We start from the raw sequence: 115,343 nt of genomic DNA on the forward strand, positions 1-115,343 counted from the left end.
AGCGCGGGCGTGTCACCGTCTTACTGCCGCTCGCGGACGGCAGGTCCTTCAGATTACGTTCGTTTGGGCCTGGTACCATCGTCGGTGAAATGGCGGTGTACACGCGACAAGTGCGCAGCGCGGACGTGCTTGCTGAGGGTCCCGCGCGTGTCCGGCGTTTGACGCTCGAGTCGTTACGTGCGCTTGAACAGGACGATCCCGAGACCGCGCAGCAAATTCATCGATTTGTCGTCAAGGTCATGGCGTTACGGCTAGCTCTCGCTGACGAGGCGTTGCGCGCGGCGCATTGAGATTGCCATCGGAAGTAAAGCAACCATCGGCACAGCAGCCCTAGCTAGCGTCCGTATATTCAAGCCGCGCGCGCAACCAGGCTATGAACTCGTTGAGGTCCTTCGGCGAGGTTCGACCTGCGGCAGGCAAGGCCATCAATCCAAACGGAAGCTGAACGAATCCCCAAGGCGCCACCAGAAGCCCTTCGTCCAGCTCCCGTCTTACAAGCCGTTTCTCGATGAGCGCCACGCCCAGACCGGACAATGCCGCCTCGATGCAAAGGTGTGTATGGGGAAACGTGATTCGGCCACCGGTTCCAATTCTGGTGCCCGTCTGTGCCTCCCAATGCGTCCATGCACTCGATGTGAAGTCGTGTGCGATACGCGTCCCCTTTGCTGCCGAGCGCCTGTTACCCGGTGTACATACAGGCCCGAAAGCGACAGGTGCCAGCGGAATTGCACGGGCACGGTCCGCCTCGGGATACGAAGTGAGATCCCACGCAATGACAAGATCAGCGCCTTCCGTCCTGATCTCTCGAGCCGAAGTCATGGACAGGCGGATCCGGATGTCCGGACGCGCGCGATAGAAATCGGCAAGGTTCGGCACCAGCCAACGCATCGCAAACGTCGCGCTGCATGCCACATGCAAGCCTGAGCCCTGCACCTGAGCCTGCAGCCTGGCATAGCCGTGCTCGAGTTGCTCGAACACTGAGCTGACGAGCACATAGAGGTCCTGCCCGTGCTGATTCAGCTTCAACCCCGTGCCTTCCTTGTCGAAAAGCGCTGAGCCGACGTGCTCCTGAAGCAGCTTCAACTGACGGCTGACCGCACCGTGGGTTCGAAACAGCTCTTCGGCCGCCTTGGTCACGGAACCGTTTCTGGCCGTTGCTTCGAACGCGCGCAACAAAGATAGCGGGGGAAGTGTATGCACCGGAAAGATCCCTTCGTTAAAAAAACTGACCAACTTCGCAATAAAACTCGGTTTTCGAATGCTACACGAGTGCGTATCTTCACGTTCATTGGAAGTTGGTCGGACAGTTTTTCTATCGTAGAGGAGGTCAAAAAATGAGCCGGATCGCGCAGGTCGTGGGTTACGAAGTCCTGGACAGCCGAGGCAATCCCACGGTTGAAGTCGAGATCACGTTGGACGATGGTTCGAAAGGCCGGGCAACGGTGCCGTCTGGCGCTTCAACTGGAGAACGCGAGGCCGTCGAGTTGCGCGACAACGACCCAGGCCGGTATCTGGGTAAAGGCGTCAGCGTGGCAGTCAATGCGGTCAACACCGATCTGCAGGACACGCTGATTGGCATGGACGCCACGGCCCAACGTGACATCGATCAAGCCATGATCGAACTCGACGGCACCGAAAACAAGCAACATCTCGGCGCGAACGCGATTCTCGGTTGCTCGATGGCCGCAGCGAACGCCGCGGCCGCGTTCAGCCGGACCTCGCTGTTTCGTTATCTTGGCGGGGTGCAGGCGTCTGTGCTGCCGGTTCCGATGATCAACATCATCAATGGCGGCGCACATGCCGACAATCCGCTCGATTTCCAGGAATTCATGATCTTGCCGACAGGCGCAACATCGTTTGCCGACAGTGTGCGCATGGGGGCCGAGGTCTTTCATACGCTTCGTGGCGCGCTCAAGCGTGGGGGGTTCAATACGAATGTTGGAGATGAAGGCGGCTTCGCCCCTCCGTTGCGCACCGCTGAGGAAGCGCTCGATCTGATCGTCGCCGCAGTCGAGGAGGCGGGGTATAGACTCGGCGTCGATATCGCGCTGGCGATAGACCCGGCGTCCAGCGAGTTCTTCAGGGACGGACGCTATGTCTATCGTGGCGAAGGCACTGAGCGCAGCATCGAAGAACAAGTCGACTATCTGGCCCGACTGGTGGCCGCGTACCCCATCGTTTCTATCGAGGATGGTGTCGCCGAAAACGATTGCGCCGGCTGGAAATTGCTGACGTCCCGGCTCGGCAGCCAATGCCAGCTCGTTGGCGACGATATCTTCTGCACCAACGAACGGCTGCTTCAGGATGGTATCGACGCATCCATAGGGAACTCGATACTCGTCAAGATGAACCAGATCGGTACACTCAGCGAAACGCTGGCCACTATTAGAGCGGCCCATCGCGCCACTTACAGCGCGGTGATTTCACATCGTTCGGGAGAAACCGAAGACGTTAGCATTGCGGATATCGCCGTCGCGACCAACTGCGGCCAGATCAAGACGGGGTCACTTTCTCGCACGGACCGAACCGCAAAATACAACCAGTTGATCCGTATCGAGCGCGAATTGGGTTCGCAAGCAACGTTTGCTGGCGCGACACCGTTCACGGCTCGCTCGCTGCGCGGCACGTAAGTCGCATGACGTGCCGCGCAACATGACCGTCAAAACTGATCCACGCCCTACAACGTAGCAGTCACGCCGCCATCCACGTAAAGGATATGGCCGTTCACGAAGTTCGACGCGTCGCTCGCCAGAAACACGGCAGCGCCGACGAGATCTTCCACATCGCCCCAGCGTCTCGATGGCGTGCGTCCAATCAGCCAGTTGCTGAACGTTTCGTCCTTGACGAGCGCTTCGGTTAGCTCCGTCTTGAAGTAGCCCGGCCCAAGTCCATTGACCTGGATGCCATGTTGCCCCCAGTCGATTGCCATGCCCTTCGTCAGCATCTTCACCGCGCCTTTGCTCGCGGTGTAGGCCGCGATGTTGGGACGGCCCAGTTCGCTTTGTACCGAACAGATGTTGACGATCTTGCCGCGCTTGCGAGCGATCATGTGCCGCGCGACCGCCTGACCGACCAGGAACACGCTGTCGACATTGGTCTTCATCAGCTCTTCCCATTGAGCATGGGAAAACTGTTCGAGCGGCGCACGGCGTTGCATGCCGGCGTTGTTGACGAGAATGTCGATCGCACCGATGTCGCGTTCGATATCGGCGATTGCCGCGTCGACCTCCGTGGCCGACGTCACATCGAAACTCGCGGCATGAACAGTCGCGCCCTCATCGCGCAAACGGCTGACAGCCTCTGCGAGCCTGGCCGCATTGCGGCCATTCAGAATCACTTCAGCGCCGGCACCTGCCAATCCTTTGGCCAGCGCATAACCGATACCCGTACTCGACCCGGTAACCAGAGCACGACGCCCCGACAGATCGAACATCTTCAGATTGTTGTTCAACTCAACTCCTCTTCAACGCTAATTCGTCCGACTTCCATCCAGCACCGTCCGGCGCGCCCAGCCATTGCATGACCTCCCTCAGACCGCACGCACTGTGCAGCGAAGCGGAAAGGTGGAGCACACCCTCTTCACCGACAGGCGACTCGAGCGTTGCGAATTGATTCGCCACCAATGTCGCTGGAAACTCATGATCCAGGCGCCTGGAAACCCGTGCAACCGCTGCGGCCAAGGTGATGTCGAGAAACACGAATCTCAGCCCGGCGACACGCGCGCGCATGCGCTCCCGATAGCAACGTCTCAACGCGGAACAGGACAGTACGGCCGTTCCATGCGTATCATCCACCAGCTCGGCGAGGCGGTCCAGCCACGGCTCGCGGTCACTGTCGCACAACGCGATTCCGCGACACATCTTGTCGCGGCTTTCCGCCGAGTGATGCTCGTCTCCTTCGATGAAAACGCCCTCCAGCGCCACTGCTAACTCGCGTGCAAGTGTCGACTTACCCGAGCCCGACACGCCCATCACCACTATTTTATGTGTCACGTTGCAAAATCCAGCTACGTCGTCGCGGCACGCCATCCAAAGAATCGCGCCGGCCATTCAACCGGCAGCGGCGCGCGGATGAAAGCGCACCCCTGCATCACACACTTTCCGCCTCAGGACACCGGCGTGAACTTGAGCTGGTCGATCGGCGTGACCTTGTCGGTCCGGGTCAGGCCATAAGGCGTCTTCGGTCCGAGCCACTTGTCGAAGATACCGCTCATCTCGCCGCTCTGCTCCATCGAAGCCAGGGCCTTGTTGACCGCGCTCAGCATGGCCGGCTCGTTCTGGCGCAAGCCCACTGCGATCGGCTCGATCAGCATCGGTTCCGATGCGATCGCCACCGCGCCGTCCGTGCCATCCACCTGCTTCGCGATCTTCGTGGCGGTCATCTGATTGGTCACGAAGCCTTTGACCTTGTTCTGCTCGAGTGCGAGAAACGCCGAGCTGGTATCGTGAAAGGTCACCGCCTGGCCATCCTTGATCGAAATTGGAATCGACTGAGCGGATGTCGAGCCGTCGGCAGCGCTGATTTTCTGGCCTGCGAAATCGGTCAGCTTCTTGCTAGCATCGGCCTTCTTCACGACAAGAACTTCCTTGGTGGAGTAGTACGAGTCGCTAAAGGCAATCTGCGTGGCGCGAGTTTTGGTGTAGGCCAGGTTGGCGACCACAATGTCGACGCGCCCCAGCTTCAATTGCGGAATGCGCGCCTCGACAGCCAACGGTTCGAGCTTCGCCTTCACGCCCAACTGTTTCGCCACCGCGTTGCACAGGTCCACATCCATGCCTTCGAGCTGGCGCGTCTGCGCGTTCGGATACGAGAACGGCTCAACGTTCGAATACACACCGCAGCTCAACTCGCCGCGGCCCTTGATATCGGCCAATTGATCAGCATGTGCCGGGGCAATCGATGCAACCGCGCCGCCAACGACCAACATCCCCGCGAAAATCTTCTTTACCTGCATCGTGATGCTCCTGAAGTTTATGTGTAAAGCAATCGACTGCTGATCAACGGTGGTCAAACCGAATCTGAATCTGAATCTGAATCTGAATCTGAATCTGTATTTGTGCCGCGAAGGCCATACCGCCTTGCTTGCTTCAATGCTTGCCTCAATGCGAGCGAAGATCGGACAGGAATCGCTGCGCCCGTTCATGTTTCGGGCGCAAGAAGAACTCCTCCGGCTCCGCCGTTTCGAGAATCTTCCCTGCATCCATAAACCAGACTCGATCGGCAACCTCGCGTGCAAACCCCATCTCATGCGTGACGCACATCATCGTCATGCCTTCCTGTGCGAGGCTCTTCATCACGTTCAACACTTCGCCGACCATCTCCGGATCGAGCGCACTGGTGGGCTCGTCGAACAACATTGCCGGCGGATCCATCGCCAGTGCTCTCGCAATCGCGACTCGCTGCTGCTGGCCACCGGACAATTGCGGCGGAAATGCACTGGCCTTGTTCGACAGACCGACGCGCGCGAGCAAATCCGCTGCTTTACGTTCCGCATCCGCGCGCTTGAGGCCGTGCACTCGCATCGGCGAAAGCGTGATGTTGTCCAGCACCGACAGATGCGGAAACAGGTTGAATTGCTGAAACACGAAGCCGACACGGCTGCGGTAAGCATTCAGACCCAGCTTCTTGTCGTGAATGTTCTGACCGTCGAAGAAGATCTGCCCGCGGTTGATCTCCTCGAGCCGGTTGACGGTGCGAATCAGTGTCGACTTACCCGATCCTGATGGCCCGCAGACCACCACGACTTCGCCTTTGCGAACTTCGGCGTTCACGTCCACGAGAGCGTGATATTCGCCGTACCATTTGTTGACGCTGGAAAACTTGATCATGCGAAATACCTCGAAGTGATTGAGCGCCTAGTTCTCGGTGGGCAGCGGATCGGTCAGCGCAACGTTGGCCGCCTTCTGGGTCCGCGATGCGACACCGGCCCGCTTGCGCGTCACGCGCCGCTCCAGATACTGCGCAAGCTGTGTGAGCGCGTAACACAGCGCGAAATAACTCGAGGCGAGAATCAGGTACACGGGAAAGGGCTTCGTCAGCAGCCGGTTGTTGATCTGATCCGCCGCGAAGGAGATTTCCTGGACGTTGATGATGTAGCCCAGCGAGGTCTCCTTGATCGTCGATACGAACTGCGTGACCATGCTCGGCACCACGTTGTAAAGCGCCTGCGGCAGGATGACTGCACGCATGGTCTTCATGTAGCTCATGCCGAGCGCTCTCGAGGCCTCGGTCTGCCCTTTCGGCAGCCCCTCGATGCCCGCACGGATGATTTCCCCGAGATAGGCCGAGTCATAGATGACGAGCGCACACAGCATCGTGACAAACCCGGTGACCGGATAGCCGGTCAGAACAGGCACGAGAAAGTAGACCCAGAAAATCACCATCAGGAGCGGGATGCCCCGCACCATGTAGACGAGACCTGTAGCCGGCGCCCGCAGAAACCGGAAAGGACTGATGCGGGCCAGGGCGACCAGGATACCCAGGGGAAATGCGATGACGAGCGCTGAAAGCGACAGCAAGATCGTCAGTACGATGCCGCCTAGCGGGCCATGCGGATACTGCCCGATGAGCAGCAGTGTCCAGTTATCGCGCAGGATATCGAACATGTCACTTCACTCCCGGAATGCGGTAGTGCATCGCGATTTTGGCGCCGCACAGCATGATGACGAGGGAGAGGCCGAGATACACCGCCGTGGCGATGAAATACGACTCGAAGGACAGAAAGGTTTCGTTCTCGATCTGTCGGGTGACATAGGTCAGTTCTGCCGCGCCGATCGCCATCGCAAGACTCGTGTTCTTGAACAGCAGGACTGCGTGATTGACCATCGGTGGAATTGCATTGCGCAGCGCTTGCGGAAGCACGACGAAACGCATGACGTTCAGGAAGTTCAGACCCAGTGCTCGCGACGCTTCGTACTGACCGTAGGGAATCGCACGCAATCCGCTGCGGATATCTTCGGAGAGATAGGCCGCGCTGCACAGGCCGATCGCCACGACCGCAAAAATGAACTGACCGTTGTAGTGGTTCAGCACGGTCTGCACCGATTCCGGCAGGATGTTCGAAATGCCGAAGTACCAGAACAGGATTTGGACCAGCATCGGCACATTGCGATGGTAGGCCACGAATGACGCGACAAACGCCGTCGCGAGGCGATTGTTGGTCAGGCGGATCAGCGTGAGAAGAATGCCCACCACCAGTGAGAGTATCCACGCCAGCGCGGCCATCGCGAGGGTGAGTTCGATCCCATGGAGAAACAGCGCCCCATAGTCGCCTCGCAGCACCGTCGCCAGGTCAAAATGAAGTTTCATGTTGCACGTCCCAATGATTCGGATCGAAGCGATGATCCCGGTCTGACTCGACCCGCGGCACCATCGTCATTCCCCCGGAAGCCGTCATTGACTTCCGTGTTGAATTGATACTAGCTCGCGAAAAAAGGCTGTTGCAGAGGCCTTTCTTCTGGTGCAATAAGTTTCGGGAATGATGAATCGGAACGGCGTGCGGCAATGCGACAGGCGTGGTTGTGCATGGTGTTTGTCTCCAGTATGTAGCGCCTCTGCGGGCGCCTCATCGTCAGTGGCGCGCCCCTTTGTCGGAGCGCTCACGCTTGAGAAACAACGGCGGCATTACGCCGGCGCAGCATGCTGCGCCGGTCATCGTTCAGGCTGCGGCGGTCGGGCGCGTCAGTACCTGCGGGTTCACCGGTGTCGGCGGCTTGCCGGCCGCTGCGCCGTGCCCTAGAGCGGCGATCAAATTGTCTGCGCAAAGCGCGGCCATCGCGCGCCGCGTGCTGACAGACGCACTGCCGATATGCGGCGTGAGCACCACATTCTTTTGCGCAAGAAGCGCCGGGCAGATAACCGGTTCACCTTCGAATACATCCAGACCGGCCGCCGCAATGCTGCCTTCGTTCAGCGCCACCGCCAAAGCGGCATCGTCCACTACGCCGCCGCGTGCGATGTTGGTCAGCGTGGCCGACGATTTCATCTGCTTGAGCTCCGCGGCGCCAATCGCGTGATGCGAGCTGGCCGAGTAAGGCACCACGATGATCAGGTGATCCGACTCGCGCAACAGCGTTTCCTTGTCGACATAGCGTGCCTTGCAGCTCTCTTCGACATCGGGCGCCAGTTGCGAGCGATTGTGATAGATCACGCGCATGCCGAAGCCGAATGCACCACGTCGCGCAATGGCCTGCCCGATACGTCCCATGCCGAGAATACCGAGCGTCGAACCATGCACGTCGTTGCCGACGAACATGTCGTAGCGCCCGGTTTTGGTCCATTCGCCGGCACGCAGGAAATGTTCCGACTCGGTGATGCGGCGCGCCGTTGCCATCATCAACGCGAAGCCGAAGTCGGCGGTGGTATCCGTCAGGACGTCCGGCGTATTCGTCACCAGCACGCCGCGTGCAGTGCAGGCTTCCACGTCGACGTTGTTGTAGCCCACGCCGATATTGCATACCGCCTTCAACTGCGGGCAAGCGTCGAGCAAGGTCGCGTCGATGCGGTCGCTACCGGCCGTCATGGCCCCAACCTTGCCTTGCAGCCTGGCAATCAGCTCTGGTTGCGTCCAGATCGTGTCGTCAGGGTTGTCGGTCACGTCGAAGTTCGCACGCAGGCGGTCGACGATGTCCGGAAATGACGCACGGGTAACCAGTACCGATGCACGCATGGAAAACCTCCTTGTTGAACTCTGGATTGCACTTACTCGTTGTGATCGGCGGGATCGCGTTTGATCGTCGTCAGCCCGCCCGGCACCTGCAGCGTGGGCAGAATTTCCATATTGCTGATGTTGACCGCGAGCGGCGCGGCGATCGCAAAGGCGATGGCGTCGGCAATATCGGACGGCAGCGGCAACTCGAAGCCGTCGATGAACTGCTTGCGCGCCGCCTCAATGTCGCCATGCACGTGGCCAAAAATATCGGTCGCGACACGGCCCGGACAAATCTCCGTCACGCGTACACGCCTGCCGGTCGCATCCACTCGCAACTGGCGCGACAACGCATGGATGCCTGCCTTCGTCGCGGAGTAAATGGAGTTGCCGTTGAAGTTGTAGATCCCTGCGATCGAGCTGATGTTGACGATGTGACCGCGATCGCGGGCAACCATACCCGGCATGGTGAGCCGCACGATATGCAGAACGGCTTGCAGGTTAACTTCCACCTGAAGGTCGATGTCTGCGGCAGCGGCATCCAGAATCGAGCCTTTGGTCGATATGCCGGCGTTATTCACGACGATATCGAACTGCACTTCCTGCGTCAGTTTCGTGACGGCCGGCAGATCGCACACGTCGATCGCGTGCGGGATGCAACCGGTTCGCTCCGCCAGCTCATTCAGACGTTCCGCGTTGCGAGCGAGCGCATGCACTTCGAGTCCTTCACGGCAGAAGCGCTCGACGATCGCAGCGCCCATTCCGGTCGAAGCGCCCGTCACCAGCGCGGTCTTGTAGTCTGAAAACGGCATGAATGACCTCTATCTATAGTTCTGAACTGTCGCCCTTTGAGGCGTGCGATAAGCCTGTTACCAATGTATACGCCGTGAAAACGCGGGGCAAAGACGGATTGGCTTTGTGGCGATAAGACTGGCTTATGGTTGGTCAATTCGAGCTGACCGATGCAGGTTGGCCTGCTCGCGCCTAGCGTACGAGCTTCGACACCGGCACGACGCGCCCACCCGCCGATTCGATCACGCCGCGCACCGTGCGCGCGAGTTCGACCGCACCCGGCGTATCGCCGTGCAGCAGGATCGATTGGACCGCGATCTTGAGCTTGTTGCCCGTGATCGTCGTGATCGTGCCGTCTTCGAGCAGTTCCTTGACGCGTGCCAGGACGGCCGCGCGGTCCTTGATGACCGCGCCTTCCAGCTTGCGCGAGACGAGCGCGCCCTGATCGTCGTAGGCACGGTCGGCGAGAAACGTATTGGCCGTGCGCATCCCGATGTGATCGGCAGCCCGTTCGATTTCCGTGTTCGTCGAAACGCTGATGATCAGATCGCGATCGAATTCGGCGAGCGCCCGCACCAACGGTTCAGCCAGTTCATACGATGCCGCAGCCATGTTGCCCAATGCGCCGTGAAAGCTCATGTGCGTGACGCGATGTCCGGCCCGCTTCGCGATGCCCGCCAGCGCGCCCATCTGATACACCACGTAATTCGCCAGTTCAAGCGGGTCCGCCTGAATCTGCCGCCGGCCGAAGCCCATCATGTCGGGAAAGCCGACATGCGCGCCGACGTCGATCTGGCGCGCGAGAGCCATCCGCACCGTTTTGTCCATGATGACGGGGTCACCCGCGTGATAACCGCACGCAATGTTGGCGGACGAGACGATATCGAGCATCGCTTCGTCTTCGCCCATTTGATAGGGTCCAAAGCCTTCGCCCAGGTCCGCGTTCAGGTCGATTTCCACTATCCACTCTCCATTCTTTAAGCGGTCTGTGCCGGGCTATCCGCAGCGGACCACACCGGCTCAGTGTCTATCTATCGATATGCGTCTACGCCGACGGCGAGAGTTCGAGCAAGGGTGTTCCGTAACCGACCGTTGCGCCATGCGCGACGCACAAGCGCATGACCATGCCATCCGCCGACGCGACCACAGGCACGCACAATTGCGCGATCTGCAGCAAGCCGACAACGTCGCCCGGTTTGACGTGATCGCCCGCGCTAACCAATGGCGTGGAGCGCGCAGGATGCGCCGACAGAAAGATGCCGGCCGACTTCGCTGTGATACTGACAGCCTGCGTCTGCGCAGTGTCCGCTGCGCGCGCGAGTCCGCCAGGAACCACAGCCGAAACCGCCTGCGCCGACGCCGGCGCATCCGCACCGATCGAGCCAGGCGCCTGCTCCATCGTCAATCGAACCGTCGCCCCGGGCTTGCTGATTTCGATGAACTCGATATCGACTTCTGCAAGCCACGACGTGATCTGCCGAAGCTCGCCGATATCCACTTCGATTTTTTGTGTCATGTGTCAGTGTCGGGAAGGGCAAAACAGTGCAACGAGATTGCGCACCCTGACGAGATAACTGTCCAGTTCTTCCAGCGCCGTGACGGCTTCCGCGTACGTCGTCTGAGCAAAGCGAATCTTCGTACCAATACGCGCCTGCGCGAGCCGCCACAAATCGGCTTCGATCACGGTGCCGATCTTCGGATAGCCACCCGAGGGCTGCGCATCCCGCAACTGAATGATCGGCTGGCCGCTATGCGGCACCTGGATCACGCCCGGCACGATGCCGTGCGAGCGCTTTTCGATCGAATGCGTCGCGACCAGGGTCGGACCGGCGAGGCGATATCCATAGCGATCGCTCTGCGGCGTCACCTTCCACCCATCGCGCCAGAACGCTTCGAGCGATTCCGGCTCGTAGCAGTCGTATTCCGCGGCGGGCAACACGCGCACCACAGTTTCGCCAGCGTCGGCTGCAGACAGGGACAGCGGTGCGGGCAACGAGTACTCCGGTGGCACCGTGCCGAATCCCGCGGCGAGCACAGCATCTTGCGGCACGACGCGCTCGGCGAGACCCACTGCCTTCACCACATCACCCTTCTGCAACTGACGACCGTTGAAGCCGCCGAACTGGCCGCGCAATTGCGTACTGCGTGAGCCAAGCACCACCGGTACGTCCACGCCACCCGCGAGCGACAGATAACAGCGCGTGCCACTGGTCGGCACGCCGATCGTCAGCACGTCGCCTTGTTTCGCATGCACGGTCCACCACGGCAGCACGGGCCGGTCGCCCAAGCGCGCCGAACAATCGGCACCGGTGATGGCGAACGAAAGATCTTCAAGGAAGCGGATACGGAAGGGAAACATCGGAATTTCGATGCCGGCCGCGTCGTCCGGATTGCCGAGCAACAGATTGCCGACCGCGAGCGCCAGGCGGTCCATCGCGCCGGCCGTACCGACGCCGTAGCGCAGATAGCCTTCACGCCCCTGGTCCTGCACCGTCGCGAGCGCGGACGAAGACAGTATCTCGATCATGAAACAATCCTCTCGACGCGAAAACGGATCATGTCGCCAGGTGCGAGCGTGGCCGGGTTATCGCGCGTGGGGTCGAAGAACGACATCGATGTATGACCGATCGTGTTCCAGCCGCTCGGTCCCGTCGATGCCGAGACTCCGGTCTGCACCCCGCCGATCGACACCGCGCCGCCAGGCAAGCCCAGCACCGGCACCTTGCGCCGCGGCGTGGCGATACGCGGGTCCATACCGCCCAGATAGCAGTAGCCCGGATGGCTGCCGAGCGCATAGACCGTGTAGAGCGGCGCGCAGTGCAATTGCACGACCTCATCGATAGAGAGGCCGGTGTGATTCACCACGTCCTGCAAATGCGGCCCGAACTCGCCGCCGTATTCCACCGGCAAGTCCACCACCCGCCCTTCGATCTGCAACTCGCCCGCCGCGGCCCACGCGTCGCGCAACGCGGCGCCGAGCGAGTCCGGGTCTGCGGGCGGCGTGGAAAACGTCAGCATCAGATTGGTCACGCCTGGCACTGCTTCGCGCACGCCCGGCCATGATTCGACCTCGCGGGCGAGCGTCCAGATGCGGCGTTGCGCATGCAGATCGAGCGCGCCCGGCGCTTCGAACAGCATGGCCGTCGTCCCCAGCATGCTGATGCAAAGCGCCTGCTCCGATTCATCCTGTTTCATTGCAAGGACAGTCCTCTGTGAATCCGGACGCAGCCGTTCGACTACATCCCCGTGCGCAATCGACGCATGCTCAACAGTCAGCGTCATGTCTGTTTCCTCTTTGCGAGCCAACGCTCCAGATGATGAATATCGACGCCGCCCTCACCGAACCCTGCGTCCTCGAGCATGGCCTGATGCAATGGTACGTTGGTACGAATGCCTTCGATGCGCATCTCCGAGAGCGCAATGCGCATGCGCGCCAGCGCCTCTTCGCGGGTTGCGCCGTGGGTGATCACCTTGGCGATCAGCGAGTCGTAATACGGCGGCACGACCGCGCCGCCACTCATGTGCGAGTCCACCCGCACGCCGTTGCCACCCGGCAGTTCCCAAACGGAAATCTTCCCCGGACACGGGGCGAAGGTGAACGGGTCCTCGGCGTTGATCCGGCATTCCAGCGAATGCCCGAGCGTGCGAATGTCCGACTGACGAATCGTCAACGCGTGTCCCTGCGCGATCCGGATCTGTTCGCGCACGATGTCGATACCCGACGTCATTTCCGTCACGGGATGCTCGACCTGCAGCCGCGTGTTCATTTCGATGAAGTAGAACTGGCCGTTCTCGAACAGAAATTCGAAGGTACCCGCGCCGCGATAATTCGTCTGCCGGCAGGCCTCGACGCAGCGCTCGCCCACTTGCCGGATCAATTCCGGGTCGATGCCGGGTGCGGGCGCCTCTTCGAGGACCTTCTGATGCCGCCGTTGCAGCGAACAGTCGCGCGAACCGAGCCACAGGGCATTGCCGTGCGTATCGCACAAGACCTGAATTTCGACGTGGCGCGGATGCTCGAGAAACTTCTCGACATAGAGTTCGGGCTTGCCGAAGGCGCGGCGTGCTTCCTCGCGCGTCACCGACACGGCTTCGAGCAACTGCTCCGGGCCCGGCACGACGCGCATGCCTCGCCCGCCGCCGCCGCCCGCCGCCTTGACGATCACCGGATAGCCGATCTCCTGCGCGACCCGCAGAATCTCCGTGGGGTCGTCCGGCAGACCGCCGTCCGGGCCAGGAACACAGGGCACGCCGGCCGCGCGCATGGCCCGTTTGGCGGCGACCTTGTCGCCCATCGTTCGAATGGAGTCGGGTTCGGGGCCGATGAAAGCCATCCCGGCAGCCTCGACCTGCGCCGCAAAATCCGCGTTCTCCGACAGAAAACCATAGCCGGGATGAATCGCCTGCGCGCCGCTCACGTGCGCCGCGAACAGGATCGCGGCACGGTTCAGATAACTCTGCCCCGGCGCGGCGGGACCGATGCACAGCGCCGCGTCGGCGAGCCGCACATACCGCGCATCGGTGTCGGCCTCGGAATGGACTGCAACGGTTTTCAGACCGAGTTCTCGGCAGGCGCGCTGGATTCGAAGCGCGATCTCGCCGCGGTTGGCAATCAGTACTTTGTTGAACATGGTCGATCAGCCGATCCGGAACAGCGGCTGCCCGGACTCCACTTCGCTCCCCGGAGCGACAAGAACCTCCAGAACGGCGCCGCTGAGTTCGGACTCGATCGCGTTGAACATCTTCATTGCCTCGATCGTGCAGAGCACCTGCCCTTCCTTGATCGTGTCGCCGGTATTCACGAAGGGCGCTTCGCCCGGCGCCGGCGTCAGATGAACGACACCGAACATGGGCGCACGAACGAGTTGCGGCTCGCTGGCGGTTGCAGGGGCTGCATTGGGGGCGTCGACGGATTGCGCAGGCTCGGCGAGCGGTGATTGAGCCCCTTGGCTCCTTTGCGTCCCCGGGGTAGACGCCACGGCTACACGTTCATCGCCCGAGGGCGCCTCAGCCCGCTTGCCGCGCCGTTTCGCCTTCACAAGCTTGACCCGTTCCTCGCCCTCGATGACTTCGAGCTTGGCCAGCGGAGAGTCCGCCAACAGGTCGATAAGCGCCTTAATCTTCTGGAGATCCATCTTTGAGTCCGTAGCCGGTTGGACGCGCGCCGGTCGATTGGCGTGCGCGAAGCACCGCTGGGGCTGTACGGCAACCCGATTCAATCTCCGGTTGCCCCGCCCGCGTGACGGCTAGCCTCGTCGCGCCGGCTCACTGCGAACCGGGGCGATCGACGATGGACTCAATGTATCCGGCGCATAAAAAATGCGCCAAGAGGGTTTGGCTTTGTAGCGATAAGGCGCGCTTATGTATCGGCGCCGGACTCGAAACGCACGTCGAGCGCAAGGTCGCCGGCCAGTTCCAGCAAGATATCCTTGACGGCTGCGGCGGGCTCGGAAAGCGGCAAATGGTCGGACAGACAGACCGAAAGCGGAATCTTGATGACGGGTGAAACGATCCGGCACTGCACGACGTCGCCCGCCGCGGCCACGACCCGTGCTGTGGAATCGGGCAGGATGGTCGCACCGATCCCGGCGCTCACGGCGGCCGACAACGTCGACGCGGATTCGATTTCGGCCACGACCTTGGGGATCATCTGCACGCGCGCGAAACCCTCGTCGACGTACTTGCGCAGATAGTTGTATGGACGCGGCAGCAGCAAAGGCACGTCGCGCAACGCCGTCACGGCGATCTGTTCCTGCGTGATCCCCATGCTGCGCGGCGCCACGAGGAACAATTCCTCGTTCATCAGAAGCTGGAACGACAGGCCATGGACGGGCTTATCGCCATACAGCACAGCCATGTCCATACGCCCGTTCATGATCAGCTCGCTGAGCGTCGTGCCGAAATTCTCGTTGATGTAGAGCAGGATGTCCGGATGGCGGGCGCGCACGGTCCGCAACAGCGGCAGCGATAGCGCCGACGCGCCGGTGCCGGGCGCAAGCCCTACCGAAACCTGGCCTGACAGCGTCTGGCCGGCGCTCTTCACGTCGGCCTGAGCCTGTTCGTACTGGCGCAGGATCAACTGCGCGTGGCGATACAGCGTGGCGCCCGCCTCAGTGGCCGTGACGCCCCGCTTGGTGCGCACGAGCAGCTGCTGCTGGAACTCGTCTTCGAGCGTAATCAACTGCTGGCTCAGCGCCGGCTGGGCGATATGAAGCACTTCGGCGGCCTGCGTCAGGCTGCCGATATCGACGATCTTCACGAAGTACTTCAAACGCCGCAGGTTCACGGTAGTCGCGTCTCAACGTTAAGTGATGGCAACAATGATAGGGCAAGCGCCGCCCCGCGCACAGTGCTTAAAAAACCCCGCTCCCGCTCCTGCAACGCTAAAAGCGTGGCCTGTCAGCGTATTCCCGCATGGACCCCGATGGGTAAATGCCAGACGCGCACACGTACCGTCACGTCATAAGTGGATGTTATTGCGCCAGCGGAAAGACGTCTTGGCTTGAACTTTTTCGCGCGCTTAAGGTGAAGCCTCATCAAATGCCGTTGAGGAGTCAAGTGTGAGTGCATCGCGAATTGCCGCCCGCGTCCAGCGAATCAAACCTTCGCCGAGCAGCGCCGCGGCGGACCGGGCCGCGGAACTGCGGCGGCAGGGGAAAACCATCGTCAACCTCGTGGTTGGCGAACCCGATTTCGACACACCCGCGCACATTCGCCAGGCCGCTTTCGACGCGATGGAGCGCGGCGAAACGCGCTATACGCAAACCGCGGGCACGCCGGCGCTGCGCGCCGCCATCGCGGCGAAACTGCAACGCGAGAACGGTCTTTCGTACGATCCCAAACACATCATCGTGACGTGCGGCGCCAAACACGCGATCTTCAACGCGCTCGCCATCACCGTTGAAGCCGGCAATGAAGTCCTGATTCCCGCTCCCTACTGGGTGTCCTACCCGGACATGGTGCTCGCCTGTGACGGCGTGCCGGTCGTCGTGCCCTGCACCGAGGAAGACAGTTTCAAGCTCACGCCCGCCACCCTCGAAGCGGCGATTACGCCCAACACGCGCTGGCTGATCATCAATTCGCCGACCAATCCCACGGGCGCAACGTATAGCGCCGCAGAACTGCGCGCGTTGGCGGATGTGCTGTTGCGCCACCCCCAGGTGCTGGTGATGATGGACGACATCTACGAACACATCCGGTTCGAAGGCGAGGCATCAGAGCACCTCTTGTCGATTGAACCCGAACTCAGCTCGCGCACCCTGGTTGTCAACGGCGTGTCCAAGACCTACGCGATGACCGGCTGGCGCATCGGCTACGCCGCCGGCCCCGCTGACCTGATCGCGGCCATGGACACGCTCCAGTCCCAATCCACCAGCAACGCCAGTTCGATCAGCCAGGCCGCAGCGCTCGCGGCGCTGAACGGCGACCAGACATTCGTGCGGCAATCGGTGCGGACTTACAAAGAACGCCGCGACCACGCACTCGAAGCGCTGAACGCGATTCCCGGCATCAGTTGCAAAACGCCAGGCGGCGCTTTCTATCTGTATGTCAATTGCGGCGGCATGATCGGCCGCACCACGCCGCAAGGCAAGCGCATCGAGGGCGACGTGGATGTCGTTCTGTATCTGCTTGAGCACGCCGGCGTCGCACTGGTTGCCGGATCAGCGTATGGCGTTTCCCCTTTCTTCCGGATGTCGATCGCGACAAGCATCGACATTATCGATGAGGGCTGCCGGAAGATTGCCGCCGCGGTCGCCGCACTGAACTGAGAGTACGGCGACGACGTGAATACGTCGCGTCGTCGCTTTGTAAAAAAGACATGCCGCGCCGAGAGGACGTGGCAGTCGGTTTGGAGTTTTCCATTTTTCGTCAATCTGCAAGGGGATCTACTCGTGAAAAAGCATACATTAGGCATACTAACTGGATTAGGACTGGCAGTTTCTGGGATCGCGCACGCGCAGTCGAGCGTCACCCTGTACGGCATCATCGACGAAGCGGTGCGCTATGACACCCACCAGAACAAATCCGGCGGGAAGCTTTTCACGATGGGTAGCGGCGGCGAGATTCAGGGTAGCCGCTGGGGTCTGCAGGGCACCGAGGATCTCGGTGGCGGCTTGTCCGCGATCTTCCAGCTCGAAGGCGGCTTTACACCGAATACCGGCGTGACGCAGCAATCCACGCCGTCCGGCACCGCCCGCCTGTTCGGCCGCACCGCGCTGGTGGGCCTGAGCAGCACGTCCTACGGTACGTTGACGATGGGCCGGCAATACACGCTGGTGCATGAAATGGGCTGGACGCACGATATCTATGCGTTCGCCAATTACACCGGCACGGTCGGCTTTCAGGGCGCCGGTCTGACGGGCGGCGGCCGTCTGGACAATTCCGTGCGATATACCTCGCCGACGCTTGCCGGTTTTACCCTCAAGGGCTCGTATACGTTTGGCGGTGTAGCGGGAAATACTCACCAGAACTCGTCGCCGGCCGTCAGCCTTTCTTACGACCACGGCCCCTTGAGCGTTGGCGCGGCCTATCAGATCGTCAACGATATTGGCGGCCTGACGCCTGCGACCAGCACCTATGGCAGCACGTACTTCGGCGTGACGATTCCGGACAGCTCGCAAAAGATCTTCACCGCGGGCGCAACGTATAAGTTCGGCGCGGCGAAGGTGTTCGGCTCGTATATCTACAGTCACGTCTATCCGGCTGACTATCGCAACGACTCCTTCTCCACCGCGGTCCAGTACTTCATCACGCCGTCGCTCGTGCTCGATCTGCCGTTCTACATCGACTTCGTCCATCACGCAGGCCAGAGCGGCACGCGTATCACGACCGGTCCGACGTTCGACTATTTCCTCAGCAAGCGCACCGACGTCTATGTCGGCGTGGACTACAACCACCTGACCGGCGCATGGACGACCCTCGCCGCCGCCTCCGGTTCGAATCAGCCGTTCTACGGCTTCAACTCGCTGTTCGAAGCCACGATCGGTCTGCGTCACAAGTTCTAAGGTTTGCAGTGTGGCACGTCTGTTCGGTGTCGCTCGACGCCGGCAGACCTCTCCGAAGGCCGAACGACATCGGGACGCGAAGTCTTGTCCCGATCGTCAACAATGTGATCGAGAACATGCCCAAGGCGCTCGAATAAGCATCCATAAGCGTCGACTATCGGCCCAGACAACTTTGATCTTTGTCGACTGGGCCTCGAGGCGGTACCGTATAGCGTGCTGATCCCGCATTCACCGTTATAGGCCCTCACCATGCATGCACTTGTCATTCACGCCCCGCTCGATCTGCGCATCGAGGACGTTCCCACGCCTGAACCGGAAGCCAACCAGTTGCTCGTGCGGGTTCGGGCCGGCGGTATCTGCGGTTCGGATCTTCACTACTTCAACCATGGTGGTTTCGGCACGATTCGCATCAAGGAGCCCATGGTGCTCGGTCATGAAGTCTCGGGTGCCGTCGCGCGCGTGGGATCTGGTGTGACAGATATGCCGGTCGGCACCCGGATCTCCATCAGCCCGAGCCGGCCGTGTGGCCTGTGCCAATACTGCCAGCAAGGGCTGCAGAACCACTGCCTGGATATGCGCTACTACGGCAGCGCGATGCGCACGCCGCACGTGCAGGGCGCATTCCGCCAGGAGATCGTGATCGACCGCTCACAGGCGCACGTTGTGGCGGACTCGTTGAGCGATGCGGAAGCCGCGATGGCCGAACCGCTTTCGGTCGCCCTTCACGCCGTTCGGCGCGCGGGTCCGCTGCTCGGCAAGCGGGTGCTCGTCACAGGATGCGGGCCGATCGGCGCGTTGATCGTGGCGGCCGCGCGCAGAGCCGGTGCGGCGATGATCGTGGCAACTGACGTGAATACGCTGCCGCTCGACAGCGCGAAAAAGGTTGGCGCCGACCTCGCGTTCAACATCGCGGAGACGCCGGACGCGCTCCAGCCGTTCGCCGTCGACAAGGGTAGCTTCGACGTTCTGTTCGAAGCAAGCGGCAACGCAGCGGCATTGCGCGGTGCGTTCGACGTGCTCAAACCGCGTGGCGTGATCGTGCAGGTCGGCCTCGGTGGCGACATCTCGTTGCCGATCAATGTGATCGTCGCCAAGGAATTCGATCTGCGCGGCGCGTTCCGCTTTCACGAAGAGTTCGCCGTTGCCGTCGAACTGCTGAACAAGGGGTTGATCGACGTGAAGCCCCTGATCTCGGGCATTTTCCCGTATCAGGATTCGGTCAAGGCGTTCCAGACAGCGGGCGATCGCTCAAAATCGATGAAGGTGCTGGTGAGCTTCGATTGATTGATCCCGCATGTATGGCGACGAAGACGCGGCAAGCTGCGTTCTCGTCGCCATACATAAAGCGCCCATAAAAAAGCCGACGTCGTGATGCAGACGTCGGCTTTTTCCTTCCCGTTGCGCGAGGCTCAGTTATTGCATCGTGCTTCGAGCGCATCGATAAACGCGCGGTTCCAACGGCCTTCCTTCATCGCTCGCATCGTCTCAGCCTCTGCTTCCAGAACGGCCAGCGCTTTTTCGATGACAAACTCGGCATCGCCTTGCGGAATGGCCAGCAAGCCATCCTGATCGCCGACAACGATATCGCCCGGATTGACCACCATTCCGCCGACCGATACCGGCACATTGATTTCACCCGGACCGTCTTTATACGGCCCCCGGTGCGTGACCCCACGGGCGTAAACCGGAAAATCGCGATCGCGGATCTCCGCGACATCGCGGATCGCGCCGTCGATGACCAAGCCGACAACGCCTATGTTTGCTGCGTAGAACGACAAAATGCCGCCGACCACGGCGTTGTTGAGATCGCCACCCGCGTCCACGACCAGGACATCACCTGGACGGCAAAACTCCAGGGCGCGCAGGTAAGTCAGGTTATCCCCGCCACGCGAGCGCACGGTGACCGCGGTGCCGGCCATCGTCTTCTTGCCAGGCCGCTGATACGGGTGCAGACCCACGCTACCGATGTTGCGATGCATGTTGTCGCTGAGCGCTGAGACGGGAATATCGCGCAATGCGCTAAGGATGGTATCGGCAGCCTGAGCCGCCGACGGGTTCTTCCTGATGGCTTTGTACATGGTCGATCTTCGCTTCCGGATGTAAGGGGGAGCGGCTCATGCAGATCAGGAACGAGTAGGCACGACACCGCTGCAACACGGATATAACGGTATATCGCCCCCACAAATCGCGCCAAGACGGGTTCGTTCTTGCGCGATAGGAAACGCTTATGAACCGCAATTGCCGGGCGGCCGGCGCTGAGATACGTGGAGGTCGGCTCTCGACGATCAGCTATAGGCAGCGAAAGCAGACATTGGTTAACATCGCTCATCGCCCCCTGGATTTCACACCGATGCCCTCTTCCATCCGTAACTCGCTCGTCTGGATCTTCGACGCATTCGAGCGCGACGCCACCTATATTCGCAAACGGATGTTCGGCAGCGATGCCGCCTATATCGACGGCCTGCTGTGCCTGATTGCTGCCGATCGCGACAAGCCATGGAATGGCTTGCTGGTGTGTACTTCGCAGGAGCGCCACGCCGCGCTCATTGAAGAAGTCCCCGCTTTGCGACCGCATCCGGTGCTGGGGAAATGGCTTTATGTCCCGCAAGAGGATCCGGCATTTGAAACCACCGTCGAAACGATGACGGCGCTCGTGCTCGCACGCGACCCGCGCATAGGTGTCGAACCGAAGCCACGCAAACGGAGCGGCAAATCCACGTTGCCGAAGACATAAGGTATCGCTGCCGGCACCCTCACACATGACGTCCGCACGCTAACGGGCGGCCCAACGCTGCAGTACGTTGCCCGCATTCAGAGGCTTATCGGCTCATCGAACCCGACACGCTCAACACTCAACGCGCCGCACGAAGCTCAGATGGCTCGAGATAGAAATTCCTGTTCCCCGCGAGACGCTCGACCATAAAGTCGATGAACGCCCTCACGCGCAGCGGCTGTTCAGTTCGATGGCGATAGTAGACGTAGATGGCTTCACGCTGCGTGACATGTCTGACGAGCAGCGGAACAAGTTCGCCACGTTTGATAGGCAAGGTTGCCGAAAAGCCGCCGAGTTGCCCGATGGCAAGTCCAGCCAGCACGGCTTGAGCCTCCGCCTCCGTGTCATTGACGCATAAGCTGGCTGCGACGTCGCGATAGACGATCTCGTCGTCGATCAGAAATTCCCACGGAGACTGCTTGCCGGTATTCGCCCGCCGATAGCCGGTGCAGCGGTGCCCGTCGAGTTCGTCGATGGTCCGCGGCGCGCCATAACGCTCGATATAGGCAGGCGACGCACAGACAATCAGTTGGATCGGCAGCAACCGTCGCGCGATCGTGCCGCCCGACGGCGGCGAACCGCCGCGAAAACCCACGTCGGCGCGATCGCTGACGAGGTCGGTGAAATGATCGTCGAACTGCACATCCAGTTGCACATTCGGGTGCAATTCGGCGAATTCGAGGAAATACGGCCATAGCACGGTGCGCGAGAAGGCGCTTGGCGCGCTCACCCGCAGCGGCCCGGCGATCGCGTCTTTCGATCGCCGCGCGTCGTCGAGCGCCGAGGACAGTATGGCCAACGCAGGCCTCACGCTGTCGAGGAGCCCCTGCCCCTCCTCGGTCAGGCTCAACTTGCGTGTGGTTCGGTGGAAAAGCCGGACCCCCAGCTCCTTTTCCAACTGCATGACCGCGTGGCTCGCGGCCTGCGGCGAGATGCCCTGATCCACGGCGGCCTTGCGCAGGCTTCCCAGCGCCGCGGCCCGGACGAATATCGTGATCGCGCGTACTTCGTTCATGGCCGCCCGGATTAGCAAATAAAAGTTGATTATCAGTCTACCAACCACCGTCTAGTTTGTGCCAATCGACACGCCTACTATTCGTTCACTCTCACCCGAATCGTAGGAGAAACATCATGGCTAACAACACGAACAATGGCTTCAAGCGCGTCTGGTTCATCACCGGCGCGACGCGCGGCCTGGGCGCCCTGATCGCCGAGGCCGCTCTCGCTGACGGCAATGCGGTCGTTGCCACTGGCCGCAATATCGCAGCGATCACCGAGCGCTTCGGTCACTCGGCGGCCCTCCTTCCCGTCGCGCTGGACGTGACCGACGAAGCCCAGGCGAAGGCCGCGGTTCAAGCCGCAGTTGAACGGTTCGGCCGGATCGACGTTCTGGTCAACAATGCGGGCTTCGGCTTGCTTGGTGCCATCGAGGAGTCGAGCGATGCCGATGTGCGCCGCATGTACGACACGAACGTATTCGGCTTGCTGAATATCACACGCGCCGTTCTGCCGGTGATGCGCGCGCAGCGGGCCGGTCACGTCATCAATATGTCGTCGATCGGCGGTTATCGGGCAGCCGCCGGGTTCGGCGCCTATTCTTCGACCAAGTTCGCCGTTGAAGGCTTGACTGAAGCATTGCGGGCCGAACTGAAGCCGCTCGGTATTCACGCAACGGTCGTGGAGCCTGGTTACTTCCGTACGGACTTCCTCGACGCGACATCGCTTGTGGTTGCCGGGAACGTGATTGCCGACTATGACGAGACGTCAGGAGAGGTTCGCCGGCGTGCTACCCACATGAATCACAACCAGCCGGGCAACCCGGAGAAGCTCGCAGCCGCCATGGTCGAATTGGTCGACGCACAAACACCGCCGCTGCGCCTGCCGCTTGGCACCGACACGCTGAAGGCCATCGCTGAGAAGAATGCGTATGTTACGCAGGAAACCGAAACATGGAAGGCATTGTCGGCATCGACTGACTTTTCTGAATAAATGCTGACACCATCCGCTTCCCGTTTGCATTGTGTAATGGGAAGCGGATAGGCCGATACGCAATGGGGGTTTGCACCGAAGTCGCCGCCACTAATCCTTCATCATGCGTTGATACGGTAACCGGGTTGTACGTGCTAGTCCGTCTGACAAGAACTTCTACTTCCCCACCCGGAACCAACAGATGAAAACGACTCCCGTCTGCAACGCGACACGCCGCCTGTCATTCCCCCGACCGGCTTCCACGGTAGCACTCGTGCTATGCGCCGCCGCCCTCAACGCCCATGCCGAACAGTCCGATTTCCGCGGCGAAAGTCGCTTCGAGCCAGGCTTACTGGTTGTAAGTCGAAGCGTGTACGACAACCTGTCGAGCAACGTTCAGGTTGGCGCGATCCTACCGCCGAATTGCGGAGCCACTCAGGGCGGTTGTAGCGCGGCAACTGGCGCGCCGAACGACGGTACCTATCCGTTTGTTTGGAACAACGATAGTTACGACGCCAGCTTCGGCATCACGTCGCGGATCTTTCTCGATCAGCTCACGCCGTCAGGCGAGTGGGTCAGCTCGCTCGAAGTGCCCAACAGTTTGCAGAAAACGCCGCGACGCGACCAACTCGTCACCAGCTTCAGTTCCAAATCGGAACTCGGCCTGCACCTTTCGCTCGACGGCCAGTACCTGACCTTTATGGGGTATGTCGCGCCGGTGAATACGGTGGATGTGTCCAATTCGAACACGCCAGGTGTAGTCGATCCCACTAATCCGGTGGGGCAGAATTACTATCGGGCAGTCGCTCGCGTCGACCGTGATGGGCACTTCCGCATCACCGAGACGAATGCATATAGCGGCAACAACGGCCGTTCGGCGATTCTGAATAACCGCGATGGCGAAGATTTCTTCTACACAGCCGGCAACGCGGGTAACGGCGCCAACCCTCAACCGGCCGGAGTGGTCATCGGCGCCGGCGCACAATTCATCGACGCCACGAAAAAGCATGAGGCGCAGCAGGACCCGGGCGCACCGACTCCGCTCGCCAGCTTTTCGGTCACTGAACTTGGCGGCCCGGCAGACAAGATCGGCAAGGACGATAACTTCCGTGGCATGACCGTATTCAACAACGTCCTCTACTTTACGAAGGGTAGCGGCAGCAACGGCGTGAACACAGTGTATTTTGTGGACACCACGGGGAAAGCCTGCCCGTCTGGCACAGGTGTGCCGGCTGCGAATGCGGCATTGCCCAGCAAGGCGCTTGCTTACGATTCCGCAACGGTCCAAACCAACGGACTGCCAAACAATATGTGCGTGCTGGCCGGCTTCCCTTCGACGCCCAACAAGACCGCGACTACGCTCTCCTTTCCATTTGGCCTCTGGTTCGCCAACGCGACGACGCTCTATGTCGCGGACGAGGGCGATGGCTACACGGGCGGCCCCGATCTGTACACGCACGCGGCCGCGCAGACTGGCGCGGGTTTGCAGAAGTGGGTGTATAACGCTGGCGCGAAAAAGTGGACGCTCGCCTACACCCTGCAAGCGGGTCTGAACCTGGGGCAGCAATACACGGTTTCCGGATATCCGACCGGCTCCAATGCGGCAACTGGATTGCCGTGGGCACCGGCGACGGATGGGCTGCGCAACCTGACCGGTCGCGTCGAAAATGACGGCACAGTCACGCTCTGGGCAATGACGTCGACCATCAGCGGCAATGGCGATGTGGGCGCCGATCCGAACAAGCTGGTCGCCATTCGCGATCTGCTCGCGAATACGACTGCGACCGGTGCTGCTCGCGAGAAATTCGTCGCGTTGCGAAGTGCGGGCTTTGGCGAGGTATTGCGCGGCGTCTCGTTCACGCCGGGTACTGATCCGGACCACCGTTTCTGACGCGCTGACAATCGGGTGAAGCCACGCCGCGGCGCATTCAAGCGTGCGTGGCTCACCCGGTTTGCACGACCCGTCAACGCATCACGCCGTGTGGCCCTTACTTCCCTGCTCGCTGTCGAGATGCGCCATCTGCGCCGCTGCGTAACGTTCACCTGCGGCGGCCCCATGCGGCACTGCCTGCGCGATCGCGGCCAGATCCTCAGCGCTGAGCGTCACGTCAACTGCACCGAGTGCTTCGGCGAGACGATCACGCCGACGCGCGCCAACCAGCGGCACGATATCGCTGCCCTGCGCCGCAACCCACGCAATCGCGATCTGCGCAACCGAGACGCCTTTAGCATCGGCCACCTTGCGCAACGCATCCACCAGCGCGAGATTGTGATCGACGTTGTCCCCCTGAAATCGCGGACTCATAGCGCGGAAATCGCCTTTCCCCGCGGCGTCCTTGCTCCAGTGGCCGCTGATCAAACCGCGGGATAGCACGCCGTACGCCGTCACGCCGATCCCGAGTTCGCGGCAGGTCGGCAGGATTTCGTCTTCAATGCCACGGGAAATCAGCGAGTACTCGATCTGCAGGTCGCTCACCGGGTGCACCGCTGCCGCACGGCGAATGGTCGTGGCGCCTACTTCGGACAAGCCGACGTGCCGCACATAGCCGGCCTTGATCATGTCGGCAATTGCCCCGACCGTGTCTTCGATCGGCACGTTGGGATCGAGCCGCGCGGGACGGTAGATGTCGATATGATCGACGCCCAGGCGCTGCAGCGAATAGGCGAGAAAGTTTTTGACCGCCGCGGGACGCGCGTCGTAGAGCGACCAGCCACCTGCGGGGTCGCGCATGGCGCCGAACTTCACGCTGATGATCGCCGAGTCGCGGCGTGACGGCGGCGCACTTTTCAGGGCCTCGCCGATCAGGATTTCGTTGTGGCCGGAGCCGTAGAAATCGCCGGTATCGAGCAACGTGATGCCGGCTTCGAGCGCGGCGTGGATCGTAGCGATGCTTTCAGCGCGGTCAGACGGACCGTACATGCCCGACATGCCCATGCAGCCAAGACCGATGGCGGAGCTTTGCGGGCCCGTCTTACCCAATTGAAGTTGCTTCATGATGTCCTCAGTAGGTGCGCCGCAAGAAAGGCGCTTGCGCTGAAGTATCGGTCGATTTCCAGCGTGCGATAATCCACCCCAATCCGGATGACCCGTGCGGAAAAGCGAACAATGCAGGAACCCGACCTGTCCGATTTGAAGGCATTCGTCGCCGTCACACGGGCACGCGGATTCCGCCATGCCGCACTGACGGGCGGCGTGTCAGCCTCATCGCTTAGCGAAGCGGTTCGAAGGCTTGAACAACAGCTTGGCGTCAGACTGCTCAACCGCACGACGCGCAGCGTTACACCAACGGAAGCCGGGCAGCGTCTTTTTGAACGGCTCGCGCCGGCCTTCGGGGAAATCACCATCGCGCTGGACGCGGTGAACCTCTTTCGCGAGAGTCCGACTGGAACCTTGAGATTAAACGTTCCGTCGATCGCGGCAAGAGAAATTCTGCCTGCTCTCCTCTCGCGTTTCCTCGCCGCTCATCCGGGTATCACGGTGGACGTCGGCACCAACGACACCTTCATCGATATCCTCGCGGCGGGCTTCGATGCCGGCATCCGCTATGACGAACGCCTCGAGCGCGACATGATCGCCGTGCCGATCGGCCCACGCGTTCAACATTTCGTCGCGGCGGCCTCGCCGTCCTACCTCGCGGCCCGCGGCACACCGCAACACCCGGGCGAACTGCTGAACCACGCGTGTATTGGACACCGCTTCGACAGTGGCGTGCTCGCGACATGGGAATTCAAGCGAGGAGACGAGGTCGTGCGGATCGAGCCAAACGGACCGATGATCGCCTCAATAATCGAACTGGAGCGAGGCGCGGCCATCGCAGGATTGGGAATCGTCTACTCGTTCGATGAATTTCTACGGCCGGCGATAGAGCAAGGTGCGCTCGTACCGGTGCTCGACGAGTGGTGTCAAACCTTCACTGGACCGTTTCTGTACTACCCGAGCCGGACGCATATGCCGGCTCCGCTCCGGGCGTTCGTTGACTTTATTCTTGCCGGTGAAGAGTCAGGTAGTCATCCGTAGGCAGGGCGTCACGATGAACCGATATGGGTTACGGCGCGGACCGGTGTCACGCGATCCACGCCGTGCCATGCAACAGCAGCGCACTCAGCCCGCTGCAATGACGTCGATGCGCAACGCTTCCCCACCGGCCACAATCGCGAGCAGATGGTCGACGTTCGGGTGTGCACCCGGACGGTTGCGCGCGTCGGCCGTATGCTCGGCGAACACCGCGAGACCATGTTCGGCCGCCTTGGCGTCCAGCGTGCCAAAGGCCTGCTGCAAATAGTTGTACACCGCGAGCGACCCTTGCTTGCCCGGCTTGTTCTCGATGCTGGCCACCACGGCGCCCTTGCCGTCGAGCAGATCGATACGTTCGATACCGTCGATGGCCGGCAGTTGGGCGAGGTTGTCCTTGAACACGTTGCTCGGTTGAATCACTGAAAACACTCCTTCTATTCGGAAAAATGCGGTGAGCCGTATCTTATCCGATAGGGTGTTTTGCATCGTGCTGAACGAGGAGATGTCATGCAGTTCATTGCGGAAGCTTCGGTTTTTCCGAATCTTATCTCCCGAATTAGCAGATTTATCCGTTCCCCAATCTGACGCAGACTGAGGTTCACCACCACTGCGGACATTGTCCGCGCCAGGAGCCCAAACATGCGTACCTATCCGCGCAACAGTCCTCAAGCCGCCGCACGTATCGTCGCGTTGGCACTCACTTCCGACGGACACGTCAGCAGTTCGGAAGAGCTCGCTCTCGAAAGCCTGGATATAGCGGGCCAACTCGGTCTCGCACCAGAGCAATTCGCGCAGATTGTGCAGACGCTGTGCGAGGACCAATCGGTCGCGAACACGCCGTTCGCGCCGCCAGTCGGCCAGATCGGCGCGGCCTTGCTCACCACCTTGTTAGATGAGATCGACGACCCCGCGCTGCGTCGCAAGGTAATGCGCCTGTGTATCGCCGTCGCGATCGCGGACAACTATCTGGCGGATGGTGAAATTGCCTTGCTGGCTGCTGTGTTCAACGCGTGGGGGCCGAAGCCAAACCAGATGGCAAGCCGGCACATCCCGTTGCCGGACGCGCCGTACACTCACGCACGCCCGGCAGCGACCACCTGAGAAGCGAGCGCATGATGTTGTCCGCGTCGCGAGCGGATTGCGTGGATTTCTTCAACCACGCCTTCCGCTCGACCGAGCCAGCGCAGTCCGCGCAGCAGCGCCACATCCCCCGCGCCCAGTTCTGCGAGCGGAAACACGCCGAGGCCACGCGCGGCGAACACCGCCATCAGCGCGCTGTCTTCGAACTCCCCAACAATCCGCGGCCGGATTCCTTCGGTTTCGAACCATCGGTCTATCCGCGCACGCAACGCGCCGTGCCCGGTGGGCAGAAGCACGGGCAGCTCGGCCAGGCACTGCGGAAAACCGGTACGGGCGGCCTTGCGGATGATCTCCGCGGGGCCATACCAGTCGACCGGCGAACCGACGAGGCGCTGGCTCACGACGCGCAGATCCGCATTGTGCGGCGCAGGCTGGCACGCCAGCACGAGATCGAGCCGATGGAGCGCGAGCTCCGACAGCAACTGCGCATGTTCGCCCTCGTGGCAGAGCAGCCTGAGCGACGGCGTTTCAAGCACTGGCGCGAGCAGCGCGTGCGCGGCCAGCTTTGAGATGCCGTCGGAAAGACCCACTGCAAGCCGGGCAACACGCTCGCCGCCCGCCTCGCGCATCTCGTCGAGCAGCGCTTCGCCGATTTGAAAAATCTGTTCCGCGCGATTGAAAGCCGTCTCGCCGGCTTCAGTCATCGTAACGCCGCGCCCTGCCGGTTTGAGCAACTGGCGCCCGATCGATTTCTCCAGTTCGCGCACCTGTGCGCTGATCGTCTGAACCGCCATGTCGAGACGCTCGGCCGCACGCGCGAAGCCGCCCTCTTTCACGACGATCCAGAAATAGTAGAGATGGCGATAGTTAAGCATGTTGGCGACACTTCGAAAAAATCGATATATCGCTCAGATTATCACTGATTTATCCGAACCATGAAGACGGCGATGATAACGGCATACCGACGTTGCCTGTCACCCTTTGCTTACGGACCCCATGGACTCTTTACTCACACTCGCCGCCGACCCCGCCGCATGGGCTGCGCTTCTCACGCTGGTCGTGATGGAAATCGTGCTCGGCATCGACAACCTGATCTTCATCTCGATCCTCAGCAACAAGCTGCCGGAAGCGCAGCGCGCTCGCGTTCAGCGCATGGGCATCATGCTTGCGCTCGTGCTACGGCTCGCCCTGCTCGGCACCGTCGCGTGGATTGCGCAACTGACCGCGCCTGCCGTGACGCTGTTCGGCCACGCGTTTTCATGGCGCGATCTGATCCTGCTCGGCGGCGGCCTGTTCCTCGTCTGGAAGGCAACGAGCGAAATTCGCCACCACGTCGTTCATGCGGAAGAAGTACGCGACAAGGCCAGCACGACCGTGCAGTTGACCGCGATGGCTGCAATTGGACAGATCCTTGTGCTCGATATCGTGTTCTCGGTCGACAGCATCATCACTGCCGTCGGGATGACCGAGCACATGCCGATCATGTTCGTTGCCGTGATTGCTGCAGTCACCGTGATGCTGTTCGCCGCCAACCCGCTGTCGCGCTTCATTGACCGTAATCCGACCATCGTCATGCTCGCGCTCGGTTTCCTGCTCGTGATCGGCATGACGCTCATCGCGGAAGGTTTTGGTTCACACGTGCCGAAAGCTTACATCTACGCGGCTATGGCGTTCTCCGCGTTTGTCGAGGCACTCAACATGCTCGTGCGCCGGGCGAATTCGAAGCGCATGGTTAGCGCGGAGTAACGAGCGCTAGATGAATTTTTTTACTCTTGAGGAGCAACGAAATGAAATGTCCCGTTTGCAAGACCACTGACCTGCTGATGACCGAGCGACGCTCAATCGAAATCGACTACTGCCCGGTATGCAGGGGCGTCTGGCTCGATCGCGGCGAACTCGACAAGCTGATTGCGCAGGACGCCGGCGGCGATGACGCGCAGGCTAACGCTACCGCACGCACGAGCCGCGACAGCTATCCGGATCGGGATCGAGATCGGGAACGGCATCGCGACCACGCGTACGACAACAACCGCACGTATGACAATCACCGGACGGATTATCGGGGACACAAGAAGAAGCGCTCGCTTTTCGACATGTTCGATTTCGATTGAAGGTGTCCGCGGGAGAAGAATCAGGCAGCAGTTATCAGATGAAAGGCGCGAGCTGTTATCAGACAGCCGCGCCTTTTCCTTTTCGTCTCTGACGTTGCCTCAGCCGGCGTCGAACCCTTCATACAAATAACAACGTGTCGCGTGTCATCGACAGAGCGAAGTGGTGCGTTAAGCCGTTAACGGTGTAGGTGTGGCGCGCGTTAGCCACGACCCACGCCGCGCGCGCTGAATCCCCTGCGCCCGCCGCCATGATGTTCCCCCAAATTGTTTTCCTGCCCGTCCATCGTTCAGATGCCACTTTCTATCGTTTCGATTACAAAGACCTGCGCGCTTGCCGCGCTAACGTATTGCACGCTAACCATGGCGATGCCGGCGCAGGCAGCCGACAACGTGATCGTGCTCGACTCCGGCGAAGCCCAACTGACGCTGATCGATCCCGCTACGCATAAGGTCATCGGCACCGAGCCGACCGGCAAGGAACCGCACCATCTGATGATTACGCCCGACGGCCACTCGCTGATCGTCGCGGATTCGATCTCGAACGATCTGATGTTTCTCGATCCGCACACCGGGAAGGTGCAGCGCAAGGTCGACGATATTGAAGATCCCTATCAGCTCGGTTTCTCGCCCGATCACAAATGGTTCGTGACGGCAGGTCTGCGACTGGATCGCGTCGACGTGTACCACTACGACGGCCAGAACATGACGCTCGCCAAACGCGTCCCGCTCTCGAAGACGCCGAGCCACATGACGTTCTCGTCCGACAGCAAGACCGTCTTCGTCACACTGCAAGACACCGGCGAGGTGGCCGCGATCGATCTGGCGACGCAGACGGTGCTGTGGAAACTGCATGTGGGCAACACACCCGCCGGCCTCTGGATGACGCCAGGCGACCGCTATCTGTTGATCGGCATGACGGGCGAAGACGATGTGGCCGTGGTCGACTGGCACAAACAACAAGTCGTGAAAAGAATTCAGACCGGGCGCGGCGCGCACAACTTCCGCAACCTCGACGACGGCCAGCACATAGCGCTCACGAACCGCGTGGAAAGCACAATCAGCATTCTCGATTACAACACGCTGACGAAGACTGCCGACATCACCGGACTCATGCCCGGCCCTGACGACATGGAACTGTCTTCGGATCGCCGCTACCTGTGGGTCACATTCCGTTTTTCGCGGCATGTCGGCATCATTGATCTGACGACATATAAACTTATCGACACGATCGCGGTCGGACGTTCACCGCATGGTTTGTATTTCGCCAATCGTGCGCCCGTCTATGCGCCCAATCCAGACTGAACAGGCTTTCGTTTTGATGACAGCACCCGCAATTTCACGAGGTTTTTGATGATCCACGAAATCCTCGCGCTACTCGACAACGGCATCTCGACGTTGCAGACACTCCTGTACGTCGACGTGGTGCAGCCGTTTTTCTATCGCTTCGGCCTGATGGGATACGACGAGGACACCTACGATGCACTCTACTGGGTGATCGTCGGCGTGCTGGAAATCCTGGTCACGTATATCGCCTTGCGGCCGCTGGAAGCGCTGCGGCCCGTCGAGGCGTGGTCCGATCGAAAAGCGCTGCGCGCCGATGTGATCTACACGTGGATCGCCAAGCTCGGCATCGTCAATATCGCGTTCTTCTTCATGCTGCAGCCGCTGTTCAATCACTGGCAGAGTTTGATGGCGATCTACAACGTGCCGAACATCGACATCGACGGACTGTGGCCGGGCGTCACCGATCAACCGGTCGTGTCGTTCCTTATCTACCTGATCGTGCTCGATTTCTTCGGCTACTGGTATCACCGCTGGCAGCATCGCTTCGGCGTGTGGTGGGAACTGCACGCGGTGCACCACAGCCAGCAGCAGATGTCGTTGTGGGCCGACGACCGCAATCACTTTCTCGACGACATCATTCAGGCCGCGTTCTTCGCCGCGATTTCGCTGTTCATCGGCGTGCAGCCGACGCAGTTCGTCGTGCTGGTTGCGGTCGGCAACTTCATGCAGAGCGTGCAGCACGTGAACGCGCGCTTGCCGTATGGATGGCTGCTCGAACGCACGATCGTAAGCCCGATTTTTCATCGGCGTCATCATGCAATTGGCTACGGCCATGAAGGCACGCGCTACGGCTGTAACTTCGGCGTGCTGTTTCCGTGGTGGGACATGATGTTCAGGACCGCGTCGTGGGACCGTACTGTCGAGCCGACCGGCATCCGTGACCAGTTGCCCGTGCCGCACGGCGCAGCGCGTTCCTATGGCGACGGGTTGATCGCACAGCAATGGCGCGCCTTTGGCCGCATCGCGATGCGGCTGCGGGGACAACGCAATTACGGTGGCGTGACGGACTGATTGTCATTGGGATGGAGCGGGTGAATCATCCCAAGCCCGCTGCTCGCACGATCAGCAACACGCCTGCGCCGACGATACCAACTCCAATCAAGCGCGCCGCCCGCTCGCCACGCGGCGCAAGACGTTCAACGGTGATGGCCGCCGTCACAGCGGCCATCACACGCAGATCCATGACCCCGGCAACGAGCAGGACCGTCGTCAGGCCGGCGCAGCAGTAGCTGCACTGCAAGCCCAAGTGCAGGCCGTGGCGCCATGCCGTGGCGGCGTCCGCGGGCAACGCGGGCAACATGAGGCAGCGTCCCCGTGTTGCGCGACAGCAGGCAAGACGCCGGGCCTTCCACGCCGTGAACTGCAGCGCCCCGGCGATCAGCACAATCACACCCATTGCGAACGGAACGGCTCGCGCCAGCGCCGGCTGTTGCATTTCGAGCGCCGCCAGCGCAGCACCGAGCGGAAATGCGGCCATGCCGAACGCGGTCCACATGAAGAAATACCCCGCGCCCACCACCACCGTCAGCCAGCCCAAACCTGTTACGCCCGCCCCGCCGACGGCCTCGCGATAGCGCAACAGCATGGGGACGAGCGATGGCAGCATCATCGCGACCATCATCACCACCCACATGCCAAGGAACGACGCCGCGAGGCCAGACCACGTTTGTCCGCACATCGGCATCCACGCCGCCGACATCGTCCAGCCGCCGGGCATCGGCATCTCACCCATCGCTGACATGGACGCAGCGCCGACGATCGTCACCGCCGTGCTGACGGTGAAGAGTAACGCCGAGACACCGAAGAAAGCCCGCTGCGAAGCGCGCGCTTCGATCGAGTGCCCCGGCATCTCCCGTCCTCCGATTGCGCTAACGTGTTCCATCATCTGGCTCAGCGCGTCGTCTCGTACTCGTCGTGACGCTTCCACCAGACGCCTGTCTCGTTACGGCCCTTCGGCGCGCGGTCCAGCCACTGATACATACCCCAGATGCCGTCCACGCCGCGCGCATAGGTGGAATACGTGTGATAGACGACACCGTCCTCGAGTACGAACGCACTCAGACCCGGCCTGTCGCGCGTGTACGTCGCCGCGTCGGTTCCGCATGTAGCCGCGAACTGGGCGACGGGCTCCGGAACGACCTGGGTTTCGTCCATCGCGTGGCCGCCACGCTCGTAGTTGTATTCGATGCTTCCTTCGCGCTGCTGCGCCTCCGTGAACGCGATGTTGAAGTCGAAGTTAAAGTCGCTGCCAGCCGAGGAAGCCCACGGGAACGTCCAGCCCATCCGGCGCTGATACGCCTGCAGCTTCTCCAACGGCGCCCGCGATACCGCCGACAGCGTGACGTCGTGATTCGCCAGATGAACGACGAAGCCGTCGAACCCATCGGCGATCGATGAGCACGACGGGCATCCCGCTTTGTAGTCGGGTCCGAACATGAAGTGGTACACGAGAAGTTGCGAGCGTCCTTTGAAGAGGTCCGCCAACGAGGCGCGTCCCGCGGCAGTTTCGAATGTGTACGCCTTGTCGATTCGCACCCACGGCAGTGCCTGCCGTTGCTGCACCAGCGCGTCGCTCTGCCGCGTGAGCGCCTTCTCCGCCTTGAGCAGTTCGATCCGCGCCGCCAGCCACTCGTCACGCGTCCCGGTTTGATGTGTCGTGGTCATGCTTCCCTCCTTGGGAGTCCTTCGTCGATCGTTCAGTTGTCGATACGACGAACTGGTTGGTGGTCGTGCTAGATTAGCCACGGGCACCCGAACGGTGGGAGTGACAAGTGTGGCGGGATTCGAATAGACCATGGACTCGCTAGTGACGGCTGCGGCGCGGGCGCTCGCGGCGGGCGACCCGCTCGGCGCACTGAATCGCGTCGCCTTGCGTGACGATGCAGCCGCGCTCGCGCTGCGAGGCATCGCGATGGCGCAGCTCGGCGATCTCGTTCGGGCAAAAGCGCTGGTGCGAAGCGCGGCGCGCGCCTTCGGCCCGAAAGCGCCGGTGGCCCGCGCGCGGTGCGTGGTCGCCGAGGCCGAAATCGCGCTCGCCTCGCGCGATCTGGGCTGGCCCGCAAAAGCGCTCGACGCCGCGCGGGCAACGCTCGAAGCCCATGGCGACCGGCTGAACGCCGCGCATGCGCGGTATCTCGAAGTCCGGCGCCTCCTTCTGATCGGACGCCTCGACGAGGCCGAGCGCCTGCTCGTCCACCTCGATCCCACGCCCTTCCCGCCCGCGCTGCGCGCCGCCCACGAGCTGGTCGTCGCGGGGATCGCGATGCGCCGCCTGCAGACGAAAACAGCGCGTGCCGCGCTCGCGAAAGCCGAGCAGGCCGCACGTCACGCAGGTATCCCGTCGCTGACGGCAGAGGTCGAGAGCGCACGCCTTCTGCTGGACACGCCCGCGGCTCGTCTGATTGCACATGGCGAAGAGCGTCTGCTCGTGCTCGAGGAAGTTGAGGCGTTACTCGCGTCGAAGGCGCTCGTGGTGGACGCGTGCCGTTACGTCATACGTGAAGCAAACATCGTGGTTCCGCTTGCGAGGCGTCCCGTGTTGTTCGCGCTAGCCCGCGCACTGGCTGAAGCATGGCCCGAAGACGTAGCAAGGGACACCCTCATCGCGCGCGCATTCCGGACCAAGCATGCCGATGAATCGCACCGCGCACGGTTGCGCGTCGAAGTCGGACGGCTTCGCGCATTGCTTGGGCCGCTGGCCGGCGTGAGCGCGACGAAGCGCGGTTTTGCATTAGTGCCGCACGGCGCGCGCGAGGTCGTCGTGCTTGCACGGCCGGTCGAAGAGCCGCATGCGATGGTGCTCGCCTTCCTCGCCGACGGTGAGTCGTGGTCGAGCTCGGCGCTCGCGATTGCGCTGGACGCCAGTCAACGCACCATGCAGCGGGCACTCGATTCGCTGGCGGCAGCCGGCAAGGTTCAGTCGTTCGGCCGCGGGCGCGCACGACGCTGGGTGACGCCGCCCATGCCCGGATTCACGACCACTTTGTTACTCCCCGCTCCCCCTACCGAGTGATTAGGATCGAAACATGAACAAATCAACCGCCAAAATCATCCGTGAATATGGGCCCTTTCCGGGCGTCAACCAGGTGGGGGGCGTCACGTACGACGGTCAGCGTGTCTGGATTGCCGCCGGAGACAAGCTGAACGCCTTCGATCCCGTGAGCGGAGAAACGCTGCGCTCGTTCGATGTCGCCGCGCAGGCAGGCACGGCCTTCGACGGCCAGCACCTGTTCCAGATTGCCGACGATCTCATCCAGAAGATCGATCCGGATACCGGCCACGTGCTCGCCACCATTCCGGCGCCCGGCGGCGGTGGCAACTCAGGGCTCGCGTGGGCCGAAGGCACGCTCTGGGTGGGCCGGTATCAGGACCGGAAGATCCACCAGCTCGATCCCCAAACCGGCGCGATTCTGCGCACGATCGAGTCCAACCGCTTCGTCACCGGCGTCACCTGGAGCAACGGAGAGCTCTGGCACGGCACCTGGGAAGACGACGCGAGCGAGTTGAGGCGCGTCGATCCAGATACGGGAGAAGTGCTGGAGAGCCTGGAGATGCCGCCCGGCCTAACCGTGTCGGGTCTGGAAGCCGACGGCGGCGATCTGTTCTTCTGCGGCGGCGGCAACAGCGGCAAGGTGCGAGCCGTACGCCGCCCCGCGCGAAACGCCGAGGTCCCCGTCGAGTCCGCGAGCGAGTAATTTACCGCTTGCTTACCCAGTCGCGCACCGCTTGCGCGAACAATCTCAGTGCGATCGGCGGATGGCGGTTCGCGGGGTAATAGAGGCACAAACCGGGGAAAGTCGGACTCCATTCAGGCAGCAAATGGATGAGGCGCCCCGACGCCAGATGCTCCGACACATGATATTCCGGAACCCAGGCAATGCCGATACCGGCGAGGGCGGCCTCGATCACCAGATTGAGATTGCCGAGCGTCATCGGCCCAGCAACATCGATATTCGCTCTTTTGCCCCGATGTTCGAGATCCCACCGGGGAAGTACGCCGCTATCAAAGCGAAAGCGGATGCACCGGTGCTGCATCAGGTCGTGCGGCGCTTTCGGCGGTACGTGATGCGCAAGATAGTCCGGCGAAGCTACCGCTGCGAAACGCATGTCGCCCCCGAAGCGGATGGCGATCATATCGCGCGGCACGTCGTCATAGACGCGTATGCCGGCGTCGAAGCCATCGGCCACGATATCCACAAGCCGTGTGTCCACGACGAACTCGACGTGAATGTCGGGATATGCCGCGAGGAAGTCAGGAAGAACATGCCGGATCAGCGGTCTCACTGACGCCTCCGACGCACTGATCCGGATCGATCCCGACGGCCGGTCGTGTTCCGACGCGACCTGATTCACCGCCTCTTCCAGATCCGCGATGGCGGGCCGCACCCGCCGCAGGAGCTGCTCACCCGCCTCGGTGAGCGCAACGGATCTTGTTGTGCGGTTAAGCAGCCGCACCGCCAACCGAGCCTCCAGACCCCGCATTGAATGACTCAGCGCCGAGGGCGAGACCCCCAGCGTACGCGCCGCCGCGCGAAAGCTTCGCTGGTCGGCAATGGCGACGAATGCAGTTAGTTCGGACAGACCGGCGCGCGCCATAGATGAATTTTCCTCAATGCCCTGTGCAATTCTAGCCAGATTGTTGAGCCAATCACAACAGCATGAGATCGTTGGCGTCAACCGACATCGCACGAAAGGAGCAAGAACATGCAACATCGCAAGCTTGGAAACAGCGGTCTCGACGTATCGGCGCTTGGCCTCGGCTGCATGGGTTTGAGCTATGGCTATGGCCCCGCGACCGAAAAGTCCGAAGGCATCAAACTGATCCGGTCCGCTTTCGAACAGGGTGTGACGTTCTTCGATACCGCTGAAGCCTACGGACCGTTTTTTAACGAGGAACTCGTCGGCGAGGCGCTAGCGCCGTTTCGCGATCAGGTGGTGATCGCCACCAAGTTCGGTTTCAAGGACGGCGACGTGAGCCAAGGCCTGGACAGTCGGCCCGAGCGCATTCGTGCGGTCGTCGAGGCTTCGTTGAAGCGCCTGAACACCGATCGCATCGACCTGTTCTACCAGCATCGTGTCGACCCGAACGTGCCGATCGAAGACGTCGCCGGCGCCGTCAAGGAGTTGATCCAGCAGGGCAAGGTGAAGCACTTCGGTCTCTCCGAAGCCGGCGCGAATTCGATTCGTCGTGCCCATGCCGTGCAACCCGTGGCGGCACTACAAAGCGAGTACTCGATGTGGTGGCGCGAGCCGGAAGAAACGGTGCTCCCCACGCTGGAGGAACTGGGCATCGGGTTCGTGCCGTTCAGCCCGCTCGGCAAGGGTTTCCTCACCGGCGCCATCGACGCGAACACCGCGTTCGACAAAACCGATTTCCGCAGTATCGTGCCGCGCTTCTCGGAGGAGAACCGCAAGGCCAATGCGGGCCTCGTCGAAGTGCTGGGCCGGATCGCGGACGGCAAAGGTGCTACCCGCGCCCAGATCGCTCTCGCCTGGTTGCTGGCGCAGAAGCCGTGGATTGTGCCGATTCCGGGTACGACCAAGCTGCATCGACTGACAGAGAACATCGGCGCGGCCGCAGTCGAACTGTCAGCTGACGATCTGTCGGCCATCGAAGCGGCCCTGCATGAGGTCAAGGTTGTCGGCGATCGGTACCCGGCGCATCTGCAGCAGCGCGTGAATCGCTAATGCGCCTGGCGCGCCTGATCTCTACCTGACAGCGGGTTGGGCACAACGCGTGGTAGGGGTATGCACGGTACCCCGTGCCGTGCACACGATGCTACGCTTGGAGTTCTTTGCGCACGACACTAACTAAACGCAGATTTCAGCCAAACATCGCACAACTCGTCTAGCCGCCACGGAATACATGACGAGTGTCTTTGGCACTCCACAAAGTCGATAGCGAACTGAAAAAGCGGCGCAAGCAACCGAATATCCGTTCAGGAGACTTCGATGAAGACAGCGGCTTCCACCCCTCTACCGCCGGATCAGGCGAAGAAGCAGGCCTTCTGGCCCCAAGGATGGTGGAGGCTGATGGAAATCCGCATCGGCATCATTCCGCTGCCGATCTACATCATTGCCGGCGCGCTCATCGCAGTGCTTGTCTATATCGACAAGCTGCCGAATGAGATCTCGCTCGTGATTGTCATGTTTGCGTTCTTCGGTTTCACGCTGGCCGAAATCGGTAAGCGCATTCCGGGTATTCGCGCGATCGGCGCCGCTGCCATCTTTGCGACCTTTATCCCGTCCGCGCTGGTGTACTACAAGTTGCTGCCTGTGCAGATCGTGAAGGTCACGATCGAGTTCACCAAGTCCACCAATTTTCTTTACCTGTTTATTGCGTCCATTATTGTGGGCAGCATTCTGAGCATGGACCGGCAGGTGCTGATCAAGGGCTTCCTCAAGATCTTCGTGCCGCTCGGTATCGGAACGATCGTGGCCGGCGCCGTTGGTACAGCCGTCGGCACCGCGCTGGGACTTGGCGCCTATCACACGTTCTTTTTTATCGTCGTACCGATCATGGCTGGCGGAGTCGGCGAAGGGGCCATTCCGCTGACCGTTGGATACGCCGGAATCCTGCATCAGGATCCAGGTGTGCTGTTTGCGACCGTTCTGCCTCCTGTCATGCTCGGCAGCCTGGCGGCGATCATTTTCGCCGGCACGTTGAACTTCGTCGGCAAGCGATACCCTCGTTTCACCGGCGAAGGGCGTTTGCAGCCTGGCGAGCACGACGAGATGGACCCTGCCCAGCAAGAAATCTCGGGGCATATGGATGTGACCCACATCGCCGCGGCGGGCATCACCGCACTGACGCTCTACGTTGTAGGCATCTTGTGCCAGCGGCTGTTCGGCCTGCCGGCGCCGGTCGCGATGCTTTTTATCGCGGTGGTCGTGAAGCTCACGCAAGCGGTGTCTCCCCAGTTGCAGCAGGGCGCTTACATCGTGTACAAGTTTTTTTCCACCGCGGTCACCTACCCGCTGCTGTTCGCCATTGGCGTGTCGCTGACGCCATGGGACAAGCTGATGGCTTCCTTCACCCTGCCGACCCTCATCACCATCGTGTCAACCGTCGCCACCCTGATGGCAGTCGGCGCTCTGGTGGGGTACTGGATGAAGATGTATCCGATCGACGCGGCCATCGTGAACGCCTGCCACAGCGGCCAGGGCGGCACGGGCGACGTCGCCATCCTGACTGCCGCCAATCGCATGACGCTGATGCCGTTCGCGCAGATCGCGACGCGGATCGGCGGTGCGATTACCGTGACGACCGTGCTAATTGTGCTGTCGCGGGTTACCTAGGCAGTATCTCTCCACTGCGAGTGGCACCATGCAAGTCACAGGTGCCGCGGTCGCAACATGGACACACGCGCGCCGCGTCTAGACACCCGCGAGCGCCGGCAGCTCCATCTCGTACGACACGCGCTCGCGCCAACTGCTCATCTGCGGCTGATGTACCACGCGGGTCGGATGCTGCGCGCTTTCGACGTGAATCGATACGCGCGCCGGATAGCGCGCCTTTTTCCGCTCGAGAATGGCCCGGCTCAGAAACCCGACGCTATACGCTTTCAGCAAGTGCGGATGATGAGCTTCGATGTACGCGGCAATCTGCGCCTCCTCATCGTCGATCGTGGCTAGCAACGCCAGCGTGCGCGCATCCCAACGGAAGCGCAGGCCGAGTTCATCGAAAGCACTGTTATAGGCGCACAGTTGCGCCTCTATTTCAGCATCGTGCGCGTTGTCACGGGCGTCGAACTGGGACGGGTTCATGGTCGTCTCCTTCAGGCAGGTTGGCATGACGAAGAATAGGAGCGCGCATAGATAAACAACAGTTAAAGTTTTTTCGAAAAACTATAAAGTTTTGTTTATATATCCGTTCCCCTGATGACGACCTCCACGAAGTCAGGATGCCTCGACAGTCACCCTCAATGCGCTTTCCGGTCAGCTGCGCGACAGCTTCGCGTAGAAGAAGCTGACCCCGGCAATCCGCCGAACCCTCGTCGATCGAAAATTCCCCGAACGCAAGCACGGCCGGAAGCAGACGCTTCTTGCAGTGCACCACATGCCGGCTCGATCCATGCAAGGTCGCGTCGCTCATGACCCGCAATCAGAACCGGCATACCCATCCATTCGGTATGCCTAATGCTAACCATAAAATGTTTTAACTTTTACTTATCGCTGTTCGCGCGCAGCATCCTTCAGACGCGCTCCACGCGAAACGCCTTTTACCCAGTTGTTGTGAGATCGACGGGCAAGGGTTTTCGTCAGTGCAATTCCCTCTGGCCGACCAATGGCGCTTGATTGCCAACAGACAAACCGGCGATGAAGCGATTCGATCACGTAGGTCCAACGCGCCGCTCGAGCGCGACGGAATATACAGGAGACGAAGGACATGGGACATACCAACGTATCCGGGACAGGCAGTACGCCGTTCCGGCAAAACCGCTGGGTGCAGCTAGCAATCGGCATCGTATGCATGGGGCTGGTCGCGAATCTTCAATACGCCTGGACGCTGTTCGTCGTCCCGATGGACAACGCCCATCACTGGGGCCAGGCAGCCATTCAGACCGCCTTCACGGTCTTCATCGTCACTGAAACCTGGCTCGTGCCTATCGAAGGCTGGCTCGTCGACAAGTTCGGGCCGCGCCCGGTTGTGATCGGCGGTTCGGTGTGCGCGGCGCTCGGCTGGATCATCGACGCGCATGCGAGCAGTCTCGTCGAGCTCTACATCGCGGCTGTGATCGCCGGTATCGGCGCGGGGTGCGTGTATGGCACCTGCGTCGGCACAGCGCTCAAATGGTTTCCGGACAAGCGCGGTCTCGCAGCCGGCCTGACCGCGGCAGGTTTCGGCGCCGGCGCGGCCGTCACCGTGATTCCCATCGCCAACATGATCCAGCGCTCGGGTTACGAGCACACGTTCATGTTCTTCGGCATTTTCCAGGGCGTCTGCATTCTGCTGCTCGCCACCATGCTGGTACGGCCGAAACCTCCTGCATTCGCGGTCGCGGCCAAACGTGTGGTTGCAAGCAAGATCGACTACACGCCTGGCGAGATGATCCGTTCGCCGCTCTTCTGGGTGCTGTATCTGATGTTCGTGTTCGTCGCAGCCGGCGGCATTATTGCCACCGCCCAGCTTGGGCCGATCGCGAAGGAGTTCGGCTTTGCCAAGCTGCCGGTGAACCTGATGGGCATCACGCTGCCGCTGCTCACGATGACGCTCTCGATCGACAATCTCTGCAACGGGTTCACGCGTCCGTTGTGCGGGTTTCTGTCGGATCGCATCGGCCGCGAAAACACGATGTTCATGATCTTTCTCGGTGAAGGCGTCGCGCTGCTCGGGCTCATGCAGTTCGGCCACAACCCGTACGCCTTCATGTTCTTCGCCGCCGCCGTATTCCTGTGCTGGGGCGAAATCTTCTCGATCTTCCCAGCGACCTGCGCGGACACGTTCGGCAGCAAGTACGCCGCGGCCAATGCCGGCACGCTTTATACGGCGAAGGGCACCGCGTCGATGCTGGTGCCGCTCGCCTCTGTACTGTCGGCCAGCGGCGGGTGGAGCACCGTGTTCATCTCGGCGGCGGTGGTGTCGATCGCGGCAGCCGTATCCGCGAAATTCATCCTCGCCCCCATGAGAAAACGCTGGATCGAAAACTCAGGCGCGCCGGCTGGCGTAGTGATCGCTGAAGCGCGCCTGCGGCCGTCGCCAGGCGGCTCACCTGAATGAACAACAACGTGAGCTCGCCACTCACGACAAATCCATAACGTCCCGCGACCAAGGAGCAGCATCATGGCAGAAGCCGACCGGCAAACAGTAGAAGAGACTTCGACACAACAAGCGGCCGAGACGACCGACGGGTTTCATCTCGTCATCGACGCGCTGAAACTGAACGACATCAGCACCATCTTTGGACTGGTCGGCATCCCGATTACCGACCTCGCGCGGCTTGCACAAGCGGAAGGGATGCGTTTCATCGGTTTTCGTCACGAGCAGCACGCGGGCAATGCAGCGGCGATTAGCGGTTTCATGACGCAAAAGCCGGGTATCTGCCTGACCGTGTCGGCGCCCGGCTTTCTGAACGGCCTGACCGCGCTCGCCAACGCGACCACCAACTGCTTCCCGATGATCCTGATCAGCGGTTCGAGCGAGCGTGAAATCGTCGATCTGCAGCAGGGCGATTACGAAGAAATGGATCAGTTGAATGCGGCCAAGCCGTATGCGAAGGCCGCGTATCGCGTGCTGCATGCCGAAGACATCGGCATCGGCGTGGCGCGAGCGATTCGCGCCGCGGTGTCAGGGCGTCCGGGCGGCGTGTATCTGGACTTGCCGGCCAAGCTGCTCGCGCAAACGCTGGACGCCGTGAAGGCGCAGCAATCGCTGGTCAAAGTGGTCGATGCCGCGCCGCGTCAGTTGCCGGCGCCGGAATCGGTCAAGCGTGCCATCGATGTGCTGAAGAGCGCCAAGCGTCCGCTGATCCTGCTCGGCAAGGGGGCGGCTTACGCGCAGGCTGACGCGGAGATCCGCGCGTTCGTCGAGCAAAGCGGCATTCCCTATCTGCCGATGTCGATGGCCAAGGGCCTGTTGCCCGATACGCACGAGCAATCGGCGTCGGCGGCACGCTCGTTCGTGCTGCAGGAGGCCGACGTGGTCGTGCTGATCGGCGCGCGTCTGAACTGGCTGCTCTCGCACGGCAAGGGCAAGACGTGGGGCGCGGAGCCGAAGAAGTTCGTCCAGGTCGATATTTCGCCGACCGAGATCGACAGCAACGTCGCGATCGCCGCGCCGGTGATCGGCGATATCGGCTCGTGCGTGGCGGCATTGCGTGCCGGTCTGGATGCGGGATTCGCAAAGCCGAGCGCTGAGTGGACCGGCGCGATCGCCGAGCGCAAGAGCAAGAACCTCGCAAAGATGGCCGCCACGCTCGACAAGAACCCGTCGCCGATGAATTTCCACAGCGCATTGCGTGCAATCCGCGATGTGCTGAAGACACGTCCGGACATCAACGTCGTCAACGAAGGTGCGAACACGCTCGACTACGCGCGCAGCATCATCGACATGTACGAGCCGCGCAAGCGCTTCGATTCCGGCACGTGGGGAATCATGGGCATCGGCATGGGCTTCGCGATCGGTGCGGCGGTGACGAGCGGCAAACCGGTTGTCGCGATCGAAGGTGACAGCGCGTTCGGCTTCAGCGGCATGGAACTCGAAACCATCTGCCGCTACGACCTGCCGGTTTGCACGATCGTCTTCAACAACAACGGCGTGTATCGCGGCACCGACGTGAACCCGACCGGCGGCAAGGACGTCGCGCCGACCGTGTTCGTGAAGGGCGCGCGCTACGACAAGATGATCGAGGCATTCGGCGGTGTCGGCTACAACGCGACGACACCGGAAGAACTGACGAAGGCGCTGCTCGAAGCGATCGCGTCCGGCAAGCCGACCTTGATCAACGCCGTCATCGACGAAGCGGCGGGCACCGAAAGCGGCCGCCTGACCAATCTGAATCCGCAAAGCGCGGCAATGAAAAAGTGATCCAGCGTAACCACGGAGATATCAAATGACCAAACCACTCGAAGGCATCAAGATCATCGACTTCACCCACGTTCAGGCCGGTCCTGCGTGCACCCAGTTGCTCGCCTGGTTCGGCGCCGACGTGATCAAGGTTGAGAGACCGGGTTCGGGCGACGTGACGCGCAACCAGTTGCGCGACATCCCCGACGCCGACGCGCTTTACTTCACGATGCTCAACAGCAACAAGAAGTCGCTCACGTTGGACACGAAAAAGCCCGAGGGCAAGGAAGTACTGGAAAAGCTGATTCGCGAATCCGACGTGCTGGTCGAAAATTTTGGGCCGGGCGCGCTGGACCGGATGGGCTTTTCATGGGAACGCCTGAATGAACTCAATCCGAAGATGATCGTCGCTTCGGTGAAGGGCTTCAGCGACGGCCATCACTACGACGACCTGAAGGTCTACGAAAACGTCGCGCAATGCGCGGGCGGCGCGGCCTCCACCACCGGCTTCTGGGACGGCCCGCCGACCATCAGCGCCGCGGCGCTCGGCGACAGCAACACCGGCATGCATCTGGCGATCGGCATTCTGACCGCACTGATTGGACGCGACAAAACCGGCAAGGGCCAGAAAGTCGCGGTGTCGATGCAGGACAGCGTGCTGAACCTGTGCCGCGTGAAGCTGCGCGACCAGCAGCGGCTGGAACGCGTCGGCTATCTCGAGGAATATCCGCAGTATCCGCACGGCGAATTCAGCGACGTGGTGCCGCGCGGCGGCAATGCGGGCGGTGGCGGTCAGCCGGGCTGGGTGCTGAAGTGCAAGGGCTGGGAAACGGATCCGAACGCGTACATCTATTTCACGATCCAGGGCCATGCATGGGAGCCGATCTGCAAGGCGCTCGGCAAGCCCGAGTGGATCGATGATCCCGCCTACAAGACCGCTGAAGCACGTCAACCGCATATCTTCGAGATCTTCGGCACCATCGAAGCCTGGCTTGCCGACAAGACCAAGTTCGAAGCGGTCGACATTCTGCGCAAGTTCGATATTCCGTGCGCGCCGGTGCTGACAATGAAAGAACTGGCCAACGATCCGTCATTGCGCGCGAGCGGCACGATCGTCGAAGTGCCGCACAAGAAACGCGGCACATATCTGACGGTCGGCAGTCCGATCAAGTTCTCGGACATGAAGCCGGAAGTGACTGCGTCGCCGCTGCTCGGTGAACACACGGATGAAGTGCTGGCGAGCCTCGGCTACAGCCGGCAGGACATCTTCAACCTGCACGAAATCAAAGCGGTTTAATAGTGTTACTTACGCTACGGGCCTGGGCGTAGGCTCGGGCCTGTGAATACGGCGCCCCTCAGCGGGCGCCGTATTCAATTCAAGGATCTGCGGTTTTACTTCCGGGGAGCGCCATGCAAAGCGCTATCGACTTCGAGCAACTCGTCAACGCAATCGGCGACGCGATCATCATTTCCGATGCCGCCGGCAGCATCACGTTATGGAACCCTGGCGCTGAGCGCATGTTCGGCTTTACGCAGGACGAGGCACTGGGAAAGTCGCTGGACCTGATCATTCCGGAACGTTTGCGCGGCCGCCATTGGGACGGTTATCACAAGACCATGGCAACGGGCGAAACCCGTTATGGCAACGACGTGCTGCGTGTTCCTGCCGTCCATAAGGACGGGCGGTCACTGTCGATTGCCTTTACGGTCGCGTTGCTGCATTCGCCGCAGAACGAGCTCACCGGCATCGTCGCCGTGATCCGCGACGAAACCAGCCGCTTCCAGGAGGATCGCCTGCTGCGCAAGCGTCTTGCAGAACTGGAAGCGTCCGCCGGCGCGTGAACGTGAGCGTCATGAATAGCGCGCAAGAAACATATCGGCCGCAGATTCCGCGACGTGCCTTTGCTCATCCGCGCTGAGGGGTGGCTGCCCCATCGTCACCTGCGGCCAGAACGCGAACGCTTTCACGAGAGCCTGCAACTGCTGTGAGGCAAACATCGGGTCCGATGTCTTGAGGCGGCCATCAGCAGCAGCTGCGCGAATCCACACTGTCAGGTCTTCTTCGCGCTCGCCCATGCGAGCGACCATGTCGCGCGCGCGTTCCTGCGAATGAATGCCCGCCGCGATCGCAACGCGTGCCAGCGACAGAAACGCCTCGTTATTCAGAAGGGCCAGCTTTTTAAACAGAAGCTGGAGCAACTGCGCACGCAACGGATGCACGGCCGAATAAGCCGTCACCTCGCCCGTGTCGCTCGACTCCCACAACTGCCCCAGGATCGCCGCAAACAGCGCTTCCTTGCTCGGAAAATGGTTGTAGACCGTCCGCTTCGAGACGCCCGCGCGTGCGGCGATTCGGTCCATGCTGGTCGCGTCAAAGCCGGCCGCGAGAAATTCTTCGATTGCCGCCCCAATGACGGCGGCGCGCTTGCGGTCGGTCAGGCGGAGGGTGGGTTCACTGGTGCTCATCATTAAATTTTACACCGGGCAGTTTACTTTTCTCGAAAATAAACTACACTCAGCAGTCTACTTTCCGCTTCGAGGCTGCCCGCATGACATCGTTTACCGGTTCTATTCGCCGCGCCTTGGGGCTGACGGCTGCGCAACGGGGGCGTGAATCGTTCGATATGTCGGCTCAGCACGACGGCGAGCGCTTTCGTAACGTCAAACCGCGTCCTGTCGAAGGACTCGGCAAGACTTTGAGCATCGTCTGGAATATTTTGCTCAACAAGCCGGCCGGCACGACGCCGGCGGGCGCCCTGCCCGTCGATGCGCTGACGCGCGAACAACTCCAGGCCGCACCGGACCGGAGCCTGTATCGCCTCGGGCATTCCACCATGCTGATCAAGCTGCGGGGTCAGTTCTGGTTGACCGACCCGGTCTTCGCTGAACGTGCATCGCCGTTCCGGCGCTTCGGTCCGAAGCGCTTTCACGCGCCGCCCATTGCCCTCGAAGACTTGCCGCCGTTGCGCGGCGTGATTCTGTCGCACGACCACTACGACCACCTGGACCGCGAGACCGTGTTGGCACTCGCTGCGAAGACAGGCGTATTCCTGACGCCGCTGGGCGTCGGCGACCGTCTGATCGAGTGGGGTATCGAGGCGTCGAAGGTCCGCCAGTTCGACTGGTGGCAGGGTGTCGAAATCGACGGCCTGGCGTTCACGGCAACCCCGGCGCAGCATTTCTCTGGCCGCAGCCTGTTCGACGGCAACAGCACCTTGTGGGCTTCGTGGGTCATCGTCGATGACGCGCTACGCGTGTTCTTCAGCGGCGACACGGGGTACTTCGACGGATTCAAGGCCATTGGCGAACGGCTGGGTCCCTTCGACGTGACGCTGCTCGAAACCGGCGCCTACGACGCGCAATGGCCGTACGTCCACATGCAGCCCGACGAGACCGTCCAGGCCCACGTCGATTTGCGTGGCCGCTGGCTGGTGCCGGTTCACAACGGCACGTTCGATCTGGCCATGCATCGCTGGCAGGAACCGTACGAGCGCGTGATCGGACTCACCGCCGCGCGCGGCATTCCGCTGTCGACGCCCCGCATGGGTGAGCGGCTGGACCTGGCCTCGCCGCACCGCGGCGAGAAGTGGTGGCGCGAAGTCGCCGAGACCGAGAGTGCGCGAGAGTCGAGGACACCGCTGCGCCGGTTCTTCTGCCGCCAGACCCGGCAAGCGAATTCGTGAGGTCGACGACCTCGCGCAGCGTCGTCTCAGTCGGTTTGATTAGATGCCCGCGCGCAACGTTTTAGCTGCCGCAACCATGTTCTTCAATGCAGGAATGACTTCTTCCCACGCACGCGTCTTCAGGCCGCAATCGGGGTTCACCCACAAGCGCTCAGCCGGAATCCGCTCGGCCGCCTTGCGCATCAGATTCACGATGTGCTCCTGGCTGGGGATATTCGGCGAGTGGATGTCGTAGACGCCCGGCCCGATTTCGTTCGGATAATTGAAATGGTCGAAGGCGTCCAGCAATTCCATGTCCGAGCGCGACGTCTCGATCGTGATGACGTCAGCGTCCATATCGGCGATCGAAGCGATGATGTCGTTGAACTCCGAGTAACACATGTGCGTGTGGATCTGCGTCTCGTCCTGCACGCCATTTGCCGTGATGCGGAAGGATTCCACCGCCCACTGCAAGTAGTTGTTCCACTGCGACTTGCGCAACGGCAGACCTTCACGCAGCGCCGCTTCGTCAATCTGAATCACGCGTACACCTGCCTTCTCCAGGTCCAGCACTTCCTCGCGGATCGCCAGCGCCAGTTGATAGCAGGAAACCGAACGCGGCTGATCGTCACGCACGAACGACCAGTTCAGGATCGTGACCGGGCCGGTCAACATGCCCTTCATCGGCTTGGCGGTCTGCGATTGCGCATACGTGATCCACTCGACCGTCATCGCCTTGGGACGGCTGATGTCGCCGAACAGAATGGGCGGCTTCACGCACCGCGAGCCATACGACTGCACCCAGCCGAACTGGCTGAACGCGTAACCATCGAGTTGTTCACCGAAATATTCGACCATGTCGTTACGCTCTGCTTCGCCATGCACGAGCACGTCGAGACCCAGCGCCTCCTGTTCCTGCACGCTGCGCGCAATTTCGTGCTGCATCACCGTCGTGTAGCTGGCTTCGTCCAGTTCACCGCTCTTGAGCTGGCTGCGCGCCTGGCGAATTTCAGCGGTTTGCGGGAATGAGCCGATGGTGGTGGTCGGGTAAGCCGGCAGGTTCAACAGCGCGGACTGCCGGGCGGCGCGTTGCGGATAGGCGCTGGCGCGACGTCCCAACGCGGCATCGATCTTCGCGATCGCGGCCTTGACCGTCGGGTTGTGCACGCGCGGCGACGTGCGACGGGTCTGGATCGCGGCCTGATTGTCGGCAAGCGCGGCTTGCACAGACTCGCGTCCATCGTTCAGCGCCTTCGCGATGATCTTCAGTTCATCGAGTTTTTGCAGGGCAAACGCGAGCCACGAACGGATTTCGTGATCGAGCTTCTGTTCGCTGTTCAGGTCGACCGGAACATGCAGCAATGAACACGACGGCGCGATCCACAAGCGAGCTTGCAAGGTCCGATGAATCGGCGTCAGCCATTCCAGCACCGCGCTCAGGTCGGTCTTCCAGATGTTGCGGCCATTGATGACGCCAAGCGACAGAATCTTGTCGGCGGGCAAGCGTGCGACGACCTGCTCGACCTCGCCACGGCCGTTGACCGCATCGACATGCAGACCTTGAACCGGCAATCCACAAGCAAGCGCGAGGTTATCGCGCAGCTCACCGAAATAGGTTGCCAGCAGCAGCTTCACGCGGGCGGTCTTCAACGCGTCGTACGCCGCGACAAACGCGTGTTGCCATGCCGGCTCGAGTTCGGTGACCAGCGCCGGCTCATCGATCTGCACCCACTCCACGCCTTGCGCCGCCAGTTGATCGAGCAGTGCCGCGTACACAGGCAACAGACGCGGCAGCAGCGCGAGCTTGTCCGAATCGTCCTTCGCCTTGCCAAGCCATAGATACGTCACCGGTCCGATGATGACCGGCTTGGCTTTGACGCCAAGCGCGCGAGCCTGGGCGAGTTGATCGAGGAGGCGCGACGCGTCGAGCGCAAACTCGGTCGACGCGCTGAATTCCGGCACGATGTAGTGGTAGTTCGTATCGAACCACTTGGTCATCTCGCCTGCCTGCACGCCGCAACTGCAGGCGGAATCATGCACGGAGCGGCCACGTGCAACGCGAAAGTAATTGTCGAGCGCGTCACCCTCGAAACCCCGGACCCGTTCCGGGATATTGCCCAGCATGAAGCTCGTGTCGAGCACCTGGTCATAGAACGAGAAGTCGCCAACCGGAACCTGATCGAGGCCGGACTGGTTCTCCCAGTGGCGCTGACGCAGTTGCGCGCCCAGGCTTTTCAGTTCGTCGCGCGACGACTGGCCTTTCCAATACTGCTCCTGAGCGAACTTCAGCTCACGCTTTGCGCCGATGCGGGGGAAACCCAGATTGTGTGTCGTAACCATGGTGATGAGCTGCTCCGAAAATGAACGGCTCGATCATAGGATGGATGACTCATGAAATATAATGGCATTATTTCATTGATCAATTAGTTTTCTTCATGGACTCACCATGCTTGAACGAACCCATCTGACGATCATTCGGGAAGTGGACCGGCAAGGCTCCCTGACCGCGGCGGCCAACGTGCTGTGCCTGACGCAATCGGCGCTGAGTCACACCGTCAAGAAGATGGAGCAACACCTGGGCACCGCCGTGTGGGATCGCGAGGGCCGAAACCTGCGTCTGACCCAGGCAGGGCAATATCTGCTGGCGCTTGCCAACCGCGTGCTGCCGCAAATGGAACATGCGGAAGAACGGATGAAGCAATACGCCCAGGGGCAGCGCGGCACGCTGCGTATTGGAATGGAATGCCACCCCTGCTATCAGTGGCTGCTCAAGGTGGTCTCGCCGTATCTCGCGCGCTGGCCGGACGTGGATGTCGACGTCAAACAGAAATTCCAGTTTGGCGGCATTGGTGCGCTGTTCGGTTACGACATCGACATTCTGGTCACGCCGGACCCGTTGAGAAAACCCGGTCTACGCTTCGAGCCGGTGTTCGATTACGAGCAGGTGCTGGTGGTCGGCCCCGGGCACCGACTCGCGCAGTTGCCCTTCATTCCACCCGAGGAACTGGCGGATGAAGTCCTCATTACGTATCCGGTGGAAATTGATCGGCTGGATATCTACAACCAGTTTCTGATGCCGGCGAACGTCATGCCGAAGCGCCACAAGGTCATTGAAACCACCGACATCATGTTGCAGATGGTGGCGAGTGGACGGGGCGTCGCCGCGCTGCCGCGCTGGCTGGTGGAAGAGTACGCCGGCAAGGTCGCCATCAGTCCGGTCAGACTGGGCAAGCGAGGCATTGCCAAGCAGATTTTTCTCGGCGTGCGCGAGACAGACGCGGCGATCGATTATCTGAAAGCGTTCGTCGAACTCGCGCGCGAATCGGACTGGAACGCGGCACAAAAAGCCGGCTGAACGGTGAACGTATCTGGAGAATTCGATGCGTTGATGGGCGGCCGTAGTGCGTGACGGCACATCGCTGATGGCCGTTTCACTGCGCCGCCCGGTGTCTCGACGGACTTACTCCGGTGACTCCATCGCCGATTGCTGATAGTTCTGAATCCCTACCTTGTCGATCAACTCCAGATTGGTCTCGAGCCAGTCGATATGTTCTTCAGTGTCGTCGAGAATATGGGTAAGGATCGCACGTGAGACGTAATCGCTAACCGTCTCGCAGTAGGCAATGGCTTCCTTGCACGTTGCCTGCGACATCCGCTCGAGCTTCAGGTCGCATTCAAGGATTTCCTGCGTTTCCTCGCCGATCAGCAATTTGTGCAGGTCCTGCAAATTCGGCAAGCCGTCCAGCACGAAGATGCGCTCGATCAGCAGATCGGCATGCTTCATCTCGCCGATTGATTCGTCGTACTCGTGTTTGCCGAGACCTTTCAGGCCCCAATGACCATACATTCTTGCGTGCAGGAAGTACTGGTTGATTGCGGTCAGCTCATTCTTCAATTGCGCGTTCAGGTATTCGAGTACCTTGGCATCTCCTTGCATACCGCCTCCTCTATTCGCTACGCCACGCCGCTCAGGCAACGCACTTCGCGTGATGCTGTTTGGTGCATGGCATCACGCGGCTCATGTGCGGCACCCGTTAGCGCAGCATAGTGCATGGCAGGCGCGACCGCACGAATGAGAATTGGTATCCCCTCAGATCCAAGCAAACCAAACGCGCAAAGGGTTACTGGATTGCCAACTTGCGGATTCCATCCAGCAGTCTGCCAATTTCCGCCTCGGTAGTCAGATAGCTGACCGACGCGCGCGCGATCTGTTTAAGTCCTCTGGATTCCATATCAAGAGGCGTGTACGGGACACCGTTGCTGCCGATTGAGATCCCCTGATCCGCCAGACTGCGCTGCACCGATGCAGCCTCCAGACCCGCTATGTTGAACGCCACCAGCCCGGATTGCTCGCGGCCCTGGTCCAGCACCGTCACACCGGGGATCTCCGCGAGTTGCCCGCGCAACGCGCGTGCCACGCTGTCGATCCGCGCGCGAATATTTTCAACGCCGATCTCCAACGCCTCTTCCAACGCATTAGCCAAGCCGCAATGCAGCGCTGGCGCGGCTTCCGCCGCCTCGAAACGCACCGCGTCGTCGCGCAAGACGGGCTCTCCGTCTGCACCCAGCGGCGCGGATCGTATGTCGACGAAAGCCGGAGTCAAGCGGGACAGAAACTCCTTCCGCACATACAACAGGCCTGTGCCTCTCGGACCACGCAGCGCCTTGCGGCACGGAGCGGTGAGGACATCGCAACCCACCTTGGCGACGTCGATGGGAAGTTGCCCAATCGCCTGGGCGGCATCGACGAAGTAAGGAATGCCGTGGCGGCGTGCGACCTGCCCGATCGCCGCAGCCGGATTGATCAGCCCGCCGTTCGCCGGCAACCAGGTCAGCGCAATCAGGCGCACACGGTCGTCAAGCATGGCCTCCAGCGCCTGCGGATCCACGGCGCCGCTGGAATCGGACGGAATGACTTCGATCGACGCCCCTGCGCGCTGGGCCGACAGGCGCATGGCAGCCAGATTCCCGCCCCACTCGTGACGCCCGACCAGGATCCGCTCTCCTGTTCTCCAGGGTCCTAGCGCGGCGAATGCGCGCCCCCACCCTGCCGAGTTGCCGCTTGTCAGGGCGATCTCCGCCGGACGGGCGTTCAGCAGTCGCGCAGCCAGCAAGCGAGCGCGCTCAGACTGCTCACGCCCGGCGATGCCGGCTTCCATCGGACCCATCGTGGCTTCGAGCCAAAGGTGGGCGCGCATCGCCTCCAGCGTGGCGGACGACGGCAGCGAGGCTCCCGCGTGATTGAAATGCGTGGTGCTTTGAGCACCGGGCGTAAGGGCGCGCAACGCATCGACGGCAGAAGGCGAAAGAGGAGAAGGCATGGTCGGTCCAATAACGCGCGGTGGATTCACGCTTGGGTCAGGGAGATAGAGGCTTATGTCCGAGGATCGGCGCGGGCATCGAAGAGGTCATATCACGCGTGTCCGATCGTAAGGGACTCCCGATCCTATTTGCTAGACCAGCAAGTGGCAAATCAGTTTTTCCACTCGATGCATGAGCGAAACTAATGCGTGCGGTCCAACGAGTCTTGCGCCGCTGTCTGTGTGATCCACGCGCGGAATGCAGACGCCGGATCGCCCAACGTCCCCTTGGGCATCACGAGCCACCAACCAACGCGAGGGTCGTCGAGCACCGCGTCGGGCAACACCTCGACCAGTGCCTTGCTCGCCAGTTGCTGGGCAATCAGCCGATGACGGCCCATGGCGATGCCCTGCCCGGCGAGGGCCGCTTCAACGACGATATTGTAGTCATGCAGTTGCACGCGCTGCGCCCGGGTCAGGTCCAGCCCGAAACGATGCGCCCAGACTTCCCACTCGAACGCATGTTTCGAATACGACGCCAGCAATGGAAAGCGCAGCAGGTCCTGCGGCTTGCGCGGACGGCTCTTTCCGTCGACGAGGGACGGGATGCAAACCAGTGACAGACGCTCCGGCATGAGCTGCTGCGAACGCACGCCCGGCCAGCCGCCGCGGCCGTAACGGATCGCCACGTCGACCTCGCCGCCAGACACGTCGGCAAGCGCGATCTCCGGACGCAATTGCAAGTCGATACCGGGATGGGCGGCCGAGAACGCATGCAGGCGCGGCGCCAGCCAGCGCGTAGCAAAAGACGCCAACAACCCGACCGTCAACGTGACGCGCTCGTCGGCGTGGGCGCGAACCTCGCTGGTGCCGGCCCGCAGGAGTTCGAATGCCGCGTGCACCTTTTCGTAGTACGCCCTTCCCTCCGGCGTGAGTTCGATGGCGCGCGTGCGTCGTTCGAACAACGCGACGCCCAGGTCCGCTTCCAGCTTCTGGATCTGGTGGCTGATGGCACTTTGGGTCACGAAGAGTTCCTGAGCCGCATGGCTGAAACTCAGACGCCTCGCGGCTGCTTCAAAGGCACGTAACGACAGCAAAGGCGGTAATGGGCGAGTCGGATGCATCGGGCATGGGCGATAGGCGCGAGGAGTTTGCCATGCTACGCCACCTTGCCAGGGAAGACGCGGGCCTGGCGCCCTCGATGGGCTCCACGACGCTTAAAAAAGCCGGCATTCAGCGACGGATTCCCACAGGTTGCTCCGTTAAAGCAGCTGAAGCACAACGTTCGCGGAGTCACGAGCAGCCTGACGACACTGAAAGCTGGCGCGGCAAACCAGCAGTCGTGACGTGGCGGCCAACGTTATTGCACCCCCTGCTTGCCGGCCTATGCGTTCGATTTCCCTACTATGACAACTCAAATTCTGGTCGTTGACGACGATGTCGAACTACTCGCGTCGCTGGCCGACTTTCTCGGACGAGAAGGCATGGCGGTCTCCGTATTGCACGAGGTGAAGTCGCTCGGGGAACACATCGAACGGAACCCACCTGATCTGATCGTCCTCGACCAGATCATGCACGGTGTGAATGGCCTCGCCGCGCTGAGCACGCTACGCGCCGCGGGCAACACCGTCCCCGTGATTCTGGCCTCGGGACCCGACGACATGGACCGGATCGTGGGGCTCGAAATGGGCGCGGACGACTGCATCGGCAAACCCTTCAATCCGCGCGAACTCCTTGCCCGCATGCGTGCCGTATTGCGACGACGAACCCTGTCTGCCTCGACCGCCGCGCGGGAAAAACACGAAGTCCTCGGATTCGGCCCGTTCACGCTGGACCTTCAGTTGCGCACGCTCAAGACGGAGAGCAACCGGCTCACGCTATCGGCGGGAGAATTCGCGCTGCTTAAGATCTTCGTCAGTCACCCCATGCGCACGCTTACCCGTGAGCGCCTGCTTGAATTGCTGCACGGCCCGGAGGACGATCATACCGACCGCGGGGTCGATGTTCAGGTGTGGCGGTTGCGCAGGCTTCTCGAAGCGGACCCTTCCGCGCCGAGGTTCATCCAGACCGTCCGCAGTCATGGTTATGTATTTGTGCCGGACGGCGCGCAACCGTCCTCGACGCACTGAGTCTTCACGCGCTACGGCAATCGCAAGCTCGAGTGCGGATATGGACAAGGCGTGCACGGCACTGCATTATCCATGCTGGCTGTCAGACACCACCCGCGCGCGAGAGGCGAACAATGCCCAGGCACAACCCAGCGCTTCATCGCAACGAAAAACGCCCTATGACACCGGGTCGCCGGCGGCTTCTCATCGCCGGCGTGATCGCACTGATCGCCGCGCTTGGTTGGGGGCTTTGGGTCATACTCGAGCCCGCCTTCCGGCACACCATCGTCATCACAACCGGCGCAGACAACGGGATCTATCGCGGCTTTGCGGATCGCTATGCACCGATCCTGAAGCGTGATGGCATCAAGCTCGATATCCGCAGTTCGTCGGGGTCCAGTGAAAACTATCAGCGGCTGAGTGACCCCAACAGCGAATACGAGGTGGGCTTCATCCAGTCCGGCACTACCAGCCCGAAAGATACCGATCACCTGCAGACGATCGCCGCAGTCTCCTATGAACCGATCTGGGTGTTCTACCGTGGTGACTCCACCATCAACCGTCTGGCACAACTGCGTGGCAAGAGAGTTTCAGTCGGTGTTCCCGGCAGTGGCCTGCTGAACGTCTCGCAGGTATTGCTCGGGTACAGCGGCGTCACACGGGACAATACGACGCTGCTCGAGATGGATGCGGTCAAATCCTATCAAGCCCTCGAAAACGGTCAGCTGGATGCAGCATTCTTTATCGGCAGGCCCGATGCGCCCATGCAGACCACACTGCTGAACAGCGATCTCAAGCTGATGAGTTTTGTACAGGCCGATGCGCTGATACAGAAATTCCCATCGCTATCCAAGGTTATTTTTCCACGCGCCGCGACCAGCATCGTCAACGATCTGCCGCAAGCGGACGTTACGCTGCTCGCCGCCACCGCCTTGCTCGTCGCCAAAGACACGCTGCACCCTGCACTCGTCTACCTGTTGCTGGACGCTGCTAAAACCGTCCACGGCGGCGAAGATTACTTCACGCCGCTTGGCGTGTTTCCCAATCTGAATACCGCGGACTTTCCTGTTGCCGAAGAGAGCGAGCGCTACTTCAAAACGGGCCGCCCCTTCCTGCAACGCTACCTGCCATTCTGGCTGGCCAGCTTTATCGAACGACGTCTGCTGATCCTGCTCCCCTTCATGGCTTTATTGCTCGGCCTGCTGCAGGCGTTGCCGCGCATGGCGGAGGCGCGCATAAAGAAACGCCTGGTTGTCTGGTATCGCGAGATCAAGGCGCTCGAAGACGAAATATGGAAAACCAGCCATCCAACGCCGGACCAGATTGCACAATGGCAGGACGAGATCGAGCACATCGATGCCAATGCCAATCAGATCCGGATGCCGCAGCGTTATTTCCAGGACGTGTATGCACTTAAGCAGGCGATTGCCGTAGTACGGAACCGGATTTCCCGCGTTGCGGGGGAACAATAGCTGCGCGGCGTGCACCGCGTTTCACTCGAGGGGATACCCATGCTCAGGAAAGTTTCACAAGCAAGCTTCGCAACCATCGCCGTATCCCTGCTGGCCGCGTGTGCAACGCCGCCAGCAAGTCCCCCGAGCACATCCATCGATCCACCTCAAGCCGAGCGCGTGATGACGCTCACCGCATCCGGCGTACAGAACTATTCGTGTGAATTCGACGCGCAGCATCAGCTGGGATGGGTGTTCAAGAGTCCGCTGGCAACGCTCTACGACGCGAGCGGCCAAGCTACGGTCCGGCACGGCGCGGGGCCGTCCTGGGAAACGGAAGATGGCAGCCGGATAGTCGGCCACGTGCTGGCACAGCGGCCCAGCGAAACACGGGCGAGCATTCCCCAGCTATTGCTCGAAACGCATAGCACGGCCGGCAGCGGCCCACTGTCAGCAGTGCGGTATGTGCAGCGCTTGCATACCGTCGGCGGGCTAGCGCCGACAGCGCCGTGCTCAACAGAACATCAAGCCGGAAGCTCGCCCTATCTCGCGGACTACGTGTTCTACCGGTAGCCGCTCAAGCTTCGCATCGCGCGCCTACTTCATGTCGGACTGATTCGGCGGCGGCAGTGACGGATCGAGTTTCGCAGACTCCCGCACCAATTGGTCAGTCATTGCGGCCGCAACCGGGTTCGAGCCAGTACGATACGAGTCGTCATGACTGGCTTGGGCCTGGACTTGCGCCGGCGGCGGCAAACCCGGATCGAGTTTCGCGGACTCCTTGACCAGCTGATCCGTGATCGCGGCCGCGACCGGATTCGGGCCATGGCGACGCAGACTGTCACGCGTGCCATCGGTTCGCAACACGGGGTTGGTCTTCGACTCGGCATAAGCACGAACGGCGACCGATTCGCGCGGCCGCGTGTTCGCCTGCGGCAATGGCACGACGTCGTCCACTGGCGAGCCGGACACGGTCACCACAGTCCCGTTTGTAGACTGCTTGGGGTCAGTCACCGTGTTGCCGGAAAGAGGCGCCGCACCGATCACACTTCCCGCCGTCACATGGGTGTCACCCAATGGGGGCGAAGTCGCGGCCAATTCCGTCGAACCGCTTGTCGCAGCGTCGGGGTCGACTGTCGAGCGATGGCTTTTTTGTAGCAGTAGAAAAGCACCGAACACCAACTCGAGGAGAAGCACTCCGACAATAAATGATGTACGTACATTCCTCATATTAACCAACGATTCGTTCAATCGAGACGATTGGATTGATGATGGCCGATGGCTCGAAGAGCATGCCGAACGGCAAGTTCGCAGCGTGAGCCTGCGATGAGTTGATGTGGGGATAATTTGCGCGACCCGCACACGTTGATTGTCCGGTGGCAATGGTCCGGTGATTCCCTCCACCGAACGGCACGGGACATCTCTCGTATGCTAATGCGAAAAAATAACCTGTGGTGACCCGTCACGAAGTCGGGGCAAGATCGTCAGAAACGCGCAGGCATTCTCTACACCCGCGTCCATGGGGGACTACAGGTCGATTTGATGGACCATACGGTTGGCGAGAGGTAATTTTCTCGTCCGGAGTAGTCAGATTTTTGTCGGCAACGAACTAGTTCTGTTTGCGATCGATGCGCACGCGATTTGTCGGACGATCCGCACGCAGCGTGACGCCGCGTGCGCTGTCAATCAATATGCCCCTTGCACCAGATTGGTCGGCACACCGTTGACGAAGTTTTCAATGTTGTCCATTAATTGATCGGCAAGACACTGTTGCGCCTCGTCCGACGCCCACGCAACATGCGGCGTCAGAATGACGTTCGGGCGAGCTGCCGCGCGCATCAGAGGATTGTCCTCAGGAGGCGGTTCGCTTGTGGTCACATCGAACCCTGCACCGCTGATCAAACCTTCGTCAAGCGCCTGCACCAATGCACCTTCATCGACCAGGCCGCCGCGCGCCGTGTTGATGATCAAAGGCTTCCTTTTCATCGCGCGGAACTCGGGCATGGCCAGCATATTCCGCGTGTTCGATGTGAGCGGACTGTGCACGGTGATGATGTCGCTGGTCGCGAGCACTTCGTCCCACGGCGTGTAAAGCGGACCCAGACCGTCACGTCCCTTGTGCGCGGCGAACATCGGTTGCATGCCGAAGGCTTTGCCAAGTTCCGCGACACGCTGCCCGAGCACGCCTTCACCGATGATGCCTAGACGCGCGCCGGCCAGATCGTGAATCGCGTGCGTAAAGAAACAGAATTTCCCGGACTTCTGCCACTCGCCGGCGAGCACGTCATCGCGATACGCGATCAGATTGCGCCGCAGCGCAAGTATCAGCGCAAAGGTGTGCTCGGGCACCGTGTTGATCGCATAGCCGCGAATATTGCACACGGCGATGCCGAGCCGCTGGCAAGCCGCTTTATCGACGCAATCGGTGCCCGTGGCCGCGATGGCGACAAGCTTCAGATCGGGCAATTGAGCGAGCATGTCCTGCGTCAGCGCCACCTTGTTAATGATCGCGATCGACACGCCGGCGAGCCGCTGCAATACCTGCTCAGACGACGTGTTTTCATACTCGATCAACTGATGATCGAAGCGCGGTTCGCGCAACATGATTTGCGGCGCAAGTGTGGCGCGGTCGAGAAAGGCGATCTTATGCATGCTCATGTCCTTGTGGATTTACAGATGCCGCTTTGCTTCGGCCACGACATGTTGCGCCGTGATACCGAAGTGCTCGTACAACGTCTCCGCGGAAGCCGAGGCGCCGAAGCCCGTCATCCCGACAAAACCACCGCGCTCGCCCAGATAGCGGTCCCAGCCGAAACGCAGTGCCGCCTCGATACCGACGCGCACCGTGTTCGGACCCAAAACCGCGGCGCGATAGTCGGCGTCCTGTTCATCGAAAATTTCCCAGCACGGCATCGACACCACGGCGGTCGCAATGCCCTCTTCCTGTAACTGAAGGCGTGCCTGCAACGCCAGCGCGACCTCGGAGCCGGTGGCCAGCAACGTGACGACACGCGCACCGCCCTCCGCTTCGGCCAGCACATAAGCACCGCGTCGCGACAACGACTCGGCGCTATATTCGCGGCGCACCAACGGCAACGCCTGCCTTGCAAAAATCAACGTGCTCGGCCCGTGCCGATGTTCGAGCGCGAGCGCCCAGCACTCGGCGGCCTCCACCGCATCTGCGGGACGCAGCACGCGCATATTCGGCATGGCGCGTAACGAAGCAAGTATCTCCACAGGTTGATGCGTCGGCCCGTTTTTGCCGACGCCGATCGAGTCGTGGCTGAACACGTAGTGCACCGGCAGACCCATCAGCGCGGCCATGCGCATCGCCGGGCGCTGATAGTCGGAGAACGCCAGATACGTGACGCTGGTCGCGACGATGCCGCCGTGCGCAGCCATGCCGTTGGCCATCGCACCCATCAAATGCTCGCGCACACCGCAGTGGACGTATGCGCCGCTGTGATCGTCCGCGGTGAAGGTGTGCAACTGGCGTTTGTGGCCCGTAGGCGCTTCGAGATCGGCGCAACCCACCATGCGTTCAGGCAGCAGCGGCGCGAACAGATCGCTGATCTCGCCGGACACGGTGATGCCAGGCTGCGGCTCGTCGCGTTCCACCGCACGCTTGCGGTAAGCGTCGAGCACGTCACGCCAGCCTTCCGGCAAACCGCCCGCCATAACCCGTTCGAACTCGGCGCACTGCGCGTCCGGCAACGCGGCGAGACGTGCATGCCACGCGTTGTATTCCTCGCTGCTGCGACGGCCCGCTTCGCGCCACGCGCCGAGGACATCGGCGGGCACGTCGAACGGTGCGTGCGGCCAGCCGAGTTGTGCGCGCGCCGCGTCGGCATCCGCCTGGAACAGCTTGCCGCTATGGCCGCCGCGCTGTCCTTGCAAGCGTGCGATACCGCGGCCGATAACCGTCTTGCACGCGATCATCGAGGGCCGCGGGTCGGCGCGCGCAATCGTCAACGCCGCGCTGACCGCTTCGAGATCGTGGCCGTCGACTTCAATCACCTGCCAACCGGCGACACGAAATCGCGCGCAGACGTCCTCGCTGATGGAGAGTGAGGTGCTGCCGTCGTCGGTGATCTGGTTGTCATCCCAGCAGAGGATCAGTTTGCCGAGCCGCAGATGGCCGGCCAGCGAAATCATTTCCTGACCGATGCCCTCCTGAAGACAGCCGTCGCCGACGAATGCATACGTGTAGTGATCGACGAGCTCGCGACCGAAATTCGCCGCGAGATACGCTTCGGCGATGGCCATGCCGAACGCGTTGGCAATGCCCTGCCCCAAAGGACCAGTGGTCGCCTCGATACCATGCGCCGGCTCATACTCGGGATGCCCCGCGCAATGCGAACCGAGTTCGCGGAAGGTCTTGAGCTGGTCGAGCCCGATCGCCGCATAGCCGGTCAGATACAGCAGCGAATACAGCAGCAACGAACCGTGGCCGTTGGATAGCACGAAGCGATCGCGGTCGGGCCAGGTTGGATCAGCGGGATTAAATTTCAGGTGCCGGGTGAACAACGCCGTCGCGATTTCGGCCATGCCGAGCGGCACGCCCTGATGGCCTTCACCTGCGCGCAGAATTGAATCGATGGAGAGGAAGCGGATCGCGTCGGCCAACGGCAATTGCGCCCCTTGCTCACGAGATTGCGATTGCGTCGCTGCGGCCGATAGTGAAGTCGATGGCGTAAGCGAAGCAATCGATGCAGCAGACTGAGCTTCAGTGGTGGACATGGCAAAAGGCTCCTCTACGCCGCCCCGGCACGCAGGGCGGCGGCAATAAACGAATCGAATCGGATCAGGCGGAAGAACTTCGTATGAGGCGGCACCGCGCTGCCTCATACGTCAGCGGATCAATGCAGGAAACCTGTCGAAATCCACGGCACCGCAGCGACGATGATCAACCCGACCATCAACGCAGCGATATAACCAAGAATCGGCTTCATACCTTCGTCGGGATGAATACGGCTCACCGCGCAAGCCGAGTAATAACCCACGCCGAACGGCGGTGCGAACAGGCCCACGCCCATCGAGAGGATCACCACCATTGCGTAGTGCACGTCATGGATGTGCATCGCCCGCGCGATCGGGAACATCAGCGGGCCGAACAGCACGATCGCCGGAATGCCTTCGAGCACGCTGCCGAGAATCACGAATACGCAGATGGATGCCGCCATGAACATCGCCGCGCCGCCAGGCAGAGCGCCGAGCGTCTGCGCGAGCTGTCCGGAGAAGCCTGATTGCGTCAACGCCCATGCCATGCTCGTCGCCGCGCCGATGATCAGCAGAATCGCGCCGGACAACGTTGCGGTATCGATCAGCATCGGCTTGAGCCGCTTCCACTCGAAACGGCGATAGATCAGCAAGCCCGCCAGCACCGCATATGCAATGCCGATGGTCGAGACTTCTGTCGCTGTCGCAATACCTTCGACCACCGCGGCGCGAATCACGAACGGCAAGGCGATCGCAGGAAACGCGATGACGAACTTGCGCAGAATCTCGACGCCCGTCGCACGTTTGACGCCCGACATGTCTTCGCGCCGATAACGCCACTGCACCACGATGCACAAGGTGATCGCCAGCACGATGCCCGGCAGCATGCCGCCCGTGAAGAGCGCCGAGATCGACACGCCAGTCACGGAACCAAGCGTGATCAACACGAGGCTCGGCGGAATCGTCTCGGTCTGCGCGCCGGTAGCGGCCAGCAGCGCGACCAGATCGCCCGGCTTCGCACCACGCGCTTTCATCTCGGGAAACAGCACGGGCGCGACTGCCGCCATGTCCGCGGCTTTTGAGCCCGATATGCCCGACACCAGATACATCGCGCCGACCAGCACATAGGACAGTCCGCCGCGCACGTGACCCAGCAAGCTCGCGAGAAACGCGATCATCGCCGCGGCCATGCCGGTCATCTCGATCAACTGGCCGAGAAACACAAAGAGCGGCACCGAAAGCAGGATCAGATGCGACATGCCCTCGTCCATCCGGCCGACTACCACAGGCATCGGCGTATTCGTGGTCAGCGCAAGATAGCCGAAGGTCGCGAGTCCGAACGAGAAGGCAATCGGCACGCCGCTCAACACACCGAGCGCGACCAGACCGACAAAGAAGATCAGCAGGTTGATATTGCCGAGATCGCGCAGCAACGGACCGAGTGCAATGAAGATGCCGGCCAGCGCGCCGACCGTTGCGATTGCGGCGAGCGTCAGGCGCCAGTTGCCCATGCGGGCGAGCCGTACCACGGCCACCAGCAGCATCAGCGCCGAACCAACCGGCAAGGCAGCCGCGCGCCACGAGTTCGACAATTCGAGTGCCGGCGTGGTGATGAACGATTCGTCCTGCGCGAAGCTGATCGCCGGGCCGATCACCATCGCGAGGAATGCGATCGGCGCCGCGATCGCGACCACGTCGAGAAAGGCGCGCGCACCTGGCGGCGCCATGCCGACCAGCGCCGTCATCCGCATATGCTCGCCGCGCCGCAACGCGATCACGGCACCAAGCATGGCGAGCCACAGGAACAGCATCGACGCAAGTTCATCGGACCACACGAGCGGCGCGTGCAGCAGATAGCGGCTCGTCACGCCAGCCAGCAGCACGACGATTTCCGCGAGCACCAGCAACGCAGCGGGAATCTCCACCAGATGGCCGAGAGTGGAATCGAGCGCACAGGCGAACCGATGCTGCCGCTCGTGCGAATAGGAGATTGAGATCATCGCATTACCCCAGTTTTCCGACGGACTTCTCCATCAGTCCCCACGCCTCGTCGCCGTACTTGGCTTTCCAGTCGTGATAAAAACTCGTCTTGGCCAGCGCGCCACGGAACGCGTCCCGGTCGACATCGATAAAGGTAATGCCCTTCTTTTTCAGATCGTCGCGCAGCGAGAGGCTGAGCCTGGCGATATCCGCGCGTTGCAGCATCGCTGCGCTTTCGAATTCACGCGTGACGATCGCGCGAATGTCCGCAGGCAGGCGCTCCCACGCGGCGCGATTACCGAGAATCCAGTACCCGTCCCACACGTGCGACGTGAGGCTGATGTACTTCTGCACTTCATAGAGCTTGGCCGTCGCGATGATCGGCAGTGGGTTTTCCTGACCTTCCACCACGCCGGTTTGCAAGGCCGAATACAGTTCGTTGAAATTGATCGGCGCGGGGCCGGCGTCGAGCGCCTTGAACAGCGAGGTCAGCATCGGCGCTTGCGGCACGCGAATCTTGAAGCCTTTCAGATCAGCCGGCGCGCGCAACGCCCGCGTCGATGAACTGATCTGCCGGAAGCCGTTGTCCCACACCTTGCTCACCGACACGAGGCCCGACTTGCCGATCTGCGCGCGGATGTAGTTGCCGAGATCGCCGTCCATCGCCTTCCAGACCGCGTCGTAGTCCTTGAACGCGAAGCCGGTGTTGACGATGCCCGCGGCGGGCGTCAGCGTCGCCAGAATCGACGACGCCTGGTTGAAGAACTCGACGCCGCCATTGCGCACCTGCGACAGCAGATCGGTGTCGGAGCCAAGCTGATTCTGCGGAAAGAGTTTGATATCGAGGCGACCCTTGGTCGCTTCGCGAATACGATTGATCGCCTCCTGCGCGCGGATGTTGACCGGATGTGTCGGGTCCTGGCCGGTGGCGAGTTTGTACGAAAACTCGGGGGCCGCCATCGCGCTTCGCGAGATGCTCCATAACGGCGCGGCGGCGGATAAGGTCGCACCGGCCTTCAGAAAGGTGCGGCGGCTGATGCCCTGCGGGGCGTTCGAACGGGTTGTCATGGTGTCTTCCTCCAATGCTGGATCGCGCGTCGTTATGGTTTTGGAATCTGAACCGCGGCGGCTGCACGTGTTGCTCGCCGCGATCGTCTGTTCTCTACTACGTGGTCCCCATCGCCGCCGCCGGCCCCCCGCCTGACGGCCCGTCCTGCCGTCAGGCGTCAGCCGTGAATCAGCATGCCGCCGTTCACATCGATCACCGCGCCGGTGATATACGACGACAGGTTCGACGCGAGGAACAGGAAGGCGCCGGCCACATCGTCCGGTACGCCCAGACGATTGAGCGGAATGCCCGCGAGAATTTCACCGCGTTTGTCGTCGCTGATCTTGCCTGCGTTGATGTCGGTCTGAATCAGCCCCGGCGTCACGCAGTTCACGCGGATGCCGTCGTTGCCGAGTTCGCGCGCCATCGCTTTGGCAAGGCCCAGCACGCCGGCCTTCGCCGCCGAGTAATGCGGGCCGCCGAGAATGCCGCCGCCGCGCTGCGCCGATACCGACGACATGCAGCCGATCGAGCCGCTCTTCTGCTTCTTCATCTGCGGGACGACCGCTTGCGACAGATACAACACGCCGCGCAGATTGACGTCGAGAATACGGTCCCAGCTTTCCGGATCGATCTCGAGCAGCTTGGCAGCCTGCGTAATGCCGGCATTGTTGATCAGGATATCGATCGAACCAAAATCGGCGACGGTGCGTTCGACAGCAGCCTGGCAGGCGCCACGGTCGGTCACATTGCAAACGTAGCCGCGATGTTCGGGCCCAATCGACGCAGCGGCTTCGACCGCGGCATTTTCGTCGAGATCGAAAATGGCGATGCGTGCGCCGTGCGCCGCGAACATGCGGGCGGTCGCCATACCGATGCCGCGCGGCGACGCGCCGCCGGAAATGACGGCGACCTTGCCGTCGAGTAGACGTGACTCTGACATGATGCGGATCTCCTGAATATGAAGCTTATGGTTTGCTGAATTGTTTGCTATTGGTAAGTGCGCGTATGTGCGGCACTTACCCGCCTTGATGAACCTTTACCGCAGCCAGCCTTTGATCGTGTCGCACATCGCCTCGGTCGAAATGCCGTAGCGGTCGTGCAAGGTCGGCAGCGCACCCGCGTCGAGAAATGCGTCGGGCAAACCGATCTGACGGAACGGCGGTGTGACGCCATTGGTCAGCAGCACGGCGGCCACCGCTTCGCCCAGACCGCCGATCACCGTGTGGTTCTCCGCCACCACGACAAGTCGGCCGGAGCGGCGCGCTTCGCGCAGCAGCGTGGCGGTGTCGAGCGGCTTGATGGTCGGCACGTGCAGCACGCCTACGTCGATGCGATCGGCGGCCAGCGCCTTCGCCGTTTCCAGCGCACGCATCGTCATGATCCCGGACGAGATGATCAGCACCTCGGCGCCGTCGCGCAGCAGCTTCGCTTTGCCGAGTTCGAACTGGTAGTCGTATTCGTCGAGCACGACCGGCACGTTGCCGCGCAACAGCCGCGCATATACGGGCCCGCGATGGTCGGCAATGGCCGGCACCATCTGCTCGATTTCGATGGCGTCGCACGGGTCGATCACCGTGAGGTTCGGCATTGCGCGGAACAGCGCGAGGTCTTCCGCCGCCTGGTGGCTCGGGCCGTAGCCGGTCGTGAGACCCGGCAAGGCGCAGACGATCTTGACGTCGAGGTTGTCCTCGGCAATCGCCTGATGGATGAAGTCGTAGGCACGGCGCGCGGCGAACACGGCGTACGTGGTGACGAACGGCTGCGCGCCTTCGTGCGCCATGCCGGCCGCGGCGCCCATCAGCAGCTGTTCGGCCATGCCCATCTGGTAGTAGCGCTCCGGGTATTCCTTGGCGAAGAGATGCAGGTCCGTGTACTTGCCGAGATCGGCGGTCATGCCCACCACTTCGGGCCGGTTGCGCGCCAGTTCGACCAGCGCGTGGCCGAACGGAGCCGAGCGGGTGATCTGCCCTTCACCGGCGATCGAGGCGATCATCGCCGACGTTTTCAGACGCGGTTTCGGTACGGCGGCGCTCATACGGTTCTCCCGGCTTCCAGTGCCTGCAGCGCGAGTTGCCACTCGTGCGCATCGACGCGGATAAAGTGGTTTTTCTCGCGCGCTTCGAGGAACGGCACGCCACACCCCATGCGCGTATCGCAGACGATGATTCGCGGTTGCGCTTCCGGATGCGCGTGTGCCGCATCGAACGCGGCGACGACGGCCGCGAGATCGTTGCCGTCCACGCGTTGCACGAACCAGCCGAACGCCTGGAGTTTGTCGACCAGCGGCTCGAACGCCATGACGCTCGACGACGGGCCGTCGGCCTGCTGGTTGTTGACGTCGACCATTGCGATCAGGTTGTCGAGCTTCCAGTGGGCGGCCGACATCAGGCCTTCCCAGATCGCGCCTTCATCGAGTTCGCCGTCGGAGAACAACGTGTAGACGCGGGCATCCGAGCCTTTGCGCTTCAGGCCCAGGCAGCGGCCCACCGCGATCGTCAGTCCCTGCCCGAGCGAGCCGCCGGACATCTCCATGCCGGGCGTATAGCTCGCCATACCGGACATCGGCAGACGGCTGTCGTCGCTGCCATAGGTTTCCAGTTCTTCGTCGGCGATGATGCGGGCTTCGATCAGCGCGGCGTACAGCGCGATGGCGTAGTGACCGTTCGATAGCAGAAAGCGGTCGCGGCCTTCCCATTCAGGATCATCGGCGCGAAAGCGCATGGCGCGGAAGTAGGCAACGGCGAGGACATCGGCAATATCGAGCGCCTGGCCGATATAACCCTGCCCCTGCACTTCGCCCATGCGCAGCGCGTTGCGGCGAATCTGATAGGCGTGCTCCGCGAGTTGGGCGTACGGCGCGGTTTCGCTAGTGGTCACTGTTTGTCTCCTTGGGGATCGCTTCGCAGGGGCCGCTGTGATGCCGATCCCAGTGACTCAAGCGTAATCTCGCGCTCACACGCGCTCAAACGAATTAAGATGGACCAATGGATGAATTCAATTCACCTTGATGCTGCCATGCACAATCGCGTCACCTTCAAGTCGATACAGGCATTCGAGGCCGCTGCGCGGCTCTCTTCGTTTGCGCTCGCAGCAGACGAACTCTTTGTCACGCCCTCAGCCGTGAGCCATCAGATCAAGCTGCTGGAAGAGCAATTGAGCATTCGTCTGTTTCATCGGCTGCACCGCACGGTGATCCTGACGGACTACGGGCGGCAATACGCTGAGGAAATCACCGCGGCCTTCGCGCGAATCGACTCAGCCACGCGCGAGATCGGGCGCGCCGCCAAGAGCGACATCCTCACGATCCACTGCACGCCCAGTTTTGCGACTCAATGGCTGATGCCGCGCATCGCACGTTTCAGTGCGGCGCATCCGGATATCGATGTGCGCTTGAATGCCTCTTCAGAGGCGGTGGATCTGATCTCGGAAGCGGTGGATATCGACATCCGCTACGGCCCGAGAAAGTTGCAGCCGGCCGGCACGATGGTGCTCGAGTTGCCGCCCGAGACGATCGTGCCGTTGTGCTCGCCCGCGCTGATGACCGGAGAACATCCGCTGCGCAGCGTCGCGGATTTACCGCACCATGCGCTGATTCATAGCGAGGGCTGTCTGGTCGGATGGAGAGACTGGATGCGTCTTTATCGCAAGACGCGGCTCGATATTGGACGCGGTCCGCGTTTCGATCGATCGTTCATGGCGATCAGCGCGGCGGTGGACGGCTTGGGCGTCTGCCTCGAAAGCCTGCTTCTGGCGCAGCGTGAACTGGAAACGGGGCGACTAGTGGCGCCGTTCGGTCTGGAAGGACTTCCGGTAAATGGCTATACGCTGAACCTGCTGAAATCCCGCGCCGAATTGCCGAAGCTGCATAGCTTCCAGGATTGGCTGTTTGCGGAACTTGAGAAGTGATGCGCGTGCGGCACTGGTCCGGTCATGCGCAATGCGCTGCCGGAGACAGTGCCGACTACCGGCCTTTAAGATTTGCCTTTGAGGGTGAACGGTGCAAGCAGTGACCGTACATCGACCTGCTGCCCCTGGAGCAGAAGCAGCCTCGCGTGAAGCACCGTATTCTCGAGAACGAGCTTGGCGGTGCTCAGCAGATACAGCGCGTGGATATCGGAGATCGACATGTTGCCTGCTTCGACCTGGTGGTGACGCTCGACCAGCGAACTCATGACGAGCCGCCTGAGTTCCTGTTCTCCGAATGGAAGGTCCGCGTAGTCGATCGGGTCGTCGGCCTCTACTTCCCGCAGCAGTTCCACCAGCGTTTCAGTGCTCACGTCCATGTGCAGGCTCCACGTTGTCGTTCAAGACCAGCATAGCCAAACAGAGTCACCAGCACTGACAGCCTACCGTTTCTATTTAAGGGAGTCTAGTCTGCAGGTGACACTGCCCGGCTTCAAATCACGACACGTGAAATCGCGTTGAGCTTTACCCTCGACGCTTCTTCTTCAACTCGATCGTTTCGAACAACTCGTAGTTCTGCGTCGGCGTCTGGTCCGCACCCGGCGCGTGGTAGTAGTTCATCGTGATCGTGGTATCGCCACCCGGATGACCCGGATCATGGTCGAACACCGCGATGCCGTAGCCCGTGCCCGTATCCCGTTGCGCCGACCACACCGCATCTTCAACGGCATCCGCGGCGGCACGCACAAACGTACCCGCAGTCGTTCCGGCAACCGGACGATTCGGCCGCGTGAAAATACGCGCCTGCGGCAAGCCGGTACCGAGATCTACCCCATACACGTCGAGCGGCGCACTCGTGCCGCCACCGCCGAGAATCAGGTGAATCGTGCCGTGACTCGTATCGAACGTCGATGCGCCCGACGATACTGCCGACATCACCGGCCGCGGCTGCAGCGTATCGACCACGCGCCCGGTGGCGATGTCGGTGCCCTTGTTGTGATTGCAGCCTCGCACGGGATAGCTGCGCTCGTAATCATGGTCATGCCCGCACAGCACCAGATCGACGCCATAGCGGTCGAACAGCGGCAGCCACGCCTCGCGGATGCCCTTGTCGGAGCCATTGCCGGTCTTCGATGAACTCAGCGCGTCCTGATGCATCTGCACGACGATCCAGTCGACTTCGCCGTCTTCCGCCGCCCGGCGCAATGTCCTCTCGAGCCAGCGGGTCTGCTCGCCCTCGCTATAGCCGCGCACATAGAGCGACGTGCCCGGCTGAATCGGCGGATTGCCGGTGCTCGCCACCGGCACCAGGGGAGCCGGGCCGCCCACGAACGCAGCCGCGTCCTGATAGACCACGTCATCCGCATCGAGCGAAATGAAGAGCACTGAGCTCACGCGGAAGCTGTACCAGCGACCCTGGAAGCGCGTGTGATTCTCCGGCAACGTGTAGCGCGAGAGATACGAGGCGAGGCCCTGTTCGCCATTGTGGAATTCGAGCTCGTGATTGCCCGGACAGGGCATCCACGGACGGTTCGACGCCGAAGTCTGGCAGTTGTTGCCAAAATCGCGCCACACGTCGGGCTGGCTCATCGGGTTCAGATTGGCGTAGCAGAGATCGCCGTTGAGCAGGTGGAACAGCGGCTGAAATCGCTCGACGGCCTGAACCGCAAAACGGCTTTGCGGCGACGACAGGACCCAGCCGGTGTTGGGCGTCGCGAGATCACCGTAGCTGGTCCAGCGAAATGGCGCGCGGCCGCGCGGCGCCGTGCGGAAGCTCGCGGTGAAGGGCTGAGCCGCGTTGCTGTCGTTGTCGGCGCTCACCTCGTACTCGTAGCTCGTGTCTGCCTTCAGGCCACGCAGACGCGCGTGATAGGTGAACACGACCTCGCCGTTGATGCCATCGGTATAGGTGCTTTGCACGCCGTGCACAGTTACTCTCGCCCCGCCCCCGCCGCTTAACCGCACCAGCGGATTGACCGCCGGTGCCGGCGACGCCCATGACACGGTCACCTCGCTCGTCGGATCGTTGCCCCAAGTCAGGTGGACCTGCTCCGGCGTACCGTCGGGCGCGCCGTTCGCGGCCCGCGCCGCCGACGCGAGCGTGCCTGCGGCCGTCGCGAGGCTCGATGCGCCTGCAAACTTCAGAAAGCCACGGCGCGAGACGATGCTAGCGCCCTGATCGGTCGGCAAATCCTTGTCGATTTTCTTGTTTGTCATGTCGAGTTTTTGTATGGGGGTGGAAGGTCGGCAACGCGGACGGCGAGCGCACAGCGCGATATGCGCCGCGCGTGCCGTGCCGGACCAGGGTGCGACAGAAGTGACAGGGCATCCTAGTCGCGAAGCTATGACAGGCAGATGAAATGGCTGGACGTGGGCGGCGCCGTGCCGGCTCTTTCGGGAGAAACTACACCGCGTCGGCGCGGTGCATCGCGCCACCCCATCGCCGTGACCGTTCAGTCGATAGACGGTGTAGAAGCCGCCGAATTAACCTCGTAAAAACCCTCATGGAGGCCCAAATCACCGCATCGCGATCGGCCCGTTGGCCGCGCTGAAACCCCTCGCTTGCCCCGCCCGTTCATTAAGGGGCTGCATCCCTCACCCCGCCGCCGTGTAAACTGCTGACTTTTTTGACTCTGGTGGTATGGTGCAAGCCCCACAGCGCACAGCTTTCAGTGGCCCGGCGCTCATTCGTTTACTTGCTCGCCTGACGGACGTCGATGTTCCCGAATCCAGCCAATCGCTTTCGGACCGGCTAAGCCAATGGCTCGGCTGGACCGACGCGATCGCGTTGTCCTCGGCGCTGAGCAACGCTCCGCCTGCCGTCGCCGGCGGCGCGCGCGCCTTCAGTGACGCTGAAGAGAGCGAGTGCGCCCGCGTGCGCGCGTCGTTGGCGGACGCCATCGTCGGCGATAGCGTGTTTGCCGTCGCGAGGCGTCGCGGGTCGGCAGCGCAGGCGCTCCCGCAAGGCGCCCCGGCGGATGCGCCGGTCGATTACGCGGTTTTTCGTCAGCGCTACCTCTCCTTGCAGCAGTCGATGGAGACGGGCATCGGCACCCTGCGCGGCCGCCTGCGGGCCATGCTGGCCGCCAGAACGCCCGCCATGGCCCGGCTCGCGGTGGTGGACGCCGTGATGGAGCGCGCGCTCAGCGAGCGCGAGCGGAGTCTGCTGGCCGCCGTGCCCGGCTTGCTCAAGGGGCACTTCGACCGCTTGCGCGAGGCGGAGCAACAAACGCTGGCCGACGCGGAAGCCTCGGGGGACGCCGCAACCGTCCCACCCGCCACACCCGCCATACCCGGCACGTGGCTGAACACGTTCCGCAAGGATATGCAGAGCGTGTTGCTGGCCGAATTGGATGTTCGTTTACAACCGGTCGAGGGGCTGCTCGCCGCCCTTCGCACCTGCTAACTGGGACACTATGTCCAGATATCTCAATCTCGTTGTTTTTCTGGTAGGTCTGGCCGCGGTGTGCTGGATCGGTGGCGGCTACGTCGGCTCGAATGTGCTGGCGTTGGCGGTCACACTGTTGATTGGCGTCTGCTACGTGGCAGGCGCGCTCGAGCTGCGACGCTACAGCCAGGCCACGTCCACGCTGGCGCGTGCGGTTGCGGACCTGTCCGGGCCGCCGGCCAGCCTGGGCGCCTGGCTCGAGCCCCTGCATCCCAGCCTGCGCAATGCGGTGCGCCTGCGCGTTGAGGGTGAGCGGGTGGCCTTGCCGGGCCCGGCGCTGACGCCGTATCTGGTCGGCCTGCTCGTCCTGCTGGGCATGCTCGGCACGCTCCTCGGCATGGTGGCGACCCTGCGCGGCACCGGCATGGCGCTGGAAAGCGCGACAGACCTTCAAGCTATCCGCGATTCGCTCGGCGCACCGGTCAAAGGACTGGGCTTCGCGTTCGGCACGTCGATTGCGGGCGTGGCCACGTCAGCAATGCTGGGACTGCTTTCGGCGTTGTGCCGGCGCGAACGGATCGATGCCGCTCAATTGCTCGACGTGAAGATCGCGACGACCTTGCGCATCTACTCGCAGACCCATCAGCGCGAGGAAAGCTTCAAGCTCCTGCAGCGGCAGGCCGAGGTGATGCCCACGCTGGTCGATCGTCTGCAGGCGATGATGACGGTCATCGAACAACAGAGCCTCGCCTTGAACGCGCGGCAGCTCGCCAGCCAGGACGCTTTCCACGGCAGAGCCGAAGCCACCTATACGCGCCTTGCTGCGTCTGTTGAGCAGTCGTTGAAGGAGAGCGTCGCGGAAAGCACCCGCGCCGCCAGCGCGGCGCTGCAGCCGGTCATGGCGGCCACGTTGGCAGGTCTCGCGCGCGAGACGGCCGCGATGCACGACACCGTCACGCACGCCGTCCAGCAGCAGTTGGATGGACTCTCGACTGGATTCGAGGCAAGCACCGCCACCGTCGCGGGCATCTGGAACAAGGCGCTCGAGGGGCAGCAACGATCGAACGAGGCGCTCACGCAGCAGTTGGGCACGTCGCTGGATCGATTCACCGAGACCTTCGAGCAACGCTCGGCCGGCCTGTTGGAAGGCGTCTCCGCGCGACTGGAAGCGACGGCGGGCAACGTGTCGGCAGCGTGGAACGAGGCGCTGTCACGGCAAGAACAGGTCGGCGAAAAACTGGCGGGACACAATCAGCAAGCTTTGGCGGCGGCCGCTGCAACCTTCGAGCAGCACTCGGCGTCACTGCTCGCCGCGGTGGGCCAATCGCATACGGACATGCAGACGGAATTGGCCTCGCGAGATCAGCAACGATTGGCAGTCTGGACCGAGACGCTCGGTTCGATGGCCGCTACGTTGAACAAGGAGTGGGAGCAGGCGGGCACGCTTAGCGCGAGCCGGCAGCAGGAGATCTGCGACGTGCTGGCGCAAACCGCGCGCGACATCTCCGCTCAAACTCAGGCACACGCGAGCAGCACGATTGCTGAGATCGACCGGCTCGTGCAAGTGGCTGCGGATGCGCCCAAAGCCGCAGCAAACCTGCAGGCGGAACTCGCCGCACGTGACCAGCAGCGGCTGGCCGCCTGGACCGAGACACTCGGCTCCATGGCCACCACGCTGAGCAAGGAATGGGAGCAGGTTGGCACGCGCAGCGCGACCCGCCAGCAGGAGATCTGCGACACGCTGGCACAAACCGCACGCGACATCTCCGCTCAAACTCAGGCGCACGCGAGCAGCACGATCGCCGAGATCGGCCAGCTTGTGCAAGCCGCGTCGGAAGCGCCCAAGGCAGCGGCGGAAGTCGTCGCAGAATTGCGTCAGAAGCTCTCCGACAGCATGGTCCGCGACACCGCGATGCTGGACGAGCGCAGCCGCCTGCTGGCAACGCTGGAAACCCTGCTCGATGCCGTCAACCATGCATCCACCGAACAGCGCACGGTCGTCGACGCGCTCGTCGCCACGTCAGCGGATCTGCTGGATCGTGTCAGCATCCGTTTCACCGACAAGGTCGAACTCGAGACCGGCAAGCTGGGCGCGGTGGCCGCGCAGGTCACCGGCAGCGCCGTCGAAGTAGCAAGCCTAGGCGAAGCATTCGGCGCGGCCGTCCAGGTGTTCGGCGAGTCGAATACCACGCTGGTCGCACATCTGCAGCGTATCGAAGCCGCGTTGGACAAGTCCCTCGCGCGCAGCGATGAGCAGCTGGCCTATTACGTCGCCCAGGCGCGAGAAGTCATCGACCTGAGCATGATGTCGCAGAAGCAGATCGTCGAAGACCTGCAGCACCTCGCCGGCAAGCGGGCGTCTGTCGGAGCTGAAGCGGCATGAGCGAGGAAATCGACGGCGGCGTGGAGACCACGGCGCCCATCTGGCCAGTCTTCGGCGACCTGATGTCGGTGTTGCTGGGCGCGTTCGTGCTGATCCTGGTGGGTGTCATCGGTGTGCAGCTGGAACTCTCGACAAGGTTGGAGCAAGAGGTCAAGCAGCGTCAGATGGAAACGCAGCGCCGCAAGACCCTGGAGCAGGCGCTGGCAGGACCGCTGGCCGCGGGCCGGGTGACACTGGTCAACGGACGCATAGGCATCAACGGCAGCGTGTTGTTCGCACTGAACTCCGATCAGTTGCAGCCGGAGGGCCGGGACGTCCTGAAGAGCCTGGCGGGGCCGCTGTCCGCTTACCTCCGGGCCAATGACGAGATCCTGATGGTGAGCGGCTTTACCGATGACCGGCAGGTGCGGGAGGCTAACCGTCGCTTTGCCGACAACTGGGAGCTCTCGGCCCAACGCGCGCTGACGGTGACCCGTTCGTTGATCGATGCAGGCGTGCCCGCCTCGTCCGTATTCGCTGCCGCGTTCGGCTCGCAGCAGCCCGTCAGCACGAATGCCGACGACCAGGGCCGCGCTAAAAACCGGCGCGTGGAAATAGCACCGGTCCCGAGGCCTTCGAGCGCAACGGTGAAGCCTCGTGAGTAGTGTGAGTCGTACGAGTAGTGGCGCTAGCGAGGTGACAGGCGGCGCCCGGGCCACGCTCGACGCATGGCGCGAGCGTGGCGCCGATCGCATGGATCCCATTCGCTTTCATTTCATCGAGGCGCTGGATCGGCGGGCAGCCAGTCATAGCGGCGAGGCGCGGCGTCTGCTGGATGAGAGGCTATCCAAACTGATCGAGGCGTATGCGGTCGATCTCGAGCGCGCTGCATCCGAGGCTGGCGATGCTGGCACCGACACCAAGGCATCACCTGGCGATCCCGCTCGCGGAACGCTGGCCGGACTGATCGACTACATCGCCAGTCATGCGCCTGCAGATGGCGACAGCCTCACAGCTGGTAGCGCCACGCCTCGGCCATCGTCCTATCCGGAACTGGAGGCGCTCGACTACTTCAGGGAGACCTGGTCCAAGGTCCGATCCGAGAAACAGCTGCGGCAGTCGTTGATGAAAGCGCCGGGCAATGCCGGTCCGCTCAACTCGAGCAGCCTTGTTCATCGATCGCTCTCGTTGATGCGCGAATTGTCGCCGGGGTATCTCCAGCAGTTCCTGTCGTACGTCGACGCCTTGTCGTGGATGGAGCAGATGAACGGCGGCGGTGCCTTGCCGGCGAAAGATGCGCCTCGCGCCGCGGGCGCCAAAAAGAATACCAGGGGCAAATCGCGTTAGCGCGAGGGCAGATCCGTCGAGCCCCTGGACCACCACAATCCAGCCAAAAGCAATCCTCCGGTTTGCGCCGCTTTAACGTCCGAAATCGCAATTTAGAAGACGGCCTCTACTTGGGATAATCGGATTGTACTGGCTGGTTAAAATCTGAAAATGTTCGAATCCCCGCTGTCTGATGAAGATTGGCAACGCATCGCCCACCTGTTCCACCACGACACCACACCGAGAGTTGGCCGACCACGGCGAGATCCGCGCGAGATCGTCAACGCCATACTGTGGATCGTTCGCAATAACGAAAAGTGGCAGCGCCTCCCCGCAAGCTTTCCGCCATCGCAAACCTGCTACATCAAATGGCTGGAGTGGCGACGCGCCGGCATGATGTCGAAGGTTTTCGCCGAACTTGGCATGAGCGAGCAGTTGGAGTGTTCAAACGGCACGCGATGTTGAAGTGGTGAAGCAGGATAGGAAGAATCGGGACGCCGCGGATCACATCCATCCGCGGATTGCGCGGGTCATCGTGCGTCATGCCCGATCCGTTGTCCACTTCACGAACACTGTACCGACCTCCCGCAAGACAGCCTCGCGAGCTGGCATGTCAAGCGCGGGCGCATCGTAATAGGCTGCGATCAAAAGTGGCGCGCGTCCGGGCGGGCGAACGATCGCATAGTCGTTGGTTTCTTCTTCGACGCTGGTTCCGGGCCTGTCACCCGCTATCCAGTCCGGCGGTAACGCAGCGCGGAGCCGGTTCAAACCCGGCTTGCAGGCAAGCATCCAGTTTTCCAGCTGCGTACGCGATTGGGGACTCAGAACATTTCCCAAGAGAATTTTGCTCGCCGAGTTGGTGATCGAACGAGGCGTAGTGGTATCGAGCACACCGCTGTATTTGTTCGACTCGGGTTCGTACCGATCGGAACGCGTCACGGTATCGCCGAGGCCGCGAACGAATTGAGTCAAAGCGGCGGGACCACCGGCGCTTCTCATCAACAACACGGCCGCCGTGTTGTCGCTCACTTCAACAATCGCCTGGCACAGTGCGCCCACCGACATCGCGCCTTCTGCAACGTGTGCCTTCGTCACGGGCGACGTAAAGATCAGATCCTTCCCGGTGTACTTCATCAGACGGGCAAGATCCTCCTTGCCTGCATCCACGCGCGATAGCACCTGCGCGGCGAGCAGTCCCTTAAACGTGCTGCACATCAGAAAGCGTTCGTCAGCGCGATGCGCCAAGGTTCGGCCCGAACCGGTATCGATAGCGAACACACCAAGGCGTCCGCCATTGCGGCGTTCGATGTCGGCTAATGGGGATGCGTTTGCGGCCAGTGTGGGAGTAACGCGAAGGCCGAGGAGCAGCGGCAACCCAAGCGTCAGATTCCTGCGTGTCGCAGAGATGGTCAAAGAGTCGTCCTCAAATCAATTCGCTCACAACAACCACGCGACGGATAGGAACGATCAGGCATGTCACGTCCCGGCTCACAATAAAAAACGGGCCAGTCCTAAGTAGAACTGGCCCGCTCACAGCGCAAAAATCACGTCTGAGGATTCGTACCGTCTGCAGCCTGAGCATTGTCGGCGTCGTCCTGCTTCTCGCCGTCTTTCTTCTCGACCAATCCCTCCAATGCACCTGCGCCTTCAAAGCCTGCAATCGCTGCAACGCCTTTCGTTAGCAGACCTGCGTCCGGATCGACTTTTTCTGCTGCTTCAACGGCCGCTACCGCACCAGCGATCTTGCCTACTTCGTCCAAGAGTCCCATTTCGCCCTCCGCGAGAAAAAGTGAAATGCCATCCTCTCACGAACTTCGCGCCTTGTCGCCAAATGTAAAATTGACTTACCACTTTGCCGCCGACCCGAAATGACATTGAAAGAAATGTCCACTCTGTACGCCTAAATCGCCTTCGTCACCGGCGCAGTGGCAGCAGGATCGGTGATGCTGGCGTGGCCTGTTTCCACGTGACCTGCTATGCGCCGCAACCAGCCCGCATTGCCTGCAACCATCAATTGAAAGTCATACCACTGACTGCTGCATGACAAGTCCCAATGCGCCTCCACACTGCTTGCCGCAGGCACGGTCAACGTGCGCGGCGCCTGTCCATAGACGACGTCGCTTACGGTGACCGTGAGTGACTTGGTCCCAGCATTGGACACTGTCACGTAGACGTTGCCGTTGGCCACGTCGTAACAGGTCACGACATCCGGCTTGGCTGCAGCATCTGCAGTGGACGAACCGGCGAAGCGCCGGAAGTAACCGTTCGGGCCATAGACGCTCACCAGATAATTACCGTTCGCGTCGAGTGCCCACGTATCGGTCAATTGCTTGCCGGCCTCGACGGTATAGCGGCGCGGCATCGCGGTCGGGTCACCCGTGTACACCCAGAAATGCGCGCCCTGCGTGCCGGTGTTCGCAAACGTCAGCGCGTACCCTTGCGACTGCAACTTCCCGTTCACATGCAATTCGTACGGCAACGCCCGCGCGGGCCGCGTGCCCGCTTCCTGCGCCGTCACCAGCTGCTGAGCCGTGCTGGCCGGCGCAGCCTGCGCCGTGGAACGCGCGCATTGCAGATCGGCCTGTGCAACATAGGTTTGCGTGCTCGGCAGCGGCGGCACGGCCGCATCCGATTTCGAAAAGTCGAGCGCCGTGGTCAGGTCGCCGCAAACGGCACGGCGCCACGGCGAGATATTGGTCTCGACTACGCCGAAACGCTTTTCGATGAATTGCAGCACCGACGTGTGATCGAACACCTGCGAGCAGACAAAACCACCCTTCGACCACGGCGACACGACCGTCATCGGTACACGCGGCCCAAGGCCGTACGGCAGATTGTCGGCGGTATACGTGCCGGCCTGCGAGGCGGTCACGACGTTGTGCCGTTCGAGCGAGATGTCCACGGTGCTCATGCCGGAGCCGGGCACTGTAGGCGCCTGCGGCGGCACCACGTGGTCGAAGAAGCCGTCGTTCTCGTCGTACATGATGAACAGGACGGTCTTGCTCCACACATCGGGATTCGACGTCAGCGCGTCAAGGATCGTCGAGATGTAATTAGCGCCGTAGAGCGGCGTGAACTTCGGATGCTCCGAATACGCGGCGGGCGGCAACAGCCAGGACACTTGTGGCAATGCGCCGGCCTGCACGTCAGCCTTCAACTGTGTCAGCGTGCGCGTGCTCATCCCGCGGTTTTGCAGCGACGAACCCGCCGGTGCGTTCACGAAATTCTGGAACGAGGCCAGCATGTTCGTGCCGTAGTTGCCGGTGAAATTGTCGAAACCGGTGCCCTGCTGATAAATCTGCCAGGAGATGCCGGCCGTTTCCAGCCGCTCGGGATACGTGGTCCAGTTGAAGGGCTGCAGTTTGATCGTATCGAACTGGTTGTCGATGTAGTCGGTGTTGTCGAGTAGCGGCCCGCCACCCGTGGCAAGCGGGTCGACCATCCCCGTCATCAAATACATGCGGTTCGGATGCGTGTTACCCGGAATTGAACAGAAGTAGTTGTCGCACACCGTGAAGGCGTCGGCGAGCGCGTAGTGGAACGGAATGTCCTCGCGCACGTGATAGCCCATCGTCATGTTGGTCTTCTGCACGGCCCACTTGTCGGCGCGGCCGCTGTCGATCGCACCGTGCGTGGTGGCCCACGTATGCGGCAGGCCGCCGATACATTGCGCGTTGACGTTCGGATTGGTCGTGTCGTAGCGGAACGGCGCGATCACCTTCGTCTGATCTTCCTGACGCGGCTGGAACCATACCGGCTGGCCGTTCGGCAGCGTCACAGGGAAACGGTCGTTATACCCGCGCACGCCACTCAGGTGACCGAGATAGTGGTCGAACGAGCGGTTCTCCTGCATGAACACGACAATGTGCTGCACGTCCTGGATCGTGCCCGTGACCGAACTCGGCTCGATCGCCAACGCCTTGCGAATCGATTCGGGAAACAGGGTGGTGGCGGCAGTCGCGCCCGCCAGTCCGGCGGACAGCTTCAGAAAATCTCGACGAGTTTTGGTGACCATGCGATGGACCTAATTTGAATTCTGGACTCAGGAAGCAGGCGGGACGAAGCCCGGCGGGCAGCTCATGCGCGCGTTCACAACGGTGGCGTTGCCGCATGCTGCCTTGGCCGGCGTGGACGATACGCCGTCGCTGCATGCGCCAAGCAGCGCGGTCGCAGCAACAGAACAGATGAGCGCAAAAAGCCGGAATGCCGACGTCGGCATGGAGGTCTCCGTGGAAATGAATGACTGACGGACGCGATCGCGCGTCGGCAACCGCCGCGCTCTGGCGCAAGCGGTGCCGAGACAATAGTTTCGATTTATTACACGCGAGTGTCGTGCCGGAAAGCAGATGGACTACGTGTAACCGCCGTGTAACCGCTAGCGCCTGGGTGGCTGCGGGTTATTCGCGGGATTCGTATCGAACCGGGCGACGCTATTAATGCCATCGTCACTGATGAGTGCAGTCAATTCAGCTTCCAACACGTCGGCGATTTCCTTGCCGTATATCTCGTCGCCATTCAGGTAGACAGTGAATGATTGCAAGTACTTCGCTTTCTTCTCCGGGTTCTCAATTGTCTGCCGGGTCCATTGATAAAGCGGATAGTTTTCCAAGCCCTGCTTTTCCGCTTCATTCACGTAGTCTGCGAAAGCGTCGAATTGACATTTCAAAGTCGCGTTGTGCTTGCCCAGCACATTGCGAAGCGCAGCATGCGAGGCACCGGCCGGGTCTGTGCGCAGATCGTTTGCAAGTTCGGGTGAGACGGTGATTCTTAGCTGGAATTGCCAGGTGGGTTCCATGTGGACCTCGTTATCGAATCATGAGCGCACGCTCGTGGATATTCAGGAAGGTAGCATGGCCGTGATCCAACGTATCCAGTCCAAACTGCTGTCAGACAAGCAGCCCATCAGCACACTGCTCGCAATCCAGCAGCCTGAAACTCCGATATCGTCTATCGAGGGGCAAGGCAGGACGCCCGCCTCGATGGCATAGCTCGTGCTTTGTAGTCCATATGGTCAAGAGCGCAATCGCTCTGCCTTACTCCACCAATCGACTTAAGACCAAGCGCATGACATCACAAAACCCGCGTGAAAAACACCCGCTTTCGTACGGCACAGACTACGAACAGTTGGCTGCTAGGTTCAGGCCGATCTTCAACCGCATCGCGGAAGGCGCGCTCGAACGCGAACGTACTCGTGCGCTGCCGTACGAGCAGATTGTCTGGTTGAAGGAAGCGGGGTTCGGCTCAGTCAGAGTGCCGCGCGAACACGGCGGCGCCGGCGCGTCGCTTCCGCAACTCGTGCAGCTTCTGATCGAACTGGCCGAGGCCGATTCGAGTTTGCCGCAAGCGTTGCGCGGCCATTTCGCCTTCGTCGAAGACAGAATCAACGCAGCACCCGGCGCCGCACAGGATAAATGGCTGCAACGCTTCGTGGCGGGTGAGATCGTCGGTAACGCGTGGACCGAAGTCGGTGCGGTCAAGATCGGCGACGTGATCACGCGTGTCTCGCGCCACGGCAACCAGTGGGTCGTCAACGGAACCAAGTACTACAGCACGGGCAGCATTTTTGCCGACTGGATCGACGTCTACGCGCAGCGCGACGATAACGGAGCCGACGTCATCGCAGCAGTGAGCACGCATCAGTCAGGCGTCAAACAAAGCGACGACTGGGATGGCTTCGGTCAGCGCACCACTGGAAGCGGGACGTCCGTATTCGAAAATGCCGTGGTCGAAGAAGAGAACATCATCGACTTCGCCACGCGCTTCAAATATCAGACTGCGTTCTATCAGCTCGTGCTGATCGCCGTAATTGCAGGTACGGGGCGCGCCGCCTTGCGCGACATCTCACATGAAGTACGCAAACGCACCCGTGTTTACAGCCATGGAAACGCGCCACGCGTCAGCGAAGACGCCCAGGTGCAGCAGGTGGTGGGGCAAATCGCGGCACGCGTGTATGCAGCAGAAGCGGCTGCTGTGCGAGCCGCGGAGCCGTCACAAAGAGCATATGAAACGCGCGTCGGTGCGGACCGTGATGCTGAACATGCGGCGAACGTGGCGGCCGAAATCGAATCGGCAAAAGCCCAGGTCGCCGTGGCCAGTTTGATTTTGCAGGCGACCACGGACCTTTTCAATGCACTCGGTGCTTCGGGCACTAGCGAAAACAAACTATTGGACCGCCACTGGCGAAACGCGCGGACCGCTGCGTCACACAATCCGCTGATCTATAAGGAGCGAATTGTGGGAGATTGGGAAATCAACGGCAAGGAGCCGCCCTTCGTCTGGCAGATTGGCAATAGCAGAACTGCGGCATAGTCGGCTACCGCAGCGGCATGTGGACCGGTCTCGCGGCCGGTCCGCTTCAACCTCCAAAGGCATGCAACGCAAATGAGCCTACTTCTGCGCGGAAATCTGCTTCGCCCGAATCAAACGCGCCCGCAACACATTGCGACTAATGCCCAGCAGCCTCGCCGCCTGAATCTGATTCCGGTAGCAGAAGTCGAACGCCACGCGCATCACCGTGTCTTCGATCTGTTCGAACAGATTGCCTTCCGCATGATCGAAGAGATGACGCAATGCCCCCTCCAGCCCTTCCAACGGTGTAGACGCAACGGGTTCGACAGCCGCTCGTCGCGCGGCATGAATCCCGAACGACGACATCTGCAGATCGCCCTCGCCTAACGAATCGCTGCGGCACACCAGCAACGCGTAGTGAATGACGTTCTCAAGCTCGCGGATATTGCCGGGCCAACTATGTTCCAGCAGCTTTCGCTCCGCGCGCGGTTCGATGTCGACCGGACCGTAGCCCAATCGGTTCCGGTACTCTTCAATGAAGTAGCGGGCCAGCGGCAATATATCGCCGGGCCGATCGCGCAACGTCGGCACAGCCAGATGCACGACATTCAGGCGATAAAACAGGTCCTCGCGGAAATGGCCTGCCGCCACCGCATCCTGCAGATGCACATTGGTCGCCGCCAGCACGCGCACGTCGATCGGAATGCTCCGGCGCGAGCCGAGCCGCACGATCTCGCGTTCCTGCAATACGCGCAGCAGCTTGACCTGCATCGATAGCGGCAGATCGCCTATCTCGTCGAGAAACAGCGTCCCGCCATTGGCCGCTTCGAACCAGCCAGGCTTGGCGCAGAACGCACCGGTAAACGCGCCCTTCTCATGCCCGAATAACTCGCTCTCCACCAGCGACTCGGAGAACGCCCCGCAATTGACCGCCACAAACGGGCCATCCTTGCGAGCACTCAGGTTATGCACATGACGCGCGACCAGTTCCTTACCCGTCCCCGTCTCACCGATCACGAGCACGTTAGCGTCGCTCGGCGCCACCATGCGAATACGTTCGAGCAAGGCCAGCGATTGCGGGTCCGAGAAGACCTGCGCGGTCGCGCGAATCGAGGTGGTCAGCGTGCGCTTGTCGGGCATCGTCAACAAAGGCGGCACTTCCGTTCGCGCGACGGCAGGCCGGTCCGGTAACACGTGATGGAGTGAATAGTTCATGAGTAGAAGCTCGGCGTCGGATATCGTTGCGTCAGAGCCCATTCGCCGATTTCTCGAAGCTTATAGGCAAGCGGATCGTGAAGCGTATGCGTGCGCAAATTTCGCCAGTGACGGTCTAGCCTCAACGCGCCATGGGTCGCACGCGCGCCGGCCACGTCAAACATACGGGTACAGATGGTGAGCCCGATTTCTGTGGCCGCAACTTTGGCCGTTGCAACCGCCAACGCCACGTCGCCGCGCTCGGCGTCGGTCAGCGCATCCGCTCGAATCCATGCCGCATCGAAACGATCGGCCGCGCGGTCGGTCAACAGCCGCGCCGCCTCGAGGCCCGCCCAGAACTCGCCATACTGGCCCAGGATATAAGGATCCGCGGCCGTGGTTTGCACGCCGGACGTATGCCACGGACGCGCCTCATGAAGCGTGTAATGACGGGCGTCGTTGAACGCACTTTCGCCGATGCTGAGGTACACATTCGTCAGGATCAGCTGAGCGAGTAAGGGCCGCAGACACGCAAAAGGCGTCGACAGCGGCCCTGGGTCGGTCAGAATCTCGTGGTTCTCCACTCGCACCTTTTCCAGCGTCACCGTACCGCTATCCGTTTGGCGCTGACCGATGTTGTTCCAATCCTCCGCGACGGAAATGCCCGTGCGCCCGGTGGGTACCGCCGCGATTAGCAACGCCCCCGTATCGGCGTCTCGCGCAGACGCGATCAGCATTTCGGAATCGAGCGCGCCGGAACAGAAGCTCTTCTGCCCGCTGAACTCGCGCCAGTCCGCGTGCGAGTGGCTCACGGCCCGTTCATCGAGCGGGTTTAACGCATTGCCCCAGAACCATTGACGGCGCGCAGTCTGCTCGAACCAGGCGCGCCACTGCGCCGACGAACCGAACAACCGCACCGTCGCCAGCATCAGATGATGGAAGCCGAATACATGTCCGAGCGAACTGTCGGCCCGGCCAAGCGTGCGCACGACATCCAGCGTCTGCCGCCAGTTCGCCCCGAGACCGCCGTGCGCCTCCGGAATGCTCATCGCCAGAAGACCACTGGCGCGCAATGCGTCCCGCTCCGCTTTCGGCGTCCCACCTCGCGCGTCGCGTTCGGCGGCGGTTAGCGCAAATAGGGTCGCGAGCCGCTGCGCGATCTGCAGCGGCGTTTCACTGACCGATGCTGTCTCCGCGTCCGGTAGCAGACAAGCCGGCGCGTCCGGCAGTACGTAGATCGAATTCATATGCGCAAGGACACTCACTCCGCTACACGCGGGCGTGGACCGTCATCTGTTGGCTGACGGGCGTTGAACGGCACTGATCAGGGTTGCTTCCTCAGAAGCGTATTCTGACCATCTACCGCGACTTCCGATGCATTTTGTTGTGGTATCCAAAGTCGAATTGCTGCTTACGCAGCAGCATCGGTATGGATGCTGCCTCTGCACCAGCACCGCTCTCACACATTGCCTCCCAGGCAGCAGGCCCGTTGGAATACTGAAAGCTCTCGCGTCCCTCTCCAACACCCTGCGCTGCTTCTCCAGCAGCAGCGCCGAGGCCATCTTGCTTCGCCAGCTTCATACGTCAGCCTGCAATGGTTCCATGCCACCGCGATATGCGCGGCAGCAAAAACCGCAAACGGTTATGCCATTTGACTTGGCGCGCGATCGGCGTTGGCTCGCACATTCGTCCTCGTCCCGTCTTGTCACGCAAAGCCGGATGGCACGGTATTCGCTAAATAAGCGGCACTCCCGATTAATTTGCTTTCGTCTGAAAGGATCGTTCGAATGGGTAAGAGATTGAAAGTAGTCGCCGTCTCCGGTGGATTGCAACGGCCGTCGCGCACCCTCGTGGTGGTCGAACGCCTGCTTGCCGCGCTCGGCGACGCGCTGCCGATCGACACGCATCTCGTCGAGCTGGGGCAGATCGCCTCCAGCCTCGCCGGTGCGGTTCAGCGCTCGCAGGTCCCTGCCGACGTGGCCGCGCACATCGAGACCATTGAATCGGCGGACCTGCTGATCGTTGCGAGCCCGGTGTATCGCGGATCGTATACGGGACTCTTCAAGCATCTGTTCGATCTGGTGCACCACGAGGCGCTCATCGACGTGCCGGTTCTGCTCGCCGCAACGGGCGGCAGCGATCGCCACGCGCTCGTCATCGATCATCAATTGCGTCCGCTGTTCAGCTTCTTTCAGACTCGCACGTTACCGATCGGCGTGTATGCGTCTGAAGCGGATTTCAACGGCTATGCGATCTCTAACCCGGCACTGGAGGAACGCGTTGCACTGGCGGTGACACGCGCGCTCCCATGGCTGCATGCCGGACGCCTACCCGCCTCTTTCCCGCAAGCCGCAACGCTGGCTGCCTAAATCTCTTCATTCAATCATCAGGAATACCATGAGCCAGAACCATTCTCACGACGACGCCGTCAAGTTCGCCTACTGGGTGCCCAATGTCAGCGGCGGTTTGGTTGTCAGCACGATCGAGCAGCGCACGGACTGGAGTCTCGAGTACAACCAGAAACTCGCACTCACCGCGGAGAAGGCGGGTTTCGAATACGCGCTGAGCCAGATCCGCTTTACCGCCGGATACGGTGCGGAATATCAGCATGAGTCGGTGTCGTTCAGTCAGGCCCTGTTGCACGCCACAACCAAACTCAAGGTGCTGGCGGCGATTCTGCCAGGTCCGTGGCACCCCGCCGTTGTCGCCAAACAGATTGCCACCATCGACCATATTTCCAACGGCCGTATTGGGATCAACGTGGTGAGTGGCTGGTTCAAGGGTGAATTCACCGCGCTCGGCGAACCGTGGCTCGAACACGACGAACGCTATCGCCGCTCGCACGAATTCATCGAGGCACTCAAGGGCATCTGGACCCAGGACAATTTCACCTTCAAGGGTGACTTCTACCGCTTCAACAATTACACGCTGAGTCCCAAGCCCGTGCAGAAGCCGCATCCGGAAATCTTCCAGGGCGGCAGTTCACGCGCCGCACGCGACAACGCTGCGAGCGTTTCCGATTGGTATTTCACCAACGGCAACACGCCGGAGAACCTGAAGGCACAGATCGACGATATTCAGACCAAGGCAGCAAAAAACAATCACAAGGTGCGCATCGGCGTGAATGCCTTCGTGATCGCCCGCGATACCGAAGAAGAAGCCAAGGCCGTGCTCGCCGACATCATCAAACACGCGCACGTCGAAGCCGTGCATGCGTTCGGCGACGCCGTCAAACAGGCCGGCAAGGCTTCGCCGGAAGGCGAAGGCAACTGGGCCAAGTCGAGCTTCGAAGACCTCGTGCAATACAACGACGGCTTCCGCACCAATCTCATCGGTACACCACAGCAGATTGCCGAGCGCATCGTCGAACTGAAATCGATCGGCGTGGACCTCGTGCTGACCGGTTTTCTCCATTTCATCGAAGAGGTGGAGTATTTCGGCAAGCGGGTCCTGCCGTTGGTGCGTGAGCTCGAACTCAAGCAGCAGGCCAAGGCCGCCTGATCATGACAAACGCACAGCCGTCGACGCTGCCGGACTGGCTGCGCCATCAGGCGCAGCAACGGCCGCACGCTATCGCATTGCGGCACAAGCGGCTGGGCACGTGGCACGCGTTGTCGTGGCAAGACGTCGCCACGGCGGTCGAGCAGTTGGCCGCCGGTCTCGCGCAGCAAGGCTTCGCGGCGGGTGACGCGCTGCTGCTCGTCAGTCATCCGCGCGAGGAGGCGCTGCTACTGTCGCTGGCCGCGCAATGGAACGGTGGCATCGCGATACCGCTCGACCCGCAACTCACCGACGACGCGTTGCGCTCAGTGCTCACGCATATCGCGCCGCGCTTCGTGTTCGCCGAAGACGACGGCCAGATCGATCGCCTGCTGACGTATGAAGGTTTGCGCGTGATCGATGCCAACCCACGCAATCTGGCGTCGCATCCGCATGCCGCGGTGACTGACTATCGAGCGTTGTCGGTCCACAACGAGAACGGCTTTGCCTCTGCTGCTCGCCCCCATGACGACGCATTCGCCTTCGTGCGCCTCGATGCCGATGGGCAGCTCGTCGAACAGCGTTTCCCACATGCGACACTGGTGCGTGAAGCACAGCAACTCGTCGCCACCGAGAAACTGAACGCGGACGACGAAGCGTTTGCCGCACGCGCATTCGCCGCCGCCTCCCAGGCGCGTTACCTGATTGCACCGTGGGTCCTGAGCGGCTTTCGTCTGAATTTTCCGGAGTCGCTCGCGACCCGCGACAACGATCGCCGCGAACTCGCGCCCACGCTCGTAGCAGGCACGCGCGAAACCTACGCCCGGGTGGCACAGCTCGTCGACGACCGTTTGCCCGGTGCACGCTCATGGCGGCGCCGTCTGATCAATCGTGCGCAGCGCAAACAGGGCGGCCCACTTGCTCGTGCGCTGACGTGGTGGCTCATCACCCGTCCGTTACGCGAAGTGATCGGTTTTTCGCGCACGCATGCCGCGCTCGTCATCGGGCCGCCGCTCGATGAAAAAACCGCTGCGCTGTTCAATGCAATACGTGTCGATGTGCGCGCCTGGCCCGATACCGGCGACTGGCGGCGTGTCGAACCTAAACGTCAGGCCGTGACGCCGCAGCGCTATGCAACAGACGGCGCATCAGAACAGCCGGCCTATTGACGCATGACTCCACGTCCAATGACTTCATCCTCAAACGCCTTGCTCTCGCTCGACCATATCTCGCTGTCGTTCAAGGGCGTGAAAGCGGTCACCGATATCAGCTTCGCCGTGCACACGGGTGAGATCTGCGCACTGATCGGTCCGAACGGCGCGGGAAAAAGCTCGCTACTCAACGTGATCAACGGCGTCTATCAACCGCAGCAAGGCAACGTTAATTTCGACGGTCGCGTCTATCGGCGCATGAATCCGTATCACGCGGCGCACAGCGGCATTGCCCGTACGTTTCAGAACATCGCACTGTTTCGACGGATGAGCGTGCTGGACAACGTGCTCACCGGCCGCAATCTGCATCGGCGCAGCACATGGTTTGAGCAGACTTTGAGCATTGGCCGCGCGCCCCGCGACGAAACGGTACAGCGGCGTTATGCCGAAGTCGTTATCGAAGCGCTTGACTTGCAGCGCTACCGGCATACCACCGTCGGCACCCTGCCGTACGGCGTGCAAAAGCGCGTTGAACTGGCCCGCGCACTCGCCGCCGAGCCACGTCTCTTACTGCTCGACGAACCGATGGCCGGCATGAATGCAGACGAAAAACGTGCAATGGCCGGTTATGTACTCGACGCCAACACGCAATTCGGCGTGACTGTCGTGCTGATCGAGCACGACATCGGCGTGGTGATGGACCTGTCGGATCACGTGGTGGTGCTCGATTACGGCAAGAAGATCGCCGACGGCGCCCCTGCCGACGTGCGCACCAACCCGGACGTACTGGCCGCTTATCTCGGCACTCGTCACTGAGAGATTGAACGACATGGGATTTTTCCTCGAAGTACTCGTCGGCGGACTGCTGGCGGGCGTGATGTATTCGATGGTCGCGATCGGCTTCGTGCTGATCTACAAAGCGTCCGGCGTGTTCAATTTCGCGCAGGGTTCGATGGTGCTGTTCGGTGCGCTTACGTACGTGAGCCTCGTCGAGCGGCACGTGCACCCCGTGCTGGCATTTGCGATCACGTTAGCGGCCCTGGTGCTGATTGCGTTGCTGATCGGCCGGCTCGTTTTGCGACCGCTGGTGAATCGGCCGCCCATTGTTCTGTTCATGGCGACGCTCGGCTTGAGCTTCATTCTCGAAGGCGCCGCGCAACTATTCTGGGGCGCCCAGGTGCACGGTCTGGACCTCGGCATCGACGACAAACCGCTGAACCTGGCCGGCGTCATGATTAGCCAGTTCGACGTCTTTGCCGCGGCGACCGCCGGCGTACTGGTAATCGGCCTGTCGCTTCTGACCCAGCGCACGCGGCTCGGGCTGTCGCTGCGCGCAGTCGCCGACGATCCGCTCGCCGCGCTCGCTATCGGCATACGGCTGCCGCGCGTGTGGGCGATCGTATGGGCTCTCGCCGGCTTTGTCAGCCTCGTGGCGGGGCTCCTGTGGGGCGCTCGGCTCGGTGTGCAGTTCTCGCTCTCGCTGGTGGTGCTGAAGGCGCTGCCGGTGCTGATCATCGGCGGGTTTTCGTCGATCGGCGGGGCGATTGTCGGCGGCCTGCTGATTGGCGCGTCGGAAAAGCTTGCCGAAGTCTATGTCGGCAGCCTGCTCGGTGGCGGGATCGAAAACTGGTTTCCCTATCTGCTCGCGATGCTATTCCTGCTCGCGCGGCCAGTCGGTCTGTTCGGCGAACCCGCCGTTGAACGCGTGTGAGGCTCGCTATGTCATCTCTTCACACCACGCAGAACACACTACGTCGGTTCAAACCGTACTCGCTGCAATTGCCGGGGCTAAAGCTATGGTTCGCGGCGATTCTCGCGCTGATTGCGTTCGTCGCCGTGCCGATCCTCGGCAACGACTACTGGCTCAATGCCATTCTGATTCCGTTCCTCGTGCTGTCACTTGCGGGACTCGGGCTGAACCTGGTTACGGGCTACGCGGGCCAGCTCTCGCTCGGCTCCGCGGCGTTCATGTCGGTCGGCGCCTATGCCACCTACAACCTCATGGTGCGGGTGCCGGGGTTGCCGCTGGTCGTCGACCTATTGCTCGGGGGATTGATCACTGCCGCCGTGGGCGCGGTGTTCGGTTTGCCGAGTCTGCGTATCAAAGGCTTCTACCTGATCGTCTCCACGCTGGCTGCGCAGTTCTTTGTCGAATGGATCTTCACGCGAGTCAGCTGGTTTTCCAACAACGACACCTCGGGCGTACTCAGCGCGCCCCGCCTGACGGCATTCGGCTGGAAAATCGACACGCCGGCCGCACGCTATCTGCTCGTACTCGGCGTCACCACCGTCCTTTTCATTCTTGCGACCCGCCTCGTGCGCAGCGAACTCGGCCGACGCTGGATGGCCGTGCGCGATATGGACACAGCCGCACGCGTGATCGGCATCCCGACCGGCCGCACCAAGTTGCTCGCCTTCGCGCTGAGTTCATTTGTGATCGGCATTGCCGGCGCGTTGTGGGCATTTGCCTATCTGGGCACGGTCGAGCCGCACGGCTTCGATCTCAATCTGTCGTTTCAGGTGCTGTTCATCATCATCATTGGCGGCATGGGGAGCATCGGTGGCAATTTTCTCGGGGCGGCCTTCATCGTGTTGCTGCCCATTCTTCTCTCCAATGCCGCAGGCGCACTAGCCACCATCGGCATTGAAGCCGGTCAGTTGCAGAACCTGCAGAAGATCCTCTTCGGCACGCTGATCATCGTTTTTCTCATCAAGGAACCGGACGGACTCGCAAGACTGGTTCAGACCGCGTGGAATCGTCTGCATGACTGGCCGCTGCGCCCATGACTTCGCTTTCACGCATCACCCTTTAATCCATCGTTTATCCATTCAAGGTCCATCCAGTATGAATTTCATCGACTCCTTCAAAAGGCGCGGGACAGTCTCGCGCGTCGCCGCTGCCGCGAGCCTGATGCTTGCCCTTACCGCCGCATTTGCGCCCACCGCGCAAGCTGCGGGCGAAGAATACTTCCCGCTGCAAAGCTACCGCGTCGGGCCGTATGCGGCGGGCGGCAGTGGCTTCTTCGGCGGCTTTATCGACTATATGAACCTCATTAACAAGCGTGATGGCGGCGTCAATGGGGTCAAGCTGACGTGGAGCGAATGCGAAACCGAATACGTCGTGGAAAAAGGCGTGGAGTGCTACGAGCGACTCAAGAGCGGCCTGAACGGCGCGCCGGCTGCGGCGACCAATCCGCTCTCGGTCGGGATCGCCTATGCGACGCTCGATCGTTCGACCGTCGACAAGATCCCGCTCGTCACGATCAATCACGGCCGCACGGATTCCACGGACGGCGCAGTATTTCCGTACGTGTTTCCGCTTCAACTCAACCCATATAGCGAAGTCTCGGCGATCGTGAATTACATCGGCCAGCAGTCAGGCGGATTGAATCAGCTGAAAGGCAAGAAGATCGTGGTGCTCTACCATGGTTCCCCTTATGGCCGCGAGACGATTCCCGTGCTCGATGCGCTCTCCAAGAAGTACGGCTTCGAACTCACGCAGATCGAAGTCCCGCATCCGGGTAATGAACAAGGCTCGCAGTGGCTCACTATCCACCGGATCAATCCGGACTGGGTGATTCTGCGTGGCTGGGGCGTGATGAATCCGGTCGCGTTGAAGTCCGCGCAGAAGGTCGGCTTCCCGGCGAATCACATCATCGGCAACATCTGGAGTAATTCGGAAGAAGATGCGCGCCCGGCAGGCGACGCCGCGAAGGGTTTCATTTCGATTACCACGCATCCGTCCGGAACCGACTTTCCGGTACTTCAGGCGATCAATCAATATGTGATCAAACCCGGCAACGGCAACCTGAAGGACCCGGCGCGCTTCGGTACGGTGTATTACAACCTGGGCGTCGTCAACGGCATTCTCAACGTCGAAGCGCTGCGCGTGGCTCAGGCCAGGTTCGGCGACAAACCGCTTACGGGCGAACAGGTGCGCTGGGGGTTTGAGCACTTGAATCTCGACGACGCGCGTCTGAAGCAGTTGGGTGCGTACGGCCTGGTTCAACCGCTGAAGCTCTCATGCTCCGATCACGAAGGCGGCGGCGCCGTCCGCTTCCAGCAATGGGACGGTCAGCAATGGAAGGTGATTAGCGGCTGGGTTCAGGCCGATCGTGCACTGTTGCGCCCGATCATCGAGAAATCGGCGAACGCGTATGCCAAGGAAAAGGGCATTACGCCGCGCGATTGCAGCAAGGATCTCTGAGCATGAGCGCAGCCCCGATTCTGCAGGTCGAGGACATCGCCGTGACCTACAGCCAGCTCATTCCGGCATTGCGCGGCGTTTCGCTGACCGTGCCGTCCGGCGCCATCGTCGCCTTGCTGGGCGGCAATGGCGCGGGAAAAACGACCACGCTGAAGGCCATCTCGAGCCTGATTCGCGCAGAACGGGGCGAGCTCACGTCGGGCCGCATCGCATATCGCGGCGATGCGATTACCGATGCGGACCCGTGGACGCTCGCCGAACGCGGCCTCGTTCAGGTGCTGGAGGGACGGCGCTGCTTTGCGCATTTGTCCGTGGAGGAGAATCTTCGGCTCGGCGCGTTCGTGCGGCGGCCTGCCCGCGCTGATCTCGAGGTGGATCTCGAACGTATCTACGGCACCTTCCCGCGACTCAAGGAGCGTCGTAAGGCGCTTGCAGGCTATACGTCCGGCGGCGAACAACAGATGGTCGCGATAGGCCGCGCGTTGATGGCGCGGCCTTCCCTGGTGTTGCTCGACGAACCGTCGATGGGGCTCGCCCCGCAAGTCGTCGAAGAGATCTTCGAGACGGTGGCAGCACTCAATCGCGACGACGGCGTCAGCTTCCTGCTGGCAGAGCAGAATGCAGCGATCGCACTGCAGTATGCGCAGTCCGGGTATGTGCTCGAAGGCGGCCGCGTGGTTGCGCATGGGAAGGCAGAGACGCTGCTGGAACTGGATACGTTGCGCGACGCCTATCTTGGACGTGGCCAATCCGCCACGAGCGGCACGCGCAGAAGGTCACGCCACTCTGTCCTGTGACTGGTCGGCCAACGCCGCGGAAACTAATATCATGCCGGTCGATAAAATCTCTCAAGCCTTATCCGCGGAATGCGCAGCCAGCCTTTTTTCGAGGTGCGGGATCTCTTCACTCCGGACCGGTTTGCCCAGAAGAAAACCCTGAGCGTGCGTGCATCCGCAGACGCGCACGAAATTCAACTGCTCCTGCGTCTCAATGCCTTCCGCCGTAGTGGGCATGCCGATCTCTCGTGCCAACGCCACAATCCCGCGAACCACGGCCGCGGATTCGCGTCGATGCACGGACTCTTTTACGAACGAGCTGTCGATCTTCAGCTTGTCGAATGAGAAGCGCACAAGCGTCGACATGGTTGAGAATCCTGTGCCGAAATCGTCGAGCGCGAGGCCGATTCCCAATGCGCGAAGGTTCTCGACGTTGTGCCGGGTGACGATATCGTCGCTCAACAATACCGTTTCCGTGACTTCGATATTCAGGCGCGCGGGCGGCAATCCCGTCTTGCTGAGGATCGCCGCAACCGTCGACGCGAACGATTCCTCCCGCAATTGCACCGGCGAAACATTCACGGCAACGCTCACTGCATCACGCCATGTGACAGCTTCCGTACAGGATTGCAGCAACGCCCACTCACCGAGTGCGAGGATAAGGCCCGTACGTTCGGCCGTCGGAATGAATGAGGATGGGGAAAGCTCACCGCGCGTCGGGTGTGTCCAGCGAAGCAGCGCCTCACGGCCGGAAATCGTATCGTCGGCGAGATCGACGATCGGTTGATACTCCATGCGCAGATCGCTATAAGACTGCATCGCGCCTTCCAGATCGCTTCGCAGAAGGCTCAAACTTTCGTCGGATGCGTGCCTGACGGCATCGAAGATAGAGAAGGCACTTTTGCCACTGCGCTTGACGGCGTACAACGCGCGGTCCGCGCAGATCAGCAATTGTGGTCCCGTCTTTGCGTGCTCCGGATAGAGCGAGACGCCCACGCTCGCGCCGATATGCACCAACGCTTCGCTGAGTGTGAAAGGTCGCGCGAGCGTTTTGACGATACGGTCTGCCAGCAAATGGACGTCGCGGGTCAACGCCGTGCCGTCGGTAATGGCAACAAACTCGTCGCCGGCGAGGCGTCCGACCAGGTCGCCAGTCGGCAATACTTCACGCAATCGAATCGCCGCTTCCTGAAGGATCTGATCGCCGGCGGCGTGACCGAGGCTGTCATTGATCGCCTTGAAGCCGTCGAGGTCGATTAGTAGAACCGCAAATCGATGATTCTGCCGTAACGAGCCTGCCGCCGTACGTTCCAGCAGCAGCTCGGTAATGCGGGCGCGGTTAGGCAGGCCTGTGAGACTGTCCTGGTGAGCCAACCGATGACTGCTTTCGCGCGCCAGCAGTAACGCAACGGTGTCGCGATTGCTGCGCAATGCCACGGTAAAGAAGCCCGCCGCGCAAAACGGCGCCTGAAACAGCAGCACGAGCTTGCCGGAGCCGGGAGAAAGCGCCGCCCCGCAACCCAACAGCCCGAGAATGAACGAAATCTGGAGAAGCACCAGTCTGGGTGTGCCTGCATTGCGCCCGGCTAGTCCGCCGATCACACCCACGGCGCAAACGTTGCCGAGCAGAAAAAGCGTCTGATTTCCGCTGGTATTGCACAAAAAAGTGCCATAGCCGAACAGGACCGCCCAGAGAAGACTGGCAAAGAGAAAAGCTGAGGTAGGGGTTGGCAGATTGCGGGCACTGCGCTCGCAGCACAGCCAGATCAACGTGAGACGCGTTATCAGCAGCGCAAACACGGCGCCGCCCCACCACGCGTAAAGGGCTCTGGGATAAAGGTAGTAAGCGGTTGCGCAGACACTGATTTCGCAGATCGACGCAAAGACAATCGACGCGGTTCGAGTGAACAGGTTGGCAAGCAATATTTGCCGATTGTCGGCGCTCAGGTTCTGAGCGGAGGACACCACCCATTTGAAAAATGGAGACCTTGGTTCGCTGAAAGCCATGACCTGCGCATTTTTAATGGTTAATGGGTCGACTCGGACACGCCTCGCAATTATTACGTAAACACCCACTGTCCGTTACAACGCAATTGCGCTGGCTTATTAGACACCCTTATTAGACACCCTCATTGGACACCCTCATTGGACACCATTACGCCTGTCCTACAGGCAATGCGGCGGCGCCTCCCGTCCGAAGACGCGAGCATCCCTTGCGGATTGCTTCACGGTCCGACGAGAGATGCGGTCATTCAGGCTATTTCTACAGGCACCCGCTTTGCCAAAGCGCACATCAGCTCGTACCCGATCGTTCCGGATGCGTGAGCGACGTCATCGATCTTGACCTGGTCGCCCCACAGTTCGACCTTGGAACCGATCTGCGCATGCGGGCACGGCGTCAGATCGACCGTGAGCATGTCCATCGAAACACGGCCCACTACCTGCGTCATGACGCCGTCGATAGCGATGGGCGTACCCGTCGACGCGTGCCGCGGGTATCCGTCCGCATACCCGCATGCGACCACACCAATACGCATCTCGCGGTTCGCGGCGAAGGCGCGGCCGTACCCAACCGTTTCCTCCGCCGACAACGACTGCACACCGATCACTTCGCTCCTGAGTGTCATCGAAGCGCGCAAGCCCACGTCGTCAATGTGGCGCGACTGACCGGTGGGTGAACCGCCGTACAGCACGACACCTGGCCGCACCCAATCTCGATGCGCCTGGGGATGCCACAGAACGGCCGCTGAATTCGCGAGGCTTCGTTGACCCGGTATGTCTTGAGTCACCGCATCGAAGCGATCCATCTGCCATGCCACGTCGCCATCATCAGCATTCGCGAAGTGGCTCATCAACGTGATGTCCGCAATGCCCGCAATCGATCTGGCCTGCTCCCACGCGGCACGATACGCATCGGGCCGGAATCCGAGTCGGTTCATTCCGGAGTTCATCTTCAGATGCACGTTGACGCGTTCATGCGACGGCGACAAGCGCAACAGATCGAGTTGCTCACGACAATGCACAGCCATGGAAAGATCGAACTTCTGAGCGATTTGCACGTCACCTGGCTTGAACACGCCTTCCAGAAGAAGGACCGGCTTGGTCCAACCCAACTCACGCACACGGACTGCTTCGTCGAGATCGAGTAACGCAATGCCGTCGGCATCCGCGAGTGCCGGGAAAACGCGATCGATTCCGTGTCCGTATGCGTTGGCTTTGACCACGGCCCAAGCCCGTGATCGAGAAGCCCTTTGCTTGACGATGGAGAGGTTGTGGCTGACTGCGGCGGGATGAATCTGTGCAACGATCGGGCGTGGCATAGGAGGCGTTGAGGGCTAGTTTGGAAAGGGAATGAATGCCCGTTGGTAAAGACTGGCTTTGCGGCCTACAGGCAGATTTTTCCACTATCGTATCCAGCTAAAGCCAGTTTTTGTTACTGTATTGTTTGGATTTTTGGGTTTATCTATTGGCTGCTCGTTGCTGCTTGAAACCCTTCCCGGCGGTTCCGGAGATCGGTCCGCCGGGAGGGTCCATCACCTCACAAACGCGATACTGACAGGAGCAGGTATGTCGACCGATTGCCCGGTATCCGACACCATGCCTGACACCGGGTCGATGCTGAACACATTCACTTTGCCGCTGCGTTGGTTGGCGACCAGTATCCATTTTCCCGACGGGTGGATTGCAAATCCCCATGGCCTCTCACCGCCCGAGGACGTGCGCTGAACCAACGAAAGCTCTCCCGAATCGGGGCTAACGCGATAGACAACTAGCGCGTTTTCTCCACGGTCTTCGACATAGACAAAACGCCCGTCGTGGCTGACCGCGACCTCGGCGCCGCTTTTCACACCCTGAAATTGCGGGCTGCTTGTCGGCACCGATTGCACAAGCGTCAACCGCCCTTGCGACGCGTCCCAACGTAGCACCATGATCTCGGCAGTCAGTTCGGTCAGCAGATAAACGAACTGGCCATCCACGCCGAAAGCCAGATGGCGCGGACCGCTGCCCTGCGGGGCAATGAAAGACCGCGGATGGGCCGCATCGTCCGGCGACAACGTATGGGTGACCCTGTCAAAGCCGTAAACGAACACGCGATCAGCACCCAGATCGGGAACGAGTGCGTATCGGCCGGACGGATCGACTGCGGCGCTGTGGGCATGCGCGCTCGCTTGCCGCCGGTTCGGCCCGGAACCTGCCTCCTTGATCGTGGACGCGAGTGAGCCCAGGCTTCCGTCGCCGTTGACCTCGATGCTCGATACGGACCCACCGCCGTAATTGGCAGCGAGTAAGGTCATGGAGGGTATGTCCAAGCCCAGATTCGTGGTTCCGCTACCGCCTGTGGCGACCTCGTTCAATCTGGTGAGCGCGCCGGTCCCGCGATCCACGGCATATGCGGTGACACTTCCCTCTCTCGTATTGTCATCGTCGACCGCATAGAGGATCGGCAAGCGAGGATGCGCAGCGACCCATGTGGATTTCAGCCCCTCAGCAACCGGGCCGATGACGGTCAGTTTGCCGGTGGACGCGTCGAAGCGCAGCGCGTGAATCTGCCGCTCCTGTGTTCCCACGTAGACGAGTTCCGTTTGTGCATGTTCCAGTAACGTAGCGGCACTGTTGCGGCCGCTGTACATTCCGGCTAACAACGTAAGCGTTATAAATACCGCCACAGCTCCGTACCGCATCAACCTGTTTCTCTGGTGGGGCCGTGTCATAGTCCGCTAGCTTGGAGGTCAGATAGTGTGGGAAGAATGCACACGCAGTCTGGCTCCATATTGCTCAAGGAATGCGTGCGGGCAATCATCCGTTATTCCCGACCCCGGCTCACCACGACGCAATGTCGGTGAAAGCGATCAACGGTCTCAGCATTGTCAACGGGGTGAACGGGCTGGCTAAGCGTATTCGATTCGCCACCGCGCGTCCCTGCACAAAAATCAGATTCACTGGTATTTTTCGATCGCGCCTATTGCACATTCAGGGTCCATCCGAATCACAGCCCCACCTACTGCGACAGGACCTTGCGCTGAGCCTGCTGTCGAGCAGCGAGGCGAAACTGGCTTGGCGCTTGACCGACTTCTCTCCGGAAGAAACGCGTAAAGTACGCGGCGTCTGCAAAGCCAAGCCAAAAGGCGATCTGCTCCACCGACATGTCGCCGAAAATGAGGTTGCGCTTTGCCTCAGTGATAATGCGTGCGTGAATCATTTTTGTAGGGCTTTGCTCCGCAGCGGAAGCACAGGCCGCACGCAGTTGCACCAAGGAGATGGCCATCATTGACGCATAGTCCTGAAGCGGTAAGTTCTCCCGGTAATGTTCGTCAATCAACTTACGGAAGCGATCAACCTGGCGAACATCGTTGCGTGTTGCACCGTCATTGTCAGTCTGGTCCAAACGTGTTTCACGAACCAGCATGAGCAGAAGCGTCGTAAGCAGTGCTTCTGTACCGACCACATGGCCGACAGCATCTGACTCGACCTCCTGCTTAAGGCTCTCGATCAAGCTGGCAAACTCCATTCCCGCCTCGGCGGAATAGGAGAGTGGGATCATTCGGGGCAAGGCCCAGAGCGCGATGAACTCACGGAGTTTGGCGTTAACCTGCGTCAGATAGGCTACCTCGATCGTCACGACCCATCTGTCAGCGTCGATCTCATAGTCGAGACCGTGAACGCATTCGGTCGGCAACAGCAAGGCACACGGACCCTCGAATGGCACACTGCTACCCTCGAGATTCATTACACCGCGCCCGCTACGAACGAATATCACCTGGCCATAGGCAGGATGCGCGTGAGGTTCAGTGCGCCAGCGGCCCCGGTCGGTGACATGCCCAACGTGTACAAACCAGTTTTCATCCTCAGGGCGTTCAACGTACAAACGGACCTTTGGAACGGTTGTCAGCATTGTTTTGGGGATCGATTTGGGCTGGTACTTTGCCACGGCACTATGTGTCATAAAGTCTCCTTGGCCGCCGAATCGATTGGGTAGCGGCCGTCATTGACATTCCGGCCTTACGCAGAAGACTTCTGGCGCTGATTCCGCGCGGTCCTTATTTTTTCGATTCCATCATAACCCTCTCATGGAGCCGCGAAAACAGCCCATATTTTTCCATACATTTCGGCGAGGCATGACCTGCGATTTACCCGAACGATGGCATCGATCTCCCGGCACCGATGCCGTCACCATCAGAATCTATGCAACATTCCAACGATGATGCCGCGCGTGTCAGCGCCCGGCGCGACCGCAATACCGGTATACCCGGTGCCGTTGAGCGTGAATTGCGCGCGATTCCGATTCTGGATAAACCCAGTAGAGCCATATAGAGTGGTCAGCCTGGAAAGGGAGTAGGAATAGGTCAAGCCCACTTGCTGTGCGTTGTTCCCCTTGCCTGTTTGATCATGCGCATAACCATACATAAGCGAAAGCTGGTCAGCGGAACTAAACGAGTACGAACCCGATGCTTCGTAGACGTCACGCTTCACGCTGTTATCGATCTGATGCTCCGTATGGTATGCCAGATAGAACCGGGCAGCCCCCACCCGACAGAGCCCCCTGCATTGAAAATCTTCAGGATTGAGGTTCCGGCCGCATTGGCCGCCTGTTCATATCCTGCAGCCGCACGAAAGGGCCCGTTCGCGTAGCGGACTGCCGCGTTCTTGACCTGACGCATCGACGCAAGCGCATGCGTCTCGATGAGATGGAGCCCATGGCGCGCGTGGACTCGATTCGTGCGCGCTGTTTGCGCCGCGCGCACAGATCCGGGCCACGTGCCACTGCATATGTATTTTCTGGGCGACGTGGCACGGTCCGATTGCCGGACCGTGTATTCATCCTGCGCGTTCGCCATCGCGCGTGGACGATTCGAAGAAGGCTCCAGTCACCGGACGCACTGGCTTCGAAGTGGGAATATTGGATGTGCGATCGCACGTCCCTACACAAAAACTAGATTCACTGGCATTTTTTCGAGCAATTCAGCGAAAGGGTCTTTCGCCGACGAATTCAATGACTGGCTCCCGCCGTCGCATCGCGTTCACCGCACAGTTCACTTCGCCGACGATCTGCCGCAGACACCCCCTCCACCACGCGACAAAAAAATGCCAGCGAATCTAACTTTTGTGTAGAGGCAGCCGATCGGGCGTCCCATACCATTCGTTACAACCGCGACAGAATGATCTGCGTTGAATTGCTCAGCCAGTTGCTGACGGTGCGGCCGCAATAAGAAAATCTATATGGACGGAGACATGACGAAAATATCAGTCGCTTTGCGCAAGCCGCTTCTCGGTGTGGCCATGTTCTGCTGTTTGAGCGAGTTCGGTTACGCGGAGGTGTACACCGCACCTAGTGAATCGGCTCCATCGCAGACCCACCAGACCCAGACGAACAGTGCCGCGCCCCTCACTGCACCGGACTTGAAATCGGGGGAAGTCACCGGCGCGCCGCCTGTATCGTGGAACGATACGTATATCGGCTACCGCTACGGCAGTGATTTTCACTACCCTGGCGTTCCCGACAAAGTTGCCCAGAACATTGGTTATCTCACGACGACCGGTGGTTTCAGGTTCGGTAGTTACGCATTCAACGTGGATTACCTCGTCTCGAACTCCGCGAACCCGGAGGCTGGTGGTCCCTCCTCAGGTGGAGCGCAGGAGGTGTATAGCGTTGGCCGAATCGAGTTGAGTGCCGGAAAAATTCTTGGGCGGCCGGTGGGCATCGGCATCATTCGGGACGTCGGCCTGACCGGCGGCTTTGAATTTGGCACCAAGAACGACGCCTACGGAGAGCGTGCGCGCATGCTCGTTTTCGGTCCGACTATCGAGTTCGCGTTGCCGCGCGGGTTCCTGAATCTCACTGCGGGTCTTCGAACTGAGAGCAACCATAACGGCATTACCGGCGTCGACGTACGCTTCAATACCGCGTGGCACATCGAGAGCTCATGGCTCTTCCCGTTCCGGGTGGGACCGTTGCCGCTGGTATTGCGCGGGTTTGCCAGCCTGACCGGGCCGAAAGGAAAGGACGGTTTCGGTGTTGAGACGACGACGGAATTTCTCACACGCGTATCACTGCTAGCCGATCTGGGTTCATTCGCCGGTCATCCGCGTGCGGTGTATGCGGGCGTCGGTTACGAGTACTGGCATCACATGTACGGCACGCCGACTAGCGAAACGGTCGGCACGATAACGTCCGTCCCCATGCTGATGGCCGAAATTCACTTCTAATCAGCGACCCTCGTGAGCGTGATCATTGGCGACTCGTCATGCGGGTTGCCAATCGTTGTTTGACGGAGTTCATCGACGTCGCTCTTCCTCCATCGAGAAACGCTAGCCCTTCACCACGTCCGTAGGCTACGCTGCCATGGATCGTTTCCTTCGGCCAGTTGCGCTTCAAAGTGCTCCCGCGTGGTTGGCTGTGCGCGCTGGATGGCCTTGCTGATAACATCGGACAAACGTTCGTAGCCGATCACCTTACGAACTGGAAGAGACTTCGGCGTCTCCGAACTCTCTTCACGACAAGAGAGAACACAATGGAGACAAATCTAACTAAGCGATCAGCGCCCGAGAATCCCTGGAGCATTCTCGTTCTCCTCGCGCTCGGGCTGCTGATTTCGTTTGTTGATCGCACGAGTCTGTCTTCCGCGCTAGCGGACAAGAGCTTCGTTCGAGAATTTTCACTGACGAGCGTCGAGCGTGGCTGGCTCAATTCGGCCGTCTTCTGGTCCTATGGTCTCGTTCAGATGCCTATGGGTTGGCTGGTTGATCGCTATGGCGTGAAATGGCCTTACTCGATCTGTTTCGTGCTGTGGTGCATTGCGGCGGCGGCCACAGGCATGGTGACGACGCTGTCCGCCCTGATCGTCATGCGTCTGCTCATCGGCGTGGCCGAAGCTGTCGTGGTCCCGGCCACCTATCGCTATCTCGCCAACAACTTCGAGGAGACCCAAAAAGGCACAGCACTCGGTATCTTTTCGATTGGCGGCAAGATGGGGCCTGCACTCGGCGCGCCGATTGCAGCCTGGATGATCGTCACGTATTCCTGGAAGATGATGTTCATTGCGACTGGGCTGGTCGGACTGATCTGGCTGGTGCCATGGCTGCTGATGGTGAGGAACGACTATCCCTCCAGAGGGCAACTTGCGGCGGCGATACACCTGGCCTCCTCGGTGCCGCTCAGAAACTTGCTGTCGAGTCCGGTCGTCTGGGGCGGGCTGATCAATAACTTCTGCTACAGCTATTTCGCCTTCTATTGCATGACCTGGATGCCAGCCTACCTGGTCGAGCAACGCGGCCTTTCTCTCGAGAAATCCGGGCTCTACACCTTCTTCAGCTTTGTGGGCATCGCCATCGTCGCCGCGATCGCGGGATGGGCCGCGGACCGGATTATCGCCCGCGGCAACGATGCCGTTGTCGTGCGTAAATGCTTCATCGTTGCCGGCTTTATTGGCGGAACAACCGTTCTGCTCGGCGCCTACGCCCCTTCGCTCGAGATGGCACTGTTCTGGAACGTGCTCTCACTCTCGTTGCTTGGCCTTGTCACCGCGAATAACCTGGCGCTGTGTAAACTAACCTTGATCCCCAGGCAGGCGGTCGGCTTGAACACAGGACTCCAACAGGTCGCCACCAGTCTCGCGGGCGGTATCTCAGCCAGCCTTTCAGGCTGGTTGCTCCATCATGGCGGCAGCTACACACTACCCATGATGGCGATCTTCGCCTTCTTGCTGATCGGTGCAACGAGCACCGTGGTTCTGCTTCAGCGCAAATGGGCGCCAAAAGTCAACGACATTGCTCACGAACCCCGGCACGCAGAAACGCAGACCTCTGCTTAGGTGCAGGGTAACGCTGTTGAGTAAAGAACACTCCGAATAGAAAAGCGCTGTGCGAAAGCACAGCGCTTTTTTCATGCCGCTGCGAGGACCGGATTACGGGTTGGGAACGTACAACGGCATCGCCTCTTCCCACAAGGTATCCGTGATCGGATGCTGATCCGTCCCATCCGCATTCATCACCCAGTTCTGGCCGTCAGGTTGGAAGCTGTTGTCGTACAGCGCGAGTTCGTCCCTGAAGCCATAGGTGCCTGAACTGTACGCGAGCCGGCCATCCCAGGTCCAGACAGCATGGCCCTGGTTCGATCCATCCGAAGTCAGGCGCGTCAGACCCGTGCCATCGGGTTTGATCGTGAACACGTCATAGTTGAATTTGTTCGGATCGGTTGGGTCGATCAGCTTGCGGGTGAACACGATCTTGCTGCCATCCGGCGACCAGCCCGGCAGGTTGTCTGCCTCGCTGGTCAGAACGGTGGTGGCGCGTGTATCCAGATCGAGAATGCGCAGCCCCTGCACCTTGGGACTCCATACGCGGTAGACGATCTTCTTCCCGTCCGGCGAGTAGCTCGGGTAGCCCGAATTGATGGAACCGTCGGTCAAGGCCTCCGCGTGGCCGTTCATGCTGCCGTCGGCCTTGATACGCATGATCCGGCCTGGGCCGGCAGCACGCGTAAAGAACCATTGGCCCACGCCGAACGCCACCCACTGCCGATCCGGTGACCAGGTGGGCTGAAATGCGCCGGCCAGGCCCTTCTTGATCATGTCCTGATCGAGACCACTGGTGGCTGGGTCGTAAATTCGCGTATAGCCAGAGAAGTCCGGATTGATGATGGCAATGGAAGAGTTGATCGCCTTCTCTGTGTACACCAATTTCTGGCGATCCACTGACAGCTGCGGGAAGACGTCGATGTAGGTGTACTTCCACGCAGGATCGAAGCTGAACAGCGCCGTGCCATTTGCATGCGCGGGTCGAAGCGATATTTTTTCGTAGACCATCTTGCTGCCGTCCGACGAATAGCGTGGCGAGCGAATGCCCGTGTTGCTCGTGGATCGGAACATGCCAGCCGTGGTGTAGATACCCTCAGTGTCGCCGCCCTTGACGTGATACGCGACGTTGGTCTCACTCAGATACTGCGGGAATACCTTGAAGCCGGGCGTCGACGTCAAAGTCGTCCTGGCAAGGTCGGACAATTCCACCGACACCAGTTGCGAGCTGACTTTATTGATCAACTCCGGACGGTGCGCGCCCCAAGTCGACTCCACGGGCGTTTCATAAAACACGACACGCTTGCCGTCCGGTGACCAGGATGGCGACCCTTCGTCAAAGCCTGGATTGCCGGCAATTTTCTTCCAGCCGGAGCCGTCGGGTCTGATGAGATAGATGCTGCTTTCCTGCGTGCGTTCCCAGCCAACCGGCAGATTGTGGCCGCGCCAATCGCTGCCCGTATCGGAAGAAATGGCAAGCCATTTGCCGTCTGGGGACCAGGAAGGTCTGAAATAGCTATGCGGTTTGGTGGGATCGAATTTCAGCGCACCCGTGACGTTGTTCAGCGCACCAGTCGCAATGTTCAGTGTCCAGATGTTGGTGGTTCCGAAATCGCTCGCGCCCCTGCGTGACGAGACGAATGCAATGAGGTTAGAGTCGGTGGGCGAAAAAACGGCGGCATCGTCAACGGCAATGTGATTGGTGAGCTGCTGCAGGCCCGTACCATCCACTTTGACACGATTGAGATTTGACTCACCCAGGCCGTCACGCTCCGACGTGAACACGATCCATTGCCCGTTTTTCGAGAACGCCGCGTGATAATCAAAACCCGCGGTCGGAATCAGCTTGTGTTCATCTGTCCCGTCTGCATTGGACACATACAGCTCGGAAGTCACCGGACCGACGCGGTTGAGCAACAAGGTTCCATTTTGCGCGGCACTTGCTCCCGCTGAAATGAAAATCCAGGCGCCCCCGATTGCCGTACAAGCCAGGAGTTTCTTCAAAGACGAAGTTAAATACACAGCGTAATGCCTCCATTAATTATGCGTAGGTGAGCGGCGTGACACCGCTCAACCGCTCCTGCACCGCCACTTTCGTCGACGCATCGTGCTTCCGTTTCCTGCCGCTCCTTTCCGTGTTCCGTCATTGCTCAGCGAGCATTCAGCCCAGATTCCCCGTGACGTCATCGAACAGTTCGTCGACCGACAGGCGATGTGGAATGATCTTCTGGTCCAGCGCCCAATCGATTGCCAATTGAAGTCCTTTGCGGTTCTCTTCCAGTCCGATCGGTGGAAAGATGGCCGGCACGCCGCCTTCAGTCAATGCGCGGCTTTCGACAATCATCCGATACAGCTCGCGAACGATGTCCGGCCGCTGCTTCGACACGTCCTCATGCACCACGAACATGTGGTTGATCGGCACAACGCCTTCCCGCGCAAACCAGTCTTTGGCCGCGGCCTGCGCATCGGGAACGAGCGTGCGCACACGCGGGTCTTTCGGCATATCTTCACCGAGCAAGGCCGCGCTCAACTCGCCATCTAGCATCATCTGCGGGATCGAGGATCCCGCGGGCAGGCGCACGCAGTTATCCGGATCGCGATATTCGGCGAGATGCCCGTCGCCGAGTGTCATCCAGGTCACCTTGTCCAGATCGACACCGTATTCGTGACGCAGAATGCCCCGGATCCAGAGCGCAGTCGTTTGGGTATAGGTGCGAACGCCGACCTTCTTGCCTTCGATATCCTTCGGGTCGAGGTGGCCAAAGTCGATGTTGAAGCCGGCGCAATGATGCTGGAAGCGCCCAGATATCGGCGTCGGCAGCATGACATAAGGCTTGCCGTAGGCTTTCGCCTGCAAAAAGGTGACGATCGCGAGCTCGCCCGCGTCGAAGGCGTTTTCTCGAACCATTGCCTTGAAGCCGTTATGTGCCGGAGTCGGTCCGCAATAGTCGAGCTTGACGATGTCCGAACTCACCCGCCCGCCCTTCATCGCCTTCGTGACCGGATAGTCGGCCAGATTGGCGCGTAATGTTGGCACCTCTGTGGGCACCCTGTTCAGTGTCGTTGTCATTGATGTTCGTCCTTAGGCTTGAATGGGTTTACAGCCGTACCTCGATGAGACACGGGCCAGGCTCGTGCACCGAGTCGGCCATGGCCTTGTGGAAAGCTTCGGCTGTGTCCACGGCGACGGCGGGAACGCCCATGCTTTTCGCCATGGCCAGCCAGTCGATACGCGGACGATCGATATCGATCATGGCCAGCGCGCGCGCCCCTGGCGCACCGGCGCCCATGTTGGCGTACTCGGCCTTCAGGATGGCGTAGCTGTTGTTGGCAAAGATGATGGTCGTGATGTTCAGGCCCTCGCGTGCCTGCGTCCACAGCGACTGGATGGTGTACATGGCGCTGCCATCACCGACCATGCAAAACACACGCCGGTCGGGGCAGGCCAGCGCAGCGCCGGTGGCGACCGGCGTGCCATAGCCGATCGAGCCGCCCATGTTGTTGATGAGGTCATGAGGGGCAGCGCCAACGGTCAACCCCATCGTCTCGCGGCCGGTGGTCAGCGATTCGTCGACGAGGATGCAGTTTTCCGGCAGCGCGGCGGCCAGCGCCTGGGCAATGCTGGCGGGCCCCAGAGCGCCGGTCGGCGGCGTCGCATCCGAACGCTGCTGGAGGACGCCTGCCGTGTTCGTCGCGCCGAGCGCCTGAACCAGCATGTCGAGGCCGGCGGCGCTATCCTCGCCCATCTCAACCAGCGCATGAACACTGGTGCCGGGTGACTTGAGCAAGCTCGGTTTGTCTGGATAGCTAAAGAAAGCGATCGGCTCGGTCGTCTCGACCGTGATGATGTGTTTGAAGCTGTTCAGATACTCGACGGCTTGTCCGACTGCGTAAGGAATACGTTCGAGCGTGACCCGCCCTGCCCCGCGTTCGATCCGCGCACTAAAGAATTGCGTCGCGATGCGACAGCCGGTCGCCGCCTTGATCTTGCCCGCCAGTTCGAGCGCGCGACCGCGTGTCGAGTGGCCGGCGAGGACCATGAGCGCGGGCTCGCCCGAACGCAGCACCTGCGCAATGTGCTCGATGCGCGCAACGTCTGGAGTCTTCGCTGCGGCGGCTACGGTGCTCGGCGGCGCGACCTGCTCGCCCGCCTCCTGCCACGAGGTATCACCAGGCAGGATGAGCGTTGCAATCTGCCCCACGTGTTCGCTCGCCTTGCTCACCGCGGTTGCAACGTCCCAAGCCACCGCGCGCGGCGACTCGACGCGGCGCACCCAATGACTCAGCGGCCGTGCCAGACCTTCGATGTCGGACGTCAGCGGTGGGTCGTACTTCAGGTGCGCGGCCGAATGCTCACCCACGATGTTGACCATACCCGACGATGCCCGTTTGGCATTGTGGATATTGGCGAGCCCATTCGCGAGTCCCGGCCCGAGGTGCAGGAGTGTGGATGCCGGCGTCTCTTTCATCCGGTAATAGCCGTCCGCGGCGCCCGTGCAGACACCTTCAAAAAGACACAGGACGCTGCGCATGCGTGGATTCTCGAGCGCCTTCAGAAAGTGCATCTCCGAGGTACCCGGGTTCGCGAAGCAAATGTCGACGCCCTGATCGGTGAGCGTCTGAACCAGGCTTTCGGCTCCGTTCATTCAATACCCCGCCATCTCGCGCGCCATGCCGACCACGCCATAGCTTTTCAGCGGAGCCGACATCAGGAAGCGGTAACCCTCTTCGAGCAGCCGCTTGTGATTCTTGGCGTTGACATGGGGATTGCCTACCACCACCTTGTGCTTGTGGCAGGTCTCGACGATCTGCCGCATGGCGTCGGCTACAACCGGGTGCTCGTAATCGCGCGGATGGCCCAGTTGCTGACTGAGATCGCCCTCGCCAATGAGGATGAAGCCGATACCCGGCACATTCGCCAGAATGTCATCGAGGTTTTCAATCGCCTCCGTGCTTTCGCACATCAACCCGACCAGAATTTCGCCCTCGGGGGCCAATGGCCAGACATCTGCCTTCTTGTAGTAATCGGCCATGCTCAAACCCCAGTAGCGTGCCGCGTTGGCGGGGCCGTCACCGCGGATTCCCTTGGGCTCGTACAGCGGTGCGTCCTTGGGCCGGGCGTAACGGCACGACGCGACGGCGTTATAGGCTTGCTCCACCGTCGATACATGCGGCCACACCACGCCATAGGCGCCGCGATCGAGCACCTGCTTGGCAAAGGACTGATTCATTTCCGCGCCGTTGGCGGGAATACGCGCAATTGGCGTAACGCGCGGCGCGACCGAGCCGGATTCGGCAATCTGCTTCCGGTTCAGCATGTACTGCATCGCATCACCCAGCGCCGATACGTCGTAGGGGTTATGTTCCATCTCGAAGACGATGCCGTCATAAGGCGCGTCGCTCATCTCGATGGCGGACTGCTTGTCCAGCTTGGAAAACGCAGCGAAGGCCGGCTTACCGGATTCGAAAGCGCGAATAATGCTATTGAGGCGGGTGTCGCTCATGGTCTTTCTCTCTCGGTGATTGGGTCCACAGGGGTTGCATGAAGCCGGATCAGTCGGCCGCTTTCCAGTACATGAAACCCATCCCCTCGCCGGTGCCGGCAGGCGTGCGCCAACAGGGGACGTAGTCGACCAGCGTCATCTCGGCGCCCGTTTCCTGAACCGCCTTCATCACGCTCACGTAGAGCTTGATTTCGGAAGTGCCCGACTGATACGAGCGGTCATCCACGGCGGCCAGGCCGTCATAGTCGTAGTCGGCCAGCATCTTCATGATGCTGTGGTCGAACTCTTCGTCGTTGACGAAGTGGGACAAACCGCCCGAGGCGAAAATGCCGACCCGCACATCGTCAGGCCATGCATTGATCGCATCGCGCAGCACCCGTCCAAATTCGATGCAGCGCGACATCGAAGGCTGCGTCGGCGGATAGAAGCAATTCATGATGATTGGCACATGCGGCGGCGGGTTGTCGCCCATGATCTGGTGATAAACGAAGCTGTAGGCATGCGGTACCACCGGATACTCAGGCAGCGGCTTCATCCACACGTTGTCGGGCCACGCAAAAAGATCGGTCAGATCGAAACCTTCGCCCTGGAAATGCTCGATGAGATACGCGGCCAGCTTCGGATGACACTTGTGTGTGACGTGGTGGTCGGGTGCATAGACAGCGCGCTGCGGTGGCCCGTTGTGAACTTCTTCGCCGCTGTAGATCGCGATCGATGGCGAGAAATCGGTGAAGATTTCCTTCTGGTCTTTGCCCAGAATGATCGCGACGTCGATGTTGGCGTCGCGGTAGGCCGCGGCCATCGCATCGAGCGCGGTACGGCAGCGTGTGGCGCGCGCAGTGCGCTCCTCGAGCGTCAGGAATTTCTCGAATGCTGCTTCGCGGTGCGCTTCCAGCTCGGGATAGGTCCAGGTCCGGTTGCGGTACCACAACTCCGGATTGTTGCGATCCCGTTCCCCGTTCTTCAGCCAGTCCTCCGGTGCTTGACCGAGCATGCCGCTATGCGGCACTGCCATCCCGAATACGATCTTCGCCATATATGGTTTCTCAATGAATTAATGTGTGCATCAAGGCCGGCTGGTCCGGCCATGCCGTGCTTTCTAGGCTTGCCGCAGCGAGCCGTGCGTTTCGGTTACCTTGGGCGCCCATTCGGGACGGAACAGGATCATCGTGGTCAACGCGCCGATCAGCAGGAAGACCAGGATCATGAGCATCGGCAGGTCATAGCTTCCACTGACGTGGAGCAACCAACCCGACAGACTTGCCGCCACGCCGCCCGCGAGACTGGTGGCCACCTGCTGCACGCCCGTGACCAGTCCGATCGTCTGCTTCGGAATCAAGGTCAGGCGTGATAGCACGAGGTTGTTCGCGGTGGTCAAGCCGAGCAGCGAGAGCGAGAGCACATTCCAGAACAGCGCCATCTCAAGTGAATGGGCATAGGCGCCGAGCAGAACCGTGCATCCGCCCACGAAGCCCGCGATAGTGAAAGCCTTGCGCACCCGAATCGGGTCGCCTCCCCGGGCGATGATCCGGTCCGCTGCCCAGCCCGCGATCGCCGCGACGATCGCGATTCCGGCGAAGCTGAAGAACGTATAGAGCCCGGACCTTGAAATCGACAGGCCGCGTTGCTCGACCAGATAGGCCGGCATCCACGTCATGCAATAGAACGTGAAATAGCCGTAGCAAAAGTTCGTGATCATTCCGCCCCACACCACCGGGCTGGACAGGATGCTGCCGAGACTGACTGTACGGGCGCTTCGATTCGCCGCCGTGAGCTGCGTTCTGGAGGGAAGGTCGTTCCGGACCAGCAGAAGCCACGGAGCCAACCAGATCAACCCGACAAGACCCGTCGCGATGAACATGACTTGCCACGAATAATTGACGATGAACCAGGCGCCCACCGGCGCGCCGAGTGCGGGACCAAACTTGTTCCCCATTGCGAGGAGGCCTACAGCCAGGCCGTTTTGACTTTCGTCGAAATTGTTGCGAATCCAGCGATAGCTCGCAGGAATCACGATCGCTTCGGCCATGCCGATGATCAGACGCATGACGACCAGGCTCGCGAGCGCCGTCACCGCCCCCATGAGCGCGGTCGCGATACACCACAGCGCAAAGCTGATTGCGTAAGGCCACTTCACGCCGTAGCGGTCAGCCACATAGCCCATCGGCACCTGGAACAGACCATACGACCAGAAGAAAGCCGAGTTGATCCAGCCGCGATCGACGTTCGTCAGCGAAAAATGTCGAACGAAGCCTGCGTCCGCCAGTGTCGAAGAAATGCTGGTGCGATCGACAAAGGAAATCAGCACACCGATCGCGAGGAGCGCGAGGACAGCCCAGCGGCTCGCGATCCCGGGTCGTCCAGGTTTGCTTGTCTCCATCTGCTCTTTCTCTTTAGTGTGATTGGTTCTGCGTGCCGGCCACCGCAAACCATCTTCGGTTGCCGGCACGGAGGCGACGCAACGTCAGGCCAGGGCCGGATATAGTCGCTGCGCGGTCTTGCCGAAAATCCACGCGCGGTCTTCGTCGCTCAGACATGCCAGACCCGCCTGGGCCGTCGCGAGGATTTCCGGGAGCGTCCCGGGCGAGGTCGGATAATTGGAGCCCCAGGCCATCCGTTTTGCACCAAAGGCTTCCACCACGCGCGGGAAGAATGTTTCGGCGCTCGCCTTTTCCTTCTTCACATCGCCAAAGATGCGCGGCGTGAGCTTCAGGTAGATGTTGTCGAGCGACGCCAGGTCGAACAGGCTGCGCGCCGCGGCATAGGGCGCACCATCGGCTACTTCGGGGCGCCCCAGGTGATCGAGGATGATGGGCACCTTAGGGAAACGCCGTGCAAGCGCCGTGACCTGCGGCAGTCCGATCGGCCCCGTCTGGATGCACATCGTCAGGCCGAGTTCTCCGCACAGTTCCCACGCTGGGAACGCACGCGGATCGTCGAGTTCGCTCGGATCGAACTCCTTGGTGCTACCGCCGGTGAACAAACGCAGACCCGCTAGACCGAGCCCGACCCATTCCCGAATGCGTTCCGGTGCATCCGGCTGCAGTACGTCAACGGAGCCGACGGCAACCAGCCGGTCTGAATATTTGCCGCAACCTTCAACGACATAGCGATTGTCGAAACCGTAGGTCGTCGAAGAATGAACCACCGCGGCCTTGGCGACGCCGGCCGCGTCCATCGCCGCGATCAACGTCTCAACGGTAGTGGGGCGCTCCTTCGACCAATCCGAGCGCTTTCCGAACAACGGCGCCGGTGGATAGCGGCTCTCGTCATCGGAAATGATGTGGGGATGGATATCAACGATTGCGGAAGTCATGAGTGTCTCTGTGCGTGTTTCATTGCATATGGCTCGCGCCAAAGTTAGTTGCCGCGCGCTTTCAGGCGCGCATCGAGGCGCGGGTAGACGCGCCGCGCATTGCCCTCGAAAATCTTGTAGCGATCCTCGTCCGTCAGCGCAGTACACGCGTCGATATAGCGTTTGGTGTCGTCAAAGTACTGGCCGGTTGCCGGATCTTTGCCCCGTACGGCGCCGATCATTTCCGATCCGAACAGCACGTTGTCGGTTGGCACCACCTTGGTCAGCAACTCGACGCCCGGCTTGTGGTAGACGCAGGTGTCGAAAAAGATGTTGTTCAGCAGCCCTTCGAGCGGGCGCTCGCACATTTCAAGCGACATGCCGCGATAGCGCCCCCAGTGATAAGGCACCGCGCCGCCGCCGTGTGGAATCACGAGGCGCAGTGTCGGGAAATCCTTGAACACATCGGACTGCAGCAGTTGCATGAACACCGAGGTGTCGGCGTTCAGGTAGTGGGCGCCGGTGCCGTGGAAGCACGGATTGCATGAAGCCGCCACGTGGATCATCGCGGGCACATCCAGATCGACCAGCGCTTCGTAGATCGGATACCACTCGCGATCGGACATCGGTTTGCCGGTCCAGTAGCCGCCGCTCGGATCGGGGTTCAGGTTGCACCCGACAAAGCCCATTTGTTCGACGCAGCGTCGCAACTCGGGGATGGAATTCGCGGGCGCCACGCCCGGCGATTGCGGCAACTGGCACACCGGCGCGAAGTTGTCCGGATAGAGTTCCGTCACGCGGTGCACGAGGTCGTTCGATACTTCGGCCCATTCCAGGCTCGTGCGCTCATTGCCCAGATGGTGGCTCATCAATCCGGCGATCGGCGAAAACAGCGTCAGGTCGCTGCCGCGCTCGCGCTGCAGCTTGAGTTGGCCATTGCCTATCGCTTCGCGAATCTCGTCGTCGCTCACATGCGCGGCGGCACGCGACGGCGCGTTGACCGGGTCGTTCGCGAATTCGACCTGCCTGGCTCGCCAGTTGCGGAATGAAGCGGGTACGGTCGTGAAATGACCGTGGCAATCGATAATCATGTCGTCTCCTGTCGACCGGAGTTGGCGCTTCAGCGCCTTACTCTGGTCCCATGCAATCTGCGATCGACCAGAGTTGGCGCTTTAGCGCTTTACTCTGGTCCCATGCAAGTTCAGTTGCGTGCGGGTCAGCGGGCCAATGGGTCCACAAACAGTTCGTCAATGGACATACGGCGCGGCGTGAGACCCTGCTTGAACGCGGTGGCTTCCAGTGTTTCGATCGTCTTGAGGTTTTCCTGCAGACCGTACGGCAGCGGATCGTGTCCGACGATCTTGCGCAGTTCGAGATACTTCTTGTCGCTGACGCTCGTCGCCTCGCCGGCATCGAGGCGCGCCAGCCATTCCTTTTTCGCCTGTGCGAAGGCGTCGAAAATCGATTTCGCGATCCACGGATGCTCGGCGAGCACCGCGTCCTTAACGACGATAGTGCCGTGCATCGGGTAGACCCCGGTGCGGGCGAAGTACTCGCTTTCGAGCTCGGTCGCATTGGGCAACAGATCGGGATAGTCGGCCTCGACCTCCTTCCATCCACCCGTGGGCGCGCCGGTGCGGCCGATACCCGCGGCGGCGGCAAAACCCGCCGACAATTCGCCTGTCGCCATCATTTCCGCCAACGAGCTTCCAGCCGGAGCATGGATGACGTTCGACGGCAGCTTGAGCTGCGTAACATGCTCCTCATCATCGACAACCCAGGTCACCCTGGAAGAATCGAGGCCGAACTCGTCGATCAGGACCTGGCGCGTCCACACGCCGGTCGTGACCGAATAGGCGCGCACGCCGACCTTCTTACCTTCCAGGTCCTTGGGGGTCTTGATCCCGGCGTCCGGGCGCACCAGCAAACCGCCGTGGTGAAAACGCCGCACGACAAAAATCGGCAATCCGACGAACGGCGCACCATAGGCGCGGGCGATGATGTAGGTTGTCGGCGCCAACTCGCAAACGTCGAATTCGACGTCGCGCACCATCCGGCGAAATGCGCCAATTTGCGGCTGGACTGTGATGAACTCGGCATCCACACCCTCGATGGAAATGGATCCGTTACGAATGGCCGATGTGTGGGGGTGCTCAGCGATTGCAATCTTGAGCGGGACTTTCCTGGTCAACTTCCTCTCCTATGTTGACCGGAGTTGGCGCTTTAGAGCTCACTCCGGTCCCATGCAAAATGATTGCGGACTTGTCGTCGCCGGCGGCTGGATGGAATCCGCGCAGGACGTATCGACTCGATGGAGTAAGAATATTTGACGACGGAGCGCGCGTCCCTACACAAAAGTCAGATTCAATGGCACTTTTGTTGATGGATGGCGGGGCGCCCAAGGACGCAGTTCGCCCTCGCCGGACCGGGTTGTTGCCTCACTTGCGCGAAGCGTTCTTGAGCTGCCACACCAGGTTGGCAAACGGCATGTCGAGATCGGCGTACACCTGCTGCGCCTTCGGGTCGTCGTTGCCGTGCAGCATTTCCACACCAGCCGTGGCGTAATCGGTCACCGGGATGCCGGCGCCTGCCAGACGCTGCAGCCCCACCGTGCGCTTGGTATCGCTAAACGTACCCGATGCGTCGAGCACCACGCGGGGATCGTAGCCTGCAGCCTTGAGCGACAGCGCCGGGAACGTGGCACACACTTCCAGCGAAACACCGGCGATCAGAATCTGTTTGCGGCCGGTCTTCTCGATCGCGGCGCGCACATTCGGATCGTCCCATGCATTGATCGAGGTCCGGCTGATCACCGGCACACCCGGAAGCGCGGCAGTCAGTTCAGGGATCGTGGGACCCCACATGCCGTCGGGCATCGTCGCGGTGACAATGACCGGGATGCCGAGCGTCTTCGCGGCTTTGGCCAAGGCCACAACGTTATGCTTGAGCTCACCGGTATCGATGTCGCGTACGCCGGTGAACAAGCCAACCTGGTGGTCAACCAGTACGAGCACCGTGTTGTCCCGCGACAGCAATGAGTACGGTGCGCCCGACGGAGCGACTGCGTTCGTCGCGGGCGCTGCGCTGGCCGTCTGGATCGTGGCGGCAGAGGTGGCGACGATCGCCAGGGGAAGAACGACAGCTTTCAGGAGATTAAGGATTTTCATGGTCTTGATTAACGTTGGCATTTTGGATGCGGCAACGACGTAGAACCGTCCTGCCGGACCGTCCGGTGCACATCTGCGCCGGGTTGAGAGGAATCATATTTCCGCAACGACGATCGATAAATATGGTATTTCTCAACCTATCGTTTCCCACAGGCAACGATCGATAGACCTACCCAACGACTACCGGACGTCGGATGAACCCCGTCTCTTCTGACCTGAACGACCTCTATCTCTTTGCTCAGGTGATCGAGCACCACGGTTTTACCGCCGCGGGAGAGGCGCTTGGCGTAAGCAAATCCCATATCTCCCGCCGGATCACCGATCTGGAAGCCAAGCTCGGCGTTCGGCTGCTTCACCGAACCTCGCGCCGGCTTAGCCTGACCGACGCCGGCGAAGAGTTGTACGCACATTGCCGGGCCATGATTGCCGAAGCGCAGGCTGGTGAGGAAGCGGTTCGGCGGCGGACTGCCGAGCCCTCGGGGCTGGTGCGGGCCAGCATGTCCGTCGCGATTACAGACATCCTGCTGGCCAGGCTGCTGCCCCGCTTCATGTTGCGCTACCCGAAGGTCCGGCTGGCTATCGAGGCAAGTAATCGACAGGTCGACCTTCTTGAAGAACATGTCGATGTGGTGATACGAGGTCTAGGTTTTGACGTCGAGCTTTCCAGCCTGGTCCAGGCGCCGCTGGGCACGGTGCGCTGGGGGTTGGTGGCCAGTCATATGTATCTGACGAAGACCGGGACGATTGGTACGCCCGATGCGCTACCTCGCGACGATCTGTTGATCTACGAATCGATCAGTAGGCCAGTGACCGTATTGCGCCTGATCGGCGCGAATGGCGATGTCTCCATGCAGACGATTCAGCCCCGCCTGCAGAGCGACAATATCGCGGCGCTGAAGGAAGCCGCGTTGGCAGGAATGGGCATCGCCAGCCTGCCTCTCTATGCCTGCACGCGGGAGATCGAGATGGGGACTTTGAGCCTCGTACTGCCGGAATTTCG

Annotated in this window: 108 protein-coding genes (2 of these 108 running past the window's edge); 46 read left to right on the forward strand and 62 right to left on the reverse strand. The window is 61.1% G+C overall.

Features of this window, described 5'->3' with window-relative positions; all coding sequences use genetic code 11:
• Positions 1-290 carry the end of a SulP family inorganic anion transporter gene (locus M0D68_RS01790; RefSeq protein WP_266223631.1) on the forward strand. The gene continues 1,942 nt to the left of window position 1, outside the view, so the window shows 290 of its 2,232 coding nt (coding positions 1,943-2,232); the start codon falls outside the window, past its left edge; the stop codon is at positions 288-290.
• 40 nt (positions 291-330) lie between these two features.
• Here the strand turns inward: M0D68_RS01790 and M0D68_RS01795 are convergent, their stop codons facing one another.
• Positions 331-1,200, reverse strand: a complete 870-nt coding sequence (locus M0D68_RS01795) for a LysR substrate-binding domain-containing protein (RefSeq protein WP_266223632.1) — start codon at positions 1,198-1,200, stop codon at positions 331-333.
• Positions 1,201-1,334: 134 nt separating this feature from the next.
• Between M0D68_RS01795 and eno the strand changes: the two genes are divergently transcribed.
• On the forward strand, positions 1,335-2,630 hold the full coding sequence (gene eno / locus M0D68_RS01800) for a phosphopyruvate hydratase (RefSeq protein WP_200619691.1): 1,296 nt from the start codon (positions 1,335-1,337) through the stop codon (positions 2,628-2,630).
• Between the two features lie 47 nt (positions 2,631-2,677).
• On the opposite strand, the gene M0D68_RS01805 is transcribed toward eno, so the two are convergent.
• From M0D68_RS01805 to nac, 15 genes are all read right to left on the reverse strand, one after another.
• Entirely contained in the window at positions 2,678-3,433 is a 756-nt protein-coding gene (locus M0D68_RS01805) for a glucose 1-dehydrogenase (protein WP_093642075.1), read from the reverse strand.
• A 19-nt stretch (positions 3,434-3,452) separates the two neighbouring features.
• Positions 3,453-4,049 carry a gluconokinase gene (locus tag M0D68_RS01810; RefSeq protein WP_266223633.1) on the reverse strand — a complete coding sequence of 199 codons (597 nt, stop codon included), beginning with the start codon at positions 4,047-4,049 and terminating at the stop codon, positions 3,453-3,455.
• Between the two features lie 56 nt (positions 4,050-4,105).
• Positions 4,106-4,954: a transporter substrate-binding domain-containing protein gene (locus M0D68_RS01815; RefSeq protein WP_093641600.1), complete on the reverse strand. Its 849-nt coding sequence runs from the start codon at positions 4,952-4,954 to the stop codon at positions 4,106-4,108.
• A gap of 145 nt (positions 4,955-5,099) precedes the next feature.
• Positions 5,100-5,828 carry an amino acid ABC transporter ATP-binding protein gene (locus M0D68_RS01820; RefSeq protein ID WP_054033538.1) on the reverse strand — a complete coding sequence of 243 codons (729 nt, stop codon included), beginning with the start codon at positions 5,826-5,828 and terminating at the stop codon, positions 5,100-5,102.
• Between the two features lie 27 nt (positions 5,829-5,855).
• Positions 5,856-6,605 (reverse strand): amino acid ABC transporter permease, encoded by a 750-nt coding sequence (locus tag M0D68_RS01825; protein ID WP_266223634.1) that lies wholly within the window; start codon positions 6,603-6,605, stop codon positions 5,856-5,858.
• Between the two features lies 1 nt (position 6,606).
• A complete protein-coding gene (locus tag M0D68_RS01830) occupies positions 6,607-7,308 on the reverse strand; it encodes an amino acid ABC transporter permease (RefSeq protein WP_054033540.1) in 702 nt (233 codons plus the stop codon).
• Positions 7,309-7,657: 349 nt separating this feature from the next.
• On the reverse strand, positions 7,658-8,668 hold the full coding sequence (locus M0D68_RS01835) for a D-glycerate dehydrogenase (protein WP_093647892.1): 1,011 nt from the start codon (positions 8,666-8,668) through the stop codon (positions 7,658-7,660).
• Positions 8,669-8,700: 32 nt separating this feature from the next.
• Positions 8,701-9,459, reverse strand: coding sequence for an SDR family oxidoreductase (locus M0D68_RS01840; protein ID WP_266223635.1), 759 nt, complete (start codon positions 9,457-9,459; stop codon positions 8,701-8,703).
• Positions 9,460-9,631: 172 nt separating this feature from the next.
• A complete protein-coding gene (locus tag M0D68_RS01845; protein WP_093647875.1) occupies positions 9,632-10,399 on the reverse strand; it encodes a LamB/YcsF family protein in 768 nt (255 codons plus the stop codon).
• Between the two features lie 85 nt (positions 10,400-10,484).
• Positions 10,485-10,955 carry a biotin/lipoyl-containing protein gene (locus tag M0D68_RS01850; protein WP_256456986.1) on the reverse strand — a complete coding sequence of 157 codons (471 nt, stop codon included), beginning with the start codon at positions 10,953-10,955 and terminating at the stop codon, positions 10,485-10,487.
• A 3-nt stretch (positions 10,956-10,958) separates the two neighbouring features.
• On the reverse strand, positions 10,959-11,966 hold the full coding sequence (locus M0D68_RS01855; protein WP_266223636.1) for a biotin-dependent carboxyltransferase family protein: 1,008 nt from the start codon (positions 11,964-11,966) through the stop codon (positions 10,959-10,961).
• On the reverse strand, positions 11,963-12,634 hold the full coding sequence (pxpB, locus tag M0D68_RS01860; protein WP_054033551.1) for a 5-oxoprolinase subunit PxpB: 672 nt from the start codon (positions 12,632-12,634) through the stop codon (positions 11,963-11,965). Before pxpB ends, M0D68_RS01855 begins: the two co-directional genes overlap by 4 nt.
• 83 nt (positions 12,635-12,717) lie before the next feature.
• Complete coding sequence (accC, locus tag M0D68_RS01865; RefSeq protein ID WP_266223637.1) at positions 12,718-14,070, reverse strand: acetyl-CoA carboxylase biotin carboxylase subunit; 1,353 nt, start codon at positions 14,068-14,070, stop codon at positions 12,718-12,720.
• A gap of 6 nt (positions 14,071-14,076) precedes the next feature.
• A complete protein-coding gene (gene accB, locus M0D68_RS01870; protein WP_266223638.1) occupies positions 14,077-14,574 on the reverse strand; it encodes an acetyl-CoA carboxylase biotin carboxyl carrier protein in 498 nt (165 codons plus the stop codon).
• Positions 14,575-14,798: 224 nt separating this feature from the next.
• Entirely contained in the window at positions 14,799-15,725 is a 927-nt protein-coding gene (gene nac, locus M0D68_RS01875) for a nitrogen assimilation transcriptional regulator NAC (protein WP_054033557.1), read from the reverse strand.
• 274 nt (positions 15,726-15,999) lie between these two features.
• Here nac and M0D68_RS01880 point away from each other — a divergent pair, with 274 nt between their 5' ends.
• From M0D68_RS01880 to M0D68_RS01890, 3 genes are all read left to right on the forward strand, one after another.
• Positions 16,000-17,208, forward strand: coding sequence for an aspartate transaminase (locus M0D68_RS01880; RefSeq protein WP_200619679.1), 1,209 nt, complete (start codon positions 16,000-16,002; stop codon positions 17,206-17,208).
• Between the two features lie 123 nt (positions 17,209-17,331).
• Positions 17,332-18,444, forward strand: coding sequence for a porin (locus M0D68_RS01885; RefSeq protein ID WP_244869519.1), 1,113 nt, complete (start codon positions 17,332-17,334; stop codon positions 18,442-18,444).
• Between the two features lie 249 nt (positions 18,445-18,693).
• Positions 18,694-19,728, forward strand: a complete 1,035-nt coding sequence (locus M0D68_RS01890; RefSeq protein ID WP_200619678.1) for an L-idonate 5-dehydrogenase — start codon at positions 18,694-18,696, stop codon at positions 19,726-19,728.
• Positions 19,729-19,853: 125 nt separating this feature from the next.
• Here the strand turns inward: M0D68_RS01890 and M0D68_RS01895 are convergent, their stop codons facing one another.
• On the reverse strand, positions 19,854-20,522 hold the full coding sequence (locus M0D68_RS01895) for an RraA family protein (RefSeq protein WP_266223639.1): 669 nt from the start codon (positions 20,520-20,522) through the stop codon (positions 19,854-19,856).
• Between the two features lie 272 nt (positions 20,523-20,794).
• Between M0D68_RS01895 and M0D68_RS01900 the strand changes: the two genes are divergently transcribed.
• Positions 20,795-21,178: a hypothetical protein gene (locus tag M0D68_RS01900; protein ID WP_266223950.1), complete on the forward strand. Its 384-nt coding sequence runs from the start codon at positions 20,795-20,797 to the stop codon at positions 21,176-21,178.
• A 118-nt stretch (positions 21,179-21,296) separates the two neighbouring features.
• Here the strand turns inward: M0D68_RS01900 and M0D68_RS01905 are convergent, their stop codons facing one another.
• Positions 21,297-22,232 carry a LysR family transcriptional regulator gene (locus M0D68_RS01905; protein WP_266223640.1) on the reverse strand — a complete coding sequence of 312 codons (936 nt, stop codon included), beginning with the start codon at positions 22,230-22,232 and terminating at the stop codon, positions 21,297-21,299.
• Positions 22,233-22,348: 116 nt separating this feature from the next.
• Here M0D68_RS01905 and M0D68_RS01910 point away from each other — a divergent pair, with 116 nt between their 5' ends.
• Both M0D68_RS01910 and M0D68_RS01915 read left to right on the forward strand, forming a co-directional pair.
• Positions 22,349-23,206, forward strand: coding sequence for an oxidoreductase (locus tag M0D68_RS01910; RefSeq protein WP_093637150.1), 858 nt, complete (start codon positions 22,349-22,351; stop codon positions 23,204-23,206).
• 181 nt (positions 23,207-23,387) lie between these two features.
• Entirely contained in the window at positions 23,388-25,076 is a 1,689-nt protein-coding gene (locus tag M0D68_RS01915; RefSeq protein WP_266223642.1) for a hypothetical protein, read from the forward strand.
• Between the two features lie 81 nt (positions 25,077-25,157).
• Here the strand turns inward: M0D68_RS01915 and M0D68_RS01920 are convergent, their stop codons facing one another.
• Positions 25,158-26,180: an aldo/keto reductase gene (locus tag M0D68_RS01920; RefSeq protein WP_200619672.1), complete on the reverse strand. Its 1,023-nt coding sequence runs from the start codon at positions 26,178-26,180 to the stop codon at positions 25,158-25,160.
• Between the two features lie 111 nt (positions 26,181-26,291).
• Between M0D68_RS01920 and M0D68_RS01925 the strand changes: the two genes are divergently transcribed.
• Positions 26,292-27,203, forward strand: a complete 912-nt coding sequence (locus tag M0D68_RS01925; protein ID WP_266223643.1) for a LysR family transcriptional regulator — start codon at positions 26,292-26,294, stop codon at positions 27,201-27,203.
• 84 nt (positions 27,204-27,287) lie between these two features.
• Here the strand turns inward: M0D68_RS01925 and M0D68_RS01930 are convergent, their stop codons facing one another.
• Positions 27,288-27,620 (reverse strand): DUF2322 family protein, encoded by a 333-nt coding sequence (locus M0D68_RS01930; protein WP_200650805.1) that lies wholly within the window; start codon positions 27,618-27,620, stop codon positions 27,288-27,290.
• 219 nt (positions 27,621-27,839) lie between these two features.
• Here M0D68_RS01930 and M0D68_RS01935 point away from each other — a divergent pair, with 219 nt between their 5' ends.
• Positions 27,840-28,301 carry a TerB family tellurite resistance protein gene (locus tag M0D68_RS01935; RefSeq protein WP_266223644.1) on the forward strand — a complete coding sequence of 154 codons (462 nt, stop codon included), beginning with the start codon at positions 27,840-27,842 and terminating at the stop codon, positions 28,299-28,301.
• Here M0D68_RS01935 and M0D68_RS01940 read toward each other — a convergent pair.
• Positions 28,274-29,155 carry a LysR family transcriptional regulator gene (locus M0D68_RS01940; protein WP_211707537.1) on the reverse strand — a complete coding sequence of 294 codons (882 nt, stop codon included), beginning with the start codon at positions 29,153-29,155 and terminating at the stop codon, positions 28,274-28,276. The genes M0D68_RS01935 and M0D68_RS01940 overlap by 28 nt on opposite strands.
• Before the next feature lie 121 nt (positions 29,156-29,276).
• Between M0D68_RS01940 and M0D68_RS01945 the strand changes: the two genes are divergently transcribed.
• From M0D68_RS01945 to M0D68_RS01960, 4 genes are all read left to right on the forward strand, one after another.
• Positions 29,277-30,026, forward strand: coding sequence for a TerC family protein (locus M0D68_RS01945; RefSeq protein ID WP_093637129.1), 750 nt, complete (start codon positions 29,277-29,279; stop codon positions 30,024-30,026).
• A gap of 41 nt (positions 30,027-30,067) precedes the next feature.
• On the forward strand, positions 30,068-30,391 hold the full coding sequence (locus M0D68_RS01950; RefSeq protein WP_093637126.1) for a zf-TFIIB domain-containing protein: 324 nt from the start codon (positions 30,068-30,070) through the stop codon (positions 30,389-30,391).
• 360 nt (positions 30,392-30,751) lie between these two features.
• Positions 30,752-31,693 carry a beta-propeller fold lactonase family protein gene (locus M0D68_RS01955; protein WP_244863990.1) on the forward strand — a complete coding sequence of 314 codons (942 nt, stop codon included), beginning with the start codon at positions 30,752-30,754 and terminating at the stop codon, positions 31,691-31,693.
• Between the two features lie 48 nt (positions 31,694-31,741).
• Entirely contained in the window at positions 31,742-32,746 is a 1,005-nt protein-coding gene (locus tag M0D68_RS01960; RefSeq protein WP_266223645.1) for a sterol desaturase family protein, read from the forward strand.
• Between the two features lie 25 nt (positions 32,747-32,771).
• On the opposite strand, the gene M0D68_RS01965 is transcribed toward M0D68_RS01960, so the two are convergent.
• Both M0D68_RS01965 and M0D68_RS01970 read right to left on the reverse strand, forming a co-directional pair.
• On the reverse strand, positions 32,772-33,584 hold the full coding sequence (locus tag M0D68_RS01965) for a DUF2182 domain-containing protein (protein WP_266223646.1): 813 nt from the start codon (positions 33,582-33,584) through the stop codon (positions 32,772-32,774).
• A 41-nt stretch (positions 33,585-33,625) separates the two neighbouring features.
• Entirely contained in the window at positions 33,626-34,399 is a 774-nt protein-coding gene (locus M0D68_RS01970; protein WP_200620637.1) for a DUF899 domain-containing protein, read from the reverse strand.
• A 130-nt stretch (positions 34,400-34,529) separates the two neighbouring features.
• Here M0D68_RS01970 and M0D68_RS01975 point away from each other — a divergent pair, with 130 nt between their 5' ends.
• The gene (locus M0D68_RS01975) at positions 34,530-35,747 is read left to right on the forward strand and encodes a helix-turn-helix domain-containing protein (RefSeq protein ID WP_266223647.1); all 1,218 of its coding nucleotides are present in this window, start codon (positions 34,530-34,532) and stop codon (positions 35,745-35,747) included.
• 13 nt (positions 35,748-35,760) lie between these two features.
• On the forward strand, positions 35,761-36,429 hold the full coding sequence (locus M0D68_RS01980) for a glutaminyl-peptide cyclotransferase (protein ID WP_266223648.1): 669 nt from the start codon (positions 35,761-35,763) through the stop codon (positions 36,427-36,429).
• 1 nt (position 36,430) lies between these two features.
• Here M0D68_RS01980 and M0D68_RS01985 read toward each other — a convergent pair whose 3' ends face one another.
• Positions 36,431-37,330 carry a LysR family transcriptional regulator gene (locus tag M0D68_RS01985; protein ID WP_266223649.1) on the reverse strand — a complete coding sequence of 300 codons (900 nt, stop codon included), beginning with the start codon at positions 37,328-37,330 and terminating at the stop codon, positions 36,431-36,433.
• Between the two features lie 108 nt (positions 37,331-37,438).
• On the opposite strand from M0D68_RS01985, the gene M0D68_RS01990 reads away from it, so the two are divergent.
• Together M0D68_RS01990 and M0D68_RS01995 are read left to right on the forward strand one after the other, a co-directional pair.
• Positions 37,439-38,422 carry an aldo/keto reductase gene (locus tag M0D68_RS01990; protein WP_266223650.1) on the forward strand — a complete coding sequence of 328 codons (984 nt, stop codon included), beginning with the start codon at positions 37,439-37,441 and terminating at the stop codon, positions 38,420-38,422.
• 264 nt (positions 38,423-38,686) lie between these two features.
• Entirely contained in the window at positions 38,687-40,033 is a 1,347-nt protein-coding gene (locus M0D68_RS01995) for a 2-hydroxycarboxylate transporter family protein (RefSeq protein WP_093637099.1), read from the forward strand.
• A gap of 78 nt (positions 40,034-40,111) precedes the next feature.
• Here M0D68_RS01995 and M0D68_RS02000 read toward each other — a convergent pair whose 3' ends face one another.
• Positions 40,112-40,501: a hypothetical protein gene (locus M0D68_RS02000; RefSeq protein ID WP_200620642.1), complete on the reverse strand. Its 390-nt coding sequence runs from the start codon at positions 40,499-40,501 to the stop codon at positions 40,112-40,114.
• A 622-nt stretch (positions 40,502-41,123) separates the two neighbouring features.
• Between M0D68_RS02000 and oxlT the strand changes: the two genes are divergently transcribed.
• The 4 genes from oxlT (at position 41,124) to M0D68_RS02020 (ending at position 46,082) form a co-directional block, all read left to right on the forward strand.
• Entirely contained in the window at positions 41,124-42,455 is a 1,332-nt protein-coding gene (gene oxlT, locus M0D68_RS02005; protein WP_093637093.1) for an oxalate/formate MFS antiporter, read from the forward strand.
• Positions 42,456-42,518: 63 nt separating this feature from the next.
• Entirely contained in the window at positions 42,519-44,261 is a 1,743-nt protein-coding gene (gene oxc / locus M0D68_RS02010; protein WP_093637090.1) for an oxalyl-CoA decarboxylase, read from the forward strand.
• Positions 44,262-44,286: 25 nt separating this feature from the next.
• Complete coding sequence (gene frc / locus M0D68_RS02015; RefSeq protein WP_093637087.1) at positions 44,287-45,537, forward strand: formyl-CoA transferase; 1,251 nt, start codon at positions 44,287-44,289, stop codon at positions 45,535-45,537.
• A 113-nt stretch (positions 45,538-45,650) separates the two neighbouring features.
• The gene (locus M0D68_RS02020) at positions 45,651-46,082 is read left to right on the forward strand and encodes a PAS domain S-box protein (protein ID WP_171929144.1); all 432 of its coding nucleotides are present in this window, start codon (positions 45,651-45,653) and stop codon (positions 46,080-46,082) included.
• A 9-nt stretch (positions 46,083-46,091) separates the two neighbouring features.
• On the opposite strand, the gene M0D68_RS02025 is transcribed toward M0D68_RS02020, so the two are convergent.
• Positions 46,092-46,706 (reverse strand): TetR/AcrR family transcriptional regulator, encoded by a 615-nt coding sequence (locus M0D68_RS02025; RefSeq protein WP_266223951.1) that lies wholly within the window; start codon positions 46,704-46,706, stop codon positions 46,092-46,094.
• A gap of 83 nt (positions 46,707-46,789) precedes the next feature.
• Here M0D68_RS02025 and M0D68_RS02030 point away from each other — a divergent pair, with 83 nt between their 5' ends.
• The gene (locus M0D68_RS02030) at positions 46,790-47,923 is read left to right on the forward strand and encodes an MBL fold metallo-hydrolase (RefSeq protein WP_256457004.1); all 1,134 of its coding nucleotides are present in this window, start codon (positions 46,790-46,792) and stop codon (positions 47,921-47,923) included.
• Positions 47,924-47,962: 39 nt separating this feature from the next.
• Here M0D68_RS02030 and metE read toward each other — a convergent pair whose 3' ends face one another.
• Positions 47,963-50,242 carry a 5-methyltetrahydropteroyltriglutamate--homocysteine S-methyltransferase gene (gene metE / locus M0D68_RS02035; RefSeq protein ID WP_266223651.1) on the reverse strand — a complete coding sequence of 760 codons (2,280 nt, stop codon included), beginning with the start codon at positions 50,240-50,242 and terminating at the stop codon, positions 47,963-47,965.
• A 106-nt stretch (positions 50,243-50,348) separates the two neighbouring features.
• Between metE and M0D68_RS02040 the strand changes: the two genes are divergently transcribed.
• Positions 50,349-51,257, forward strand: coding sequence for a LysR family transcriptional regulator (locus tag M0D68_RS02040; protein WP_200571728.1), 909 nt, complete (start codon positions 50,349-50,351; stop codon positions 51,255-51,257).
• Between the two features lie 105 nt (positions 51,258-51,362).
• On the opposite strand, the gene bfr is transcribed toward M0D68_RS02040, so the two are convergent.
• The 3 genes from bfr to gcvA (M0D68_RS02055) form a co-directional block, all read right to left on the reverse strand.
• Positions 51,363-51,839 carry a bacterioferritin gene (gene bfr, locus M0D68_RS02045; RefSeq protein ID WP_054033607.1) on the reverse strand — a complete coding sequence of 159 codons (477 nt, stop codon included), beginning with the start codon at positions 51,837-51,839 and terminating at the stop codon, positions 51,363-51,365.
• A 184-nt stretch (positions 51,840-52,023) separates the two neighbouring features.
• Positions 52,024-53,223 (reverse strand): aminotransferase class V-fold PLP-dependent enzyme, encoded by a 1,200-nt coding sequence (locus M0D68_RS02050; protein WP_266223652.1) that lies wholly within the window; start codon positions 53,221-53,223, stop codon positions 52,024-52,026.
• A gap of 182 nt (positions 53,224-53,405) precedes the next feature.
• On the reverse strand, positions 53,406-54,326 hold the full coding sequence (gcvA, locus tag M0D68_RS02055) for a transcriptional regulator GcvA (RefSeq protein WP_266223653.1): 921 nt from the start codon (positions 54,324-54,326) through the stop codon (positions 53,406-53,408).
• A gap of 282 nt (positions 54,327-54,608) precedes the next feature.
• Here gcvA (M0D68_RS02055) and M0D68_RS02060 point away from each other — a divergent pair, with 282 nt between their 5' ends.
• The 3 genes from M0D68_RS02060 (at position 54,609) to M0D68_RS02070 (ending at position 57,334) form a co-directional block, all read left to right on the forward strand.
• On the forward strand, positions 54,609-55,331 hold the full coding sequence (locus tag M0D68_RS02060; RefSeq protein WP_266223952.1) for a response regulator: 723 nt from the start codon (positions 54,609-54,611) through the stop codon (positions 55,329-55,331).
• A 158-nt stretch (positions 55,332-55,489) separates the two neighbouring features.
• Entirely contained in the window at positions 55,490-56,782 is a 1,293-nt protein-coding gene (locus tag M0D68_RS02065) for a TAXI family TRAP transporter solute-binding subunit (protein ID WP_234487547.1), read from the forward strand.
• Positions 56,783-56,821: 39 nt separating this feature from the next.
• The gene (locus M0D68_RS02070; RefSeq protein WP_200650784.1) at positions 56,822-57,334 is read left to right on the forward strand and encodes a DUF3455 domain-containing protein; all 513 of its coding nucleotides are present in this window, start codon (positions 56,822-56,824) and stop codon (positions 57,332-57,334) included.
• Positions 57,335-57,358: 24 nt separating this feature from the next.
• On the opposite strand, the gene M0D68_RS02075 is transcribed toward M0D68_RS02070, so the two are convergent.
• The 8 genes from M0D68_RS02075 to M0D68_RS02110 form a co-directional block, all read right to left on the reverse strand.
• The gene (locus tag M0D68_RS02075) at positions 57,359-57,838 is read right to left on the reverse strand and encodes a hypothetical protein (RefSeq protein WP_266223654.1); all 480 of its coding nucleotides are present in this window, start codon (positions 57,836-57,838) and stop codon (positions 57,359-57,361) included.
• A gap of 609 nt (positions 57,839-58,447) precedes the next feature.
• Positions 58,448-59,413 carry a D-2-hydroxyacid dehydrogenase gene (locus tag M0D68_RS02080; protein ID WP_200620650.1) on the reverse strand — a complete coding sequence of 322 codons (966 nt, stop codon included), beginning with the start codon at positions 59,411-59,413 and terminating at the stop codon, positions 58,448-58,450.
• 18 nt (positions 59,414-59,431) lie between these two features.
• Positions 59,432-61,501 (reverse strand): transketolase, encoded by a 2,070-nt coding sequence (gene tkt / locus M0D68_RS02085; protein WP_200620651.1) that lies wholly within the window; start codon positions 61,499-61,501, stop codon positions 59,432-59,434.
• Between the two features lie 119 nt (positions 61,502-61,620).
• On the reverse strand, positions 61,621-63,480 hold the full coding sequence (locus tag M0D68_RS02090) for a TRAP transporter large permease subunit (protein ID WP_200620652.1): 1,860 nt from the start codon (positions 63,478-63,480) through the stop codon (positions 61,621-61,623).
• A gap of 4 nt (positions 63,481-63,484) precedes the next feature.
• Positions 63,485-64,528 (reverse strand): TRAP transporter substrate-binding protein, encoded by a 1,044-nt coding sequence (locus M0D68_RS02095; RefSeq protein ID WP_054034227.1) that lies wholly within the window; start codon positions 64,526-64,528, stop codon positions 63,485-63,487.
• Between the two features lie 158 nt (positions 64,529-64,686).
• Complete coding sequence (locus M0D68_RS02100) at positions 64,687-65,451, reverse strand: SDR family NAD(P)-dependent oxidoreductase (RefSeq protein ID WP_054033623.1); 765 nt, start codon at positions 65,449-65,451, stop codon at positions 64,687-64,689.
• A 96-nt stretch (positions 65,452-65,547) separates the two neighbouring features.
• On the reverse strand, positions 65,548-66,546 hold the full coding sequence (locus tag M0D68_RS02105) for a transketolase family protein (protein WP_200620653.1): 999 nt from the start codon (positions 66,544-66,546) through the stop codon (positions 65,548-65,550).
• Positions 66,543-67,388, reverse strand: a complete 846-nt coding sequence (locus M0D68_RS02110; protein WP_093637042.1) for a transketolase — start codon at positions 67,386-67,388, stop codon at positions 66,543-66,545. Before M0D68_RS02110 ends, M0D68_RS02105 begins: the two co-directional genes overlap by 4 nt.
• Positions 67,389-67,499: 111 nt before the next feature.
• Here M0D68_RS02110 and gcvA (M0D68_RS02115) point away from each other — a divergent pair, with 111 nt between their 5' ends.
• On the forward strand, positions 67,500-68,417 hold the full coding sequence (gene gcvA, locus M0D68_RS02115; RefSeq protein WP_256457009.1) for a transcriptional regulator GcvA: 918 nt from the start codon (positions 67,500-67,502) through the stop codon (positions 68,415-68,417).
• Positions 68,418-68,482: 65 nt separating this feature from the next.
• On the opposite strand, the gene M0D68_RS02120 is transcribed toward gcvA (M0D68_RS02115), so the two are convergent.
• Together M0D68_RS02120 and M0D68_RS02125 are read right to left on the reverse strand one after the other, a co-directional pair.
• Positions 68,483-68,794 carry a hypothetical protein gene (locus M0D68_RS02120; protein WP_054033629.1) on the reverse strand — a complete coding sequence of 104 codons (312 nt, stop codon included), beginning with the start codon at positions 68,792-68,794 and terminating at the stop codon, positions 68,483-68,485.
• Positions 68,795-68,939: 145 nt separating this feature from the next.
• Positions 68,940-70,631 (reverse strand): metallophosphoesterase family protein, encoded by a 1,692-nt coding sequence (locus tag M0D68_RS02125; RefSeq protein ID WP_093637040.1) that lies wholly within the window; start codon positions 70,629-70,631, stop codon positions 68,940-68,942.
• Positions 70,632-71,055: 424 nt separating this feature from the next.
• Between M0D68_RS02125 and M0D68_RS02130 the strand changes: the two genes are divergently transcribed.
• From M0D68_RS02130 to M0D68_RS02150, 5 genes are all read left to right on the forward strand, one after another.
• A complete protein-coding gene (locus M0D68_RS02130) occupies positions 71,056-71,820 on the forward strand; it encodes a DUF3348 domain-containing protein (RefSeq protein WP_256457012.1) in 765 nt (254 codons plus the stop codon).
• Positions 71,821-71,830: 10 nt separating this feature from the next.
• Positions 71,831-74,185, forward strand: coding sequence for a DUF802 domain-containing protein (locus tag M0D68_RS02135; protein ID WP_266223655.1), 2,355 nt, complete (start codon positions 71,831-71,833; stop codon positions 74,183-74,185).
• Complete coding sequence (locus M0D68_RS02140) at positions 74,182-74,829, forward strand: OmpA family protein (RefSeq protein ID WP_200620657.1); 648 nt, start codon at positions 74,182-74,184, stop codon at positions 74,827-74,829. Before M0D68_RS02135 ends, M0D68_RS02140 begins: the two co-directional genes overlap by 4 nt.
• Positions 74,822-75,511: a DUF2894 domain-containing protein gene (locus M0D68_RS02145; protein WP_244862824.1), complete on the forward strand. Its 690-nt coding sequence runs from the start codon at positions 74,822-74,824 to the stop codon at positions 75,509-75,511. Before M0D68_RS02140 ends, M0D68_RS02145 begins: the two co-directional genes overlap by 8 nt.
• A gap of 150 nt (positions 75,512-75,661) precedes the next feature.
• Positions 75,662-75,955, forward strand: coding sequence for a transposase (locus tag M0D68_RS02150; RefSeq protein ID WP_175049284.1), 294 nt, complete (start codon positions 75,662-75,664; stop codon positions 75,953-75,955).
• A gap of 75 nt (positions 75,956-76,030) precedes the next feature.
• On the opposite strand, the gene bla is transcribed toward M0D68_RS02150, so the two are convergent.
• The 3 genes from bla to M0D68_RS02165 form a co-directional block, all read right to left on the reverse strand.
• Positions 76,031-76,903: a class A beta-lactamase gene (bla, locus tag M0D68_RS02155; protein ID WP_200620658.1), complete on the reverse strand. Its 873-nt coding sequence runs from the start codon at positions 76,901-76,903 to the stop codon at positions 76,031-76,033.
• Positions 76,904-77,034: 131 nt separating this feature from the next.
• Positions 77,035-77,259 carry a hypothetical protein gene (locus M0D68_RS02160; RefSeq protein ID WP_093637023.1) on the reverse strand — a complete coding sequence of 75 codons (225 nt, stop codon included), beginning with the start codon at positions 77,257-77,259 and terminating at the stop codon, positions 77,035-77,037.
• A gap of 131 nt (positions 77,260-77,390) precedes the next feature.
• Entirely contained in the window at positions 77,391-79,505 is a 2,115-nt protein-coding gene (locus M0D68_RS02165) for a phosphocholine-specific phospholipase C (protein ID WP_200620659.1), read from the reverse strand.
• Positions 79,506-79,569: 64 nt separating this feature from the next.
• Here M0D68_RS02165 and M0D68_RS02170 point away from each other — a divergent pair, with 64 nt between their 5' ends.
• On the forward strand, positions 79,570-79,737 hold the full coding sequence (locus M0D68_RS02170; protein WP_167378427.1) for a hypothetical protein: 168 nt from the start codon (positions 79,570-79,572) through the stop codon (positions 79,735-79,737).
• 128 nt (positions 79,738-79,865) lie between these two features.
• Here the strand turns inward: M0D68_RS02170 and M0D68_RS02175 are convergent, their stop codons facing one another.
• The gene (locus M0D68_RS02175) at positions 79,866-80,285 is read right to left on the reverse strand and encodes a hypothetical protein (RefSeq protein ID WP_200620660.1); all 420 of its coding nucleotides are present in this window, start codon (positions 80,283-80,285) and stop codon (positions 79,866-79,868) included.
• Between the two features lie 269 nt (positions 80,286-80,554).
• On the opposite strand from M0D68_RS02175, the gene M0D68_RS02180 reads away from it, so the two are divergent.
• Positions 80,555-81,799: an acyl-CoA dehydrogenase family protein gene (locus M0D68_RS02180; RefSeq protein WP_266223656.1), complete on the forward strand. Its 1,245-nt coding sequence runs from the start codon at positions 80,555-80,557 to the stop codon at positions 81,797-81,799.
• 78 nt (positions 81,800-81,877) lie between these two features.
• On the opposite strand, the gene M0D68_RS02185 is transcribed toward M0D68_RS02180, so the two are convergent.
• The 3 genes from M0D68_RS02185 to M0D68_RS02195 form a co-directional block, all read right to left on the reverse strand.
• Entirely contained in the window at positions 81,878-82,918 is a 1,041-nt protein-coding gene (locus tag M0D68_RS02185; protein ID WP_266223954.1) for a sigma-54-dependent Fis family transcriptional regulator, read from the reverse strand.
• Positions 82,919-82,989: 71 nt separating this feature from the next.
• Positions 82,990-84,219, reverse strand: a complete 1,230-nt coding sequence (locus M0D68_RS02190) for an acyl-CoA dehydrogenase family protein (RefSeq protein ID WP_200619024.1) — start codon at positions 84,217-84,219, stop codon at positions 82,990-82,992.
• A gap of 112 nt (positions 84,220-84,331) precedes the next feature.
• The gene (locus M0D68_RS02195) at positions 84,332-84,553 is read right to left on the reverse strand and encodes a hypothetical protein (RefSeq protein ID WP_093637005.1); all 222 of its coding nucleotides are present in this window, start codon (positions 84,551-84,553) and stop codon (positions 84,332-84,334) included.
• Positions 84,554-84,759: 206 nt separating this feature from the next.
• On the opposite strand from M0D68_RS02195, the gene msuE reads away from it, so the two are divergent.
• The 8 genes from msuE (at position 84,760) to M0D68_RS02235 (ending at position 92,607) form a co-directional block, all read left to right on the forward strand.
• Complete coding sequence (msuE, locus tag M0D68_RS02200) at positions 84,760-85,341, forward strand: FMN reductase (protein WP_200619023.1); 582 nt, start codon at positions 84,760-84,762, stop codon at positions 85,339-85,341.
• Positions 85,342-85,369: 28 nt separating this feature from the next.
• The gene (gene sfnG / locus M0D68_RS02205) at positions 85,370-86,473 is read left to right on the forward strand and encodes a dimethylsulfone monooxygenase SfnG (protein WP_093636999.1); all 1,104 of its coding nucleotides are present in this window, start codon (positions 85,370-85,372) and stop codon (positions 86,471-86,473) included.
• Positions 86,474-86,475: 2 nt separating this feature from the next.
• The gene (locus M0D68_RS02210) at positions 86,476-87,621 is read left to right on the forward strand and encodes an AMP-binding protein (protein WP_200619022.1); all 1,146 of its coding nucleotides are present in this window, start codon (positions 86,476-86,478) and stop codon (positions 87,619-87,621) included.
• 18 nt (positions 87,622-87,639) lie between these two features.
• Positions 87,640-88,419 (forward strand): ABC transporter ATP-binding protein, encoded by a 780-nt coding sequence (locus M0D68_RS02215; RefSeq protein WP_200619021.1) that lies wholly within the window; start codon positions 87,640-87,642, stop codon positions 88,417-88,419.
• A gap of 13 nt (positions 88,420-88,432) precedes the next feature.
• On the forward strand, positions 88,433-89,314 hold the full coding sequence (locus tag M0D68_RS02220) for a branched-chain amino acid ABC transporter permease (protein WP_256457020.1): 882 nt from the start codon (positions 88,433-88,435) through the stop codon (positions 89,312-89,314).
• A gap of 8 nt (positions 89,315-89,322) precedes the next feature.
• On the forward strand, positions 89,323-90,390 hold the full coding sequence (locus tag M0D68_RS02225) for a branched-chain amino acid ABC transporter permease (RefSeq protein ID WP_266223657.1): 1,068 nt from the start codon (positions 89,323-89,325) through the stop codon (positions 90,388-90,390).
• 124 nt (positions 90,391-90,514) lie between these two features.
• Positions 90,515-91,810, forward strand: coding sequence for an ABC transporter substrate-binding protein (locus tag M0D68_RS02230; RefSeq protein WP_234487558.1), 1,296 nt, complete (start codon positions 90,515-90,517; stop codon positions 91,808-91,810).
• Positions 91,811-91,812: 2 nt separating this feature from the next.
• Positions 91,813-92,607, forward strand: coding sequence for an ABC transporter ATP-binding protein (locus tag M0D68_RS02235; RefSeq protein ID WP_266223658.1), 795 nt, complete (start codon positions 91,813-91,815; stop codon positions 92,605-92,607).
• A gap of 51 nt (positions 92,608-92,658) precedes the next feature.
• Here M0D68_RS02235 and M0D68_RS02240 read toward each other — a convergent pair whose 3' ends face one another.
• The 5 genes from M0D68_RS02240 to M0D68_RS02260 all read right to left on the reverse strand — a co-directional run bounded on the left by M0D68_RS02240 (position 92,659) and on the right by M0D68_RS02260 (position 99,057).
• Positions 92,659-94,593 (reverse strand): bifunctional diguanylate cyclase/phosphodiesterase, encoded by a 1,935-nt coding sequence (locus M0D68_RS02240; RefSeq protein ID WP_200619016.1) that lies wholly within the window; start codon positions 94,591-94,593, stop codon positions 92,659-92,661.
• A gap of 245 nt (positions 94,594-94,838) precedes the next feature.
• Positions 94,839-95,906, reverse strand: a complete 1,068-nt coding sequence (alr, locus tag M0D68_RS02245) for an alanine racemase (protein WP_266223659.1) — start codon at positions 95,904-95,906, stop codon at positions 94,839-94,841.
• A gap of 213 nt (positions 95,907-96,119) precedes the next feature.
• Positions 96,120-97,253, reverse strand: a complete 1,134-nt coding sequence (locus M0D68_RS02250; protein ID WP_266223660.1) for a lactonase family protein — start codon at positions 97,251-97,253, stop codon at positions 96,120-96,122.
• 332 nt (positions 97,254-97,585) lie between these two features.
• Entirely contained in the window at positions 97,586-98,530 is a 945-nt protein-coding gene (locus tag M0D68_RS02255; RefSeq protein ID WP_266223661.1) for a helix-turn-helix domain-containing protein, read from the reverse strand.
• A gap of 230 nt (positions 98,531-98,760) precedes the next feature.
• Complete coding sequence (locus tag M0D68_RS02260) at positions 98,761-99,057, reverse strand: porin (protein WP_266223662.1); 297 nt, start codon at positions 99,055-99,057, stop codon at positions 98,761-98,763.
• 759 nt (positions 99,058-99,816) lie between these two features.
• On the opposite strand from M0D68_RS02260, the gene M0D68_RS02265 reads away from it, so the two are divergent.
• Positions 99,817-100,791, forward strand: coding sequence for a hypothetical protein (locus M0D68_RS02265; RefSeq protein WP_266223663.1), 975 nt, complete (start codon positions 99,817-99,819; stop codon positions 100,789-100,791).
• Positions 100,792-101,096: 305 nt separating this feature from the next.
• Complete coding sequence (locus M0D68_RS02270; RefSeq protein WP_266223664.1) at positions 101,097-102,395, forward strand: MFS transporter; 1,299 nt, start codon at positions 101,097-101,099, stop codon at positions 102,393-102,395.
• Between the two features lie 93 nt (positions 102,396-102,488).
• On the opposite strand, the gene M0D68_RS02275 is transcribed toward M0D68_RS02270, so the two are convergent.
• From M0D68_RS02275 to M0D68_RS02320, 10 genes are all read right to left on the reverse strand, one after another.
• On the reverse strand, positions 102,489-104,294 hold the full coding sequence (locus M0D68_RS02275; RefSeq protein ID WP_266223665.1) for a hypothetical protein: 1,806 nt from the start codon (positions 104,292-104,294) through the stop codon (positions 102,489-102,491).
• Positions 104,295-104,538: 244 nt separating this feature from the next.
• A complete protein-coding gene (locus tag M0D68_RS02280) occupies positions 104,539-105,447 on the reverse strand; it encodes a phosphate ABC transporter substrate-binding protein (protein ID WP_266223666.1) in 909 nt (302 codons plus the stop codon).
• Between the two features lie 28 nt (positions 105,448-105,475).
• Complete coding sequence (locus M0D68_RS02285; RefSeq protein WP_266223667.1) at positions 105,476-107,023, reverse strand: acetolactate synthase large subunit; 1,548 nt, start codon at positions 107,021-107,023, stop codon at positions 105,476-105,478.
• A complete protein-coding gene (locus tag M0D68_RS02290; protein WP_200619008.1) occupies positions 107,024-107,881 on the reverse strand; it encodes an HpcH/HpaI aldolase/citrate lyase family protein in 858 nt (285 codons plus the stop codon).
• Positions 107,882-107,930: 49 nt separating this feature from the next.
• On the reverse strand, positions 107,931-108,917 hold the full coding sequence (locus M0D68_RS02295) for a protocatechuate 3,4-dioxygenase (RefSeq protein ID WP_200651770.1): 987 nt from the start codon (positions 108,915-108,917) through the stop codon (positions 107,931-107,933).
• Between the two features lie 63 nt (positions 108,918-108,980).
• Positions 108,981-110,261: an MFS transporter gene (locus M0D68_RS02300; protein WP_200619006.1), complete on the reverse strand. Its 1,281-nt coding sequence runs from the start codon at positions 110,259-110,261 to the stop codon at positions 108,981-108,983.
• 84 nt (positions 110,262-110,345) lie between these two features.
• Positions 110,346-111,197, reverse strand: a complete 852-nt coding sequence (locus M0D68_RS02305) for an amidohydrolase (RefSeq protein ID WP_211700117.1) — start codon at positions 111,195-111,197, stop codon at positions 110,346-110,348.
• A gap of 44 nt (positions 111,198-111,241) precedes the next feature.
• Complete coding sequence (locus tag M0D68_RS02310; RefSeq protein ID WP_266223668.1) at positions 111,242-112,267, reverse strand: amidohydrolase family protein; 1,026 nt, start codon at positions 112,265-112,267, stop codon at positions 111,242-111,244.
• A 125-nt stretch (positions 112,268-112,392) separates the two neighbouring features.
• Positions 112,393-113,367: an ABC transporter substrate-binding protein gene (locus tag M0D68_RS02315; RefSeq protein WP_266208877.1), complete on the reverse strand. Its 975-nt coding sequence runs from the start codon at positions 113,365-113,367 to the stop codon at positions 112,393-112,395.
• A gap of 247 nt (positions 113,368-113,614) precedes the next feature.
• Positions 113,615-114,343, reverse strand: coding sequence for an isochorismatase family protein (locus M0D68_RS02320; protein ID WP_266223669.1), 729 nt, complete (start codon positions 114,341-114,343; stop codon positions 113,615-113,617).
• Positions 114,344-114,537: 194 nt separating this feature from the next.
• On the opposite strand from M0D68_RS02320, the gene M0D68_RS02325 reads away from it, so the two are divergent.
• On the forward strand, positions 114,538-115,343 hold the 5' portion of the coding sequence (locus M0D68_RS02325) for a LysR substrate-binding domain-containing protein (RefSeq protein WP_266223670.1). 112 nt of this gene lie beyond the right edge of the window; only the first 806 of its 918 coding nucleotides appear in the window; the start codon lies at positions 114,538-114,540; its stop codon lies beyond the right edge, outside the window.

The sequence above is a fragment of the Paraburkholderia sp. SEWSISQ10-3 4 genome, assembly GCF_030464785.1.
GTDB lineage: Bacteria > Pseudomonadota > Gammaproteobacteria > Burkholderiales > Burkholderiaceae > Paraburkholderia > Paraburkholderia aspalathi.

Bases quoted from the DNA above. Each gene is read 5' to 3' on its own strand.
- M0D68_RS01810 (WP_266223633.1), bottom strand. From the start codon at position 4,049: ATGGCCGGCGCGATTCTTTGGATGGCGTGCCGCGACGACGTAGCTGGA.
- M0D68_RS01965 (WP_266223646.1), bottom strand. From the start codon at position 33,584: ATGCCGGGGCACTCGATCGAAGCGCGCGCTTCGCAGCGGGCTTTCTTC.
- M0D68_RS02310 (WP_266223668.1), bottom strand. From the start codon at position 112,267: ATGATTATCGATTGCCACGGTCATTTCACGACCGTACCCGCTTCATTC.
- M0D68_RS01970 (WP_200620637.1), bottom strand. From the start codon at position 34,399: ATGACCACGACACATCAAACCGGGACGCGTGACGAGTGGCTGGCGGCG.
- M0D68_RS02320 (WP_266223669.1), bottom strand. From the start codon at position 114,343: ATGAAAATCCTTAATCTCCTGAAAGCTGTCGTTCTTCCCCTGGCGATC.
- M0D68_RS02100 (WP_054033623.1), bottom strand. From the start codon at position 65,451: ATGTCAGAGTCACGTCTACTCGACGGCAAGGTCGCCGTCATTTCCGGC.
- M0D68_RS01920 (WP_200619672.1), bottom strand. From the start codon at position 26,180: ATGAAGCAACTTCAATTGGGTAAGACGGGCCCGCAAAGCTCCGCCATC.
- M0D68_RS01995 (WP_093637099.1), top strand. From the start codon at position 38,687: ATGAAGACAGCGGCTTCCACCCCTCTACCGCCGGATCAGGCGAAGAAG.
- eno (WP_200619691.1), top strand. From the start codon at position 1,335: ATGAGCCGGATCGCGCAGGTCGTGGGTTACGAAGTCCTGGACAGCCGA.
- M0D68_RS01950 (WP_093637126.1), top strand. From the start codon at position 30,068: ATGAAATGTCCCGTTTGCAAGACCACTGACCTGCTGATGACCGAGCGA.
- oxlT (WP_093637093.1), top strand. From the start codon at position 41,124: ATGGGACATACCAACGTATCCGGGACAGGCAGTACGCCGTTCCGGCAA.
- M0D68_RS02225 (WP_266223657.1), top strand. From the start codon at position 89,323: ATGTCATCTCTTCACACCACGCAGAACACACTACGTCGGTTCAAACCG.
- M0D68_RS02295 (WP_200651770.1), bottom strand. From the start codon at position 108,917: ATGGCGAAGATCGTATTCGGGATGGCAGTGCCGCATAGCGGCATGCTC.
- M0D68_RS02280 (WP_266223666.1), bottom strand. From the start codon at position 105,447: ATGACAACGACACTGAACAGGGTGCCCACAGAGGTGCCAACATTACGC.
- M0D68_RS01960 (WP_266223645.1), top strand. From the start codon at position 31,742: ATGATCCACGAAATCCTCGCGCTACTCGACAACGGCATCTCGACGTTG.
- M0D68_RS02190 (WP_200619024.1), bottom strand. From the start codon at position 84,219: ATGAATTCGATCTACGTACTGCCGGACGCGCCGGCTTGTCTGCTACCG.
- gcvA (WP_256457009.1), top strand. From the start codon at position 67,500: ATGAATTCAATTCACCTTGATGCTGCCATGCACAATCGCGTCACCTTC.
- M0D68_RS01925 (WP_266223643.1), top strand. From the start codon at position 26,292: ATGCAGGAACCCGACCTGTCCGATTTGAAGGCATTCGTCGCCGTCACA.
- tkt (WP_200620651.1), bottom strand. From the start codon at position 61,501: ATGTCCACCACTGAAGCTCAGTCTGCTGCATCGATTGCTTCGCTTACG.
- M0D68_RS02000 (WP_200620642.1), bottom strand. From the start codon at position 40,501: ATGAACCCGTCCCAGTTCGACGCCCGTGACAACGCGCACGATGCTGAA.
- M0D68_RS02050 (WP_266223652.1), bottom strand. From the start codon at position 53,223: ATGCCTTCTCCTCTTTCGCCTTCTGCCGTCGATGCGTTGCGCGCCCTT.
- M0D68_RS01895 (WP_266223639.1), bottom strand. From the start codon at position 20,522: ATGTACAAAGCCATCAGGAAGAACCCGTCGGCGGCTCAGGCTGCCGAT.
- M0D68_RS02150 (WP_175049284.1), top strand. From the start codon at position 75,662: ATGTTCGAATCCCCGCTGTCTGATGAAGATTGGCAACGCATCGCCCAC.
- M0D68_RS02060 (WP_266223952.1), top strand. From the start codon at position 54,609: ATGACAACTCAAATTCTGGTCGTTGACGACGATGTCGAACTACTCGCG.
- M0D68_RS01975 (WP_266223647.1), top strand. From the start codon at position 34,530: ATGGACTCGCTAGTGACGGCTGCGGCGCGGGCGCTCGCGGCGGGCGAC.
- M0D68_RS02130 (WP_256457012.1), top strand. From the start codon at position 71,056: ATGGTGCAAGCCCCACAGCGCACAGCTTTCAGTGGCCCGGCGCTCATT.
- M0D68_RS02120 (WP_054033629.1), bottom strand. From the start codon at position 68,794: ATGGACGTGAGCACTGAAACGCTGGTGGAACTGCTGCGGGAAGTAGAG.
- M0D68_RS02065 (WP_234487547.1), top strand. From the start codon at position 55,490: ATGACACCGGGTCGCCGGCGGCTTCTCATCGCCGGCGTGATCGCACTG.
- M0D68_RS01850 (WP_256456986.1), bottom strand. From the start codon at position 10,955: ATGACACAAAAAATCGAAGTGGATATCGGCGAGCTTCGGCAGATCACG.
- M0D68_RS02185 (WP_266223954.1), bottom strand. From the start codon at position 82,918: ATGCCCGACAAGCGCACGCTGACCACCTCGATTCGCGCGACCGCGCAG.
- M0D68_RS01820 (WP_054033538.1), bottom strand. From the start codon at position 5,828: ATGATCAAGTTTTCCAGCGTCAACAAATGGTACGGCGAATATCACGCT.
- M0D68_RS02095 (WP_054034227.1), bottom strand. From the start codon at position 64,528: ATGACAACCCGTTCGAACGCCCCGCAGGGCATCAGCCGCCGCACCTTT.
- alr (WP_266223659.1), bottom strand. From the start codon at position 95,906: ATGCCACGCCCGATCGTTGCACAGATTCATCCCGCCGCAGTCAGCCAC.
- M0D68_RS02175 (WP_200620660.1), bottom strand. From the start codon at position 80,285: ATGGAACCCACCTGGCAATTCCAGCTAAGAATCACCGTCTCACCCGAA.
- M0D68_RS02160 (WP_093637023.1), bottom strand. From the start codon at position 77,259: ATGGGACTCTTGGACGAAGTAGGCAAGATCGCTGGTGCGGTAGCGGCC.
- M0D68_RS02170 (WP_167378427.1), top strand. From the start codon at position 79,570: ATGCGCGCGTTCACAACGGTGGCGTTGCCGCATGCTGCCTTGGCCGGC.
- metE (WP_266223651.1), bottom strand. From the start codon at position 50,242: ATGGTTACGACACACAATCTGGGTTTCCCCCGCATCGGCGCAAAGCGT.
- M0D68_RS01855 (WP_266223636.1), bottom strand. From the start codon at position 11,966: ATGATCGAGATACTGTCTTCGTCCGCGCTCGCGACGGTGCAGGACCAG.
- M0D68_RS02300 (WP_200619006.1), bottom strand. From the start codon at position 110,261: ATGGAGACAAGCAAACCTGGACGACCCGGGATCGCGAGCCGCTGGGCT.
- M0D68_RS01830 (WP_054033540.1), bottom strand. From the start codon at position 7,308: ATGAAACTTCATTTTGACCTGGCGACGGTGCTGCGAGGCGACTATGGG.
- M0D68_RS01905 (WP_266223640.1), bottom strand. From the start codon at position 22,232: ATGAACGAAGTACGCGCGATCACGATATTCGTCCGGGCCGCGGCGCTG.
- M0D68_RS02255 (WP_266223661.1), bottom strand. From the start codon at position 98,530: ATGACACATAGTGCCGTGGCAAAGTACCAGCCCAAATCGATCCCCAAA.
- M0D68_RS01840 (WP_266223635.1), bottom strand. From the start codon at position 9,459: ATGCCGTTTTCAGACTACAAGACCGCGCTGGTGACGGGCGCTTCGACC.
- M0D68_RS02290 (WP_200619008.1), bottom strand. From the start codon at position 107,881: ATGAGCGACACCCGCCTCAATAGCATTATTCGCGCTTTCGAATCCGGT.
- M0D68_RS01890 (WP_200619678.1), top strand. From the start codon at position 18,694: ATGCATGCACTTGTCATTCACGCCCCGCTCGATCTGCGCATCGAGGAC.
- M0D68_RS01915 (WP_266223642.1), top strand. From the start codon at position 23,388: ATGAAAACGACTCCCGTCTGCAACGCGACACGCCGCCTGTCATTCCCC.
- M0D68_RS01935 (WP_266223644.1), top strand. From the start codon at position 27,840: ATGCGTACCTATCCGCGCAACAGTCCTCAAGCCGCCGCACGTATCGTC.
- M0D68_RS01835 (WP_093647892.1), bottom strand. From the start codon at position 8,668: ATGCGTGCATCGGTACTGGTTACCCGTGCGTCATTTCCGGACATCGTC.
- M0D68_RS02040 (WP_200571728.1), top strand. From the start codon at position 50,349: ATGCTTGAACGAACCCATCTGACGATCATTCGGGAAGTGGACCGGCAA.
- M0D68_RS02215 (WP_200619021.1), top strand. From the start codon at position 87,640: ATGACTTCATCCTCAAACGCCTTGCTCTCGCTCGACCATATCTCGCTG.
- M0D68_RS02020 (WP_171929144.1), top strand. From the start codon at position 45,651: ATGCAAAGCGCTATCGACTTCGAGCAACTCGTCAACGCAATCGGCGAC.
- pxpB (WP_054033551.1), bottom strand. From the start codon at position 12,634: ATGAAACAGGATGAATCGGAGCAGGCGCTTTGCATCAGCATGCTGGGG.
- M0D68_RS02105 (WP_200620653.1), bottom strand. From the start codon at position 66,546: ATGAGCGCCGCCGTACCGAAACCGCGTCTGAAAACGTCGGCGATGATC.
- M0D68_RS02220 (WP_256457020.1), top strand. From the start codon at position 88,433: ATGGGATTTTTCCTCGAAGTACTCGTCGGCGGACTGCTGGCGGGCGTG.
- M0D68_RS01990 (WP_266223650.1), top strand. From the start codon at position 37,439: ATGCAACATCGCAAGCTTGGAAACAGCGGTCTCGACGTATCGGCGCTT.
- M0D68_RS02265 (WP_266223663.1), top strand. From the start codon at position 99,817: ATGACGAAAATATCAGTCGCTTTGCGCAAGCCGCTTCTCGGTGTGGCC.
- sfnG (WP_093636999.1), top strand. From the start codon at position 85,370: ATGAGCCAGAACCATTCTCACGACGACGCCGTCAAGTTCGCCTACTGG.
- M0D68_RS01900 (WP_266223950.1), top strand. From the start codon at position 20,795: ATGCCCTCTTCCATCCGTAACTCGCTCGTCTGGATCTTCGACGCATTC.
- oxc (WP_093637090.1), top strand. From the start codon at position 42,519: ATGGCAGAAGCCGACCGGCAAACAGTAGAAGAGACTTCGACACAACAA.
- M0D68_RS01955 (WP_244863990.1), top strand. From the start codon at position 30,752: ATGGCGATGCCGGCGCAGGCAGCCGACAACGTGATCGTGCTCGACTCC.
- M0D68_RS02270 (WP_266223664.1), top strand. From the start codon at position 101,097: ATGGAGACAAATCTAACTAAGCGATCAGCGCCCGAGAATCCCTGGAGC.
- M0D68_RS02125 (WP_093637040.1), bottom strand. From the start codon at position 70,631: ATGACAAACAAGAAAATCGACAAGGATTTGCCGACCGATCAGGGCGCT.
- M0D68_RS01980 (WP_266223648.1), top strand. From the start codon at position 35,761: ATGAACAAATCAACCGCCAAAATCATCCGTGAATATGGGCCCTTTCCG.
- accB (WP_266223638.1), bottom strand. From the start codon at position 14,574: ATGGATCTCCAGAAGATTAAGGCGCTTATCGACCTGTTGGCGGACTCT.
- accC (WP_266223637.1), bottom strand. From the start codon at position 14,070: ATGTTCAACAAAGTACTGATTGCCAACCGCGGCGAGATCGCGCTTCGA.
- M0D68_RS01985 (WP_266223649.1), bottom strand. From the start codon at position 37,330: ATGGCGCGCGCCGGTCTGTCCGAACTAACTGCATTCGTCGCCATTGCC.
- M0D68_RS02210 (WP_200619022.1), top strand. From the start codon at position 86,476: ATGACAAACGCACAGCCGTCGACGCTGCCGGACTGGCTGCGCCATCAG.
- M0D68_RS02025 (WP_266223951.1), bottom strand. From the start codon at position 46,706: ATGAGCACCAGTGAACCCACCCTCCGCCTGACCGACCGCAAGCGCGCC.
- M0D68_RS02285 (WP_266223667.1), bottom strand. From the start codon at position 107,023: ATGAACGGAGCCGAAAGCCTGGTTCAGACGCTCACCGATCAGGGCGTC.
- M0D68_RS02240 (WP_200619016.1), bottom strand. From the start codon at position 94,593: ATGGCTTTCAGCGAACCAAGGTCTCCATTTTTCAAATGGGTGGTGTCC.
- frc (WP_093637087.1), top strand. From the start codon at position 44,287: ATGACCAAACCACTCGAAGGCATCAAGATCATCGACTTCACCCACGTT.
- M0D68_RS01945 (WP_093637129.1), top strand. From the start codon at position 29,277: ATGGACTCTTTACTCACACTCGCCGCCGACCCCGCCGCATGGGCTGCG.
- M0D68_RS02230 (WP_234487558.1), top strand. From the start codon at position 90,515: ATGCTTGCCCTTACCGCCGCATTTGCGCCCACCGCGCAAGCTGCGGGC.
- M0D68_RS01825 (WP_266223634.1), bottom strand. From the start codon at position 6,605: ATGTTCGATATCCTGCGCGATAACTGGACACTGCTGCTCATCGGGCAG.
- gcvA (WP_266223653.1), bottom strand. From the start codon at position 54,326: ATGCATCCGACTCGCCCATTACCGCCTTTGCTGTCGTTACGTGCCTTT.
- bfr (WP_054033607.1), bottom strand. From the start codon at position 51,839: ATGCAAGGAGATGCCAAGGTACTCGAATACCTGAACGCGCAATTGAAG.
- M0D68_RS02030 (WP_256457004.1), top strand. From the start codon at position 46,790: ATGACATCGTTTACCGGTTCTATTCGCCGCGCCTTGGGGCTGACGGCT.
- M0D68_RS02070 (WP_200650784.1), top strand. From the start codon at position 56,822: ATGCTCAGGAAAGTTTCACAAGCAAGCTTCGCAACCATCGCCGTATCC.
- M0D68_RS02305 (WP_211700117.1), bottom strand. From the start codon at position 111,197: ATGACTTCCGCAATCGTTGATATCCATCCCCACATCATTTCCGATGAC.
- M0D68_RS02135 (WP_266223655.1), top strand. From the start codon at position 71,831: ATGTCCAGATATCTCAATCTCGTTGTTTTTCTGGTAGGTCTGGCCGCG.
- M0D68_RS01815 (WP_093641600.1), bottom strand. From the start codon at position 4,954: ATGCAGGTAAAGAAGATTTTCGCGGGGATGTTGGTCGTTGGCGGCGCG.
- msuE (WP_200619023.1), top strand. From the start codon at position 84,760: ATGGGTAAGAGATTGAAAGTAGTCGCCGTCTCCGGTGGATTGCAACGG.
- M0D68_RS02080 (WP_200620650.1), bottom strand. From the start codon at position 59,413: ATGCATAAGATCGCCTTTCTCGACCGCGCCACACTTGCGCCGCAAATC.
- M0D68_RS01805 (WP_093642075.1), bottom strand. From the start codon at position 3,433: ATGTTCGATCTGTCGGGGCGTCGTGCTCTGGTTACCGGGTCGAGTACG.
- M0D68_RS02195 (WP_093637005.1), bottom strand. From the start codon at position 84,553: ATGAAGCTGGCGAAGCAAGATGGCCTCGGCGCTGCTGCTGGAGAAGCA.
- M0D68_RS01910 (WP_093637150.1), top strand. From the start codon at position 22,349: ATGGCTAACAACACGAACAATGGCTTCAAGCGCGTCTGGTTCATCACC.
- M0D68_RS02090 (WP_200620652.1), bottom strand. From the start codon at position 63,480: ATGATCTCAATCTCCTATTCGCACGAGCGGCAGCATCGGTTCGCCTGT.
- M0D68_RS01940 (WP_211707537.1), bottom strand. From the start codon at position 29,155: ATGCTTAACTATCGCCATCTCTACTATTTCTGGATCGTCGTGAAAGAG.
- M0D68_RS02180 (WP_266223656.1), top strand. From the start codon at position 80,555: ATGACATCACAAAACCCGCGTGAAAAACACCCGCTTTCGTACGGCACA.
- M0D68_RS02165 (WP_200620659.1), bottom strand. From the start codon at position 79,505: ATGGTCACCAAAACTCGTCGAGATTTTCTGAAGCTGTCCGCCGGACTG.
- M0D68_RS02235 (WP_266223658.1), top strand. From the start codon at position 91,813: ATGAGCGCAGCCCCGATTCTGCAGGTCGAGGACATCGCCGTGACCTAC.
- M0D68_RS02140 (WP_200620657.1), top strand. From the start codon at position 74,182: ATGAGCGAGGAAATCGACGGCGGCGTGGAGACCACGGCGCCCATCTGG.